The 97,474-nt window shown below is 63.1% G+C and carries 91 protein-coding genes; 50 read left to right on the top strand and 41 right to left on the bottom strand.

The features are described from left to right. Positions 1–298 precede the first annotated feature (298 nt). The 3 genes from AWH62_RS10800 to AWH62_RS10810 form a co-directional block, all read right to left on the bottom strand. Positions 299–2,188 carry a DUF885 family protein gene (locus AWH62_RS10800; protein WP_075190492.1) on the bottom strand — a complete coding sequence of 630 codons (1,890 nt, stop codon included), beginning with the start codon at positions 2,186–2,188 and terminating at the stop codon, positions 299–301. A 20-nt stretch (positions 2,189–2,208) separates the two neighbouring features. After that, positions 2,209–4,107 carry a DUF885 family protein gene (locus AWH62_RS10805; RefSeq protein ID WP_075190493.1) on the bottom strand — a complete coding sequence of 633 codons (1,899 nt, stop codon included), beginning with the start codon at positions 4,105–4,107 and terminating at the stop codon, positions 2,209–2,211. 167 nt (positions 4,108–4,274) lie between these two features. After that, on the bottom strand, positions 4,275–6,164 hold the full coding sequence (locus tag AWH62_RS10810) for a DUF885 family protein (RefSeq protein ID WP_075190494.1): 1,890 nt from the start codon (positions 6,162–6,164) through the stop codon (positions 4,275–4,277). 110 nt (positions 6,165–6,274) lie between these two features. Between AWH62_RS10810 and fliQ the strand changes: the two genes are divergently transcribed. The 6 genes from fliQ to AWH62_RS10840 all read left to right on the top strand — a co-directional run bounded on the left by fliQ (position 6,275) and on the right by AWH62_RS10840 (position 14,898). After that, the gene (gene fliQ / locus AWH62_RS10815) at positions 6,275–6,538 is read left to right on the top strand and encodes a flagellar biosynthesis protein FliQ (RefSeq protein WP_075190495.1); all 264 of its coding nucleotides are present in this window, start codon (positions 6,275–6,277) and stop codon (positions 6,536–6,538) included. Beyond that, complete coding sequence (gene fliR, locus AWH62_RS10820) at positions 6,535–7,287, top strand: flagellar biosynthetic protein FliR (RefSeq protein ID WP_075190496.1); 753 nt, start codon at positions 6,535–6,537, stop codon at positions 7,285–7,287. The genes fliQ and fliR overlap by 4 nt, the downstream gene beginning before the upstream one ends. Before the next feature lie 14 nt (positions 7,288–7,301). Then, positions 7,302–8,393 carry a flagellar biosynthesis protein FlhB gene (gene flhB, locus AWH62_RS10825; RefSeq protein WP_075190497.1) on the top strand — a complete coding sequence of 364 codons (1,092 nt, stop codon included), beginning with the start codon at positions 7,302–7,304 and terminating at the stop codon, positions 8,391–8,393. A 39-nt stretch (positions 8,394–8,432) separates the two neighbouring features. Then, positions 8,433–10,994: a response regulator gene (locus AWH62_RS10830; RefSeq protein ID WP_075190498.1), complete on the top strand. Its 2,562-nt coding sequence runs from the start codon at positions 8,433–8,435 to the stop codon at positions 10,992–10,994. Positions 10,995–11,104: 110 nt separating this feature from the next. After that, entirely contained in the window at positions 11,105–13,927 is a 2,823-nt protein-coding gene (locus AWH62_RS10835) for a valine--tRNA ligase (RefSeq protein WP_075190597.1), read from the top strand. After that, entirely contained in the window at positions 13,927–14,898 is a 972-nt protein-coding gene (locus AWH62_RS10840) for a DUF3137 domain-containing protein (RefSeq protein WP_075190499.1), read from the top strand. The genes AWH62_RS10835 and AWH62_RS10840 overlap by 1 nt, the downstream gene beginning before the upstream one ends. 3 nt (positions 14,899–14,901) lie before the next feature. Here the strand turns inward: AWH62_RS10840 and mnmH are convergent, their stop codons facing one another. Then, positions 14,902–15,954 (bottom strand): tRNA 2-selenouridine(34) synthase MnmH, encoded by a 1,053-nt coding sequence (gene mnmH, locus AWH62_RS10845; RefSeq protein WP_075190598.1) that lies wholly within the window; start codon positions 15,952–15,954, stop codon positions 14,902–14,904. A gap of 54 nt (positions 15,955–16,008) precedes the next feature. On the opposite strand from mnmH, the gene selD reads away from it, so the two are divergent. After that, on the top strand, positions 16,009–17,058 hold the full coding sequence (selD, locus tag AWH62_RS10850) for a selenide, water dikinase SelD (protein WP_075190500.1): 1,050 nt from the start codon (positions 16,009–16,011) through the stop codon (positions 17,056–17,058). 85 nt (positions 17,059–17,143) lie between these two features. On the opposite strand, the gene AWH62_RS10855 is transcribed toward selD, so the two are convergent. The 6 genes from AWH62_RS10855 to xth all read right to left on the bottom strand — a co-directional run bounded on the left by AWH62_RS10855 (position 17,144) and on the right by xth (position 21,326). Beyond that, positions 17,144–17,638 (bottom strand): hypothetical protein, encoded by a 495-nt coding sequence (locus tag AWH62_RS10855; protein ID WP_075190501.1) that lies wholly within the window; start codon positions 17,636–17,638, stop codon positions 17,144–17,146. A gap of 12 nt (positions 17,639–17,650) precedes the next feature. After that, the gene (locus AWH62_RS16845; protein WP_143743017.1) at positions 17,651–18,793 is read right to left on the bottom strand and encodes a helix-turn-helix domain-containing protein; all 1,143 of its coding nucleotides are present in this window, start codon (positions 18,791–18,793) and stop codon (positions 17,651–17,653) included. Further along, complete coding sequence (locus tag AWH62_RS17255) at positions 18,793–19,089, bottom strand: type II toxin-antitoxin system RelE/ParE family toxin (protein ID WP_075190503.1); 297 nt, start codon at positions 19,087–19,089, stop codon at positions 18,793–18,795. Before AWH62_RS17255 ends, AWH62_RS16845 begins: the two co-directional genes overlap by 1 nt. Before the next feature lie 159 nt (positions 19,090–19,248). After that, positions 19,249–20,040 (bottom strand): DUF2145 domain-containing protein, encoded by a 792-nt coding sequence (locus AWH62_RS10870; RefSeq protein ID WP_075190504.1) that lies wholly within the window; start codon positions 20,038–20,040, stop codon positions 19,249–19,251. Position 20,041: 1 nt separating this feature from the next. After that, entirely contained in the window at positions 20,042–20,320 is a 279-nt protein-coding gene (locus AWH62_RS10875) for a hypothetical protein (protein ID WP_143743018.1), read from the bottom strand. 217 nt (positions 20,321–20,537) lie between these two features. Then, entirely contained in the window at positions 20,538–21,326 is a 789-nt protein-coding gene (gene xth, locus AWH62_RS10880) for an exodeoxyribonuclease III (RefSeq protein WP_198928886.1), read from the bottom strand. 82 nt (positions 21,327–21,408) lie between these two features. On the opposite strand from xth, the gene AWH62_RS10885 reads away from it, so the two are divergent. Further along, the gene (locus AWH62_RS10885) at positions 21,409–21,963 is read left to right on the top strand and encodes a hypothetical protein (RefSeq protein WP_075190506.1); all 555 of its coding nucleotides are present in this window, start codon (positions 21,409–21,411) and stop codon (positions 21,961–21,963) included. A gap of 68 nt (positions 21,964–22,031) precedes the next feature. After that, positions 22,032–23,297, top strand: a complete 1,266-nt coding sequence (locus AWH62_RS10890; protein ID WP_143743019.1) for a M1 family aminopeptidase — start codon at positions 22,032–22,034, stop codon at positions 23,295–23,297. A 2-nt stretch (positions 23,298–23,299) separates the two neighbouring features. Here AWH62_RS10890 and AWH62_RS10895 read toward each other — a convergent pair whose 3' ends face one another. The 4 genes from AWH62_RS10895 to AWH62_RS10910 form a co-directional block, all read right to left on the bottom strand. Further along, positions 23,300–23,977 (bottom strand): nitroreductase, encoded by a 678-nt coding sequence (locus AWH62_RS10895; protein ID WP_075190508.1) that lies wholly within the window; start codon positions 23,975–23,977, stop codon positions 23,300–23,302. Between the two features lie 173 nt (positions 23,978–24,150). Next, on the bottom strand, positions 24,151–24,630 hold the full coding sequence (locus AWH62_RS10900) for a VOC family protein (protein WP_075190509.1): 480 nt from the start codon (positions 24,628–24,630) through the stop codon (positions 24,151–24,153). Between the two features lies 1 nt (position 24,631). After that, positions 24,632–24,985 (bottom strand): DUF1428 domain-containing protein, encoded by a 354-nt coding sequence (locus tag AWH62_RS10905; RefSeq protein WP_075190510.1) that lies wholly within the window; start codon positions 24,983–24,985, stop codon positions 24,632–24,634. 18 nt (positions 24,986–25,003) lie between these two features. After that, complete coding sequence (locus AWH62_RS10910; RefSeq protein WP_075190511.1) at positions 25,004–25,444, bottom strand: VOC family protein; 441 nt, start codon at positions 25,442–25,444, stop codon at positions 25,004–25,006. A 114-nt stretch (positions 25,445–25,558) separates the two neighbouring features. Between AWH62_RS10910 and AWH62_RS10915 the strand changes: the two genes are divergently transcribed. Beyond that, positions 25,559–26,245: a helix-turn-helix domain-containing protein gene (locus tag AWH62_RS10915; protein WP_143743020.1), complete on the top strand. Its 687-nt coding sequence runs from the start codon at positions 25,559–25,561 to the stop codon at positions 26,243–26,245. 1 nt (position 26,246) lies between these two features. On the opposite strand, the gene erpA is transcribed toward AWH62_RS10915, so the two are convergent. Continuing rightward, positions 26,247–26,576: an iron-sulfur cluster insertion protein ErpA gene (erpA, locus tag AWH62_RS10920; protein ID WP_075190512.1), complete on the bottom strand. Its 330-nt coding sequence runs from the start codon at positions 26,574–26,576 to the stop codon at positions 26,247–26,249. A 95-nt stretch (positions 26,577–26,671) separates the two neighbouring features. Here erpA and AWH62_RS10925 point away from each other — a divergent pair, with 95 nt between their 5' ends. The 18 genes from AWH62_RS10925 (at position 26,672) to AWH62_RS11010 (ending at position 46,863) form a co-directional block, all read left to right on the top strand. Then, on the top strand, positions 26,672–27,862 hold the full coding sequence (locus tag AWH62_RS10925) for a deoxyguanosinetriphosphate triphosphohydrolase (RefSeq protein WP_075190513.1): 1,191 nt from the start codon (positions 26,672–26,674) through the stop codon (positions 27,860–27,862). 97 nt (positions 27,863–27,959) lie between these two features. Next, positions 27,960–28,817, top strand: coding sequence for an SPOR domain-containing protein (locus AWH62_RS10930; protein ID WP_075190514.1), 858 nt, complete (start codon positions 27,960–27,962; stop codon positions 28,815–28,817). Further along, complete coding sequence (gene nagZ, locus AWH62_RS10935; protein WP_075190515.1) at positions 28,814–29,830, top strand: beta-N-acetylhexosaminidase; 1,017 nt, start codon at positions 28,814–28,816, stop codon at positions 29,828–29,830. The genes AWH62_RS10930 and nagZ overlap by 4 nt, the downstream gene beginning before the upstream one ends. Before the next feature lie 47 nt (positions 29,831–29,877). Continuing rightward, entirely contained in the window at positions 29,878–30,693 is an 816-nt protein-coding gene (locus tag AWH62_RS10940) for a ScpA family protein (RefSeq protein WP_075190516.1), read from the top strand. Then, positions 30,686–31,495, top strand: a complete 810-nt coding sequence (scpB, locus tag AWH62_RS10945) for an SMC-Scp complex subunit ScpB (protein WP_075190517.1) — start codon at positions 30,686–30,688, stop codon at positions 31,493–31,495. Before AWH62_RS10940 ends, scpB begins: the two co-directional genes overlap by 8 nt. 67 nt (positions 31,496–31,562) lie before the next feature. After that, positions 31,563–31,787: a twin-arginine translocase TatA/TatE family subunit gene (locus AWH62_RS10950; RefSeq protein ID WP_075190518.1), complete on the top strand. Its 225-nt coding sequence runs from the start codon at positions 31,563–31,565 to the stop codon at positions 31,785–31,787. Positions 31,788–31,790: 3 nt separating this feature from the next. Then, positions 31,791–32,258 (top strand): Sec-independent protein translocase protein TatB, encoded by a 468-nt coding sequence (gene tatB / locus AWH62_RS10955; RefSeq protein WP_083635145.1) that lies wholly within the window; start codon positions 31,791–31,793, stop codon positions 32,256–32,258. Between the two features lie 5 nt (positions 32,259–32,263). Beyond that, the gene (gene tatC, locus AWH62_RS10960) at positions 32,264–33,079 is read left to right on the top strand and encodes a twin-arginine translocase subunit TatC (RefSeq protein WP_075190520.1); all 816 of its coding nucleotides are present in this window, start codon (positions 32,264–32,266) and stop codon (positions 33,077–33,079) included. Positions 33,080–33,149: 70 nt separating this feature from the next. Beyond that, positions 33,150–34,427, top strand: coding sequence for a serine--tRNA ligase (serS, locus tag AWH62_RS10965; protein ID WP_075190521.1), 1,278 nt, complete (start codon positions 33,150–33,152; stop codon positions 34,425–34,427). A gap of 311 nt (positions 34,428–34,738) precedes the next feature. Continuing rightward, positions 34,739–39,874 (top strand): tandem-95 repeat protein, encoded by a 5,136-nt coding sequence (locus AWH62_RS10970; RefSeq protein ID WP_158025617.1) that lies wholly within the window; start codon positions 34,739–34,741, stop codon positions 39,872–39,874. Between the two features lie 168 nt (positions 39,875–40,042). Continuing rightward, positions 40,043–40,837 (top strand): 5'/3'-nucleotidase SurE, encoded by a 795-nt coding sequence (gene surE, locus AWH62_RS10975; protein WP_075190523.1) that lies wholly within the window; start codon positions 40,043–40,045, stop codon positions 40,835–40,837. Between the two features lie 26 nt (positions 40,838–40,863). Further along, positions 40,864–41,505: a protein-L-isoaspartate(D-aspartate) O-methyltransferase gene (locus tag AWH62_RS10980; protein WP_075190524.1), complete on the top strand. Its 642-nt coding sequence runs from the start codon at positions 40,864–40,866 to the stop codon at positions 41,503–41,505. Positions 41,506–41,539: 34 nt separating this feature from the next. After that, complete coding sequence (locus AWH62_RS10985; RefSeq protein WP_075190525.1) at positions 41,540–41,926, top strand: hypothetical protein; 387 nt, start codon at positions 41,540–41,542, stop codon at positions 41,924–41,926. Between the two features lie 128 nt (positions 41,927–42,054). Next, complete coding sequence (locus AWH62_RS10990; RefSeq protein ID WP_075190600.1) at positions 42,055–42,996, top strand: M23 family metallopeptidase; 942 nt, start codon at positions 42,055–42,057, stop codon at positions 42,994–42,996. A gap of 169 nt (positions 42,997–43,165) precedes the next feature. Further along, a complete protein-coding gene (gene yajC, locus AWH62_RS10995) occupies positions 43,166–43,495 on the top strand; it encodes a preprotein translocase subunit YajC (protein ID WP_075190601.1) in 330 nt (109 codons plus the stop codon). 50 nt (positions 43,496–43,545) lie between these two features. Next, positions 43,546–45,201, top strand: a complete 1,656-nt coding sequence (secD, locus tag AWH62_RS11000) for a protein translocase subunit SecD (RefSeq protein WP_075190526.1) — start codon at positions 43,546–43,548, stop codon at positions 45,199–45,201. A gap of 15 nt (positions 45,202–45,216) precedes the next feature. Further along, on the top strand, positions 45,217–46,161 hold the full coding sequence (secF, locus tag AWH62_RS11005) for a protein translocase subunit SecF (RefSeq protein ID WP_075190527.1): 945 nt from the start codon (positions 45,217–45,219) through the stop codon (positions 46,159–46,161). Between the two features lie 93 nt (positions 46,162–46,254). Then, entirely contained in the window at positions 46,255–46,863 is a 609-nt protein-coding gene (locus tag AWH62_RS11010) for a urate hydroxylase PuuD (RefSeq protein WP_075190528.1), read from the top strand. Between the two features lie 187 nt (positions 46,864–47,050). Here AWH62_RS11010 and AWH62_RS11015 read toward each other — a convergent pair whose 3' ends face one another. Then, positions 47,051–48,331 (bottom strand): serine hydrolase, encoded by a 1,281-nt coding sequence (locus AWH62_RS11015; protein WP_075190529.1) that lies wholly within the window; start codon positions 48,329–48,331, stop codon positions 47,051–47,053. Between the two features lie 73 nt (positions 48,332–48,404). Further along, a complete protein-coding gene (locus AWH62_RS11020) occupies positions 48,405–49,010 on the bottom strand; it encodes a superoxide dismutase (protein ID WP_075190530.1) in 606 nt (201 codons plus the stop codon). Positions 49,011–49,115: 105 nt separating this feature from the next. Here AWH62_RS11020 and AWH62_RS11025 point away from each other — a divergent pair, with 105 nt between their 5' ends. Then, positions 49,116–49,937 (top strand): squalene/phytoene synthase family protein, encoded by an 822-nt coding sequence (locus AWH62_RS11025; protein ID WP_083635147.1) that lies wholly within the window; start codon positions 49,116–49,118, stop codon positions 49,935–49,937. Between the two features lie 67 nt (positions 49,938–50,004). Then, positions 50,005–50,700, top strand: a complete 696-nt coding sequence (locus AWH62_RS11030; RefSeq protein WP_075190531.1) for an SDR family oxidoreductase — start codon at positions 50,005–50,007, stop codon at positions 50,698–50,700. Between the two features lie 26 nt (positions 50,701–50,726). Here the strand turns inward: AWH62_RS11030 and AWH62_RS11035 are convergent, their stop codons facing one another. From AWH62_RS11035 to trmFO, 4 genes are all read right to left on the bottom strand, one after another. Beyond that, positions 50,727–52,667 carry a S9 family peptidase gene (locus AWH62_RS11035; RefSeq protein WP_075190532.1) on the bottom strand — a complete coding sequence of 647 codons (1,941 nt, stop codon included), beginning with the start codon at positions 52,665–52,667 and terminating at the stop codon, positions 50,727–50,729. 199 nt (positions 52,668–52,866) lie between these two features. Then, a complete protein-coding gene (locus AWH62_RS11040; RefSeq protein WP_075190533.1) occupies positions 52,867–54,810 on the bottom strand; it encodes a S9 family peptidase in 1,944 nt (647 codons plus the stop codon). A gap of 274 nt (positions 54,811–55,084) precedes the next feature. After that, complete coding sequence (locus AWH62_RS11045; protein ID WP_158025618.1) at positions 55,085–57,031, bottom strand: S9 family peptidase; 1,947 nt, start codon at positions 57,029–57,031, stop codon at positions 55,085–55,087. 112 nt (positions 57,032–57,143) lie between these two features. Next, positions 57,144–58,520: a methylenetetrahydrofolate--tRNA-(uracil(54)-C(5))-methyltransferase (FADH(2)-oxidizing) TrmFO gene (gene trmFO, locus AWH62_RS11050; protein WP_233128309.1), complete on the bottom strand. Its 1,377-nt coding sequence runs from the start codon at positions 58,518–58,520 to the stop codon at positions 57,144–57,146. 117 nt (positions 58,521–58,637) lie between these two features. On the opposite strand from trmFO, the gene AWH62_RS11055 reads away from it, so the two are divergent. The 5 genes from AWH62_RS11055 (at position 58,638) to AWH62_RS11075 (ending at position 64,186) form a co-directional block, all read left to right on the top strand. Next, positions 58,638–59,810, top strand: a complete 1,173-nt coding sequence (locus AWH62_RS11055) for a hypothetical protein (RefSeq protein ID WP_075190536.1) — start codon at positions 58,638–58,640, stop codon at positions 59,808–59,810. Between the two features lie 72 nt (positions 59,811–59,882). Beyond that, entirely contained in the window at positions 59,883–61,055 is a 1,173-nt protein-coding gene (locus AWH62_RS11060; protein WP_075190537.1) for an energy transducer TonB, read from the top strand. 71 nt (positions 61,056–61,126) lie between these two features. Then, the gene (locus AWH62_RS11065) at positions 61,127–62,017 is read left to right on the top strand and encodes a hypothetical protein (protein ID WP_075190538.1); all 891 of its coding nucleotides are present in this window, start codon (positions 61,127–61,129) and stop codon (positions 62,015–62,017) included. A gap of 87 nt (positions 62,018–62,104) precedes the next feature. Next, positions 62,105–63,160, top strand: coding sequence for a hypothetical protein (locus AWH62_RS11070; RefSeq protein ID WP_075190539.1), 1,056 nt, complete (start codon positions 62,105–62,107; stop codon positions 63,158–63,160). A gap of 87 nt (positions 63,161–63,247) precedes the next feature. Beyond that, entirely contained in the window at positions 63,248–64,186 is a 939-nt protein-coding gene (locus AWH62_RS11075; protein ID WP_075190540.1) for a CPBP family intramembrane glutamic endopeptidase, read from the top strand. A 21-nt stretch (positions 64,187–64,207) separates the two neighbouring features. On the opposite strand, the gene AWH62_RS11080 is transcribed toward AWH62_RS11075, so the two are convergent. Both AWH62_RS11080 and uvrA read right to left on the bottom strand, forming a co-directional pair. Then, positions 64,208–64,684, bottom strand: a complete 477-nt coding sequence (locus tag AWH62_RS11080) for an N-acetyltransferase (RefSeq protein WP_075190541.1) — start codon at positions 64,682–64,684, stop codon at positions 64,208–64,210. 7 nt (positions 64,685–64,691) lie between these two features. After that, the gene (gene uvrA / locus AWH62_RS11085) at positions 64,692–67,565 is read right to left on the bottom strand and encodes an excinuclease ABC subunit UvrA (RefSeq protein WP_075190542.1); all 2,874 of its coding nucleotides are present in this window, start codon (positions 67,563–67,565) and stop codon (positions 64,692–64,694) included. A 342-nt stretch (positions 67,566–67,907) separates the two neighbouring features. Between uvrA and AWH62_RS11090 the strand changes: the two genes are divergently transcribed. The 6 genes from AWH62_RS11090 (at position 67,908) to AWH62_RS11115 (ending at position 73,247) form a co-directional block, all read left to right on the top strand. Further along, positions 67,908–68,408 carry a single-stranded DNA-binding protein gene (locus tag AWH62_RS11090; RefSeq protein ID WP_075190543.1) on the top strand — a complete coding sequence of 167 codons (501 nt, stop codon included), beginning with the start codon at positions 67,908–67,910 and terminating at the stop codon, positions 68,406–68,408. Then, complete coding sequence (locus tag AWH62_RS11095) at positions 68,392–69,138, top strand: hypothetical protein (RefSeq protein WP_143743023.1); 747 nt, start codon at positions 68,392–68,394, stop codon at positions 69,136–69,138. Before AWH62_RS11090 ends, AWH62_RS11095 begins: the two co-directional genes overlap by 17 nt. 142 nt (positions 69,139–69,280) lie before the next feature. Then, complete coding sequence (locus tag AWH62_RS11100) at positions 69,281–69,706, top strand: BlaI/MecI/CopY family transcriptional regulator (RefSeq protein WP_075190545.1); 426 nt, start codon at positions 69,281–69,283, stop codon at positions 69,704–69,706. After that, a complete protein-coding gene (locus tag AWH62_RS11105) occupies positions 69,706–71,376 on the top strand; it encodes a M56 family metallopeptidase (RefSeq protein WP_075190546.1) in 1,671 nt (556 codons plus the stop codon). Before AWH62_RS11100 ends, AWH62_RS11105 begins: the two co-directional genes overlap by 1 nt. A 114-nt stretch (positions 71,377–71,490) precedes the next feature. Next, positions 71,491–72,786, top strand: coding sequence for an NAD(P)H-binding protein (locus AWH62_RS11110; protein ID WP_075190547.1), 1,296 nt, complete (start codon positions 71,491–71,493; stop codon positions 72,784–72,786). Beyond that, the gene (locus AWH62_RS11115) at positions 72,786–73,247 is read left to right on the top strand and encodes a DUF2269 domain-containing protein (RefSeq protein WP_075190548.1); all 462 of its coding nucleotides are present in this window, start codon (positions 72,786–72,788) and stop codon (positions 73,245–73,247) included. The genes AWH62_RS11110 and AWH62_RS11115 overlap by 1 nt, the downstream gene beginning before the upstream one ends. Here AWH62_RS11115 and AWH62_RS11120 read toward each other — a convergent pair. Both AWH62_RS11120 and AWH62_RS11125 read right to left on the bottom strand, forming a co-directional pair. Continuing rightward, complete coding sequence (locus tag AWH62_RS11120; protein ID WP_075190549.1) at positions 73,244–74,353, bottom strand: hypothetical protein; 1,110 nt, start codon at positions 74,351–74,353, stop codon at positions 73,244–73,246. The two genes, AWH62_RS11115 and AWH62_RS11120, sit on opposite strands and share 4 nt — an antisense overlap. A gap of 13 nt (positions 74,354–74,366) precedes the next feature. Beyond that, positions 74,367–75,668: a nucleotide pyrophosphatase/phosphodiesterase family protein gene (locus AWH62_RS11125; protein ID WP_075190550.1), complete on the bottom strand. Its 1,302-nt coding sequence runs from the start codon at positions 75,666–75,668 to the stop codon at positions 74,367–74,369. Between the two features lie 291 nt (positions 75,669–75,959). On the opposite strand from AWH62_RS11125, the gene AWH62_RS11130 reads away from it, so the two are divergent. Next, positions 75,960–76,565 carry an EF-hand domain-containing protein gene (locus AWH62_RS11130; RefSeq protein ID WP_075190551.1) on the top strand — a complete coding sequence of 202 codons (606 nt, stop codon included), beginning with the start codon at positions 75,960–75,962 and terminating at the stop codon, positions 76,563–76,565. Between the two features lie 40 nt (positions 76,566–76,605). Here the strand turns inward: AWH62_RS11130 and AWH62_RS11135 are convergent, their stop codons facing one another. Beyond that, positions 76,606–78,087: a serine hydrolase gene (locus tag AWH62_RS11135; protein WP_075190552.1), complete on the bottom strand. Its 1,482-nt coding sequence runs from the start codon at positions 78,085–78,087 to the stop codon at positions 76,606–76,608. A gap of 89 nt (positions 78,088–78,176) precedes the next feature. On the opposite strand from AWH62_RS11135, the gene AWH62_RS11140 reads away from it, so the two are divergent. Both AWH62_RS11140 and rpsD read left to right on the top strand, forming a co-directional pair. Beyond that, positions 78,177–78,728, top strand: coding sequence for a winged helix-turn-helix domain-containing protein (locus AWH62_RS11140; protein WP_083635151.1), 552 nt, complete (start codon positions 78,177–78,179; stop codon positions 78,726–78,728). A 306-nt stretch (positions 78,729–79,034) separates the two neighbouring features. Next, entirely contained in the window at positions 79,035–79,652 is a 618-nt protein-coding gene (rpsD, locus tag AWH62_RS11145; RefSeq protein WP_075190554.1) for a 30S ribosomal protein S4, read from the top strand. 59 nt (positions 79,653–79,711) lie between these two features. On the opposite strand, the gene AWH62_RS11150 is transcribed toward rpsD, so the two are convergent. Both AWH62_RS11150 and AWH62_RS11155 read right to left on the bottom strand, forming a co-directional pair. Then, a complete protein-coding gene (locus AWH62_RS11150) occupies positions 79,712–80,938 on the bottom strand; it encodes a potassium/proton antiporter (RefSeq protein WP_075190555.1) in 1,227 nt (408 codons plus the stop codon). A 166-nt stretch (positions 80,939–81,104) separates the two neighbouring features. Further along, entirely contained in the window at positions 81,105–81,506 is a 402-nt protein-coding gene (locus AWH62_RS11155; RefSeq protein ID WP_075190556.1) for a hypothetical protein, read from the bottom strand. Positions 81,507–81,780: 274 nt separating this feature from the next. Between AWH62_RS11155 and AWH62_RS11160 the strand changes: the two genes are divergently transcribed. Next, a complete protein-coding gene (locus tag AWH62_RS11160) occupies positions 81,781–82,308 on the top strand; it encodes a hypothetical protein (protein ID WP_158025619.1) in 528 nt (175 codons plus the stop codon). 20 nt (positions 82,309–82,328) lie between these two features. Here the strand turns inward: AWH62_RS11160 and AWH62_RS11165 are convergent, their stop codons facing one another. From AWH62_RS11165 to AWH62_RS11190, 6 genes are all read right to left on the bottom strand, one after another. Next, the gene (locus AWH62_RS11165; protein ID WP_075190558.1) at positions 82,329–84,098 is read right to left on the bottom strand and encodes a glycoside hydrolase family 15 protein; all 1,770 of its coding nucleotides are present in this window, start codon (positions 84,096–84,098) and stop codon (positions 82,329–82,331) included. Beyond that, positions 84,095–84,850 carry a trehalose-phosphatase gene (gene otsB / locus AWH62_RS11170; protein WP_075190559.1) on the bottom strand — a complete coding sequence of 252 codons (756 nt, stop codon included), beginning with the start codon at positions 84,848–84,850 and terminating at the stop codon, positions 84,095–84,097. Before otsB ends, AWH62_RS11165 begins: the two co-directional genes overlap by 4 nt. Further along, the gene (locus AWH62_RS11175; protein WP_075190603.1) at positions 84,847–86,220 is read right to left on the bottom strand and encodes a trehalose-6-phosphate synthase; all 1,374 of its coding nucleotides are present in this window, start codon (positions 86,218–86,220) and stop codon (positions 84,847–84,849) included. The genes otsB and AWH62_RS11175 overlap by 4 nt, the downstream gene beginning before the upstream one ends. A 145-nt stretch (positions 86,221–86,365) precedes the next feature. Further along, positions 86,366–86,698: a Grx4 family monothiol glutaredoxin gene (gene grxD, locus AWH62_RS11180; RefSeq protein WP_075190560.1), complete on the bottom strand. Its 333-nt coding sequence runs from the start codon at positions 86,696–86,698 to the stop codon at positions 86,366–86,368. A 32-nt stretch (positions 86,699–86,730) separates the two neighbouring features. After that, positions 86,731–87,558 carry an aldo/keto reductase gene (locus AWH62_RS11185; protein ID WP_075190561.1) on the bottom strand — a complete coding sequence of 276 codons (828 nt, stop codon included), beginning with the start codon at positions 87,556–87,558 and terminating at the stop codon, positions 86,731–86,733. Further along, positions 87,558–87,791, bottom strand: a complete 234-nt coding sequence (locus tag AWH62_RS11190; protein ID WP_075190562.1) for a BolA/IbaG family iron-sulfur metabolism protein — start codon at positions 87,789–87,791, stop codon at positions 87,558–87,560. Before AWH62_RS11190 ends, AWH62_RS11185 begins: the two co-directional genes overlap by 1 nt. A 181-nt stretch (positions 87,792–87,972) precedes the next feature. Between AWH62_RS11190 and AWH62_RS11195 the strand changes: the two genes are divergently transcribed. Beyond that, a complete protein-coding gene (locus tag AWH62_RS11195; protein WP_083635152.1) occupies positions 87,973–88,476 on the top strand; it encodes a YHS domain-containing (seleno)protein in 504 nt (167 codons plus the stop codon). Between the two features lie 77 nt (positions 88,477–88,553). Beyond that, positions 88,554–89,513: a M20/M25/M40 family metallo-hydrolase gene (locus AWH62_RS11200; RefSeq protein WP_083635153.1), complete on the top strand. Its 960-nt coding sequence runs from the start codon at positions 88,554–88,556 to the stop codon at positions 89,511–89,513. Positions 89,514–89,589: 76 nt separating this feature from the next. Here AWH62_RS11200 and purL read toward each other — a convergent pair whose 3' ends face one another. Next, positions 89,590–91,815 carry a phosphoribosylformylglycinamidine synthase subunit PurL gene (purL, locus tag AWH62_RS11205; RefSeq protein WP_075190563.1) on the bottom strand — a complete coding sequence of 742 codons (2,226 nt, stop codon included), beginning with the start codon at positions 91,813–91,815 and terminating at the stop codon, positions 89,590–89,592. Between the two features lie 94 nt (positions 91,816–91,909). On the opposite strand from purL, the gene AWH62_RS11210 reads away from it, so the two are divergent. Together AWH62_RS11210 and AWH62_RS11215 are read left to right on the top strand one after the other, a co-directional pair. Then, positions 91,910–92,116, top strand: a complete 207-nt coding sequence (locus tag AWH62_RS11210; RefSeq protein WP_075190564.1) for a type II toxin-antitoxin system HicA family toxin — start codon at positions 91,910–91,912, stop codon at positions 92,114–92,116. Positions 92,117–92,128: 12 nt separating this feature from the next. Then, the gene (locus AWH62_RS11215; RefSeq protein ID WP_143743026.1) at positions 92,129–92,584 is read left to right on the top strand and encodes a type II toxin-antitoxin system HicB family antitoxin; all 456 of its coding nucleotides are present in this window, start codon (positions 92,129–92,131) and stop codon (positions 92,582–92,584) included. A gap of 21 nt (positions 92,585–92,605) precedes the next feature. Here the strand turns inward: AWH62_RS11215 and comJ are convergent, their stop codons facing one another. The 4 genes from comJ to purC all read right to left on the bottom strand — a co-directional run bounded on the left by comJ (position 92,606) and on the right by purC (position 95,415). Beyond that, positions 92,606–93,127: a competence protein ComJ gene (gene comJ / locus AWH62_RS16850; RefSeq protein WP_143743027.1), complete on the bottom strand. Its 522-nt coding sequence runs from the start codon at positions 93,125–93,127 to the stop codon at positions 92,606–92,608. A gap of 17 nt (positions 93,128–93,144) precedes the next feature. Next, positions 93,145–93,807: a phosphoribosylformylglycinamidine synthase subunit PurQ gene (gene purQ / locus AWH62_RS11230; RefSeq protein WP_075190568.1), complete on the bottom strand. Its 663-nt coding sequence runs from the start codon at positions 93,805–93,807 to the stop codon at positions 93,145–93,147. 14 nt (positions 93,808–93,821) lie between these two features. Further along, entirely contained in the window at positions 93,822–94,061 is a 240-nt protein-coding gene (gene purS / locus AWH62_RS11235; protein ID WP_075190569.1) for a phosphoribosylformylglycinamidine synthase subunit PurS, read from the bottom strand. A 577-nt stretch (positions 94,062–94,638) separates the two neighbouring features. After that, a complete protein-coding gene (gene purC, locus AWH62_RS11240) occupies positions 94,639–95,415 on the bottom strand; it encodes a phosphoribosylaminoimidazolesuccinocarboxamide synthase (RefSeq protein ID WP_075190606.1) in 777 nt (258 codons plus the stop codon). Between the two features lie 256 nt (positions 95,416–95,671). Here purC and AWH62_RS11245 point away from each other — a divergent pair, with 256 nt between their 5' ends. After that, on the top strand, positions 95,672–95,995 hold the full coding sequence (locus AWH62_RS11245; RefSeq protein ID WP_075190570.1) for a DUF1476 domain-containing protein: 324 nt from the start codon (positions 95,672–95,674) through the stop codon (positions 95,993–95,995). A 188-nt stretch (positions 95,996–96,183) separates the two neighbouring features. On the opposite strand, the gene AWH62_RS11250 is transcribed toward AWH62_RS11245, so the two are convergent. Together AWH62_RS11250 and AWH62_RS11255 are read right to left on the bottom strand one after the other, a co-directional pair. Further along, the gene (locus AWH62_RS11250; protein ID WP_075190571.1) at positions 96,184–96,648 is read right to left on the bottom strand and encodes a thioredoxin family protein; all 465 of its coding nucleotides are present in this window, start codon (positions 96,646–96,648) and stop codon (positions 96,184–96,186) included. Positions 96,649–96,654: 6 nt separating this feature from the next. Further along, a complete protein-coding gene (locus AWH62_RS11255) occupies positions 96,655–97,215 on the bottom strand; it encodes a pyridoxamine 5'-phosphate oxidase family protein (protein ID WP_075190572.1) in 561 nt (186 codons plus the stop codon). Positions 97,216–97,474: the final 259 nt, after the last annotated feature.

Below are 97,474 nucleotides of genomic sequence, written 5' to 3' on the forward strand. Positions count from 1 at the left end.
TGACAACCCGAAACTCCGGCAGGGCGTGCGGTCAGGTCGCGGGGCACTAAACGACCGACCCCATCTACCTGACGCATTGGAATCGGTCCGGAGACGGTCCGGGAAAACTCCGCGAACGGGATGTCGGCGATGTCACGTTTTTCAAATCAAACCGGTTATCGGCATTGGCCGACATCCCGTTCTCCTCCCATCTCTCCGGCGTGAAAGCGTGCGGAGCGAAAGGGCATGTGATTGCAACACATGAAAAAGGCCCCCGGCTGTGCGCCAGGGGCCTTATCCCGTCAGATCAGGTTTCGCGTCAGTCCTGCGCGTCCTCGATCCAGGCATTCACCCGTTCTTCCAGCACCGACATCGGCATGGCGCCCTGGGTCAGGACGACATCGTGGAAATCGCGGATGTCATAGGCTTCGCCCAGCGCCTCTTCGGCGACGCCGCGCAGGCGCAGGATTTCCAGCATGCCGATCTTGTAGGCCGTCGCCTGGCCCGGATAGACGATATAGCGGTCGATGGCGGCAATATTGTCGCCGACCGGGTTGGGCGTGTTTTCGGTGAGATAGTCGATCGCCTCCTGGCGCGTCCATTGGTGATAGTGCAGGCCGGTATCGACGACCAGGCGACAGGCGCGCCACAGCTCCATCGCAAGGCGACCGAAGTCGGAATAGGGGTCGGAATAGAAGCCGTATTCGACCGGCAGGTATTCGGTGTAGAGACCCCAGCCCTCGGTGTAGGCGGTGTAGCCACCAAAGCGGCGGAAGGCCGGCACGCCTTCGAGTTCCTGCATGATGGCCAGCTGCATGTGATGGCCCGGGCTGCCTTCATGATAGGCGAGGGCTTCCATCTGATAGGTCGGCATCAGCGACATGTCGCGCAGGTTGGCATAGTAGACGCCGGGGCGTGAGCCATTCGGCGCCGGACGCTGGTAGAAGGCCTTTCCGGCGCTGTCCTGACGGAAAATTTCAACACGGCGAACCTCCAATTCGGCGCGCGGGAAGGTGTTGAACATTTGCGGCAGCGTCTCGGTCATCGTGTCGATCAGCGCGGTCGCGTCGGCGAGATAATCGGCCCGGCCCTCATCCGTATTGGGGTAGTAGAACTGCTCGTCGGTGCGCATGAATTCGAAGAAGTCCTGCAGCGAACCCTCATAGCCGACCTGTTCCATGATGCCGCGCATCTCGTCATGGATGCGGGCCACCTCGGCGACGCCGAGCTGGTGGATCTCTTCGGCCGAGAGATCCATCGTCGTATAGCCGTTGAGCAGATAGTTGTAGAACTCGCCGCCATCGGGATGCTTCCACACGCCGTCATCATCAGTGGCCATTTGTGCCTGTTCTTCGAACAGGGCGATGACCCGCTCATAGGCGGGCGCGACAGCCTCGGTGAGGGCGGCTTCGGCTTCACTGACCAGGCGGGCCTGCTCGGCCTCGTCCAGTCCCAGCGCTTCGACCTTGCCGGTGAAGTCGGCGAGGATCGGGCTGGCATCGCCATCGTCAAACGGCGCGCCGGTGATGATGTTGCGGGCCGTCGCGATCATCGGCTCATAGGTCCACAGCGGCGTCAGCACACCGAGTTCGGCCGAGCGGCGCGAATTGGCGATGTTCTGGTCCATATAGGTCGGCAGATTGCGCAGGCGGCCGATATAGGCCTGCGCATCCTCGACCGTGTCGACGCGATGATTGTTGATCAGGAAGGAGGCCGCATTCATGTGCGGCCCGGACCGCGGCGTGAAGGTGTAGCCGTGATCGAGCCAGCGCTGGCCTTCGGCGGCGCGTTCGCCATTGTATTCAAACAGGCGCCAGGAGAGTTGCGCGCTATCGTCGAGCGCGTCGAAGTCGAAGGTTTCGCGCATATGGGCCAGGTCGGCCTGGCCGATCTCATAGCTTTCCAGGGCGAACTCGGGCGAGGCGTCAGACCATTGGTCGTAATTCGTCTTCATGCCGAGGAAGGTCTGCGTCATCGGCGAGCGCGCGACATTGCGATCGAAGACTTCCTGGAACCAGGCATTGAGGCGGTCGGACTCGGTCTCTTCGCCAGCGGCTTCCGCGACCTCGGTGGTGGCGTCTTCACCGGCCATTTCGGTGGCCGCGCCGGTCTCGGCAGGCGTCTCGACGACAGCCTCGTCCTCGGTCGCGTTGCAGGCGGTCAGCAGGGCCAGGGCGGAGACGCCGGCGGCCAGGTGGAACATGCGCATTGTATTACCCCTCTTGAGTTCTATTCGGCCGTTTCGGCCCGGTTATCATCGACATAATCATTGATCAGCTCGGTCAGCACGGCGAGTGGCAGTGACCCGTTGGTCAGCACGACATCATGGAATTCGCCATAGTCAAAGGCGTCGCCCAGTTCGGCCTGGGCGAAGTCGCGCAATTGCCGGATCCGCATCTGGCCGGTCTTGTAGGAGGTCGCCTGTCCCGGCCAGACGATATAGCGCTCCACCTCGCGGGTGATCTCCTCCTCGGTGAAAGAGGTGTTCTCGGTGAGATAGTCGATGGCGTCCTGGCGGCTCCATTGCAGGGAATGGATGCCGGTATCGACGACCAGTCGGCCAGCGCGCCAGAGCTCGTAGGCGAGGCGACCGAAATCCTGGTAGGGGTCGGTGAACATCCCCATATCCTTGCCCAGGCTTTCGGCATAGAGCGCCCAGCCTTCCCCGAAGGCGGACAGGTACAGGAAGCGCTGGAACATCGGCGTGCCTTCCTGTTCCTGCGCCAGCGTCAGCTGGAAATGGTGGCCGGGAATGCCCTCGTGATAGGCCAGCGTCTCCATCTGGTAGATCGGCAGGTTCCGCATGTTCAGGGTGTTGGCATAATAGATGCCGGGCCGCGAACCATCGAGCGCGCCGGTATTGTAGAAAGCGGTCGGCGAGCCGGCGGCGCGATAGGGTTCGACTTCACGCACCACCATCTCGCCTTGCGGCAAGGTGTCGAAATAGTCCGGGATCACGTCGCGAACGCGGTCGAACACGTCTGAAACTTCAGCGATGTAGCGCGCGCGGCCTTCGTCGGTGGACGGGTAGTAGAATTGCTCGTCGGTGCGCATGAACTCGAAGAAGTCCTGCAAGGAACCCTCGAAGCCGACCTCATCCATGATGCCGCGCATCTCGCCATGGATGCGCTCGATCTCGGCCAGGCCGGTATCATGCACTTCCTGCGGCGACAGGTCGGGCAGGGTGGTGAAGGCGGCGAGCTGGCTTTCGTAATAAGCGTCACCGCGCGGCAGTTTCCAGGCGCCATCACGGTCATCTGTCATCTGTTCGTGGCGCTCGAACATGGCGATCAAACGCTCATAGGCCGGACCGACGACATCGGTCAGGGCCGCTGTGCCGCGGGCGATCAGGTCGGCCTTGGCTTCATCATCGATCTCCAGCGCATTCACCTTGGCCGTGAAATCGGCCAGCAGGGGAGAGACCGTGTCACTGTCGTCGAAGGGCGCGCCGGTGATCACGGCCCGGGTATTGCCGGTCAGATAGTCGAAGGCGAAGCGCGGCGGCATGACGCCGGCCTCGGCGCGCCCGTCGGCGCGTGCGATGAGGAGGTCGAAGACCGGTCCGATCCCGTTAAGACGCGAGATATAGGCCTCAGCATGATCGGCGGTGTCGACCCGGTGTTGGCCGATCAGGGTCGACGGCATGCCGGTATGCGGCCCGAACATCTGGGTGAAGACATAGGTCTGATCACGAAACTCATATTGGCGGATGCCGGTTTCCTGCAGGTATTCAAAGACCCGCCAGGAGACCCGCGCGTCGCGGTCCAGCGCGTCAAAGTCGAAGGTCTCGCGCATGTGGGCGAGACGCTCGATCCGGCGTTGCTGAGCAGCGTCTGCCGCGGCATCGCTGACATCATCCCAGCGGCCATAGGCCTCCAGGTCGTCAATCCGGCCAAGGCCCGTTTGTTGTTGCGGCGAACGGGCGAGATCGGCCTCGAACAGCTCGGCAAACCAGGCGTAGAGGCGTTCGCTCTCGGTCTGCTCGGTTGCGGCTGTGGTGGTCTCGCTGGTTGTCGCGGGCGCAGCGGTCTCGCTCGCCATAGTGTCGCTACCGGGTTCCTGCGGCGAGCAGGCGGCGATCAGGGCCGCCATGGATGCGCTGGCAAGCCAGGTTGAAAGCTTGGTCATGTTGATCTCCCCGAGTGCGCCCGGTCTCTCTCCCAGACCAGACGGACCCTCGTCAAAAGCAATCCAGCCGCCGCACCAAGTTTGGTGCGGCGGCTGATGAAACGAGCCGGCGGCAGAATAGCCCGCCGTCTGCCCGGCCTGTCAAACCACAAGCGCGTCAGGCGCGCCTACTCGGCCAGTTTGTGGGCGATCCAGGCGTCGACCAGCTCCTCGAGCAAGGTCAGCGGGATCGAGCCATTGGTCAGCACGATATCGTGGAATTCGCCATAGCTGAAATCATCGCCCAGCTGGTCCATGGCGCGCTGGCGCAGATCGAGAATGGTGAGCATGCCGACCTTGTAGGACACCGCCTGGCCGGGCCAGACCATGTAGCGGCGAACTTCGTTGGCGATATCGCCTTCCGGCATCGGCGTGGTCGCCAGCATGTAGTCGGCCGCCTCCTGCTCGGTCCATTGCAGGTGGTGGATGCCGGTATCGACGACCAGGCGCGCCGCCCGGAAGACCTCATAGGAGAGGCGTCCAAAATCCTGATAGGGGTCGGTGAAGAAGCCCATGTCCTTGCCGAGGTTTTCGGCATAGAGCGCCCAGCCTTCGCCATAGGCGGAATACCATTGCAGGCGCTGGAACATCGGCGCGTTCTCGAGTTCCTGGGCCAGCGAGGACTGGAAATGGTGACCCGGTGCGCCTTCGTGATAGGCGAGGGATTCCATCAAATAAGTCGGATTTTCGCGCATATTGGCGAGATTGACGTAATAGGCGCCCGGTCGAGTTCCATCGAGCGAACCGGATTCATAGAAGGCGCCGGTCGCGGTTGTGATGCGGTAGTCCTCGACCGCGCGGACCTCGAGCTCTGCCCGGGGCAGCTGACCGAAAAATTCCGGCGCGGCTTCGCTGATCTGATCGATCATCGCGGCGGACTCGGACAGGTAGCGCTGGCGGCCCTCATCGGAGTCTTCGTAGTAGAATTCGTCGCTGGTACGCAGGTGCTCGAAGAAGTCCTGCAGCGAGCCTTCAAAACCGACCGTCTCCATGATCTGGCGCATCTCGCCATGGATGCGTTCGACCTCGTCCAGACCGGTCTGGTGGATCTGGTCCGCCGTCATGTCCGTGCGGGTGGTGTAGTTCATCAGCTGGCTGCGATAAAAAGCCTCGCCGTCCGGCAGGGCCCAGGCGCCGTTATTCGCTTCGCCGGCCAATTCGCCATGGGCCTGCATTGTCGCAATCAGATGATCATAGGCCGGTCCGACGCTGGTCAGCAGGGCCGTTTCGGCGCGGTCGAGCAGGGCTTGGCGGGTGTCGTCGTCAATGTCGATCCCGGCCAGCTTGGTCTGGATATCGCCCCAGAGCGGCGAATCCTCGCCGCTATCGTCGAACGGGGCGCCGGTGATGAAGCGCTCGGCCGCTCCGATGATGATGGGATAGGCGAAAGCCGGAGCGATCACCCCCGCCTGCGCCCGGTCATCGGCCTGCTGCGTGTAGACATTGAGCACATCGCCCACTGTTTCCAGACGACTGAGATAGGCCTCGGCGTGCTCGAGATTGTCGATCCGGTGATAGCCGATCAGCGTCGAAGCCAGGCCGGTATGCGGTCCGAAGAAGGACGAGAACACATAGTTGTGGTCCCAGAATTCGGACTGCTGGGCATTGTTCTCGTGGATGAATTCGGAGAAACGCCAGGTGACCTGGGCTTCCGGCGTCAGGGCGTCATAGTCGAAATTCTCGCGCATGTAGCGTTGCCGGTCGGCCGAGCGTTGCAGGCCGGCTCGGAAAGCCGCCTCGCTGGGATCGTCCCAACGGCCATAGGCATCGAGATCATCAATCATCCCGAGATAAGTTTTGCCGATCGGCGAGAACTCGATTTCGCTTTCGAACTCTTGCTGGAACCAGGCATACAAGCGCTCGGTTTCACTCTGCTCGCTCGCTGCGGTCGTATCGGTGCTGGTGTTCTCGACCTGGCTGGAGCCGGCCGCGGTCGTGGTTTCGGCTTCGTCGGCAGGCGTGCAGGCGGCCAGCAGGGCGAAGGCGCTCGCGCTGGCGAGCAGGGCTTGGATGCGCATATTGGGTGTCCCCGTTTACAAGAATTGACTATTTCTTAACGCCGCAAGGGCATGCGTAAATATAATTAACCGTAAGACCGATTCTCCCCGCACGTGCAGAGGCGAGACCCGTGACCGGACCTGAAGTCCTTGATTTCGCAAGAGAGGCCATCTGGCTGATGCTCGCCATGGCGGCCCCGATCATGCTGGTCGGCCTGGCTGTCGGCGTGACCATCGCCCTGTTTCAGGCCCTGACCCAGGTGCAGGAGATGACGCTGGTCTTCGTCCCAAAGATCATCGCCATCTTCATTGCCCTGCTGCTCTTTTTGCCCCTGATGGGGGGGCTGATGGCCGGCTTCATGACGATGATATTCGACCGGATCGCCAATCCATGATCCCGGAACTTCCCGCGCTGGTTTATGCGGCCGGACTGGTCTTTGCCCGCCTTGGCGCGATCCTGATGCTGCTGCCGGGCTTTGGCGAACCCTCGATTCCCGTCCGCATCCGGCTCGCCTTCGCGCTTCTCCTGTGTCTGATCATGGGACCGATCATCGCGCCCTCGTTGCCGGCCATGCCGGCGCAGCCGCTGGCGATGGCCGGGATCGTGATGAGCGAGGTCATCACCGGCCTGATGATTGGTGCCGTGGCGCGGATATTCGTGTCGACGGCGGCTGTCGCCGGACAGGTGATCGGCATGCAGTCCGGTCTGGCCATGGCCCAGTCCTTCGATCCGTCCCAGGGCTCGCAAGGGGCCTTGATCGCGACCTTCCTGAACCTGACCTTCCTGCTCGTTCTGTTGGCGACCAATACGCACCATATGCTTTTGCAAATGGCGGTGAACTCCTACTCCCTGTTCGAGCCGGGCGTCATGCCGTCAATGGCCGACGCGGCCGAATGGGCATTGTCGGCCTTCTCCGATGCCTTCCGCATCGGGGTCCAGCTGGCCTCGCCGCTGATCCTCTATGGCTTGCTCTTCTATCTCGCCCTGGGTGTGCTCTCGCGTCTGATGCCGCAAGCACAGATCTTCTTTATCGCCATGCCTTCGAATATCATGGTGGGCCTGTTCATCCTCACCATCTCGCTCGGCGCGATGAGTGCGGTCTGGCTGGAGCGCATGCAGCGCTTCGCCACGGACATGAACTGAGGGGCTGAGCGCAGATGGCCGAAGGCGAAGACGACAGCCAGAAAACCGAAGAACCGACCCAGCGGCGGCTGGATGACGCGCGCAAGAAGGGCGATGTCGCCAAGTCGCAGGAAATTCCCGGCTGGTTCATCCTGGCGGCGGGCCTGGCCTTGTTGAGCTTCATCTTTCCGCTGATGTCGCGCGCGCTGGCCGGGAATATGGAAGTCTTCTTCGAACAACCCCACCGCTTCGCGCTGGAGCCGGGCGCGATGATGACGCTGATGCGGAGCGTCGCTTGGCAGGTCGTCGCCGTGGTCGGCTTTCCGATCGCCTTGCTCGCCGTCGCCGGCTTTGCCGGTCACTATGTGCAACAGGGCCTGTTGTTCACGACCGAGAAGATCCAGCCCAAACTCGACAAGCTCAATCCGATCGAGGGATTCAAGCGCAATTTCGGACCGCAGGGTGTCGCCAATTTTCTCAAGGGTGTCGGCAAGATGGCGTTGGTCGGTGTGGCCGCCTTCATCGTCATCTATCCCAAGCGCGAAATCCTGGCCGGCATGCCGACGCTGGATATCTCGGCGCTGCTGGTGCTGGTGCGCCAGGGCGCGATCGAGCTGCTGCTCGCAGCCCTGACGGTCTACGCCGTGATCGCCGGGCTCGATTATATCTTCCAGCGCCAGAGCTTCATGAAGCGCAATCGGATGTCGCGGCGTGAGATCAAGGATGAGATGAAGCAGTCCGAGGGCGATCCGCTGGTTCGCGCCAAGCTTCGCCAGCTGCGCCATGAGCGCGCCCAGCGGCGCATGATGACCAAGGTGCCCGACGCCACGGTCGTGGTCACCAACCCGACCCACTACGCCATCGCGCTCTATTATGTGCAGGGCGAGACGCCGGCGCCGGTCTGTGTCGCCAAGGGTGTTGACGAGGTCGCGTTGCGCATTCGCGAGGTCGCCGAGGAAAACTCGGTTCCCATTGTCGAAGACCCGCCGCTGGCCCGGGCGCTGCACGCCACGGCCGATCTTGACGAGGAAATTCCCACCGAACACTTCCAGGCCGTGGCCAAGGTTGTCGGCTATGTCCTGTCACTCGCCCAGGGACAACGCGCGCGTTATCGCCCGAGCGAGTAGACTTCCCCTTTGCAGTCCTGATTCGCGCCGGAGAGCCGCATGGCCGACACGTCCCCGCCCACCCCGCAAGTCGATGCCAATATCGAGCGCAAATCCTTCTGGTCGAAACCGGCCGGGCGTGTGGCTTTCTGGATCTGCGGGGTGATTGCCGTGGCCGCGGCGGCGGTGGCGCTGATCGGTGCCGGCCAGGATGGCGGGCATGGCTTGGTTTATCTGTTCGGGCTCGCGGTGATTGCCGTCCTGATCCTGTTTGCGATCGCCGCCGGCGAGGCCGCGGGCCAGACCATGCGCCGACAGGTGGCCCGCAACCAGGCGCCGAGCACGACCGATCTCGGCTTTGCGGCGATGGACGGCTTTCCCGACCCGGTGCTGATTTCCGACCAGCGCGGCGCCGCCCGCTGGGCCAATGCCGCCTATCGCGAACTGGCCCGCAAGGCGGGTGGTTTCGGACAGAGTTTCGGACTGCCCACCGTTGACCGGTTGTGGGCCGGGTCCGGCGGCGGCGACGGCACGGTTTACCGCCTGGCCCGCGCAGCCGCGCGTGGCGAGGGGGCCAGTGAACTTCTGCCGCCGCTCGATCTCGGGGAACATGGCGTGCAGCGCTTCCATCTGGAGGCGGCGCCGCAGGACGGCGGGCTGATCCTGTGGCGGCTAATGCCGACGGGTGAGCGCGAGAGCGGGGCGTCGACCGCACTGTCGGACTGGTCACAGCATTCCCCGGTAGCCCTGTTTTCGCTGCGGCCGAATGGCGATGTGCCGATGGGCAATGCCACGCTGCGCGACTGGCTGGGCCTTTCGGAAGGCGAAGCCTTCCCGCCACTCAAGGACATGCTGACCGGCGATGGCGCCCGCCGTGTCCTGCAATCGCGTGGCGGCGAGGGCATTGCCCGCATCGATGCCCGTCTGAAGGCGCGTGACGGGATTGAGAGTCCGGTCGCGATCGCCGTGGAGTGGGCGCCGGGTGATCCCGGTACCGGCCGTGCGGTCATGTACGGCCTGTCAATCACGGGGGCACCTCCGGGGGTGGCGCAGGCGATGGCGTCCGGTGATGCCGAAGCGCGCCCGGCGGCGGGCCGGACACTGGACGACATGTTCGGCAACGCCCCCTTCGGCGTGGTGCGCCTCGATGGTGCCGATCCGGAAACCGCGATGATCGAGGATGTGAATCCCGCCCTGGTCCAGCTCTCCGGTGGCAAGGCGCTGCCGGGGATCAAATTCTGTGACCTGTTCAACTGGGAGGATGGTCGCTCACCCACTGATGCCTTTGCTGCGGCGATGGCGGGCAGCAGCGACCCGGCCGAGGCGCGCCTCGACCGCGAGGACCGCTCGATTTATGTCCACCTTGCTTTCGCGCCGGCGCGCGGCGGCAAGCGTGTTGCCTATGTCATCGACGTCACCGCCTGGAAAGAGCTGGAACGCCAATTCAGCCAAGCCAACAAGATGCAGGCGGTTGGTCAGCTCGCCGGTGGTGTGGCCCATGATTTCAACAATCTGCTGACGGCTGTCCGGCTCAATTGCGACGAACTGCTCAACCGTCACCCGGTCGGTGATCCGGATTATTCCGAGCTGCAATCGATCAACCAGACAGTTGCCCGCGCGGCCGGCCTGGTCCGCAAGCTGCTGGCCTTTTCCCGCAAGCAGACCTTCCGCATGGAAACACTGGATATCGGCGACCTCCTGTCCGATGTCGCAGTCCTGTTGCGCCAGATCGTCGAGGAGACGGTGCGGCTGGACATCAAGCACGGCCGGGAGCTGCCATTGATCAAGGCCGACAAGGGCCAGCTCGAGACCGCCATCATCAACCTCGCCGCCAATGCCCGCGACGCCATGCGTGACAATGGCGGTGGCTCCCTGGTCGTCAAGACGATGCGCGTCGATGCCGACACCGTACGCAATGCCGGCGCTCCCAATCCGCGTGAGGGTGACTGGTTGGCGATTGCGGTGACCGATGAAGGTCACGGCATGGACAAGGCGACGATGGAGAAGATTTTCGAACCCTTCTTCACCACCAAGGAGGCGGGCAAGGGCACGGGACTTGGCCTCGCCACCGTCTATGGCATCGTCAAACAGTCGGGCGGCTTCCTGTTTGCCGACAGTGAAGTCGGCGTCGGCACCACCTTCACCATTTACCTGCCCGGCCACGAACCGACCGAGGAAGAGGCGGTCGAGCTGGAACAGGCCGAGGTCGCCAAGACGGTCGAGAAAGCCCCGTCCGATCTCTCCGGTCGTGGCCGCATCCTTTTGGTCGAGGACGAAGACGCCGTCCGTCAGATCGCTGCCAAGACCCTGGTCAAGCGCGGCTATGAGGTCGTTGAGGCCTGTGATGGCGAGGAAGCCTATGAAATCCTGGAAGACGAGGAGGAGGGGTTCGACCTGATGATCTCCGATGTCGTCATGCCGGGACTGGACGGGCCGGGCCTGCTCAAGAAGGCCCGCGACCTGCTCAAGGACACCCGCGTCGTCTTCATCTCCGGCTATGCCGCGGAGCAATTCTCCGAGACCTTGTCCCAGGAACAGGATGTCTCCTTCCTGCCCAAACCCTTCACGCTCACCCAGCTGGCCGAGAAGGTGAAGGAAGAACTGGGTCAGAAAAGCGAATAGCGACGTATTGGCCGGTCTGCTGACGGAACCGATCCGCAGTTTGCGGGCTGACAATTCGGGTGAGATGTCCATAAAGGTGGCAAACGCGCGCGCTCGTGCGCCCCAAGCTCATGCGGACCCTCATGGAAAAGACTTTCAACCCGACCGACGCTGAAACCCGGATCTATCAGGCCTGGGAAGACAGCGGGGCTTTCCAGCCAAAAGATGACGACAATGCCGAGGCCTTCTCGATCGTCATCCCGCCGCCCAATGTCACCGGGCGCCTGCATATCGGTCACGCGCTGAACAACACGCTGCAGGACGTGCTGGTCCGCTATAAGCGCATGCTGGGCTGTTCCGTCCTGTGGCAACCGGGCACCGACCATGCCGGCATCGCCACCCAGATGGTGGTCGAGCGCCAGCTGGCCGATGAAGGCAATATCTCGCGCCGCGACATGGGCCGCGAGGCTTTCATCAAGCGTGTCTGGGAATGGAAAGAGGAAAGCGGCGGCGCCATCATGCAGCAGCTGCGCCGCCTCGGCGCCACCTGCGACTGGTCGCGCGAGCGATTCACCCTGGACGAGGGCCTGTCCAAGGCGGTCCTGAAGGTCTTTGTGGAGCTGCACCAGCAGGGCCTGATCTATCGCGATAAACGCCTGGTGAACTGGGACCCGCATTTCCAGACGGCGATCTCCGACCTCGAAGTCGAGAACCGTGAGACGCAAGGCCATTTCTGGCATTTCGCCTATCCGCTGGCTGATGGCTCCGGCGAGCTGGTCGTTGCGACCACGCGCCCGGAAACCGTGCTGGGTGACAGTGCTGTGGCCGTCCATCCGGAGGATGAGCGCTATCAGCATCTCATCGGCAAGATGATCAAACTGCCGATCGCCGACGTGGAAATCCCGATCGTCGCCGACGAGCATGCCGATCCCGAGCAGGGTACGGGCTGCGTGAAAATTACCCCGGCGCACGACTTCAACGATTTCGAGGTCGGCAAGCGTCACGACCTGCCCAAGGTCAACATCCTTGACCGGCAGGCCCGCCTCTTGAGCGAAGATGACGGCACCGGTGGGCTCGACCGCATTCCCGCCGAATGGCGTGGCATGGACCGTTTCGAGGCCCGCAAGAAGCTGGTCGCCAAGATGGACGAGCTCGGCCTGCTCCGCGCCGTCGAGGACAAGGTGATCCAGCAGCCCTATGGCGACCGGTCCGGAGTCGTCATCGAGCCCTGGCTGACCGATCAGTGGTATGTGAATGCCGGCGAGCTGGCCAAGGATGCCATCGCCGCCGTCGAGGATGGCCGCACCACCTTCCATCCCAAGACCTGGGAAAAGACCTATTTCGAATGGATGCGCAATATCCAGCCCTGGTGCATCTCGCGCCAGCTCTGGTGGGGGCACCGGGTTCCGGCCTGGTACTTGCCGGGACGCGGTGAGGACGGGGTTGCAGCGACTAAGGACGATACGTCAGCCCGCGAGACCATCTATTGTGAAGAATCGTTCGAAGACGTGGTCGCGAAAATTAAGGCGCAATATGGCGTTGATGAGGTTGTAGAGGTCAGTGACGAGTTCGGGGCGCCTGATTATTGCAACCGCTGGGATGCCGCGATTTCGAACGCCACGCTCGATCAGAATACAATGTTCGTATATCGGGACCCCGACGTCCTCGACACCTGGTTCTCCTCCGCGCTCTGGCCGTTCTCGACGCTGGGCTGGCCGGACGACACGCCGGAGATGGTCGAGCGCTTTTACCCGACTTCGGTCCTGATCACGGCTTTCGACATCATCTTCTTCTGGGTTGCCCGGATGATGATGCAGGGCCTCCACTTCATGAAGGTCGCGCCCTTCAAGGACGTCTACATCCACGCCCTCGTCCGTGACGAGAAGGGCCAGAAGATGTCCAAGTCCAAGGGCAATGTGATCGACCCGCTGGAGCTGATCGACGAGTACGGCGCCGACGCCGTGCGCTTCACCCTGGCCGCCCAGGCCGGGCAGGGCCGCGATATCCGCATGTCCAAGGAACGCGTTGAAGGCTATCGCAATTTCTCCACCAAGCTGTGGAATGCGGCGCGTTTTGCCGAGATGAATGAATGCGTCGTGCCGGAAGGGTTCGACCCGAAATCCGTGACCCAGACCGTCAATAAATGGATCCTGTCCGAGGCCGCCCAGGCGGTCGAAGCGATCAATGCCAGCCTCGACACCTATCGCTTCAACGACGCCGCTGCCGCCGCCTACCGTTTCGTCTGGAACGTGTTCTGCGACTGGCATCTGGAATTCGCCAAACCGCTCTTCAATGGCGAGGACGAGGCGGCCAAGGCCGAGACAAGGGCGACGACCGCCTATGTGCTCGACCAGGCCCTGAAAATGCTCCACCCCTTCATGCCCTTCGTCACCGAAGAGCTGTGGCAGCAGACCGGCCAGCGTGAGACCCAGCTGATCATTGCCGACTGGCCGCAGCTTGACGGGTTGCAGAATGTCGATGCCACCGCCGAGATGGACTGGTTGATCAACCTGATCACCGATATCCGCCGCCTGCGTGCCGAGATGAATATCCCGGCCGGCGCAAAATTGCCGCTGGTTGCCGTTGGTGCTGACGCCGAAGTGGCGGATCGTTTGGCTCGCCACGACGCGCTCATCCAGCGTATGGCCCGCCTGTCCGAAGTCTCGATGGCTGACGCCGTCCCACCGGCTTCGGCCCAGACCGTGCTCGGCACCACCACACTGGCCCTGCCGCTGGAAGGCGTCATCGATTTCGGTGCCGAAAAAGACCGCCTCGCCAAGGAGGTCGCCAAGCTGGACGGTGAAATCGGCCGTCTTGAAAAGAAGCTCGGCAATGAGCGCTTCGTCGCCAATGCGCCGGAGAGCGTCGTCGCCGAACAACGCGAAAAGCTCACCGACTATGCCGGCCAGAAAGCCAAGATGGCCGAAGCCCTGGCCCGGCTTGAGGCGATGTGATGGACGCGCGGTTCAGCAGACTCTGGGACGACAAGCTCGAACCCTGGCTGTCCGGGCTGGAGGGGGATCGGCTCCGTTTTGTCCGTCTGCGCTGGTACTGGACGACCGGTGGGGTGGCGCTGGGCGCCGCCTTCGCCACTGTGCTGGCTTACCAGGGCGCCGAGGCTGTGCCGATCATTATGGCCCTGATCATTGGCCCCTTCCTGGGTTACATGATCGGCAGCCACGCGCTCCACAAGATGTCCAAGCGGATCAAGCTGGAGCTCAATTCCACCATCGCGGGCGCGCTGGGGCTGGTCTACCGACCCAAGCCGCAATCACCGGCCCGCTTCGACCGCCTGCGCGATTTCGGCCTGTTGCCGTCCTCGACCCGGCAGGCTTTTGAAGACCATTATTCCGGCACGCAGGACGGCTGCGAGTTCGAACTCTATGAGGCGCATCTGGAACAGCGCCGCCGGTCGAACAAGCGGACCTATTACGTCACGGTGTTCCGTGGCGTCATCATCCGCATCAATTTCCCGCGCAAGGTTGAGGGCATCACTGTCATCACCCGCGATCAGGGCTGGTTCAATGGTCTCCAGGCTTTCGGGCGATCCTTCGGCGGCAACAAGCTTGAACGCATCGGCCTTGTTGATCCGGTGTTTGAAAAAGCCTTCGAGGTCTATGGCAATGACCAGGTCCTTGCGCGTTACATGCTGACGCCGTCCTTCATGGAGCGTCTCCTGGCACTGGAAACCAGCCTGAAGGGCAAGAATGTCCGCGCTGCTTTCGATCAGTATAGCGGCGAGGGTGAATTATTGATCGCCGCCGAGACCGGCAACCTGTTCGAGATCGGCTCCATGTCCACGCCGCTGACCCAGCCGGGACGCTTCACCAAGATCGTCGAGGAACTGGGCCATGTCACCGGGCTGATCGAGCTTCTGATCGCGCCGGCCAAGCTCGATGAGCATGAGGAGCGGCAGGGCGAATAGCGCTCAGCCGCCAGCGATGATCCGGTCGGCCAATGTCTCGAGCGCAGCGTCATCCAAGGTCGCGGTTTCCAGCACTGATCGCCGCTTCGGCGCGCCATCGCGCTTGCGCGCCCGGTCATAGGCCGGGTCGTAATGGGCGGTGACGAGGGCGGCGGCGAGGGTCTGGAAGTCACCGGTCTCGGCCATTGTCTGCCAAGTCTCGATATCACTGCGGGCATGAAAACGGCGCAGGACGTCGATGGCGGCGAGCAATTTGTCCGTGTCGGCGGCAAGATCGGGATAGGCCGTCATCAAATAGCGCGCCCGTTCCGCGACCGGGGCGCGGATTTCAAGCCGCGGCGCCGCCTGCATCGCGGCCCAAAGCCGCGGCGGCACCCGGCGCTGGCCGACCTGGCGGCTTTCCGCCTCGACATAGACCGGGCGATCCATGTCGAGATCGCGGATGCCGCACCAGAGTGCGCTTTCAAATGCCTTCTGCCCCGGTTGGGCCTGGTCGGTAAAATCGCCGAATATCGAGCCGCGATGCCGGGCCAGGCCCTCCAGGTCGATGACTTGCCCGCCGCGTTCGGCAAGATGGTGGAGCAGGCGGGTCTTGGCGGTGCCGGTCTGGCCGTCGATCAGCACGACAGGCAGCGGCGCCTCGCGCTCCAACTCGGCCACCACCTGCCGCCGCCAGGTCCGGTAGCCGCCATCAACCAGCGTCGTTTTCCAGCCGACGGCTGCGAGAATGGTCGCCATGGATTGCGAGCGCATTCCGCCACGCCAGCAATAGACCAGCGGCCTGAACGTCTTGTCCTTTTCGGCGAGGGCGGTCGCGATATGCAGCGAGATATTGCGGGCGGCGATGGCGGCGCCCATGCGGCGGGCCTCGAAGACCGAGACCTGCGTGTAATGCGTGCCGACCTGGGCCCGTTCGGCATCATTGAGGACGGGCAGGTTGATGGCACCGGGCAGGTGGTCTTCAGCAAATTCCGACGGCGAACGCACATCAATGATGGCATCAAAGCGTTCCAATCCGCGCCCGGATAGGTCATCAGTGGTGGCAATGCGTTGCATCGGCGTGTCGATCCCGGTCATCGGGCCAGACTAGCCAATAATGGAAGGTTCGCGATGATGGATGACACAGGACCGATCCGCCTGAGTTCACTGGCCCATGGCGGCGGCTGCGGCTGCAAGCTCGATCCGGCGGTGCTCAGCGACATTCTCGGTACGCCCTCGGCCATCCCCTTGCCGAAAGAGCTGATCGTCGACGCGTCGACCCGCGATGATGCCGCCGTCTGGCGTATCAATGACGAGGCGGCGCTGGTCGCCACCACCGATTTCTTCACCCCGATTGTCGATGATCCGGAGGTCTTCGGGAAGATCGCGGCCACCAATGCCCTGTCCGACATCTATGCCATGGGCGCCACCCCGATCTTCTGCCTCGCCCTCGTTGGCATGCCGGTCGGCAAGCTGCCGGCCGAGATGATCCGCGCCATTCTCGCCGGTGGCCGCTCGGTCGCCGAGGCGGCGGGCGCACCGGTTGCGGGCGGGCATTCCATCGATGCCGCCGAGCCGATCTATGGGCTCGTGGCGCTGGGGACGGTGCATCCTGATCGTTTGTTGACCAATGCCGGCGCGAAACCGGGCGATGTCCTGATCCTCGGCAAGCCGATCGGGATCGGCGTCTTTTCGGCCGCGTTGAAGCAGGACCGTCTGTCAGACGAGGGCTATGCCGCGATGGTCGCCTCGACGACCCGTCTCAACACGCCCGGTGCCGGCCTGGCTGTGCTGGGCGGGGTGCATGCCGCGACCGATGTGACGGGGTTTGGCCTGCTGGGGCATCTGTCCGAGATGTGCGATGGCGCCGGCGTGCGCGCCGTGGTCGAGCGGTCGAAAGTTCCGGTCTTTGCCGAGGCGCGGGCGTTGGCGGCGGACGGCGTCAAGACGGGCGCCTCGGGGCGGAACTGGGCGGCGGTCGGCGGCGCGGTGCAGACACCGGCCGACTGGGCCGCGATGGATGAGGTGTTGTGGTGTGACCCGCAAACCTCGGGGGGCCTCCTGGTCAGCTGTGCGCCGGATAGCGCCGAGGCGGTGCTGGCGCATTTTCATGGTGCCGGTCATGTCGAGGCCGCCGTGATCGGCCGCATCGAGACGGGCGCCGGCATTGAGGTGATCTGACAGGCAAGCGCCGGCGACGGGCGCGATGCGCCCGCCGCGAAACCACCAGCGGTTGGGTTAAGCAAGTGACCTCTACTGGCCTAGCCTACGCCGCATCTTGATCATCAATATGAACGTGCTCGGCAATTCGTAGTTCAGCCACATCGTCTGTGAAGTCAGTGAAAAGGTGCAATTGCGGATCATCCCGGTGAACCTTGTTCATTCTTTCGACATCGCAAACCGCCCTATACACCCCTTTCGCGATAGCGTCGCGCCGCTCCTTGACAGACCTTTGACGCAGCGACGGCGAACCCCCTGTATCGGTATCAAAATAGTGTTTTATGGCTTCGCCACCTTCAAAGAGTGTCGCCGATTGAAACGCCCTGTAAGTGAAGTGGCCATCGGCGTCCCACCGCTTTGCTTGTCGAAGTGATTTTGTCACCTGACGTCGCAGCATCTGTTTTACATCCAACGGATTGGGGGAGAGGCGGTGGTTAACCAGTGCCCATTCTACGAAGTCCCCTGGGTCGGCGGACTCATGTCCTATTGCCGCAAACCATTCTTCCCACAGCTGAACAACTTGATCATCGAAATTTGCCATGTGCTGGCCTCCTTAAAGATCAACCTGGGCGATATTTTCCCACCCGTCGACGGCTTCCCATTCTTTCAAGAGAGGCCGAATGCTAGTCTGGTATTTTCGGAGCCATCCATGCTTTTGAGTTTTGTGTTGAATTTGCCCAACTACTACCGCCGGATGAATCTGAGCTCGTGCGGCAAAAGCACGTACATCACTTTCTGATATATAAGGGCTTTTTCGCAGGATGAATGAGTGAAGCATTTTCTGATCTACGCAGAAATCAGCAGCGGCTTCGTTTGCTAATACTTCACATTCGGGAAGGCTTAGGTTTCCTGATTTCAAATTTCCATCAAAATCATCAATTGGCGAGAATGTGTCTTCGCGGCCATCTTCCCGTAGCACGTGCTCGATTTCGTGGCGAAGAACAAAGCATAAGTTATCAATTCGATCTAATCTATTGGTAATTCCAATAACAGGTTGGTCATCAACCCAAGTACAAACGCCGTCAATTTTAGAGCCGGGTAGTTGCTCAACAAGCACTAATCGAACTCCGCACTTCTTAAGCAGGTTTGGTATTCTTGGTAGGTCGTCGGCATCAATAAAGTGAGACCTAATGGTATGCAGCGTGTCGCGCAATGCTTTCTCTGAATACTTATCGCATTCTATAGTTCTTGCTATGCTTCGAACGCGGTGCAACCAAGCGTACTGGCTTGGCAAAGTTTCTGAGTAGGAGGACTTTCGAGCGGCATGTGCGACTAATGGAGCATCGCTGACGAAAGGTATGTCTTCCCGCCGATTTGCTCCAAAAAAACGAGACATTTGGACATCAAGTAGGCTGCTTTCAGTATCTTCAATCCAGCCTCGTTTGATCATTTCACGCAATGGAAATACGGCCCACGAGGCGCGTGTTTTTACTCCTGGGTCTGCCTTTTTCGCTCGCCCGAGGTCGTACATTTTCTGCAACGTTAAGAAAAATTCTGCGGGCATACCAAACGCATCTCCAAGCATGTTGGAGGAATCTGGTGTGACATCTGTGGTGCCTTTGATCAGGCGATTCAATTGGCTGACATCCCAGTTCAACACGAATGCCAAATCTGCCTGTGACCAGTTTCTCGCCTTGATTTCGCTGGCGATAAAGGTCCCAGGGTGCTCTGAGGGCAAACTAGTGTAACTAGCCATCAGTAATAATCCTCGATACTTAATATGGTGACCGTCAGCGGCTTGGTCCTTTCATCCAGCGTAAATGGCATCCTAAATCGGTCACTCAGGCGCACAAATCTCCGACCATCTGGTTTTTCATCAGGCCTTTCGTAGTTCAAGCTCTTCCAGCTCTCTAGTGACTGCTCATTAGGTGCGGCCCGTAGGATTGTGAGCTTCTTTCGCGCGGACTGTATGACCGACACTGGTAAGCAGGTGCTTCCAGCTTGATCCGTTTCTATGTCGGCAAGCGACTTATCAGAAAACACAACATTCATAGGCTGCTTTTACCGCAAGGGGCGGGCGCGTGCAAATCGCAAATTGACTTAATGAATCAATTTGCGATTTTTTATTTAAATACAGGTATTTATGTTCGAGATTGCGCGGGCCTCGGCAGCTGTTCCTACCCGGAAGTGGACGTTGCCATCAACGAAGCCTTATTCCAGATGATTCGCTTGTACTTCAAAACTTTCCTCCGCCAGCTCAAACGCCAGCATGAAATCCGCGATCGAGGTGAAGCTTGCGATCTCGACCGGCCCGCTTGCCTGGTCGTCAAGGCGGATGCGCGGGTCAAACCAGCTGGCCGTCAGGCGTTGCCACCAGCCGAGGCGGATGAGGGTGGGGGCGAAATAGGCGTCGAGATTGACCTTGATGCGGGTGCGGTCATCGGTCAGCCAAGCGGCGGCTGCGATCACATCGAGCATGAATTCGGTGCAGTTCTGATAGCGCAGGTCAGACGGGTTGGAGAGCAGGGAATAGGCAGGCTGGTGCAGATTGTCATACTGGTCCGAGGCCAGCACATCGAGCAGGCGGATCTGCATGGCCTCGCTGGGGATGATCACCCCGATTTCACCGACCGCGTCGCCGCGCATGAAGTCGAGCGGCCAGTCCTGCGCCAGGTAGGACGTCGTCGGATCGGCTTGGCCGTGGTAGAGATTATAGACGGCGTAGCCATGCCCTTGTGACCCGTCAAACTCGGTGACCGGGCCATAGACCCAGAAGGCGGCATGGGTGTAGCGCACCCCGTCGGGCAAGTCATCGCGCGGCCGTCCGGAGCGGAAGACCAGCGCAATATAGGCGCCGCGCCCGGCCAGCTCTCGCTCGACCTGTTTGGAAAAATCGGCCGCTTCGCGCAGCGTGAAATGATCGACCGGACGGGCATCGCTGTCACCGTGCGCCGGGGCGGGGAGGGTGAGGAAAAACAGGCAACACGCGATCAGGCGAAACATCTTACCGATCCGGATCGGGGTCGGAGGTGGGCTGATTCACCACCGTGTCAGTAACCGGAAGACCGCTGCGCCGGCGATCCGGCCCGGGTGCATTGTCCGAATTGTGCCGCGCCCGTGCCATGCGCTGGGCGGCCCGGGCGTGGAGCCGGCCCGAGCTGGTCGCCTCGTCGGTTTCGGCGTGTTCGGCTTGCGTCGGGGCGGGTTCGGACGCCGGAGGCTGGCTGTCCGCCGGGCCGACATAGAGGGCCATGGTAAAGGTCGAAATCAGAAGAATTCGCATGTGTTCGTCCGTGCAGGCAGGTCCCTCTCCCCGACCATACACGACCCAAGCAGGCATTGGGCGAAAATTTCGTCACAGGGGCGAGAGGCGGGGCGCACCGATGCGGACGGTCCCTGCGAGCCCGGCGGCGGCATGGGGGCTGGTGGCAGACGGGCTGCCGGCCTTCGACACCGTGCCCGAAGGGGGCGGTCAAAGGGATCGCCGACGCGAACTGTGTCTAGAGGTCGAAACTGCCGACAATCGGAATGTGGTCAGAGGCCTTTTCCTTGCCGCGCGTCTTGGTGTGGATCTCGATGCCCGCGAGCCGGTCAGCCGCTTGCGGCGAACACAGCAAGTGGTCGATGCGGATGCCGTGGCCCTTGTTCCAGCGCCCGGCCTGGTAGTCGTAGAAAGTGTATTGGTGACCGCGCCCGTCGAGCTGTTCGAAGGCCTCGGTCAGGCCGAGCCATTTCAGCGCCCGGAAGGCGGCGCGGGTTTGCGGCAAGGCAAGCGCGTCGCTTTCCCATTCGGCGATGTCCCAGCAATCACTGTCGCGCGGGATGCAATTATAGTCGCCGGCCAGGATGAGCGGTTCCTCGAAGGCCAGCAGGTCCTTGGCGTGTAAACGCAGGCGCTCCATCCAGGCCAGCTTGTAGTCGTATTTCGGGCCGGGCGCCGGATTGCCGTTCGGCAGGTAGATCGAGGCCACGCGCACCGGACCACTTGAGGCCGAGATCACCGCCTCGATATAGCGGGCCTGCTCGTCGCTCTCATCGCCTGGCAAGCCGCAGCGGACCTCCTCGATCGGGTGTTTGGAGAGGATGGCGACGCCATTGTAGGACTTCTGGCCGTGGGTCTCGATATTATAGCCGAGATCCTCGATCTCCATCCGCGGGAAGCCCTCATCCACCGTCTTGATCTCCTGCAGGCAGGCGACATCCGGCTTGGCCTCGCTCAGCCAGTCGAGCACATTGGGCAGGCGGGCCTTGACGGAATTGACGTTCCAGGAAGCAACGGTCAGGGTCATGATGGATCACGGGTCTTTGTTGGCGAATGAGCGTTCAGCCTAACCCGTTTCGGCGATGAGAAAAGACGCAGGAGCGCGGCAGATGCACAGACAGGTTTTGATTGCGGGACTGGGTGTGATGCTGCTGGTCTCGACCGGTCAGGCGCAGGGCGCCGATGCGGATGACGCGCCTGTCCTGCGCGAGGAATTGATGCCGCTCGCCTTTCTCGCCGGGTCTTGCTGGACCGGCGTGTTTCCCGGCTCGGAGACCTTCGACGTGCATTGTTATGAGCCGGTCTATGGCGGCCAGTATCTGCGTGATGTGCACGCCGTGCCGCAAGGTGCAGATGTCTATCGCGGCGAGACGCTTTATCATTGGGATGCCGAAGCGGAGGTGATCACCTATCGCTATTACAATTCCATCGGCGGCGTGTCCGACGGCACGATGACACCTGATGGCGACCGCATGCTCTTTCCCGACGAGACCCATCGTGGGCAGGATGGTGAGGAACGTGTCTTTTCGACGGTGATGGAGATCACCGGGCCGGACGGGTATTCCGTCGTCACCAGCGAGGATGGGGAGGTTGTCATGCAGATCGAATTCCAGCGGATTTCGCGGCAGGACGCTGATGAAATGGTGCCGGGCGGCGTTTGGTAGGCGATCCCGTTTGCATCTGATCCGGCCGGTTGCCGCATCCCTTGGCTGACAACAAGCCGGGGAGCATCATGACAGTCGAACACGCCATTCGGGCGGCCAGCGCCGCCATCATTATCGGTCTGACATCGGCGGCATCGGCCCAAGAGGCCAGCTACCACTATGACGGGGACCTTCGGCTCAGCCCGGAGACCGGCATGTTGGACGCCGACTGGACGTTGACAGTGAATGACGGCGAACGGTCCGAATTGACCCTGTTCCTCAATGCGGCGTTCGGCGAGGCGGAAATCAGTGGCGAGAGGGTCCGATCCGTTTCAAGCCGGTTGGTTGATGGTTTCAACGGACCCATGCGCGCCTACACGGTGATCCTCGATCCTGAAGCCGAAGGGCACAGGCGCGAGGTCCGGGTGAGGTATGCCGGAGCACTGTTTCCAGAGCCCCCTGAAACGGCGATCAACACGCTGGATACAAGCAAGGTTGAATTCACGGTCGACAGTTTCTGGCTGCCATTTGATGCGGGCTTTGATGCCCTGATGACAGCGGAATTGGATGTATGGTTGCCCGGCGAGTGGGCCGGGGTCGCCATGCAGTCGATCGAGCGCGTACCGGGTGGATTCCAGGTCGTCCAGGAAACGCCCACGCTCGATCTCGCCTTCACCCTGATGGCTGACTATCAGCGTCATGCCGCGCCGGGCTATGCCATTTACGACACCCGCGATCCAGCCGGCGCGAATATCGGGGCGGCGGTGGCGGCGCTTGATCATTGCACCAGCTATCTCAACACGCTGTCGGGCCCGGCCGGACCTTTGCCGGACGCGTCGATCGTCGTGACCAGCCGTAATGAGGGCGGGTATTCGCGGGGTACGTTGATCGCCCTGACGGATATCGCGGAGAGTTCCGAGGCCAGCCTGACCCAGTTCATCTGCCACGAGCTGGGCCATTACTGGAGCCATGGCAATGCGATGACGGTCGAGAACTGGCTCAATGAGAGCTTCGCCGATTATGTTGCCATCATGGGCATGCGCGATGCGCTCGGGGAAACAGCTTTCGAGGAGCGCCTGGCTCGCTATCAGACCCAGCTCGACACGGCATCAGTAGCGTTGCCGCCTGTGTGGACGCCCGCAACGACCGAGCGTCCGCCCTATCTGGTCGCCTATCGAAAAGGGCCGCTCGCCCTCTCCCGTGCTGAGGCGCTGATCGGGCGTGAGGCGTTTGAGCGCTTTATCCAGGCCGCGATGGAAGCGCGTGTCTCGACGACCCCGCAAATGCTGGACGTGTTCGAGGCGGTCGCCGGGGCCGAGGCGCGGACCGCCTTCGAAGCGATCCTCGCCGAATAGGCTCAGTGTTCCAGGAAGGTGGTGAAGCTGTCGACCGCATCGCGTTCCGAGCGCAGCGTGTTCACCGCCGCATCCGGGTCAGCATGACCGAGCGCCATGCCGCACCAGATGCGTTCCTCCGGTGACAGGCCGATTGCGGCGCCGACGGTTTTCCAGCGCGTCATCCAGGCTTCCTGGGCGCAGGTCGCCAGCCCCTTTTCCTCTGCCGCCAGCATGACGCACATGATGAACATGCCCAGATGACCCCATTGATTGGGGTTCATGCGGGCATCGAGGCTGAAGAACAGGCCGACCGGGGCGCCGAAAAATTCGAAATTCTTCAACAGATGATTGAGCCGGGCCGGCTTGTTGTCGCGATCAATCCCCATCGTCTCATACATCTGCTCGCCCAGCGCATGGCGGCGGGTGCGGAAGGGCTCCCAGAGCGATTTGGGATAGGCGCCGAAATCATTCTCGTCACCGAACGGATCGACCTCGAGGCGCATGCGGACCGTGTCGATGATGCGTTGGCGCGCCTGGCCGGTCACGACATGGACGGTCCAGGGTTGGAGATTGCCGCCGGACGCGGCCCAGCGGGCGGTGTCGAGTATGTCGCGTATCTCGGCCTCGCTGACTGGCGTGTCGAGAAAGGCGCGTGTCGAGATGCGCCGCCGGGCGATATCGGAAAAAGAGCTGCTCATGTCGTCCCCGTCAGTGTTCCGGGGAGAGTAAGCGGGTTCGCCGTGGCGTAAAGGCGTCAGTGGTGCAGCTGGCGGAAATGCCGGGGCTTCATCGCGGGCATGCGGGCGCATGCACCGGTCCGAAGCCCCGGCCTCCCGTCTGTGCCGGGGAGCGCGGGAGCTGGTTCGCCCGGTCAGTCGCCGCGGGCGGCGGCCTGCATGGCGGGCAGGTCGAGCTTGACCATGCCCATCATCGCTTCGGTGGCCCGCCGCGCCCGCTCCGGGTCGGGATCGGCCAGCAGGGCCTGCAGCCCGTCCGGGATGATTTGCCAGCTGACGCCGTAGCGGTCGGTCAGCCAGCCGCAGTGCATCGCCGTGCCACCGTCCAACAGCGCGTCCCACAGCCTGTCCTGTTCGGCCGGGTCCGTGCAGGTGACCATGATCGAGGCCGCCGGGCTGAGCGTGAAGTGCGGGCCGCCATTGAGCAGCATGTAGGGCGTGCCGGCGAGGGTGAAGGAGGCCGCCAGCGCTTCGCCGGCCTTCACACCACCGGGCGTGTCGACATTGAGCCGCTGGATATCGCCCATCTCGGCCTGCGCGAACAGCGAGACATAGAAACGGGCCGCCGCTTCGGCATCACCATCGAGCCAGAGACAGGTGGCAACCTGCGTCACATCAAACCTCCAATACCGTATCGAAACCGCCGAAGATCATCCGCTTGCCGTCGAACGGCATCGGATTTTTCGCCGGGTCCATCCGCGGATCTTCCATCATCGCCTGCATGGCCTTGTCGCAGGCCGCCTTGTCCGGCCAGATGATCCAGGAAAAGACCACGGTCTCGTCGTCGGCCTTTTTGACCGCCATCGGGAAGGACGTCACTTCGCCATCCGGGACATCATTGCCCCAGTTTTCGACGATCTTGATCGCGCCGAATTCCCGGAAGATTTCGGCCGCGATCCTGGCATGGTCGATGAAGGCCTGCTTGTTGGCATTGGGCACGGCAGCGACAAGTCCTGAAACATAAGTCATGGCTGGTTTCCTGTGTTGCTAAACGGGTTCGGGAGTTTGCGTGCCGGACATCGCCTCTTCGGCGGCGGCCATGTCCATCCACATCACTTCCCAGATATGGCCATCCGGATCGGCAAAGCTGCGGCCATACATGAAGCCGTGCTCCTGCACCGGGGTGGGGTCGAGTTTGGCGCCGGCCTTGCGCGCCTTTTCCGTGATCGCGTCGACGGCCTCGCGGCTTTCGCGCGACAGGCAGTTGAGCACCTGCACCTGGCTGTGGGCATTGATGATGGTGCGGTCGGTGAAGTCGGCGAAGCGTTTGTGGGTCAACAACATGATGCTGATTGTTTCGGAAAAGCTCATCATTGCGGCACTGTCATCGGTGCAGCGCGGATCATTGACGGCGCCGATGGCGGTGTAGAAGTCCTTCGACCGGTCGAGATCGGTGACCGGAAGATTGACGAAAATCATCTGAGTCATGGTTGAGTGTCCCTGTGGTGTTCGGGCTGTTTGATGGTCGTCCCTCATGCGACTTTGACCAGACTGCCGCGCCGAGTTATAAATTGCAACAGTGAAGTTAGAAAAAATAACTAAATGACGATTGTTCGCCCGGCCAAACGCTATAACGACGCCTGCGCCGCTGCCCATGCGATGGAATTGCTGGGTGAGCGCTGGGCCATGCTGGTCGTGCGCGAACTCCATACCGGCCCGCGCCGCTTTACCGATATCCGCGCCTCGCTGCCGGGCATCAGCGCCAATGTGCTGACGCAAAGACTTGAAGGGCTGGAACTGGCCGGCGTCATCCAGCGCCGTGACCTGCCACCACCGGCGGCGTCGCGCGTCTACGAACTCACCGAATGGGGGCGCGAGAGCGAGCCGATCTTCGAGGTCCTGGGGCGTTGGGCCGCACGTTCACCCTGGCATGATCCGACCCAGGCCTTCTCGGCTGCGTCCTTCATGCTGTCGCTGCGCACCATGTTCGATGCCGAACGCGGCAAGGCCTATCGCGGTCGTCTGAACTTCGTCATCGGCCATACCAGGCTCGCCTGCCGCATTGCCGACGGGGTGCTGGAGATCGCGCCGGGCGAGTTCGATGCGCCGGATGTGGTGATGACCGGGGAGGGGCCGGCGCTGGCCGGCTTCATCTATGGCGGGGTGCCGCTCGCAGCGCTGGAGGCCGATGCCGCAGTCACGGTCACCGGTGACCGGGCGCTTGCCGAAGCCCTGCCGGCGCTGTTTCCACTGCCGGACCGGTTTCCAATGCCGAACGCCGCCGACTAGCTCAGATTGAAAAGCTCGTACCGCAACCGCAAGCCGCTGTGGCGTTGGGATTGTGGATCTTGAAACTGGCACCGATCAATTCGTCGACATAGTCGATTTCCGAGCCGTCGAGGAAGGGCAGGGAGGCTTCGTCGATGACGACCTTGGCGCCGTCACGTTCGATGACCATGTCGTCGCCATTGACCGCCTCATCCAGGTCGAACGTGTAGGAAAAACCGGAGCAGCCGCCGCCGACCACGCCGATCCGCAACAGGCCGGCCGAGGCCTGGTTGGCGATGATGGCGTTGATCTGTTTCGCGGCCGAGGCCGAGAGGGTGACATTGGCGGACATGATGAAGCCTGTATTTGCCCCGACGGGGCCTTTGGTTTTGTACCTGTGTCGTCCTATATGGACCTCCCTCCGCGCGGATAAAAGGCCCCGCTGACATGATCATTGCCGCGACCGACCGTACCCGCGCGCCCTATGCCTGCCATCCCTCGCAATCGCGCGGCCGCCGTTATCCCCAGCCCGACAGTGCGATGCGCAATGCTTTCCAGCGCGATCGCGACCGCATCATCCACTCGGCTGCCTTCCGCCGGTTGAAGGAAAAGACCCAGGTTTTCGTGGCCCATGAGGGTGATCAATACCGCACCCGCCTGACCCATTCGCTGGAGGTCTCACAGATCGCTCGCACCCTGGCGCGGGCGCTGCACGGCGATGAAGATCTGGCTGAGGCCCTGGCACTCGCCCATGATCTCGGTCATCCGCCCTTCGGCCATGAGGGTGAACGCGTTCTGGCGCAGAAAATGAAGGATTTCGGCGGCTTCGATCACAACGCCCAGACCTTGCGGGTGATCACCAAGCTGGAAGTCCGCTACCCTGAATTCGACGGGCTGAACCTGACCTGGGAGACGCTCGAAGGCGTGGTCAAGCACAACGGCCCGCTTTTGACGGCCGGTCAGGGCGAGGCCGAGCTGCCGTGGGCCTTCACCGATTATGACGGCTGGCGTGAGCTGGAGTTCGCCACGCATGCCGGCCTGGAAGCCCAGATCGCGGCGCTGGCCGATGATATCGCCTACAACAATCACGACATTGATGACGGTTTGCGCTCCGGCCTGCTGGAAATGGACCCGCTGCTGGACCTGCCCCTCGTCGGCGAGATTTTTGCCCGGGTGCGGACACGCTGGCCGGACAAGCCGCAGGCGATCATCGTGCATGAGGCCGTGCGCGAGTTGATCGGGGTGATGGTCGAGGATGTGCTCACCGAGACCCGCCGCCGGCTCGACCTTGCCAAACCCGATGACGCCCAGGCCCTGCGCGAACTCGACCATCCGGTCGTCGCTTTCTCCGAACCGATGCTGATGCATCTGGCGGCGCTGCGCCGCCATCTCTTCGCCCACATGTACAAGCACTACAAGGTCAACCGGATGATGAGCCAGGCGCGGCGGGTGACCAGCGACTTGTTTGACCTCTATCTCGGCGATCCCGGCGTGTTGCCCAGCGATGTGCAGGCAGGCATGACGGGGGCCGGAACGGCGCAGACGGCGCGTGGCGTTTGTGACTATATCGCCGGAATGACAGATCGCTTTGCAGTGGAAGAGCACAGACGGCTTTTCACCGTGCAGGGGTATTTCTAAACTGTCGCGGCGGTAAGGGCATATCGACCGCAGTGTTATCGTGTTGCGGCGGGTCGCGATTCGCGTGGCCGCCGGGCAAGTGTGAGAACCGGATTTTATGACAGACCAGGACGAGGAAAGCCGGATCGGGGCCTATGCCCCTCCCGCCGACGAATTCGCCACCTTTGATGCGCGTGACGAGGATGCCCGGCGCGGGCTGCTCCTGTTGACCACGGCGCTGGCGGCCTTCGTGCTGTTCCTCGGTGTTGTCTGGAGCGCCTATAATCAAGGATTGCGCGATAGCGGTCGCGATGGCGCGCCGCGCCTCATTCCCAACGAGGAACCTTATCGCGAGCGTCCCGTCGACCCTGGCGGCGAAGAGACGCCCGATACCAATCTGGAAGTCTATGACCGGTTGACCGGCGAAGACGGGGCCGATGATCCGGTCTCCGTCCGTCCGGGGCCGGAAGAACCGCTGGAAGAAACCAGCCGTCCGGCGCTTCGTGTCGAGCAGGTTGACGCCGATGATGCGTCCGCAAATGCACCGATCGAGACCGCGGAATTGTCGGACGCGACGCCGCGCCAGGCGCCGCAGCGCCCGGAACGCCAGCCCGATCCGGAACCGGAAATCGAGGTGCAGCAACCGGCCCGCCAACCGGACCCGGCGCCCGTCGATACCCGTCCTGCCGCACCGGCAGGCACGGCGACCGCTGGTGTCGACCTGTCCGGCAGCTGGGTGGTGCAGATCGCGTCCTTCCGCACCGAAGCAGATGCCGAGGCCGCCTGGGTCGCCTTCCGCACCCGTTTCTCGGACATCTCCGCCGGCATGGCACCAGACGTCGCCTCGGTCGAGATCGAAGGGCGCGGCACCTATCACCGCCTGCGCATTGCCGCCTTTGGCGAGCGCGGTGATGCGGTGAGTTTCTGCACGACCCTGCAATCGCGTGGTCAGGACTGTCTGGTGGCGCGGCGATGACGATTGCTTCGGTGATCTACGGGCTCGGCGGGACCAAGCTCAGCCCGGACGAGAAAGCCTTTTTCCGCGATATCGATCCGTGGGGCTTCATCCTCTTTGCCCGCAATATCGACGACGTTCGGCAAGTGTCGCGCCTGACGCTGGAATTGCGCGATTGCGTCGGCCGGGATGCGCCGATCCTGATCGACCAGGAAGGCGGCCGTGTTGCCCGTCTGCGGCCGCCGACATGGCGCGCTTCGCCGGCGGCCCAGCGCTTTGCCGATCTCTGGTTCGTCGACGAGGAATTGGCCATCGAAGCGACGCGCACCAATCACCGTTTGCTGGCGCATGAGCTGCGCACGATCGGGGTTGATGTCGATTGTGCGCCGGTCGCCGATCTCCGGATTGAGGGCGCTGACGACATTATCGGTGATCGCGCCTTCGGGACGACGCCGGAGCCGATCATCCATCTGGGCCGGGCTGCCATGGACGGATTGATGGCGGGCGGTGTGGCACCGATCATCAAACATATTCCCGGTCATGGCCGGGCTCGGGCCGACAGTCATCTCGAGCTGCCGGTTGTGCCGGAAGAGCACGGCCTGCTGTCGGAAACCGATTTCGCCCCGTTCAAGGGTCTCAATGACGCCCCGATGGCGATGACGGCCCATATCCTTTACGCCGATATCGACCCGGATCAGCCCGCCACCCAGTCGCCTGACATGGTCGGCAAGATCATTCGCGGCGAGATCGGTTTTGACGGTCTTCTGATGACCGATGATCTGTCCATGAAGGCCTTGAGCGGTACTTTCCGCGAGCGTGGCGAACTGTCCATCAAGGCCGGTTGCGACATGCTTTTGCACTGCAATGGCAATATGAGCGAGATGATCGGGGTCGCCGAAGGCACAGCGGCGCTGGCCGGTCGTGCGCTTGAGCGGGCCGAGGCAGCGGAAGCGGCGCGTGATGTGATCGAGGAATTTGACCCGGTCGAGGCCGAATCGCGGCTCAATGACTGGCTGGACAGGCTTCCGGCCTGATCCGCCGGGTTGGGTGACTTGGTCAAGCTGGCTGAAACGGGAGCATCGTGAGCGAGGAATTCGAGGAAGACGTCCGGTTTGAAGCCGCCGAGAACGCCGAGACCGATGCGCTCGTCGTTGATCTCGACGGATTCGAGGGACCGCTCCACCTCCTGCTCGCACTCGCCCGCAAGCGCAAGATCGATCTCGCCAAGATCTCGATCCTCGAACTGGCCGAGCAATATCTGCTCTTCATGGAGGCGGCGCGCCAGAAGCGTCTCGACCTCGCCGCCGACTATCTCGTGATGGCCGCCTGGCTGGCCTATCTCAAATCGAAACTCCTCCTGCCCAAACCGCCCAAGGATGAGGAGGACCAGCCGGCGGAAGTGCTGGCCGCGGCCCTGGCTTTCCGGCTGCGCCGTCTTGAAGCGATGCGGGCGGCCGGTGAGGCCTTGTTTGCGCGACCGCTGCTGGCGACCGATATTCACGTCCGCGGCATGCCGGAAGGGGTGCGGGCGACACGCTCGGTGGTCTACGAAGCCGATCTACATGATCTGCTGTCGGCCTATGCCAGCCGCCGGGTCAAGCAGGCGCGTTCGGTCTACCGGCCACCGACTCCCAAGGTTTATGGCCTGGAAACTGCAAGAGACCGGCTTGAATCGCTGATGCCGCAAATCAGTGAATGGCGAGAACTGGATAGCCTGCTTCCCGGGGCCGGGGAGTTGGGGGCAAATCCACCTCCGATGCGGTCAGTGCGGGCCAGTTCGATGCTGGCCGCGCTTGAAATCACCAAGGAGGGCCATGCACGATTGCGCCAGCATGAAGCCTATGCACCGCTATTCATGCGGTCGCTGTCCGGGGAAGAGGGCGCCGAGGATGACTGACGAGACGACGACAGACGAGCCGCAGGACGCAATTTCCAGCGCGATCTCCGCCTTGCGTGAGCGCGCCGCCCATCAGGGGCCGAGCGTTGCTGCCGATGCCGAGGCATCGGAAGCGCTGGGCGTGCATCTCGCGGTCAATACCGAGCGCCAGAATCTGCGCATTCTTGAGGCGCTCCTGTTCGCTGCCGCGGAACCGCTCGACGAAGAGACACTGATCGGCCGCCTGCCGCTGGAAGCGAATGTCCAGGACCTGCTCGGCAAGCTGCAGGTGGAATACGCCGAGCGCGGCGTACAGCTGGCCGAGGTTGGTGGTCGCTGGCGGTTCGAGACCGCGCCGGACCTCGCCGAGGTGCTGGTCGAGGTCAAGCAGGAGCCGCGCAAACTGTCCCAGGCGGCGCTCGAAACCCTGTCGATCATCGCCTATCACCAGCCGGTGACGCGGGCCGAGATCGAGGAAATCCGCGGTGTTGCGGTGTCGCGTGGCACGCTGGACCTGTTGTTCGAACTGCGCTGGGTGCGTCCGCGCGGTCGCCGCCGCACGCCGGGCCGTCCGGTCACTTACGGCACCACCCAGGCCTTCATGGAATATTTCTCACTGCAATCGATCGGCGATCTTCCCGGCATGTCCGATCTCAAGGCGGCCGGCCTGCTCGATGCCCGCCTACCGCCGGACTTCTCGGTTCCGGACCCGACCCGCAGTGTCGAGCCGGACCTGTTGGAAGACCCGCTCAGCGACGACGAGGCACACGCCTTCCACGTCGACTTCATGGACGGCGACGACGATCCGGACAGTGCTGCCTGATTGACAGGTTGGACGGCGCTGGACAAACGCAGTAGACCCAATTGGCGCGTTTCAGACGGAGGGGCAAATGGCTCCCGGCATGTGGCAAATTCTACTGGTGGTCCTGCTTGCGGTGCTGCTGTTTGGCGGTCGCGGCAAGATTGCCTCGGTCATGGGTGACTTCGCCAAGGGCATCACCAGCTTCCGCAAGGGGCTGAAGGATGATGAAGGTGAGGGCGAAGAGTCGGCATCGGACACGCCGGCCGGCGCGCTCAATACCGAGACCCGTGAAGACGAAAAGACCGGGAGCTAGGCGATGAGCCCCGGCATCGGCATGCCGGAATTGCTGGTGGTCCTGGTCCTCGCTCTGGTCGTGGTCGGGCCGCAGCAATTGCCGGTCATGATGCGCAAGGTCGGCCAGATGATGGCCCAGGCCCGCGCCATGGCGAAGGATTTCCAGAACAGTTTCGAGGAAATCGGTCGTGAGACCGAGCTGTCCGAGCTGCGCCGCGAGATCGAGGCCCTCAAACAGTCCAATCCGGTCAACGAGATTGGTGGCGAGCTGAACAAGGCCGCCCGCGCTGCGCAGGATGATGATATCCGCCAGCTCAAGATGAAACAGGTCGAAAAAGACCAGGCCGTTCTGGAGGCCGCCAAGGCCGACAAACTCGCCGCACTCGAGCAGGCAGACGCGGACACGTCGACCGAGGCTGGCGAAGAGGCCGCGACCGGCGAGGACGCGCCGGCGCCGCAAAAACACGCCGACCAGATCAAGGGACGCTGAGCCGGATGGCCGAAATCGAGCATGATGAAGTCGAATCAAGCCGCGCACCGCTGATCGATCATTTGATCGAGCTGCGCTCGCGGCTCGTGATCATCATGGGCTTCCTGCTGGTCGGCTTCATCGGCTGTTTCATCGTTTCCGAGACCCTCTACCAATGGCTCTTGCTGCCCTATCGCGATGCGGCCTCGATCGTGCGCGGGGTTCCGGTTGAGGAGCTCGACCTGACGGCGAATTTCTTTGCGCCGCTGGAATTCTTCTTCGTGCGGTTGAAACTGTCCCTGGTCGGTTCGATCATCATCATCTTCCCGGTCATCGCCTGGCAGATCTACGGTTTTGTCGCGCCGGGCCTGTACAAGAATGAGCGCGGCGCCTTCGCGCCCTTCCTGGCCATGTCGCCGGTCCTGTTCGGCCTCGGCGTGAGTTTCGTCTATTTCTTCGTCCTGCCGATGGTGATGCGCTTTTCGCTCGGTCAGGAACAATCGGCGGAACTGGTCGGGACACGGATCGAGCTTCTGCTCAACGTCTCCGACTATATGAACCTCATCACCACGCTGATGCTGGTCTTTGGCATTTCCTTCCAGATGCCGGTCTTCCTGATGTTGCTGGCCAAGGCCGGAATCCTCAGGGCGAAAACCCTGCTGAAAGGCTGGCGTTTTGCGGTCGTCGGGATTGCCCTGTTTGCCGCCTTTGCGACACCGCCCGACCCGATCTCGCAGATCATGCTCGGCGGGGCGCTGATGCTGCTCTACTTCATCTCGATCGGCGGCATGCATTTCATGCAGCCCTCCGAGACCACAGAAGACGAGCGCCAAGAGGACTGATCCGGTTTACGGCGCGCGCGGGCAGGGCTATAGCCCGGCCTCGTTATTTCATTGCAACCGGATCAGACCCATGCATGACATCAAGCTCATCCGCGACAATCCCGACGCTTTCGACGCTGGCCTGGCCAAGCGTGGCCTGGCGCCGCAATCCGCGACCCTGATCGAGCTTGATGTCTCCCGCCGTGAGGCGCTGGGCGCGCAGCAGGAGGCCGAGACCGAGCGCAATGCCCTGTCCAAGCAGATCGGCAAGGCCAAGGCGACCGGTGACGAAGCCGAATTCAACCGGCTGCGCGCGGAAGTCGACCGCCTCAAGACCGTCCTCGAAGAGTCCGGCCAGCAGGCGCGTCATTTCGACGAGGTGATGAACCAGCATCTCGCCGCGCTGCCGAACCTGCCGCATGACGATGTGCCGCAAGGTGCCGACGAGAACGACAATGAGGAGGTGCGTCGTGTGGGTGATCCCCGGGCAATGAATTTTGCCCCGCGTGACCATGTCGATCTCGGCGAGGGCCTCGGTCAGATGGACTTCAAGAAGGCCGCGGAAATTTCCGGCTCGCGCTTTGTTGCCCTTCGCGGTGGTCTGGCCCGCATGGAGCGTGCCCTGGCGCAATTCATGCTCGACCTGCATACGACCGAGCACGGGTATGAAGAGGTCAGCCCGCCTTACATGGTGCGCGACGAAGCCATGTTCGGTACCGGGCAATTGCCCAAATTTTCCGAGGACCTCTTCCGTACGACGGATGATCGCTGGCTGATCCCGACGGCTGAAGTCCCGCTGACCAATTTGGCCCGTGATACCATCCACGCCGAGGCTGATCTGCCCGTGCGCATGACCGCCTACACGCCGTGTTTCCGATCGGAAGCCGGTTCGGCCGGTCGCGATACGCGCGGCATGATCCGCCTGCATCAATTCCAGAAGGTGGAAATGGTCTCCATCGTCACGCCGGACGAGAGCGATGCCGAGCTGGAACGCATGACCGGTTGCGCCGAAAAGGTCCTGCAGTTGCTGGAATTGCCCTACCGCGTCATGAAGCTGTGCACTGGCGATATGGGCTTTGCCGCCCGCCGTACCTATGACCTTGAAGTCTGGATGCCGAGCCAGGATTGCTATCGCGAAATCTCGTCCTGCTCGACCTGTGGCGATTTCCAGGCCCGCCGGATGGATGCTCGTTTCCGCAAGGAGGGCGAGAAGCGTCCCGCCTTCCTGCACACGCTGAACGGATCCGGCGTCGCTGTCGGCCGCGCCCTCGTGGCGGTGCTGGAAAACCACCAGAATGCCGACGGCTCGATCTCCATTCCCGCAGCGCTGCGGCCCTATATGGGCGGGCTTGAGCGCCTGGAAGGCTGAGCCCGGTATCGGATGCCGGTGCGCTACTCAATTTCCCGCCTGACGATTCGGCGCTTTATTCTGCTCGCCCGATAGGGGCGTGGCCGGAGCGACCTTGCCGGCATCTGCCTCGTCGCTTGTTCCGCGGTTCCTGTGATAAGTTAATTGTAATCAGACGTTTCTGCCGATCTCGGTTCTTTAGAAGAGCGTGAAAAACCGGAGCCACCCATTTGGGCGATTGTTGTCGCCGCCCCTTTCCCCGACCGTTTGCCGATAATTTTGCGTTAGCGCATTGCTGACAATCGGGGGCGTCGCCCAGGCGGCGGATGATCATGGCGACCAAAAAATCCAACAATCAATCACGACAGTCTGTAGCCAACGCCGCTGCGCCGGCCAATCCGGGCATCGATATCGAGGGCTCCAGGCGTAGTGATTTGTTGTTCGGCACCGGGCGCGATGACGTCATTGACGGGCGTGGCGGCAATGACTTGATCCTCGGACTGGGTGGCAATGATGTCATCTCGGGCGGTGGCGGCAATGACATCGTCCTTGGCGGCTCCGGCGATGATGACATCAGCGGTGATGGCGGCAACGACCTTCTGTCCGGCGGCAGCGGGAATGACGTCATATCCGGCGGCGACGGCAGCGACCTTGTCCTTGGCGGCAGCGGCGATGACCAGATCAGCGGCGGGCGCGGCGGCGACACCCTGCTGGGCGGCGACGGCAATGACGTCATTGATGGCGGCGCCGGAAGTGATTTCCTGTCTGGTGATGACGGCGACGACATTCTTTTTGGCGGAGCGGGGCGCGACACACTGCTCGGCGGCGACGGCGATGACATCCTGTCTGGCGGTGCGGGTCGGGACACCATCATTGGTGGTCAGGGTCATGACACGCTTGTCTATGGCGGCAGTGTTCGTGATGCGCAGGTCACCGGTGACAGCAATCAGGCGGAAATTCGTGGCTCGGATGGTCGCGACACGCTGGAGGGTGTCGAGGCCATCCAGTTCGACGATGCGACCGTCTACCTGGATGGACGCAACAACGGTCCGATGGTTGAAGACCAGGCGGCGACGATCGGCGAGAATGATAATGCGGTCATCGTCAACGTTCTCGACGGGGCATTTGATTTTGATGGTGATGTGATCTCGCTCCAGTCGGTCGATGCGGGAGACTTTGCTGGCACGGTCAGTTTTGATGCGGCCACCGGTGAGGTTTCGCTCACGCCCGGCGCTGACTATGACTATCTGGCGGAAGGGGAGAGCGTTGACGTCACGCTGACCTACACCGCCACGGACGGCACAGACACGACGACCGGCACGATTGCGGTCACGATTACCGGTATCGATGATGAACCCTTGATCACGGCGATCGATCTCGGTGCGCAGAGTGAGGATGACGGCTTCATCTCCGTTGATCTGTTGGCCACAGCCACCGGTGACGTGATCGGCATCGAGGAGATCCAGTCGGTCGCCTCGTCCAACCCGGACCGGGCGATCACCTGGGGTCTCGATCCGAACAATTACGACGCAGTGCAGCTGGACTTGAACCAGTTCACCGACCTTCAGGCCGGCGAAACGGAGACGGTCACCATCAGCTATGTGGTCGGCGACAATCACGGCGGCCTGACCACCAATACCGCGACCTTCGTGGTCGAGGGCTCGAACGATCTCCCGACCTTCAGCAGCTATCCGTTCTCCTTCGGTGAGAGCGAGCCTTTGTGGGTCAATCTTCTCGCCAGTGTCCAGGATGTCGACAGCGACGCGCTGACGGTCACCGATGTTGTCGCCACCACGAATAATCCGGACCGGGTTGTGACGGCGAACGTCAATTATGAAGATGGCACGGTGACCTTCCCCTATGGCCAGTATGAAGACCTGGCCGAGGGCGAGAGCGAGATTCTGACCATCCGCTTCAATGTCGATGACGGCGATGGCGGCATTGTCGCCTGTGAGCTGAACTTCACCGTGATTGGCCAGAATGATGCACCCTATATCGAGCCGTGGAACTCGTCGCTCGAGGGCACAGTCGACGAGAATGATGCGCCGGTCCTGACCACGGGTGGCTCGATCGTGTTCGAGGATGTCGACACCAGCGACCAGCATTACGGCTACATCAACACTGTCGCCCTGTCGGGCACCACGGGCGATCTCAATCCGGGCAATCTCTATGGTCTGCTAAGCTTGGACGATTACGCCTCGGGCGGTTCTCTGGGCTGGACCTTCAATGCCGACAGCGGCTTGTTTGACTATCTGCAAGAGGGTGAGAGTGTCACTCTCACCTATGATGTCGAGGTAACCGACGGTCGGGCAGGTGGCCAGACGACGGTTTCGATCACCATCGAGGGCTCGAATGACCTCCCGACCTTCAGCAGCTATCCGTTCTCCTTCGGTGAGAGCGAACCTTTGTGGGTCAATCTTCTCGCCAGTGTCCAGGATGTCGACAGCGACGCGCTGACGGTCACCGATGTCGTCGCCACCACGAACAATCCGGACCGGGTTGTGACGGCGAACGTCAATTATGAAGATGGCACGGTGACCTTCCCCTATGGCCAGTATGAAGACCTGGCCGAGGGCGAGAGCGAGATCCTGACCATCCGCTTCAATGTCGATGACGGCGATGGCGGCATTGTCGCCTGCGAGCTGAACTTCACCGTGATCGGCCAGAATGATGCACCCTATATCGAGCCGTGGAACTCGTCGCTCGAGGGCACGGTCGACGAGAATGATGCGCCGGTCCTGACCACGGGTGGCTCGATCGTGTTCGAGGATGTCGACACCAGCGACCAGCATTACGGCTACATCAACAATGTCGCCCTGTCGGGCACCACGGGCGATCTCAATCCGGGCAATCTCTATGGTCTGCTAAGCTTGGACGACTACGCCTCGGGCGGTTCTCTGGGCTGGACCTTCAATGCCGACAGCGGCTTGTTTGACTATCTGCAAGAGGGTGAGAGTGTCACCCTCACCTATGATGTCGAAGTCTCTGACGGCCGCGAGGGTGGCCAGACGACGGTCTCGATCACCATCGAGGGCTCGAACGATCTCCCAACTTTTGTCGACTTCACCCTGTCGCTGGGCGAGAGCGAGCCGCTCTGGGTCAATCTCCTGGCCAGTGTCGAGGATGTCGATAGCGACACGGTGACCGTCACCGACGTCGTCGCCTTCACCAATAATCCCGACCGCGTCGTGACGGCCAATGTCAATCTGGAAGAGGGGACGGTTACCTTCCCCTATGGCCAGTATGAGGACCTAGCCGAGGGCGAGACGGAAATCCTGACCATCAGCTTCAATCTCGATGATGGCGATGGCGGCATCGTGGCGCGCGAGCTCCATTTCACGGTCGTCGGCCAGAATGACGTGCCTTATATCGAGCCGTGGAACTCGCAGCTCGACGCGACAATCGACGAGAATGACGCGGCCACGCTGACCGCGTCCGGTACCGTCGTCTTCGATGATCCAGACGCCAGCGACTATCATTATGGCAGCGTCACCAATGTCAGCCTCTCGGGCACGGTCGGCGAGCTCCACCCGGCTTCCATGATGTGGCGGCTCAACCTGTCGGACGGCGAGCCGGGTTCGTCGCTGAACTGGACCTTCTCGGCCGATAGCGGCGTGTTTGACTATCTCCAGGAAGGCGAGAGCGTCACGCTGACCTATGATGTCGAGATCAATGACGGCTACAGTACGGCCTCGACCACGGTTTCGGTGACCATTGAGGGGACGAACGATCTGCCCACCTTTGTCGATTTCGGCCATGAGATCGACGAAACCACCTCGCTTTGGGTCAACCTTCTGGGCAGTGTCCAGGACGTCGACAGCGACAACATCACGATCCGGGATGTGGTTGCCTATACCGACAATCCGGATCGGGTCGTCGCGCTTGATGTCAATCTGGCGGAGGGGACGGTCCTCTTCCCCTACGGCCAGTATGAAGACCTTGCCGAGGGCGAGAGCGAGATCCTGACCATCAGCTACACGATCGATGATGGCGATGGCGGTATCGTGCCGGCTGAAATGCACTTCACGGTGATCGGTTCGAATGACGTGCCGTATTTCGAGCCGTGGAATTCGGAACTGGACGCGACCGCAGAAGCTTCTGGCGACGGCCAGCTGGCCGCCAGCGGTGTGATCGTCATCTCCGATCCCGATGCCAGCGACACCCATACAGGTGCGACGCTGGGCGTGGTCCTGTCGGGTGATGTCGGTGAGCTGACCGAAGCCGATGTCCTGGGACTGTTGAGTTTCGATGCAAGCGCGCCCGGCGCTTCGGTCGCCTGGTCCTTCGATGCTGAGTCGTCCCTGTTCAGCCAATTGTCCGGCAGCCTGACCCTGACCTACCAGGTCGAGATCAGCGACGGTCATGACAGCGTAACGGCACCGGTCACCATCACGATCACGCCGCAGAACGCCGCCCCGGACGCGCCGGACCTCGACGTCGCGATGAACGAGGACAGCTTCTTCGTCTATGTCGACCTTCTGGAAGGCGCCAGCGACGCCGATGGCGACAGCCTGTCCGTCAGCAATGTTGTCATGGAGACGTCCAATCCGGATCGGTCCTTCGTCTACAATCTCGACACTTCGGGCGGTCAGTTCACGATCTATCCGGGCAATTTCCAGGACCTGTCGGCAGGCGATACGGAAACCATCACCCTGACCTATGATGTCGAGGACGGGCAGGGCGGTGTCACACCACGCACTGTGACCATTACTGTCGACGGCGCCAATGATGCGGTCTCGGCCTATGGCGGGGCGTCGCTCACCTTTGGCGAGAATGATGCGGCGGTGCTCAGCGATAGCGGGACGATCAGCTATTCGGACGCTGACGCGAACGACACCCATACGGTGACGGTCAGCTCGGTGCAGGTTCGCGGCCAGGATTCCGGGCTTGCGGGTGTTGATATCGGCAGCCTGTTCACCTTCGACGCGTCGGACGGGGTGTTGAGCTGGAATTTCGAGGCCGATGGAAGTGTCTTCGATTATCTGAATGGTGGCGATAGCGTCATGATCAATATCGGTGTTGAGCTGAGTGACGGTGCATCCAGCAGCCTGCTCCAGTTCAGTCTCTTCATCATTGGTGCCGATGACACCGCATCGATGAAGGTCCAAGCTTTCTCCAAGTCGGAGCCGATCGATTTCGACAAGGCGCCGGTGGCCGAGGCGCTGGCAGAGACCGGTGCGGACGACGGCCTCGTGTCGCTGTCGCATGATGACGGTCTGGCCGTGATGACGGCTGGCGATGTCGCTGATTTCGGCTTCGATGGCGTGTTCGACATCTCGGACTTCCGCGGAGTGGTGAAACTGCCGACGCTGACGGAAGCCGGGGATGTGCCGATGGAACTCGAAAGCGTGAGCCCCACGCTCGTTCAGGTGGACGCGTTCGACTTGCCCGGTCTGGACGCTGTCGTCCCGCCTCAATTCGATGGCACAATGACCGTGCCGGTGATCGACTCGGTCGAGGGCTGGTAGCTTCATCGCATCGAATTTGTACGACGAGTGCGCAGGCGGTCCTCTCCAAAGGGCCGCCTGATGCACGTCCGGACGCTGGTATCTGCGCGCTTTGGGGACTGGCAGGCGCCTCGAAATGCTTTAGAAGCGGGCCCACCAGAACAGCCAGAACGAAGCGACCGGTCGATCATGATCCCAGACAATCCCCGCATCCTCCTCACCAATGATGACGGCATCCGGGCCCACGGGCTCAAAGTGCTCGAAAAGATTGCCCGTCAGCTGTCGGATGATGTGTGGATCGTGGCGCCGGCCGAGGAGCAGTCCGGGGCGGGGCGCTCGCTCTCCCTGCATGCGCCGCTGCGGGTGCGTAAGTATGACGAGCGCCGCATGTCGGTGTCCGGCACGCCGACCGATTGCGTGCTGATGGGCGTGCAGGACCTGATCCCGGGTAAGCAGCCCGATCTCGTCCTGTCCGGTGTCAATCGCGGCCAGAACATCGCCGAAGACGTGACCTTTTCCGGCACCGTGGCCGGCGCCATGCAGGGCATGCAGCTGGGTATTCCCTCGGTGGCCCTGTCGCAGGCCTATGGTTTTGGCAAGGATGATCCCATCCAGTGGGAGACGGCGGAGCTGTATGGCGCCCCGATCCTGCGTCGCCTGTTCGATTTGAAATGGCCGGACGACGTCTTGATCAACATCAATTTCCCCGATCGCAAGCCGGACGATGTCGAGGAAGTTGAGGTCACCCGCCAGGGGCGCCGCGACCAGCATATCCTGCATGCCGAGCACCGGTTAGATCCGCGCGGCATGGATTATTACTGGCTGGCCTTCAAGGGCCTGTTGTCCAATCCGCCGGACGGGGTTGATCTGCGGGCCATCTATGACGGAAAGATATCCGTCACGCCGCTGCACATGGACCTTACCCATGGCGAGACCCTGGGCAATCTGAAAAGCATGCTTGGCGGCGTGCCGCCCAAGTCCTGACCTGACGCGAAAAAGGCCGACCGCGCATGCAATTGCCTGATCCCCGCATGATCCAGCTCGTGATGAGTCTGCGTGGCGGTGGTGTCACCGACGCCACGGTGATGGGCGCGCTTGAACGCACGCCGCGCCATCTCTTCGTGCCGCAGCGCTTTGGTGACCAGGCCTATGACGACCGCGCCCTGCCGATCGATTGCGGCCAGACGATCTCGCAGCCACTGATCGTCGCCCTGATGACCCAGGCGCTGAAACTGGATGACCGTTGCAAGGTGCTCGAGATCGGCACCGGGTCGGGTTACCAGGCGGCCGTGCTGGCGCGCCTGGCGCGGCGGGTCTATTCGGTCGAGCGCTATCGCACCCTGTCGCGCGAGGCCGAAGCCCGGTTCGAGGCCATGCGTCTGACCAATATCGTCACCCGGATCGGCGATGGCACGCTGGGTTGGCCGGAACAGGCGCCGTTCGACCGCATCATTCTCACGGCCTCCGCCCCGATCCGGCCAGATGCCATTCTCGGACAGCTCAAGGATGGCGGCATCGCGGTGGCGCCTGTTGACCGGGAAAACCGGCAGGTCCTGGTCCGTTATGTCCGCGATGGCGACACGATCACGGAAACCGATCTGATGGATGTCCGCTTTGTGCCGCTGGTAAAGGGCGAAGCCCGCGCTTTGTAAGACCTTTTCCCGGAAAATGTGCTAGAGTGTCGGCATGGGCATAACGTATGAAGACATCGACGCAGACGGGTTGGTGCGGGTGACGCTGACCGGTCTGCCAACGCGAACGGACCACGCCGCCCTTATCGAACGGGTTGGGGCGCAAATCCGCTCTGGTCAATTGCGCGCCGTGATCATCGACGCATCCGCTGCGGAGCTGCCGGCCAGCACCAGTTTTTCCGAAGAAGTCTGGGAAGATTTCCTGTCCGGACTCGGCCATCGCCCCTTTGCCTATGTGCCGCCGAGCGGTCATGACAACGCCAAACGCCAGGCGATGATCAGGCTGCTGCTGGACGAGTGGGGAACCTGTTTCACTGAGTGTACGGATGTTGAGCAGGCCCGCGCCTGGTGCCTCGCCCGGATCGCTGAACAGCCTGATTGATCCGAAGCGTCGAGCCACCGTTTTATTAAATCTGTATCAGGCGCGGGCAGGGCGGCGTGTGGATAACCGGCGGTTAAGCCTTCTCTGGCTTGATGACGGCGAATATCCTGTCGGAGGTCGAGCCTGAAATGCGTGTCACGTCCCTGATCTGCCTCATTGCGGTGGTGAGTGCGAGCCTTGCGGCTTGTGCTTCCGGTCCGCGTGAGCCGGCCCGGGTCGACTATCGCAGCTTCGGAAATGGGTCGAACACACCATCGTCATCGGCATCGTCTTCCTCGCGTTCCCCGCAACGCGGCACGATGAATTGTGGCTCCGGCTATACCGTGCGCACCAATGACACCCTGTCCGAGATTGCCGAGCGCTGCGGCGTCAGCATGTCAGATCTCGCCAGCACCAACGGGCTCAGCGCGCCCTATACGCTGCGCGTCGGCCAGACGGTCGCAATGCCGCGGCCCCCGGTGCATGTCGTCCAGCGCGGCGAAAACCTGTACCGGATCGGCTTGCGCTATGGCGTGCCCTTCCAGCAATTGGCCAGCCATAACGGCCTTCGTGCGCCCTATGAGATCGAGATTGGCCAGCAGATCCGCCTGCCGCATGGCGCCCAGGTCGCGTCGACCACATCGGGCGGTTCTTCGCGGGCACCGACCTCTCGTCCGACCAATGACCGTCATACGCCGCCACCAGCGGAGGCGGGGGCGCCCAGCTTTGATTGGCCGATCCGTGGCCAGGTCCTGTCCAGCTTCGGGCGTCGCCCCAATGGCGAGCGCAATGACGGTATCAATATCGAGGCGGCGACCGGGGCTGAGGTCCGGGCTGCGGCGCCGGGCCAGGTTGTCTATGCCGGCAGCGAATTGGCCGGTTATGGCCAGCTCGTGCTGGTCCGTCACAGCGGCGGTTTCGTGACCGCTTATGCCCACAATTCCCGCCTGCTCGTGCGCGAGGGTGATCAGATCAGCCGTGGCCAGATCATTGCCCAGGCGGGTGCGACCGGCACGGTCGACCGGCCGCAGGTGCATTTCGAGATCCGGTCCGGTGTGAATCCGGTCGATCCGATGTCCTATCTGCGCTGATCCGGCCACCGCCGTGTGTGCCTTGCGGCACACAGTCCGGCAGCGCTGCTACAGCCGACCCTTGTTGCAACCAGGCCTCGTCCCGATATAGTCCCGCGCATTCGAATTTCGGGGCGTCTGCGCAACATTGTTGCGTTACGCGCCCAGCAGCCGCGGAGCGCGCTTCTTCATGCAAGAGTTTCTTCAATCCCCGATCCCGATGCTCGTCCTCATGGGCCTGGTCTTCTATTTCCTGCTCATCCGTCCGCAACAAAAGCGGATGAAAGAGCACAAGGCGTTGATCGAGGGCCTCAAGCGCGGTGACGAAGTCATCACCCAGGGCGGCATGATCGGCAAGATCGCCAAAGTGTCCGACGAAGAAGTGACGCTGGACCTCGGCGAGGGCGTGAAAGTCCGTATCGTCCGCTCCACGATTGCTGACGTGAAGGGCCGTACCGCCCCGAAGCCGGCCAATGATGCCAAGAAAGACGACAAGAAGGACGACAAGGAAATCGGCTGAGCCGATTGACCGTCATCCCTGATCGTCCCTGACCAAGAGGCCGCGCTGACATGTTGCATTTCGGGCGTTGGAAACTGCTTTCCATATTCCTCATCACGCTGCTCGGCGTGATGTACACCATCCCCAATTTCGTGCCGGAAACCGACCGGTACACGATCAATGAGGCGGATGGCACGGCGACGCCCAAAGGCATCTGGCGCTATATCCCGTCCGGGACGATCAATCTCGGCCTCGACCTCCAGGGCGGTTCGCACATCGTCTTTGAGGTCGACATGGACGAGGTCCGTGATGCCCAGCTGGAAGCGCTGGCTTCGGATATCCGCACCGCGCTGCGCGAAGCGCCGCCGGTGCTGGACCGTTCCGTCGCGGTGATCGGTGATGAAGTCGTGGTCCTGCTGGTCCGCCCGGAAGACCGGGCGACGGCACTTGAGCGGGTCCGCGCGCTCAATACGCCGGTGACGACGGGTGTCGGCCAGGTCGGTCTGGCCAACATGTATGACATTGCTGCCGATCCGTCGGATCTCTCGGCGATCCGCATCTCGGTCACGTCGCAGCAGTATGAAGCCATCCGCAACCGCACGCTGGAACAGTCGATCACGGTGATCCGTCGCCGTCTTGACGGGCTCGGCACGACCGACCCGACCATTGCCCGTTCCGGCGATCGCCGCGTGCTGGTCCAGGTGCCCGGCGCCGATGATCCGCAGGAGATCATCGACCTGGTCGCCACCCAGGCGGCGATGAGCTTCCACCTCGTTGATGAGAGCGTCGATCCGGGTCCGAACGGGCAGGCGCGCACCCCGCCCGGCGTGAGCATCTACACCATGGCGGACACGGGCGGCACGGCCTGGCTGGCCGTTGAGACCCGGCAGCGTCTGACCGGCGAGAACCTCAACAGTGCCTATGTCACCAGCCATCCGAATTATGTCGGACCGGTCGTCGGCTTCCGCCTCGACACGCAAGGCGCCTTGATCTTCGGGGAACTCACGCGGGTCAATCGTGGCCGCCGCTTCGCGATCGTGCTGGATGACGAGATCATCACCGCACCGACCATCAATGAACCGATCCTGTCCGGTTCCGGTGTCATCGGGGGCGGTTACACCTATGAGAGCGCCAATCAGCTGGTCATCCTGCTCAATGCCGGCGCCTTGCCGGCGACACTGACGCCGGTTGAGCAGCGCGTCGTGACCGCCTCGCTCGGGCGCGACCAGATCGAAAGCGGCCAGTTGGCCGTAATGATCGGTTTTGGCCTGGTGATCGTCTTCATGGTCGCCATGTACGGCGTGTTCGGCGTCTTCTCGACCGTGGCGCTGCTGGTCAATGTCTTCCTCATCCTGGGTGGCCTGTCCGGCCTTGGCATGACGCTGACCCTGCCGGGCATCGCCGGTATCATCCTGACCATCGGCATGGCGGTCGACGCCAATGTGCTGATCTATGAGCGCATCCGCGAAGAGGTCAAAAACAACCGAACCCCGGTCCAGGCGATTCAGGCGGGTTATGAGCGGGCGCTGGCAGCGATCCTCGATGCCAATATCACCACCTTCATCGCCGCTGCCGTGCTCTACATGCTCGGCGCCGGTCCGGTGCGTGGTTTTGCCGTGACGCTCGGTGTCGGCATCCTGACCTCGGTCTTCACCGCTTTCGTTGTCTCCCGCCTGCTGGCGGTTGTCTGGCTGCGGGCTTTCAAGCCCAAAAAGCTGCCGCTGTAAGGGGAGGAAACGAACATGACCCTCGCACTCGTCAAATACCTGCCCACCTCGGCCAAGGTCCCCTTCATCCGCGGACGCTTCATCGCGCTGGCGATTTCCGGTCTTTTCATCGCATTCTCGATGTTCGAGTTCGCCACGGTCGGCATCAATTTCGGCATTGATTTCCGCGGCGGCATCCAGACCGAGGTCGCCGCGCTGAACACAACTTCGATCGAGGATTTGCGGAGTACGGCCAACGAACTCAATCTCGGCGAAGCTCGTGTCCAGGGCGCCGGTGCCTCCGGCGCTGACCGCACCACCTATCTCATCTCGCTACCCCTGCAGGAAGGTGAGGGCCTTGAGGGCGAGGCCGCCCAGAACACGGCCCGACAGGCGCTGGAAGATGCGCTCGTTGCTGCTTTCCCGGATATTGAAATGCGCGGCACGACCGTGATCGGCGGCGCCGTGTCGGGCGAGCTGATCGTCACCGGTTTCACCGCCATCGGCGTCGCGCTTTTCCTGATGCTGGTCTATATCTGGTTCCGCTTCGAGTGGCAGTATTCGGTCGGCGCCATTGTTGCCCTGACCCATGATGTCATCGCCACCATCGGCATGTTCTCGCTGACCCAGATGACCTTCGACCTGGCGACTGTGGCCGCCATCCTGACCATTGTCGGCTACTCGATGAACGACACCGTGGTCGTGTATGACCGGATCCGCGAGAACCTGCGCAAATACAAGCGCATGCCGCTGCAGGACGTGCTCAACCTGTCGATCAATGACACATTGTCCCGCACCATCCTGACCTCGGTCACGACGCTGGTGGCGCTGGTCTCGCTCTATCTCATCGGCGGCACGGCCCTGAAGGGCTTTGCCTTCGCGATGATCTGGGGCGTCTTGATCGGGACTTTCTCCTCGATCTTCGTGGCTGCGCCGATCCTTCTCTTCACCAATGTCCAGCGCGAGAGCAATGAGAGCTGAGCGGGTATAAGGCCGAGCCCACTATCCTGAGACGCGAATAACCCGTATTTTCGCCCCACTGACAGAATGATTCTGACAATTGGGGAGGGAAAAATGGGTGCAATACTCAGCAATCTACGCACGACGGTGATCGTCTCCTTCGTGCTCTCGGCGGTGTTTCTGGGCGCCTATGTGATGGCCGGGGCCATCGATATTAATGCGGCGTTCTGGCAGGCCCTGGCCCGCTGGACGCATGTTGTCGCCGGCATCATGTGGATCGGTCTGCTCTGGTATTTCAACTTCGTGCAGATCCCGAACATGCCGAAGATACCGGATGACCAGAAGCCGGCCATTGGCAAGGTGATCGCGCCGGCGGCCCTGTTCTGGTTTCGCTGGGGGGCGGCCTTCACCGTGCTCACCGGCCTTGCCGTGGCCGCATCGCGCGGACTGACGATGGAGTTCCTCTCCTTCGGCCTGATGGCAGATGCCTATTCGCCGCAATATTCCTTCATCGGCATCGGCATGTGGATGGCCATCATCATGGCGATCAATGTCTGGTTCGTGATCTGGCCCAACCAGAAGATCGCCCTGGGCATTGTCGAGGCGGAGGCCGAGGCCAAGCCGAAGGCGGCGCGCACGGCGATGCTGTTCTCGCGCACCAACACGCTCCTGTCCTTCCCGATGCTGATCGCGATGGCGATGGCGCAGACCATTTTCGGCTGACGCCAGACGGACAGACATGGCCTGAAACGTTCAGGGCCCGCCGGAGACACTGGCGGGCCCTGTTCACGTTCGGGGGGTACGTGAGCATCCGGGTGGCTTTACAGGGAGGGACGCCGCCCGTTGCCTTCGTACAACGCGCGGACGCCTCCAATTCCGTCGCCATAAAATGCGCCGACGTACAGCCACCTCAGTCGAAGGCGAAACTGGCGTAAACCCGCGGCCGGAATTCGCGCAGCGTGCGCGGCTCGGGCCGGTATTGCGAGGGTTGGATCTGGGTCATGATCACCGCCGCCGTACCGGTGCGCGGGCTGACGAAGAAATCGGTATCAAAAAAGCCGCCCCAGCTCAGATCCCCGGGCACGCCGGCCGGCTGCTGGCCTTCAGCTGCTGGCAGGACAATGTCCATGCCCAGCGCGAAGGCGCGGCCGTCCCAGCCGTCACCCAATTGTTCCCCGGTTGCGTGCGGGCTGGCAAATACCGCGAAGGTCTCTTCCGACATCAGCTCGACATCACCGAGATGGCCGCCATTGGCCAGCAGCATGGCGAAACGGATATAGTCCGACGCCGTCGAGACGAGGCCGCCGCCCCCGGATGGCCAGGTCGGAACGCCGAACTCGTAAGGCACCATCTCGCTGTTTTCATCGTGGACATAGAGCGGCGCCAGCTCGTCTTCACTGAAACTGACATCCTCATAGAAAAAACCGGTGGCCTCCATGCCGAGCGGTGTGAAAATCTCGGTGTCGAAGAAGGTGTTGAGCGGCTGTCCCGAAACGATCTCGATCACCCGGCCGGCGACATCGAGACCGTAGGAATACATCCAGCGATCGCCCGGATCGCCATAAAGCGGCAGGCTGGCGAGACGATCGACGCGGACCGCCAGATCGCCTTCGCCATCATACATGGTGTTTTCCAGATGGAGACGGCCCAGATCGCTCTCGGCCTCGAAGATATAGCCGAGGCCGGCCGTGTGGGTGAGCAGATGCTCGATGGTCATCACCGTGTCCGGTGCGCGCGTCTCGATCTCGCCGGCTTCATTGGCCATCGGCGAGACGGCCACGCGAACATCGGCAAAGGCCGGGATGTAGTCACTGACCGGATCGTCCAGCGCGATCTCGCCGCGCTCGACCAGCATCATGATCGCAACCGCCGTGACCGGCTTGGTCATCGAGGCGATGCGCACCGGCGTGTCGACTGTGAAGGGCGTGTGGTTTTCGAGGTCGGCTTCGCCGGCCTCGGACACAAAGGCAATCTGTTCCCCGCGCGCGATGATCGCCGCATAGCCGGGGCGCGCGCCTTCGGCGGCGAGTTCGTCCAGCCGGGCGTCGAGCAGCGACAATGCGTACGGGTCAAAACCCAGCGCCGCGGGATTTTCAACGGTGTGGATGTCTTGCGCCAAAAGCGGCGCGGTGACGGGCATGAGTGCCGTCGTGGCCAGCGCGAACGCCGCCATGGCTTGTTTGAACGCCATCTAACCTTCCCCTCGGGATATTTTTATCGACCGGGGGGAAGGTTAGGACGCCAGCGCCGCTCTGACGAGGGGCTTATTGGGCGGCAGCGAGGTTTTCAGCCGCAAATTCCCAGTTCACCAGCTTGTCGAGGAATGTGGTGATGTAGTCGGGACGACGGTTCTGGAAGTCGAGATAGTAGGCGTGTTCCCAGACATCCATGGTGAGCAGCGGCGTGACGCCGTCCTCGGTCAGCGGCGTTTCGGCGTTCAGTGTCTTGCGCACTTCCAGCTTGCCATTGGCCAGGACCAGCCAGGCCCAGCCGGAGCCAAACTGGGTGGCGCCGGCATCGGCGAACGCGGATTTGAACGCGTCCAGGGAGCCGAAATCGCGGTCGATCATTGCCGCGAGATCACCGCTCGGGGTGCCGCCGCCATTGGGACGCATGGACTGCCAGTAGAAGGTGTGGTTCCAGATCTGGGCGGCATTGTTGAACACGCCGGCCTTGGCGGCATCGCCAGCGGTCTTCTTGATCACGTCTTCCAGCGACAGGGCGGCGAACTCGGTTCCGCCGACCAGGCCGTTGAGCTTGTCGACATAGGCGTTGTGGTGCTTCCCGTGGTGGAAATCTAGCGTCTGGGAGGAGATATGGGGGGCCAGCGCGTCTTTGGCATAGGGCAGATCGGGCAGGGTGAAAGCCATGGGAACCTCTTACAGTGACGAAGGCGGGAAGGATGAAGGCCGGTTGGGCCGTTTTCATGTCCGCTCATATGGTGTGGACAGCGCCCATGTCCACCGGGGAGACGCATGATGGTCAAAGAAATCGACAGCTTGCTGCAAGCCGCCGACCCCGATCGCTATCTGTGCGCCCTGTTTGCGCAGCCGGAGCACCGGGCCGGTCTGCTGGCACTCTACGGCCTCAATCACGAGCTTGGCCGCGCCGCCGATTCCAGTTCGGAAAGCCTGATCGGCGAGATGAAGCTGACCTGGTGGCGTGACGCCGTTGCTGATCTTTATGCCGATCCACCCAAGGTTCGCCGTCACGATGTGACCGAGGGACTGGCCGCGCTGACCGACCGCATCTCGCTGGCTGATCTGACACCCCTCATCGAGGCCCGCTTCGACGATCTGTCGGCCCGTCCCTTCACGGATATTGATGATCTGCTGGCTTATGTCGATGCCACCGCCGGCCGACTGGTCTCTCTGGCGCTCGCCGTGGTCGGCGCGCGCGACGCGCTGGCACCGGAGACGGTGCAGGTCGCCGGACGGGCCTGGGGGCTGACGGGTTTGCTGCGGGCATTCCCCATCCGGGCACAGATCGGGCGCGCCCCCATTGGCGGCGATGCCCTGGCCGCCGTCGACGCCACGCCGGCGATGATGGCCCAGGGGCTGGGGGCGGAGAAAATCGCCCAGGCGCGCGTCGGCATTGTCGAGGCCGCCAAGGCCGCCTGTGCCCGGCTCGAGGCGGCGCGTCCGCTTCCGGCGGATGTCGTTCCGGCAATGGGTTATTGCCTGTTGGCCCCGACCCATCTGCGTCGCCTGCCTGACAATCCCTACGCCCTCGCGCCTGACATCAACCCGCTGGCACGTCGCCTGCGCCTCACCTGGCTGGCGCTGACCGGGCGTTAACTGGTGCAGCCCTCTTGCCTCGCCGGGCCGCTCGCGTCCAACATGGGTGCAACCAAGGAGACGACCGATGCATCACGCGCTCATCACCGGAGCCAATCGCGGACTGGGGCTGGAGCACGCCCGGCAATTGCTCGAGCGTGGCTGGCATGTCAGTGCCGCCGTCCGCGACCCGGCCGCTGCAACCGAGCTGGCCGCTCTGCCGGTCGGCAAGGGCATGCTGGATGTTCACGCCTATGATGCGGCAGATCCGGACAGCGCCGACGCCCTGGCCAAGGTCGTCACCGGCCCGATCGACCTTCTGTTCGCCAATGCTGGCATGATGGCGCCCGAAACGCGCCGTTTTGGCGCCGCGGCCGGTGCGGCGATGCTGGAAGAGTTCAAGGTCAACTCGATCGCGCCGCTGGCGCTGGTTGAGGCCTTTGTTGACCGCGTCGCCGAGTCCGAGATGAAAGTGGTCGCCCTGCAGTCCTCACGCATGGGTTCGATCCGCGACAATGGCAGCGGCGGTGGATACGGCTATCGCGCGTCCAAGGCGGCCCTCAATGCCATCGGCAAATCGCTGAGCATCGACCTCAAGGATCGCGGCATCGTCGTCCTGACCCTGCATCCCGGTTGGGTGAAAACCGCCATGGGCGGCCCCAATGGCCAGCTGACAGTGCAGGAATCCGTATCGGGACAGCTCGACCTCATCGCCCGTGCCTATGGCAATCCGGTGATGAGCGGTCGCTTCTACCACGTCTCCGGCCAGGACCTGCCTTGGTAGGCAGGCCCTGACCGGGACCTGGACGACTACTCGCCGAGATGCGTCGCGAGGAAGGTTTCCAGCTCGGTGAGGACGAGTTGGCGGCTCTGGGTTGTTGTCAGCCAGTGGTCCATGCCGCGGACCCGGTGGAAGGTGACGTCCCGACCGGCATCATCCAGGGCATCTTCCATGGCGATGGAATGTTCCTCGTCCACGACACTGTCGTCGCGACCATGGATCAAGAGCACAGGTATCTCGATCGCGTCGGCGTGGTCGCGCGGCGAGATCGCAGCGGCCTCCGCGCGGGTTGGCAGCGTCTGGGTCCCGGTGAGCTGCTCCGCCAAGCGGCGTGAGTATGGCGTGTCGATGCCGCCAAAGCCGTCCGCATCCCGCGCGATGAACCAAAGGTCAGTGAGCGGCGCTATGGCGGCCGCGCACTGGTAAAGGTCCGGTGTGAAGGCGGCGCCGGCGAGCGCGGCATAACCACCATAGCTGGCGCCGACGATGCAGACGCGATCGGCATCAGCATAGCCGGCCCGGACCATGGCATTGACCCCGTCAGTAATGTCATCCTGCATGATGCCCGTGCCCCATTCGCCCCAGCCGGCACTCTCCCACGCGTGACCATAACCGGACGAACCGCGGAAATTCGGCTGCAAGACCAGATAGCCGCGGCTCGCGAGGAATTGCGCCCAGTCGTCAAACCCGCCGGTATCGCGCGCGGCCGGGCCGCCATGCGGCAGAACGACCATCGGGTGCGGCCCTTCGCCTTCCGGCAGGGTGAGATAGGCCGGAATACGCGCGCCGTCGCGGCTCGAATAACGAACGGATTGGCGGACCGGGAGCAGATAGTTGCTGAGCTCGGGATAGCCATCGCCGAGGCTGGCCAGTGAGCCTGCCGTGGCGTCGTACAGATAGTAGCGCGGGCCCAGGTCGGCGGTGTGCTCCGCCAGCGTGAACTGGGTCATGTCTTCCGACCAGGAGAGCAGTGCGACGAAGGAATTCGGCATGGCGGCATCCAGCGAGGCCTGCGTATGGGCCAGAGTCTCGTTGAACCAGACGGTTGTGGGCATGTCCTCGTCGACATCCACGCCAACGACGGTGTTGGTGTAGTTGTCACGGATCACCCCGTTGAAATCGTAGTTCTCGTTTTCATAAATCACCCGCAAGCGCTCACCGGTTGTCGCCGATATGGCAACCAGGCGTCGGCCGCCGATACTGGGGCGCTCGGAGACGACCAGCTGGTCGTCGGTTCCGGTCAACAGGCCCCAAAGGCTCTGGGTGAGCAGCGGTTCTTCGCGCTGAACGACGGTGTCCCAGTATTCCTCGCCTTTCAGGGCCAATTCGTAGCGCTGTTCCATCACGTCATAACTGGCGCGGGCGAGCGGGCGGCCATCGGCGTCGACGACATAGTCGAAAACCGGCTCGGTGGTGCGGTCGATGGTGCGGTAAAGCCGGGTGCCCGCGTCGATCACCATCAGCCGGCGTTCCGTCCAGCTCGTCCGCATGGTCACGATCAGCTCATTGGTTTCCGGGACCCGACCGACCACGTTGGCGCGGTCGATACTGTATCGCAGCTCGTCTGCGAGACGACCGCCGGCGAACAATTCATGGAGACGGCCCGGATCGTTGAGGTCCAGCGCGAACATGGTCGCGTGATCGCTGACGCCCCACCCGCCCCGCTGTTGAGGAATGCTGGCAACCATGACGAGGAGATCGTCGCTGGCCCAGAACAGGCGCTCAACGCGGACGCGTTCGACATTGGCACCTGTGGCAGCCTCGCCATCGCGCGATAGCACGAGGACAATCTGCTGCCCGTCCGATAGCGACAGCATGGCGATGCGGCGGCCATTGGGTGAAATCACCGGCGCGGCGATCTGGGGGTGGCGGCTGAAGGCTTCGACCGGGGGCGGTGCCTGGGTTTGGGCCAAGCAGACGGTGGTCGCAAGCAAAACCGCCGCAAGAGCGACGACAACGCGTGAAAACATGATTTCCCCCCAAAACAAACGACCGGCTCTCATCCGGCTGCGGGCTGGAGCTTGCAGGGTGTCGGTGCGGGAATCAACGTTGGCGTGCTGCTCGACAGCAAAGCCGTCCGGCCCGCGCGACGGGTTACTGCCCTCGCAGCTTGCCAGCCGAGCGGGGCCGTCGCGACGGCGTCTCGGGCCCGGATTGGTCGGTCCGAGGTTACTCGCCGAGATGCGTCGCGAGAAAGGTTTCCAGCTCGGTGAGGACTTGTTGCCGGGTGGAGGACGCCGTCAGCCAGTGATCGCCATCATCAATGGTGATCAGTTCGACATCGCCGCCGGCCCGGCTGATCGCACGCCGCATAAACTGGCTTTGCTCGATCGGAACAACTGTGTCATCGCGCCCATGGATCAGCAGGACCGGGATGGTGATGGAATCGGCATGACGTGTGGGGGACACGGCTCTGAGTGCAGCACGAACATTGTCCTCGCCTTGGGCGATCCGTTGCATCCATGACCGGATGAACCAATGCGACCGCCCATAGCGCTGCCGGGTATAATTGAGCATTTCCTGTGTGTCGCTCACGCCCGCGATGGCGACCGCACACCGATAAGTGTCCGGTGTGAAAGCAGCGCCGGCAAGCGCGGCATAGCCGCCATAGCTGGCGCCGACGATGCAGACCCGATCCGGATCGGCAATCCCGGCCGTCACCAGGCGTTCGACCGTATCGGTCAGATCGTGCTGCATGACGCCGGTGCCCCATTGCCCGTAGCCAGCCTCCATCCAGCGATAGCCATAACCGGAGGAGCCGCGGAAATTGGGCTGGACCACCGCGTAGCCGCGCGAGGTCAGGAAATGCGCGAAATAGTCGAAACCGCCCTTGTCGCGTGATTCCGGTCCGCCATGGGGCAGGATGATGGTCGGGAAGGGACCGTCGCCATCGGGCCGGGTGAGGTAGGCTTCCAGCGTCTCGCCGTCGCTTACCTGATAGGTGATGTGCTGGCGAGCCTGCAGGGCGTCCACCGTCAAATCGGGATGACTGGCGCCGATAAGGTCAATCGATCGTTGGGCGACGTCATAAAGGAAATAGACGGGCGGCGTCGCCGGATTGTCTGCGCGGACAACGAGGCGGGTGAAATCCGGAGTCCAGCTGACAATTTGTGGTCGCCAGTCCGGCATGGCTCCGTCAATCACCACCTGGTGTGCGGCCAGCTGTTCGTCGAACCAGTGCACGCGCTCAAAATCCTCGATCCAGCTAACGCCGACGACGAGATTGCTGTAGGGGTCAATCAGTACATCCTCGATATCAAAACGCGCGTGCTGGAACACGACATCGTCCAGCTCTCCGGTCTCGAGGGAGAGGCTGTAAAGTGCCCGGCGCGAGTCGTGCGCCGGATCGGATGGGACCATCAGGGTTGTGACCGCCAGGCGACCGTCCGGCAGCTGGCCGGCGAATGAGTAGCTCGGCCGCTCAACTCCCGTTTCCCGGGTGATAGTGCTCCACCCGCTCCCGGACGGTACGCGCAGTATCTGCCGGTCACGGTCATTGTTGTAGTCGAGGCGGGCGACAGGTTCTCCGCGAGCGTCGACGACCCAATCGCGTGTGTCGCGCGCGCCCCTTGCCGCTGTCACACTGCTCCCGGTTTCCGGGTTGACCGCGAGGAGATTGCTTTCGCGGTTTTCGTCACGCGCCGGGATCAGCAGGTGTCCGCTCTCTGCCTCGATGCCGATGATACGACTGACATCAAGGTTGAGACCGAGGCGGTTCGACCGGCGCAGCAATTGGCGCGACTCCATCTCGTCATCTGCGTCGAGAGCGACCAGGGTGGAGAAATCATAATCGCCGCGGGCGCCCCAGAAAGCGGTAACGTCGCTGGCCGTGACCAGGACATGCCGGTTGTCCGCCCAGCGCAGGCCATGGGTGCGAAAGTTTCTGGTATCCGCCGCAATGATCGCGCCGCTGCTGATCTCTTTGACCACCACCACCGGCGCGCCGTTGACATGGCTCGTATAGGCGAGGCGCCGACCGTCGGGCGACAGGACGACGTGCGCCATCGCCGGGTCCGCCGCGAAAGTCTCGACAGGTATGATCTGGCCGCGGGCCGACGATAGACCGGCGAACAGGGCGAAACAGGCGAAAACGCCGAACACAAACCGCAACATGACATCCCCCAAACTTGCAGAACATCAGAAAACAGACCGGCGCCGGATACAACCTGTTTGTGTAGGCCGGGAGGTGGAGCTGACCGCGCCGTCAACGCTGCCCGATCTGCCTGACGGGGACGACATCGACATTCATCGGCTGGAAGGCAGCCTTGACGCCATCGAGATGATCGTCCGGGACGGTCGGACTCCGGTCATGCGCGATTGCTTTTGCACGCCATTGGGCAGTGCCGGCCCTGGCCGGCAGGTTGCGGTGTCAGAACGCCTGCCGGCGTCAGTCTGCCGGCGCGTTGGCTGGCAGATGGGCAGCGAGGAAATCGACCAGCTCCGAATACCAGACCTGGCGGGCATCCTCGACCAGCAGGTAGTGGTCTGTGCCTTCGCGCTCTACCAGCGTCACATCGGCGCCGGCGCGCCTGGCGGCCCGGGTGAAGCGGCGACTTTGCTCGACCAGGTTGACCGAGTCATCCTCGCTGTGGACCAGAAGCAGGGGCATGGTAATCGCCTCGACATGCTCGATGGGCGAAATTCGGTCCAGCCAGGCACCGTCCGGGCGCCCGCCCGCGCCACCGGCCAGGCGTTGCGACAACAGTGTCAGCCGCCAACTCGTGGAGGATGTCCGATCCTGAAGCCGCTGATAGTAGCGGTCCAACTCGGATATGGGCGAGTAGCCGGCGCCGCAGGTGAAGACGTCAGGCGTGAAGGTCGCCGCCGCGAGCGCTGCATAGCCGCCATACGCAGCCCCGACGATACAGGCCTGCCCGGCGACGGTGATATCCGCCGCTTCAAGAGCACGCAGGGAGTCGGTCAGATCGGTTTGCATGACGCCGAGTCCCCAACCGCCGAAGCCGGCCACGGCCCAGTCATGCCCGAACCCTGTGCTGCCACGGAAGTTCGGCTCGTAGACGGCGTATCCGCGTATCGCCAGCAGGTGAGCGAGGTTATCAAACCCGCCCCGCGTACGACCGCCGGGGCCGTCATGCACCAGAATGACGGTCGGATACGGTCCCTCGGTTTGCGGCACTGTCAGGAAGCCGGGAATATCGACACCATCGCGGGCTCGGATCGCGTAGGGCTGGCGGGCTGGCAAGTCCCGCCCGGCAAGCCGGGGCCGGGCCGAGCCGAGTTCGCGAACCTCGCTGGATGCCGCGTTGTAGAGTACGAGCCGGTCGGGCGCCGACATGCTCCGGACGCGCAGCAGCAGCGTCGTGCGATCGCGCGACCAGCTTTCCAAGACGGCGTGGGGTGCACCGATCGCAGTGCGGGCTTCGCTCTCGAGCGCCGCCAGCGATGCATCCAGCCAATCCGAGCTGGACAGGTTTGTCTCGTAGCGCACACCGACGGCGGTGTTGCTATAGGGGTCACCGATCACCTCGCTGATGTCGAGATCGGGGTGCATGGACAGAATGCGGGTAATCTCACCGCTCTCCATCGACATCGCCAGCAGCGCTGTCCGCCCTTGCGTCCGCGGGTCGATATAACGCGACACAAAGGCCATCTCGCCGTCCCCGGTCAGCCCGTAGACGACAAGATCGGGCAGGGCGGTGTCGTTGATCTCCCGGACGATCGGCCAGTTCGGTTCGCCGTCATTGCGGCGAATCCGCAAGCGATTGTGCCGGTTGGAATATTCCACATTACCAGCGAACCTTCCGTCCGCATCGACAATCCAGTGCCGCGTCTCGTCCGAACCGAGCGCCAGGACCCGGAAAGCCCGGGTCAGGGGATTGACGGCGCGCAGTTGGATCTGGCCGCCATCGGTTCGTTTCGGGGCAATCATGTAGCCTGTGCCGGCCTCGATCCCCACGATGTTGCCGGCATCTGGCGTGTAGACTGTCGGTTGGAGCGTGAAGGCGACGTCCAGATCATTGTCGAGATCGAAGGACACCACGCCGCTGACATCGCCCTCACCGTAGCCACGGATGTCGATCGGGAAAATGGCCCGCAAGGCGATCACGCTATCGCTGGTCCACAATAGTTCCATGGTTCGCCAGGCCGCAGCCCCGGCCTCCTGGCGCGCGCCGGTCGCCAGATCGACGACAACTAGCTGGTCGCCGCCATCAACCGTCGTCAGAAAGGCCAGCCGCTCGCCATCGGGCGACAGCCGGGCCATGCGGAACTCCTCGTTCGACGCGAAATCGGCGACATCGGCCACCGGTTGCGCGGTGGCGTGAGTGCAAAGGGCCGCGATGGCGGCGAGCGCCAGTACAAGACGATGAAACATGGGATTCTCCAGACCGAGGAGCATATTATGGGGCCAGGCCAAGCCCGCAACCCAGAATAGTCGGCGTTCGCGTGGTTTCCACGTGCCGCTCTCGCCCGCGAGCTGCAGCTGGTCAGCCCGCTTGCCAGACCGCCAGATCGGCCAAGGCCCGCGCCGACAGCGCATTCTTGCGGGCCGGCGTCTTGGCCTTGCCCTTGATACGGTTGCCGTCGGCATCGACGGTCGGCTGCTCGATCGGCGGGAAGAGGCCGAAATTGACATTCATCGGCTGGAAAGAGCCCTTGCCGCCGTCCAGATGACCGCCGGTGACATGGCCGATCAACGCCCCGAGGGCGGTCGTCGCCGGCGGTGGGGTGAGGGCGGTGCCGAGGCGTTCGGCGGCGGCGTAGCGCCCGGCCAGCAGGCCCATGGCAGCGCTCTCGACATAACCTTCGACACCGATCAGCTGGCCGGCAAAGCGCAGGCGCGGCTGGCTCTTCAGGCGCAATTGCGCGTCGAGCAGTTTCGGCGAATTGAGGAAAGTATTGCGGTGGATGCCGCCGAGGCGGGCAAAGCGCGCCTCTTCCAGGCCGGGGATCATGCGCAGGACTTCGCCCTGGGCGCCGTATTTCATCTTGGTCTGGAAGCCGACGAGGTTGAACAGGGTTCCCAGCGCATTGTCCTGGCGCAGCTGGACGATGGCCCAGGGTTTGACGGTCGGATTGTGCGGATTGGTCAGGCCGACCGGTTTCATCGGCCCGTGACGCAGCGTCTCCCGGCCGCGCTCGGCCATCACCTCGATGGGCAGGCAGCCGTCGAAATAGGGGGTGTTGGCCTCCCATTCCTTGAACTCGGTCTTTTCGGCCGCGATCAGGGCGTCGATGAAGGCCTCATACTGGTCCTTGTCCATCGGGCAATTGAGATAGGCCTTGCGTTCGGCCTCGGTCTCGCCCTTGTCATAGCGCGACTGGAACCAGGCTTTGTCGGTGTTGACGCTGTCGCGATAGACGACCGGGGCGATGGCATCAAAGAAGGCCAGCTCGCCTTCGCCGGTCTCCTTCAGGATGGCTTCCGACAGGCTTTCCGACGTCAGCGGGCCGGTGGCGATGATGACGCTGTCCCAGTCTTCCGGCGGCAGGGCCGGGATTTCCTCGCGATTGATGGTGACCAGCGGATGCTCGGAGAGCTCCTTGGTGACCGCTTGCGAGAACACATCGCGATCAACCGCCAGCGCCCCGCCGGCCGGCAGGCGGGCGGCATCGCCCTGGCGCAGGATGATCGAGTCGAGGCGGCGCATCTCCTCGTGCAACAGGCCGACGGCATTGGTGCGGTGATCATCCGAGCGGAAGGAGTTCGAGCACACCAGCTCGGCCAGCCCGTCGGTGTGGTGGGCATCGGTGCCCTTCACGCCGCGCATCTCGTGCAGGATGACGGGCACGCCCTTGGAAACGAGCTGCCAGGTCGCCTCGGAGCCGGCCATGCCGCCGCCGATGACGTGAACGGGTTTCATCGCTTGATCTGTCATGCGCGGCATATCGAGCCCGCGCGTGGGGGAGTCAAGCGGCGACGGGCAGGCTTGACGGTGATCCGGCCGCGCCGCAAAAATAACCACAAGGGGAGATTGCGTGTGATTCAGGCAGGGATTGTGGGTCTGGCGGCTTTTTTGTTCGCCGATGAGGTGGTGTTGCCGGCAACGGTGACGGACGCCTATTTCGCGTATGAAGCGGCGGTGGAGCAGCAGGATTTTGCTGCCGCGAGCCAAGCGGCGGAAATCGCGTTCCGGGAGGCTCGTGCCGCCGGTATCGGCGAGGACATCCAGCTTACCCTTGGGGTCAACGCGCTTGCGATGGCTCCGGCCCGCGGCTCCGGTGCCGGCCTTGTCGAGCTGGTTGATCAAACGGCGGACCTCGCCATCCGATCCGGTGACACGACATTGGTGCGAGACGTCCGCTTGCAGGGGATTTCATCGGCGGCACAAGCGGGCGATGCAGTCGGCTTCGGTGCGATGATGGCGGCGATGATCGACGCTTTGATCGAGCCGCCGCTCCTGGAGGAACCCGATCAGGCGCGGCTCTTTGCTGCGACTTATCCGAACTCTTTCACGGAACCGCTTGGCGAAGACGTCCGAACGAGTGTTGCCGCCGAGCGCGACGCGCTGCTGTCTCCCGGGTCTGATCCGGTCCAACTGGCCAATCTCACACTGATATTGCGTCGTGATGCGTTCTTGCGGGACGACCGCGGTACGGCGCTCGATCTGACGGATGAGGCCCTTGCGCTGATTGATGCTGACACGATGGCGGGCGCGCGGGCACAGACAGCCTTGTTGGGCGGCCTTCCCGGTCTCGCCGACATTCTGGTGGCGGACGGGCTGACGGTCGGGCAGGCCGTCGCCGAACGGTCTTCGCAGATGCAGGATGCGCTGTGCGCGCACCTGTCCAGCCAGCCCGTGCCGGTAGGACCGTGGCGTGAGGTGCAGGTGCCGACGCGGTCCGTCGAACGCGGTCGCCATCACGCCGCCGCGCGGTTCGAATTCGAGGTTGTTGATGGCGAGTTTGCGTCATTTGGGCCCGAAATGGCGATATCAGGCGGACGCGATAGCGACCTGCGCCGGGCCGTTGAGAGACAGCTCTCCGAGACCGTGTTTCATGCCGGATGCGATGGTGAGCCTGCCTCGATGCGGGGTCTATTCCGGGTCACCTATGTCGGTGGCGTTACCGGGCATACCGTCGGAGCCTACCAACTGTCATTTCGCTTGCTGCAGTCCATATCCCCGGCCAGGCCGGTACCGGCAGGCCGCTAGTTGGGGTGTGCAATCGGGCGCGTACACGGACGAAGCGTGGGTGCCGTCACCTAGCGAAGTTGGGGAGATCGAATGACATACAGACACTGGGTCGCCGGACTGGCCTTCCTCATCGCAACAACAGCCACCGCCCGGGCGCAAGACGAGCCGCTGCCGCAGGCGGTCGCGGATGCCTATCTGGCCTATGAAGCGGCTTTGGCCGACGCCGATGCTGACGCCGCCCTGATCGCGGCGCGTGCCGCCCATGCGGCGGCGGAAGACGAGCGGATCGATCCCTCCCTGACCGCCGTGCTCGCTGAAAATCACGGCTATCTTGCCAATGTTGCCGGTCACTTTGAGGAGGCGCGGGACGCCTGGCGCCAGTCCGGCCGATTGTCGAACCGGAACAATCTGCCAGCCGCCGAACGGGCCTGGCGTTGGCACAATGCGGCGTCCAACGCGCTGCTGGCGGACGATAATAGTGATGCCTGGGCATGTTCCGGCGAGGCCATTGATGCGATCGAGGATCTGGACGGGGATCTGGAAGCCGTGTCGAATTTCGCTCGGGATGCTTATTTCCTTCGCGCCCGTCTGGCGGCCACGCGTGGGCGAACCATGACAGCCGGCGCGCTGGCTCGGCGGCTGCTCGAACTTCCCGCTGATGTCGATGTCGAGCCCGGCTTGGTCTTTGCACTCGCGCACTATTTCGCAGGTCTGGAGCAGTTGATGCGCGAAGACGTTGGCGATGCGGCCTATCATTTCCACGTCGGCCGCGACGCTGCGGCCAGGATTGATGCTGACCCGATTGTCACCAACCGACTGTCAGCTCTGGCTGTTTACTCGAGGGAGCAACTCGGCCGACTGGATCGGCGTGGCGAGCAGCATGATGACCGGGAAGCGGAATTGCTGGCGGCCCGACTTGCAGACGATCCTGTCCATGTGCGGTGGTACCTGGCGGCCGATGAGATCGACGAGGAAGTTCCCGAGGGATATGTTCCGGCAGCACCGATCGAGCGGAATCCTCCGCCCTATCCGGCCCGGGCCGCACGCGATGGCTATGAGGGCGTCGTCATCGTGAGCTTCAATATTGATGAGACCGGACGGGTCAGAGACGGCGCGATCGTCGACGCGCTGCCACCGGGTATCTTTGATGAAGCAGCGCTTGGCGCACTCTCCGATTGGCGCTTCGAACCGGCAACACAGGACAGCGTACCGGTCAGCGAAACCGGCCGAATGATCCATTTCAGTTTCCGCTTCGCCGACTGACGCGACCGCGCGTCGCGCTTGATCCTTGCGGGCAGGGCGGTATCTCTGGCGGCGAAGTGATCGGAGACCTCATGTCGAGCCAGCCCATTCCCGTCCTGCGCAGCGTTGTCGTCGCCTACAGCCTGCTGGCCACGCATTGGCAGCGCTTCGCGCTCGCCGGCCTGCCCTTCACGCTGGCCTATGCGGTCCGGCTCTGGTTGGCGCACAAGGGGCAGGCGGTACCGCTGGACGGTTTCTGGCTGACCCTTGATGCCACGGCCCTGATCGCCATGACCGTTGGCAGCCTGGCCTTCTCGGCCATGGCTTTCCGTCTTGCCGTACACGATGAATATGCCGGGCGCTGGGGACTGCAGCTGTCCGGCGATGAGTGGCGGCTTTTCATTGTCACCCTGCTCAATGCCGCCTTGGTCCTGATCGTCGCGCTGCTGGCGGCGATGTTCGCCTTCGTGGTGTTCAGCACGATTGCCGGCGGCGCGGTCGACCGGGCCGGGATCAATCCCGAAGAGGCCGGTTTCGACCTCCCGACCGCCATGAGTTACATGACCCTGGCGGACTGGATCGCGGCCTGGGTCGTCAATGCCGTCGCCTTTCTGCTGGTCGCCTGGCTGATCGCCCGCCTGTCGGTCTCCTTCCCGGCTAGCATTGCCCAGCGTGCGGTGCGGGTTTTGTCGGTCTGGACGCTCAGCGAGGGGCAGGCCTGGCGCATCATGGGGGCGATGGCGGTCGGCATCCTGCCACTGCTTGCCCTTGAAATCGGACTTTACGAAGGGCTCAGCGCGATGCTCGGCGACCGCTTCCTCGCAGCGCCGGTGACCGTGGGGGCCAGCGTGGAGACCTCGGGCGGCTTCGTGACGATGCAGGAATACATGCGGGTGACCGGCTTCTTCGCCATCGTCAACCTGCCGGTTATCGCCGGCCTCTACGCCCATTTTCATGCCGTGCGAACGGCAGAAGCCATCTAGCGGGACAATTGCCGACTGGTTCCCGCTGGCGATTTTTCGTCAGGCGCGCATGATGGCATCATCGTGACGCAAGGGCAGGGGCAAATCATGGCCACGCAAAGCTTCGACATCGGCAAGGCTATCTTCTGGTTTTTTATTCGCTTCGGCGAGAAACCGGGCGGTGCGCTCTGGCTGTTTGCCTTCCAGGCACTGTGTGCCCTGGTCCTCGTCGCCCTGTCGGTGATGATGATGGGACCGGCCTATATCAATCTGTTCGAACTGATCGAGGCCGACGCCAATGGTGGTCTCAGCGATGCCGACGCCTTGCGGCTGGTGTTTGATATCGTCATGCCATTCCTGACTTATGGCATCCTGATCATACCGCTCTCCCTGCTGTTTGTGGTGATGTTCCAGGGGGCATGGCTGCGCTTTCTCACCAAGGGCGAGGTCAAGCCGGTCGTACCGATCCGCTTTGGCGGTGACGAGATCCGGCTGATCGGGGTCAACCTGCTCTATCTTGTGGTCGCGGCGGTTGCCTATTTCGGCGTTGCGATGCTGATCGGGATTTTCGGCTTTGGTGCTGTGATGATGGCCCATGGTGGGGGTGATGCGGGTGCGATCGGCATTGGCGGTGGCCTGCTGGCCTTTGTCGCCTTCCTCGCCGTCCTGGTCGCCCTGCTGGTCTTTGCAGTCCGCCTGGCGTCGGCACCCGCCCTGACGGTGCTCGACGGCCGCCTGCGCTTCTTCGAAAGCTGGGACGCCAGCAAGGGCGTCTTTTGGCAAATGCTGATCAGTTATGTCGTGGCTTATGCGGTCATGATGGTGATCGGTGGCACGCTCGGGTTTGTCGTCCAGCTGGCCCTGCTGGCGGCGCTTTTCCCGATGCTGATCGATATGGCGGAAATTGCCGAACAGGGCAGCCAGGTGGATGTCGACGCGCTGCTGGCCAGCATCCAATCCAGCCTCAGCCAGCCGGGTACGCTGCTCGCCCTGATTGTCGGCTTTTTCTTGCTCTACGCCTTCCAGGTCATGCTCGAAGCCGTCTGGCATTCGATCGGCGCCTATAATGCCGTGCGCGTTCGCAGCGGCGGGGAAGGCGAGGCATCGGATGCACCGACCCTGGCGGCCGATCACCCGATGGGCGCCTCGCCCAGCGAGGGGTGAGCGTCCGGCAAACTGACTTGCACGCCATGCGGGCTTCCGCCTAACGTCCCCCGGGACATCTTGGCTTCGGGCTGCAGGGGACAGGTCATGGCGGGACGGGAAATCTATTCGAAACGCGGGCCGCAGGCGCGCCGGACCTGGACGGCGGCCGCCATTCCGATGGTCGTTGTCTTGATCATCCTGGGCGCGATCATCGGAGCGGTGGCCGGGGTTTTTCTCGGATTTATCTCGGCGGACGGCTCGTCGGACGAGACTTGGCAGGGCATGACATACATGCTCATCGGCACGTTCGCGCCGGGCGCCGTGCTGATCTTCCTCTGGGTCGTTTTTTTCGAGCGCCGACCGCTCGCCGCGATCGGCCTCAACGGGCAGTTCCTCGGGCGATTTGTGCGCGGATACGGTCTTGGACTGGCTTTTCTGACCATCGTCGTTGGCGGCATCTGGCTGTTGGGTGGCTATCAGATCGAAGCCAGTGGCTCGGTCGCGCTGGCGGTCCTTATCCCGGCGGCCTGGGTCCTGCTCGGCTTTATTGTCCAGGGCTCGACCGAAGAGATTTTCATGCGCGGGTGGCTGATGGGCCTCATCACCTCGCGTCACGGCATTGTTTGGGGCGTGGTGGTCAATTCGGCGATTTTCTCGCTTCTGCACGGTGCCAATATCGAGATGTCGGCCGAGCTGATATTCGGCCTCGCCAACATCCTCCTGGTCGGGGTGATGCTGTCCTTCTACGCCATCAAGGAAGGTTCGCTGTGGGGCGTGTGCGGTTGGCATGCCGCCTGGAACTGGTTGCTGGCGTCTGGTTTCGGTCTGCCGGTCAGCGGCCATGACAGCCCGGTCAACCCGATCCTGATCGATCTCGCCGACGCCCCCGACGCCGCTTGGTGGCTGACCGGCGGCGTGTTCGGCCCGGAAGCCAGCGCTGTGACGACGGTCGTCCTGCTGGCCGGCACGCTCTATTGGGCATTCAAGGGCAAGGCGGCGGATTATGGCGTTGAGGCGCCGACCGACAATCCCGCCCAAGGCTGATCCGTCTACCGGATCCGCCGTTCAAGCTGCGGCCGGCTTCAGCCCCCGTGAGCGGTAAAAGGCGATGGCAGGGGTGTTGCTGGCGATCACCTTGAGGGAGATGCTTCGCACGCCAAGCCCGGCAAGACGGGCGCATGTCCGGGCGAACAGGAAACGCCCCAGCCCTTGGCCCTGACGGCCCGGCAGGATCGCAAAATCCTTGAGGAAACCGGTGGTCCAGCAGTGCGCGAAGCCAACCAGCTCGTCGCTGCGCTGATCGATCAGGCACAAGCACAGGCGTTGATCAAATTCGTCGTCCGTCCGCAGCGCCGCCCACCACTCGCCAAACGCCGCGGTCTCACCTTGACCCTGCGCATAGGCGGCGTTGAGCAAGTTTCTCGCGCCAAGACCGTGCTCGTGCGGTTGGAAATCCGGCTCCGCGATGAAATCAGGCGTCGCCGGTTGCGCAATAAGCGGCCCCTGCAACGCGGCCGTCAAGAGGATGGGCGGCTGCGGCATTCCGGTGTCAGCCCGCCTTCTTCCGCAGCTCCTTCGCCCGTTCCAGCATCGGGGCCAGGTAACGCCCGGTCCAGCTGCGCTCGACCTTGGCGACGTCTTCGGGCGTGCCGACCGCGACGATCTCGCCGCCGCCATCACCGCCTTCAGGGCCCAGATCGATCAGCCAGTCAGCGGTCTTGATGACATCGAGATTATGCTCGATCACCACGACCGTATTACCGGCCTCAACCAGCTCGTGCAGAACTTCCAGCAGCTTGCGGACGTCCTCGAAATGCAGGCCGGTGGTCGGCTCATCGAGAATGTAGAGTGTCTTGCCGGTGGCGCGCTTGGAGAGTTCCTTGGAGAGCTTCACCCGCTGGGCCTCACCGCCGGAGAGCTGGGTCGCCGGCTGGCCGATCTTGATATAGCCCAGACCGACCCGTTTCAGGGTCTCCATCTTGTCGCGCACGGCGGGCACGGCCTTGAAGAAGTCAGCGCCTTCCTCGACCGTCATGTCGAGCACATCGGCGATCGACTTGCCCTTGAACTGGACCTCCAGCGTCTCGCGGTTGAAGCGGGCGCCGTGGCAGACATCGCAGGGCACGAAGACGTCGGGCAGGAAGTGCATCTCGATCTTCACCACACCATCGCCCTGGCACGCTTCACAGCGCCCGCCCTTCACATTGAAGGAGAAGCGGCCCGGCTTGTAGCCGCGCGTCTTGGCTTCGGGCAGCTGGGCGAACCATTCGCGGATCGGGGTGAAGGCGCCGGTATAGGTGGCCGGATTGGAGCGCGGCGTGCGGCCGATCGGTGACTGGTCGATATCAATCACCTTGTCGAGCCGGTCCAGCCCTTCGATCCGGTCGTGCGGGGCGGGGACCTGCTGGGCCTTTTGCAGCTTGCGCGCGGCGGCCTTGTAGAAGGTCTCGATGGTCAGGGTCGACTTGCCGCCACCCGACACGCCGGTCACACAGGACATCACGCCAAGCGGGAATTCGGCATCGACGGTCTTGAGATTATTGCCGGTCGCGCCGACCACTTTCACCATGCGCTTCTTGTCGATCTTGCGGCGCTTTGTCGGCACCTCAATGCGCCGCGTGCCTTGCAGATACTGGCCGGTCAGGCTGGCCGGATTGGCGATGACTTCAGCGGGCGTGCCTGCGGCCACGATTTCGCCGCCATGGACGCCGGCGGCAGGACCGAGATCGACGACATAGTCCGCCGTCAGTATGGCTTCCTCGTCATGCTCGACAATGATCACCGTATTGCCCAGATCACGCAGCCCGCGCAGGCTTTCCAGCAGGCGGGTATTGTCGCGCTGGTGCAGGCCGATGGACGGTTCGTCGAGCACATAAAGCACCCCGGTCAGACCCGAGCCGATCTGGCTGGCGAGGCGAATGCGCTGGCTTTCACCGCCGGACAGCGTGCCGGATGCCCGGTCAAGCGTGAGATAGTCCAGCCCGACATCGACGAGGAATTTCAGGCGTTCGCGGATTTCCTTGAGAATGCGTTCGGCAATCTGTTGCTGTTTCGGCGTCAGGGTCGCCTCGACAGCGCCGAACCAGTCGCGGGCATTGCGGATCGAGAGTTTCGAGGCGTCGGTGATGTCCTGGCCGTCAATCTTGACGCTCAAGGCCTCCGGCTTCAGGCGGCGGCCGCCGCAGGTCTCGCAGGGCTGGGCCGACTGGAAACGGGCCAGGTCCTCACGCACCCAGCTACTGTCGGTCTCGCGCCAGCGCCGTTCGAGATTGGGGATCACACCCTCGAACGGTTTCTGGGTCTCGAATTTCCGCAGCCCGTCTTCATAGACGAAGGTCACCTTCTCCTTGGTACCGAACAGCACGATCTTGCGGAAAGGCTCGGGTAGATCGCGCCAGGCCTGGAACATGTCGCCGCCGAAATGCCCGGCCAGCGCCTGCAGGGTCTGCTGGTAGAGTTTCGAGGTCGCCCGGCTCCAGGGCGCGATGGCACCGTCGGACAAGGGCTTGTCGCGGTCGGGCACGACGAGGTCTTCGTCAAACTTGAGTGACTGGCCGAGACCGTCGCAGGACGGGCAGGCCCCGAACGGGTTGTTGAAGGAGAAGAGGCGCGGTTCGATTTCGGAGATGGTGAATCCGGAAACCGGGCAGGCGAACTTCTCCGAGAAGATCATCCGCTCCGGATTTCCCTTCTCGTCCTGACGGTCGGCAAACTCGGCCACGGCGAGACCGTCGGCCAGACGCAGGGCGGTTTCCAGACTGTCGGCGAGGCGGCTTTCCATGTCCGGCTTGATGACGATCCGGTCCACCACCACGTCGATATCGTGCTTGAATTTCTTGTCAAGCGCGGGGACGTCTTCCAGCGTGTAGAACTCGCCATCCACCTTGACCCGCTGGAAGCCGGCTTTGAGCCATTCGGCGAACTCCTTGCGGTACTCACCCTTGCGGCCACGCACGACCGGCGCCAGCAGGTAAAGCCGCGAGCCCTCGTCGAGCGCGGTGAGCCGGTCGACCATCTGGCTGACCGTCTGGCTCTCGATCGGCAGGCCGGTGGCCGGCGAATAGGGCACGCCGACCCGGGCCCACAACAGGCGCATATAATCATAGATCTCGGTGACCGTGCCGACGGTCGAGCGCGGGTTTTTCGAGGTCGTCTTCTGTTCGATCGAGATGGCGGGCGACAGGCCTTCGATACTGTCCATGTCGGGCTTGGACATGAGTTCCAGGAATTGCCGGGCATAGGCCGACAGGCTCTCGACATAGCGGCGCTGGCCTTCGGCATAGATGGTGTCAAAGGCGAGCGAGGACTTGCCCGAGCCGGACAGGCCGGTGAACACGATCAGCTTGTCGCGCGGCAGGTCAACGGAAACATTCTTGAGATTATGCTCGCGTGCGCCCTGCACGCGGATGGTATCGAGCGCCATGCGTCTGCCAGTCTCCGTTCGGTCGCGCCAGTCGGTTGAGATTCGCAACCGGATCGGAACGTTAGGGGAACATTGTGCGATCTGTCCAGCGCACAATGTGATCCATAGGAGATAGGACGCGGATGCCGCCGGGTCCAGCGTGCCAAGCGGGACAACTGACATGACGGTGGCAGGAGGCGAGTTCGTGGCGAGGTGTGATCGTCCTGTTGCGCTCGGCTGGACTCTGTCGCTCGCCTCCTCTCAAATCAGCCTGACTCGCAGGCGCTGATTGACCTGCGGAACAGAATGTGAACACTGGGCTGCCCCCGGTACGAGGCTGGCAGCAAGGATGGAGAACAGGCGATGGCGGGAAGCGTCAACAAGGTAATTCTGGTCGGCAATCTGGGACGTGATCCGGAGATCCGCCGCATGAATAATGGCGATCCGGTCGTCAATCTGTCCCTCGCCACCTCGGAGAGCTGGCGCGACAAGTCCTCGGGTGAACGCCGCGAGAAGACCGAGTGGCACCGTGTCGTGATCTTCAACGACAATCTCGCCAAGGTCGCCGAGAACTATCTCAAGAAGGGCTCGAAGGTTTATGTCGAGGGCCAGCTGCAGACCCGCAAATGGACCGACCAGAACGGCCAGGAAAAATATTCCACCGAAGTCGTGCTGCAGCGTTTCCGCGGCGAGCTGACCATGCTGGACGGCCGCAATGAGGGCGGTTCCGGCGGCGGTTATGGCGGCGGCAGTAGCGGCGGCGAGTTTGACCAGGGCGGCGGCGCCGGTGGCGGCCAGCGCTCGATGGATGGACCGAAGGAAGATTTCCGCAATGCTGATCTCGACGATGAAATCCCGTTCTAGCCTGCAGACGCTGATCAGCGCTGGCGTGCTGGCCGCAGCCTGTGCGGCCGGTGGCGCCATGGCGCAGGATCCGGCGGCGGACGCAGCCGCGGATCCCAATGCGCGGTCGCCCGAGATCGTCGTCGTACCGCTCGGCGAAGAGGAGGGCGAGGCCCATTTCGTTGTTGGCCAGATGGCTTGGGGCGATGTGCTGGGGATTCTCAACCAGATCCAGGAACAATCGTCTGAACAGACCATCACGACGGCCCAGAACCTGTGGGGCGCCCGCAATGAGAACCCGCCCTTCTTCCTGTTCGAGCTGGCGCGGTTGACGGCGGAATCCGATCCCGCCTTTGCGGTCCAGGCCTATTTCCTGGGACGTTCGCGGACCATGTATGACGCGGCGCGGTGCCTGGATTCCTCGGCTGTGGACGTTATCAACGAGGCTTCGGCCTATGCGGGTGTCACGGTGCTGGAAGTGATCGCATCGCGACCGGAGCTGACGATCGCCGCGATCGAAGGGATTATCGAGTCCGGTTCGGCCTTTTCCGGCGAAGCGTCGCCCTGGTGGGCCTGCTCGTTTGGAACCAACGCCTATTTCGCCGCCGTCAATGGCCAGACCCTGTCCGGCAATGAATGGCTGATCGTCGAAAATCGCTGGCCATCCGTCCGCGACCGTATCTCTTCAAACCTGCAGAATAATCTCGACATGATGCGCAATGCCGTCGCGGCGGAAACGGCGCCGGAATAGCGTAATCTGCAACGGTCTGAGGCCCGCCTGGTTGCTGCCTGGTGATCGCGCGGCGTCAGGTTTTGCGCTGACTTACTAATTTGTTAGTTGATGGCGTGCCGCCCCTGTGGGAGGTCTGGATCATCAACTAAGGAATTCGTAGATGGCGCGTCCAACATCCCCGCAACTCACTGATGCCGAACAGCGCATCATGACCGTGCTCTGGGAGCGGGGCGAGGCGAGCGTCCGCGACATTACCGATGCGCTCAGCGCCGAGCACGGCCTGGCCTATACGACCGTCCTCACCACAATCCGGATCATGACCGACAAGGGCTATGTCGGGTATCGCAAGTCCGGCCGGGCCCATATCTACGCCGCCTTGCTGAGCCGCGACGGCGCCCGCAACCAGGCCCTCGGATCGCTCGTCCGGACCCTGTTCGGCGGCTCGGCCCAGAGCCTCGCCCAGCATCTCGTGCGGGCAGAGAAGTTGACCCTCGACGATATCGAAGCCCTGCGCGCTGCGGTGCTCGAGGGTGACGGGACGGAGCGTGCAAGCCGCGATGAAGACCCGGACGGGGAGGCGCGCTGATGGCCGTTGAAACCCTGCTCCTGGCGGCGCTCGCGGCCCTGACCGCCGCGACGGCGCTGGCCGGTCTGGTGGTCGCGCTCGACCGTCTCCTGCCGGCCCGCTTTGTGCGGGAACGCCATGACCTGGCCTTGGCCGCGCTCGGCGTCATCCCGCTCGTCTTCCTGCTTGCCCTGCGGGCTGCGCCGGCGCCCGCCGCCGCCGATGAACCGCCGACCGCCGCCGCGCCACCGCTCTACCTTCCCGTCGGCAGGGCCGGGCCGGACGAGGCGGCCGCCATCGACCATGAGACGACAGCAGTCGTGCGGCCGGACGCCGGGCCGGCCAATACTGGGTCGCGGCTCCAACATGTCCTCCTGCTGATCTGGCTGACCGGAGCCGGCGTGATGGCCTTGCGTCTGCTCCGCGACTTTGTCGCGCTTCATCGCATGCGCTCGGCGGCGCGGCCCGTGCCGTGTCCGGCCACGCTGCGCCTGTCCGCCGCCGTACCGCTTGTTGTCAGTGAGGTTGTGACCACGCCGCTGCTCGCTGGCTATCGGCAGCCGCAAATCCTGCTGCCCGTCGGCTTTCCGCTCGACCATGCCGCGCGCCCGGTGCTCGAACATGAGATCGCCCATGCCCGTCGCGGCGACGCTTGGACCGTGCTGGCGCTGCGGGTGTTGCAGGCCGGTTTCTGGTGGGTATTGCCACTGCTCCCCCTGATGGCCGTGCTCGAGCGCAATCGTGAGGCCTTGTGTGATCGCGCGGCGGCGCGGATCACCGGTCAGCCGCGCGATCTTGCCCTGGCGCTGCTCGATGCCGCCGCCCGCCGCACCCCGCATGCCTCGCTGGCGCTCGCCGCCGCTCCCTCACGTTCCAGCCTGGCGCAACGCGTTGACCGGCTGACGGCGACCTCTGACCTCAACCGAAAGGATAGTCCCATGCGTCTCGCCCTCCTGCTCCCCGCCCTGTCGGCCACAGCCCTGGTCCTCACACCGCAATTGGGTGAAGCCCGCGCGATGGAAGGCCGTGATACCCGGCCATCGCCCCTGCGTGACCTTGACCACTCTTACGATCTCGACGGTCGTCTCTACGAGGCCGCCCGTCGTGGCCAAGCGAGCCGTGTCAGTGAATTGCTGGTCGAAGGGGCCAATCCGGATGTCCGCTACCAGGGCGATGGTACCGCCTTGATTGCCGCGGTTCGGTCCGGTGATCGCACCACAATAGAAACCCTGCTGAACGCCGGTGCCGATCCCGATCTCGGGGTCAATGGTGACGGCAATCCGATGATTGCCGCCGCTGCCCGGGGCCGCGATGACGTGGTCCAGCTGCTGCTTGCCTCCGGTGCCGATGTCGATGCCGCCCAGTCCGGGGATGGCAATGGGCTGATCGCCGCCGCGCTGCATGGCCGGGGCGGGACGGTTGACCTGTTACTCGCCGCCGGCGCCAATCCGGACGCCTATGTCCTGGGTGACGAAACGCCGATGGTGAATGCAGCCCAGCAAGGCCATCTCGACGTCATCGAGCGCCTCGCCGCCGCCGGTGCCGATCTGTCGCTGACGGTCCTCGCGCACAGTCGCGACGGGCAGGAGATCTACCGCTCACCCCTGAGCGAAGCGCGCCGGACCGGCCAGCGCCATGTTGTTGCCTGGCTTGAAGCCCGCGGCGCCGAGCATCGCGAACCGGCACGCTGATCCAGTCTATCCGGGATGCGCGGATCGGTCGGACTGGCAGTCCGGCCGGTCCGCGCTAGACTGGCTTCCGACTCGGCAGCATGAGGGCATGCGCTGCGGGCAGGGGGCCAGTTGATGCGCGTATTGATTGCCGGGGCGAGCGGGTTCATCGGCTCGCACATCGCCGCTGATCTCCATGCTGGCGGGCATCAGGTGCTCGCCGCCGCACGTGATGTGGAAACGGCCCGGCAACGGGCTCCGTGGCTGGATTGGACGAGCTGCGACTTTCGCCGTGACATGATCGATGACTGGTTGCCCCGACTGACCGGTGTCGATGTCGTCATCAATTGCGTCGGTGTGCTGCAGGACGGGCGTGGCGACAGCAGCCGCAAGGCCCATATCGACGGGGCGAGTGCCTTGTTTCAAGCCTGTGAACGGGCGGGGGTGCGGCGCGTTCTGCACATCTCCGCGGTCGGTGTCGATGCGGCGGCCGGCTCGGACTATGCCCGCGACAAGCTGGCCGGCGAGGCGGCGCTCAAGGCCTGCGATCTCGACTGGCTGATCCTTCGCCCCTCCCTTGTCATCGCCCGTAATGTCTATGGCGGCACGGCGCTGGTGCGCAGCTTGTGCGGTTTGCCCTTTGTGACGCCGGTTGTCGGTGGCGAGCAGGTCTTTCGCCCGATCGGCATGGACGATCTCTGTGCCGCGATCGCTGACCTGATCCGTCCTGGCGCTCCGTCGCGCACCAGCTATGACCTCGCCGGACCGGAACGGGTCAGCCTTGCCGATACCGTGCGCGGCTATCGGCGCTGGCTTGGTTTCGGCGATAGCCGCATCCTGGCCGTGCCACGCTGGCTGGCGCGGCCGGCCTTCTGGATTGGTGATCTTCTGGGCTGGATGGGTGTGCGCACCTCCATGCGCTCCAACGCGCTCAAACAGCTCGATTTCGACGTTGAGGGCGACCCGTCCGACTGGATGGCGGCGACCGGCGCCGCGCCGCGCGGCTTCCACGACTGGCTCGCGGCCCATCCCGCCGGGCTGCAGGATCGCTGGCATGCCAGACTCGGCTTTGCCCGCCCGCTGGCGCGCTGGGTGCTGGGCCTCTACTGGCTCATGACCGGCGTGCTGGCGCTCACCATCGCCAAGGATCACGCCTATTCCGTGCTCGCCGCCGGCGGGTTTTCCGAGGCAGCCCGGCCGTCTGTTTTATGGTTCGGTTCCCTGTTCGACATCGCCATGGGACTGGGCATGCTGGCCAAATGGCGGGTGCGCTGGCTGGCCGCGATCATGATCGCCGGGACTTTCGCCTATATCTTCACCCTCAGCGTGACCCTGCCGGGATTGTGGGCCGACGCCCTCGGTCCGATCCTGAAAGTTTTCCCGATGATGGCGCTGGCCCTGATGATCGCTGCGACCGAGGATGAACGCTGATGGAGCTCTATCCGGTCCTGCGGCTGGTCCACATCCTGGGGGCGGCGGTGCTGTTCGGCTCGGGGGCGGCGATCGCCTTTTTCATGCTGATGGCCTGGCGCAGCGGTGACCGTGCCGCCTTTGCCATGGTCGCCCGCCATGTCGTGCTGGCGGATTGGGTATTCACCGCGAGCGCGGTGATCCTGCAACCGATCTCAGGCCTCGCCCTGGCCCATCTCGCCGGCTGGCCTCTGACTGCGCCCTGGCTGGTAGCGAGTGTCGCGCTCTACCTCTTCATCGGCGCCTGCTGGCTGCCGGTCGTGTGGATCCAGATGCGGGTCAAGGCGCGCTTGGCCGTGACCTCCGGTCCCGACATTCCCGCCGATGTGCACCGGCTGATGCGAATCTGGTTCGCCCTCGGCTGGCCGGCCTTTGCGGCGCTGATCGCCATTCTCTGGCTGATGATCACCAAGCCCGGCTAGACGAAGTGCCAGGATAGGCGCTCGACAATATTCGATGTGCCTTGACCACTTGGTCCGGCGGCGCCGCCGATTGCGTAGATATGCCCGTCAATGCTGACACCGCCCAAACCGTGGCGAGGCGTGGCCATGTCCGACCCGGCTTCCCACGCATCTGTGCGCGCATTGTAGATCCAAAGCTGTGGGTAAACGCCGCCGCCATTCGAAAAATACTCGCCCCCGAACGCAAAAATGCGCCCGCGCGAGACGGCGGCGGCCAATCCACCTTGGGCTTGGGGCAGGGGTGCCCGGCTGTGCCAAGTGTCGGAAACAGGGTCATAAGCTTCGTGGCTGGCCTTGTTTCCATCGTCGACACGCCGTCCACCGATGACATGAAACTTCCCGTCCAGGGTGACGCCGGCTGCGGAATTGCGAGGATTGGGGTTGGGCGCGCGCCGTGTCCATTCCTGCGCGTCCGGATCAAAGGCAAAATGTGCCCCGCTGTCCCGATGGTCGACCCATTGGCCATTTGATGCGGCAGCAGGCTGACGCCCGGTGGCGACATGAATGAACCCGCCCAGTGACACGGCGCAGGTCTCGGCGAAAGGCTCGGGAAGTGGCGTTGTTTCGCTCCAGACATCGTTCTGTCGATCATACCGCGTCAGATTGGGTATCATCGTCCAAGCCCCCGAAGGGCTGACCCGAAACCCGCCAATCGCGTACACATGAGCTTGATGCCCGACCAAGTTGGGATGGTGACGAGGCTCCGGAAGGGGCGCGATTTCGTGCCATTCGACACGCGGACCATCGCCGCAGGGCGCCTGCTCGTCGTCCCAGATCACGCCCCTGAAAGCCCGGTCCAGCACGCCCATGGGTTCGCCGCTCGCCACGTCAGGCGAGAAACCGCCAGCGACAATTATCTCGTGATCCAGCGTTGCCGGGTAAATTTCTTGCAGGCGCACGGGCACATCATTGATGGCCTGCCAACGCCAACCTGGCTCTAAAGCGAGACCGGTTTCCGGGTCGCTCAGCCGGACAGGCGTGCAGAGCGAGGCGGCGTCGGCGCCGGCGGTCAGCCCCAAGGCCGCACCTGTCGCGATTGCGGCCCTACGCGTGATCGTCTCCGCCATCCTGACCCTCCGCCTATTCCGCGGGGCAGCGCCCGCCTGTGATCCGCTCGACTTCCTCGGCGCTACCATCGGTCCGTGCAGGCTCGAGGTCCAGTGCACAGGCGATGAGTCCATAAACATTGATGTTCTCGAAAGCGGCCGGGCGGCTGCCTTCCGGGAAGATCGGGCCGGCGCCGATGAAGGTGGCGCCCATCGTGTCGGCGTGATTGTCATAGCCATGGGTGGCGGCGAGGCCGGCGAGATAGGGGTTGCTCAGGTCGGTTTCGCTCGTCGTGAGCAACCAGCCCGGGTCGGCCAGAATGAAGAGGTCCGGGCCGCGGTCCGGATGATCGAAATGCCAGTGCGCCGGCATGTCCTGACGGCGATAGGCGCGCATGTGCGGATCGGCGTCCCGCAGTTCGGCGTAGACGCGGTCCACGGTCGCCTCATCACCATAGCCCATCAGGAAGGGTTCGAGGCCGGCACCATAGTCGCCGGCAAACTCTTCGATGAAGAGGCCGTCGAGATCGGCATGGGCGTCCACCGCGATGGTGCGTTCGGTCGAGACATTCACCATGCCATGGTCGGAGACGATGATGATCGTCGCCCGGTCCATCACGCCGCGTGCTTCAAGACCGGCGACCAGGTCACCGACGAGGGCGTCGACATGGGCCACGGCGTCGGCTTCGGCCTCGGTCTCGACACCGAAACGATGTTCGATCGTGTCGACATGGTCGAAATAGACGGCGGCAAAGCGCGGTTGTTCGGCAAGCGGAGCATCGAACCATTCCAGCACTTCGGCGACGCGGTCTTCATAGGGGCGGCCGTGTTCGTACGGGTGCCAGACGGTCGGGCGGGTTTCCTGGATTTCCACTTCCGAGCCCAGCCAGAACATGATGTGCGAGCGCAGGCCCTGCTGCTCCGCCGTGATCCAGATCGGTTCACCACCCCACCAGCGCGGATCCTGGGGGCTGCCGCCGGAATTGGAGAAGGTCTCGTCGAGCCGCCGGTCCCAGGGGGAGTTGGACACCATGCCGTGATGTTCGGGGTAAAGCCCGGTCGCCAGCGAGTAGAAATTGACGAAGGTCTTGGTTGGCATCGCCGATATCATGCGCTCGGGCCGGGTGCCGCGGGCGGCGAGGGCGCGCAGGTTTGGCGCCTCATGACGGTCGATGGCATCAAAGCGCAGACCATCAAGGCCGATCATGATGACGACGGGCGGATCGCCAGCCATATCAGCCAAGGGGGTGTCCGGGTCACCGGACAGGGTGGGCAGGTGGCTGCAGGCCGCGACAAGGCTGGCGAGCGCAGACAGGGTGAAAAGGCGAGCAAGCATGAAAACCCCCAAGGCAGACAATCGGAACCCGGAACAACAGGCCCTGACGCAGCTAGTCAGGCAGGCGCCGCGCGACAAGGCAAGGATTTGTGACGCTCGGTGCTCTCGTCTTGGCAGTTGCGTCCGGAGCGTGACCAAAATTTCATCAATGAAATCAGTGTCCGGACGTGAAAATACGTGCGTCGGGACGGCAAATCGGTTCTTCTTGACCTGCATGGTGTGGCGCTCTGGAGCTGCACTCAGGTGCCAGCGTGAAACAAGGGTCGGCCCGCGCCACGGGCCGGAGACAAGATGAAACGGCGTGAAAAGCAGAGCGAAACCCTGGAGATCCGCATTGGTCACCGCACCAAGCAGGACTTCATGGAGGCGTGTCAGTCGCATGGCGTGACAGCCAGCGAAGTGCTTCGCGCCTATGTTGAGACTTGGCCCGCTTCGCGCCATCGTCGCCGGGTGCTCCCCCAACTCAATGTGAAGGAGTACACCATGCCTGCCAGTTTCCTCGCCCTCGTGACCGCCGTGGCGGTTGTCTCGGGCCTGCAGACCGCCACACCGGTCGACGCCGATCGCAACGACCCCGAAGCCAGCTTTGCCTCGGTCGACCGCGACGGCAGCAATGATTTCGACCTCGCCGAGCTTTTCATCGAGGCCGGCCTGACTGCCGAGGGTCAGCTCGGCCCGGAACTGCGCGCCCAAGTCACCGGCTCGGTCCAGACCGCACTCGCCGATCTTGGCATGGACGCCCAGGCTGGTGTCGCCTCGCCGGACTTCCTTAATCGGGTCATTGCTGATGCCGAGGAGTCCGCCGTGACGAGCGTGACCGCGGTTTTCAACGATATTGATGCGAACGGGGATGGTCGTGTGACCCGCGCTGAATTCATGACCTACAGCGCCAGATAGGCATCAGGCGCCGGCCGCGTGCCGACCGGCGCCTGTTTTCCTACCCGATCTGAAGGCCGGCGATCCGGCGTGTCTCGCTGCCGGTGGTGTCGAACTGGATCGCGACGGCTTCGCCCATCGACGGTGCGAGCACTGTGAAGCGCACATGCTGCTCGCCGGCCTCGAATCCGAGCACGGGCTGCCCGCCAAAATCCGCCGCCAGCTGGGCGAACATGGCCAGGTGTCGATCCATCTCTGCAAAGGCGATCATGTCTGCTGTGAAACGCGCTTCGATGAACGCCTGGTGCGCTGCAGCATCGCCGCTCAGTGCGGCCATGAAGTCAGCTACCAGCTGTCCGGCTGGCGTGTCCGGCAGCTCAATCGGCGCATCCGACGCGGTCGGCGCCGCAGTGACCTCATAGGGCTGGCCAAACCAGGCCGCCGTCAGCACATCGACAACCCGGTCGGCGTTCAAACGACGCTGGTCGGTACCGACGAACAGGATCAGGCCATGATCCGCCAGTTCGCGCCAATGGGCGTTGAAATGCGGATTGCCGCCATTATGCCAGTAGATCCGGCCGAGTGCGGGATCATCCTCGACCACCAGCCCATACCCATAGTGTGACGCACCGCCGCCCTCATCCTGAAACGGCGTCTGGCCGAGATCGCGCGCCTGCGGCGAGATCAGCTCACCGGCCGACCAGGCCTGGCGCCAGGCCAGCATGTCCGGCGCGGTCGAGACCAGTCCGCCATTGCCGATCAGGTTCCAGTTCGGCGGATGGCCGCCCCAGGAGGTATCCGCCACGTCGCGACCGTCGTCCAGATGGACCGAACGTTCGTGATCAAAGGCGGTCTGATAGCCGGTGTTGTGAATGCCAACCCTTGCCAGCCGGTCGCGCAGCAGGGCTTCATAACTCTGTCCGGTGGCGTGTTCCATGATCGCGGCGGCGAGCGAAAACCCGACATTGGAATAGTGGTAACCCGTGCCCGGCTCGAACTGCAGCGGGGCGGCGAAGGCATTGGCCAGGAAAGTGTCGAAGTCCTCATCGGCCAGATCATCACCGACCGCGCCGGGGAAGCCGGCCGCATGGGTCAGCATCTGGTGCAGGGTGATATCGGCCTTGTCAGACGGGACGTCGTCAAAGACATCAGCCAGACGCAAGTCGGCGGACAGGGTACCGTCGCTGATCAGCTGGGCCGCCAGCATGCCGGTGAAGCTCTTCGTAATCGAGCCGGTATCAACCTGGGTGTCCGGGCCGTAGCGACGGCCGGTCTGGGGATCAGCTTCGCCGGCGCCGCGCAAGAACACGGTCTCGCCTTCGTGCGACAGGCCGACAACGCCGGTGAAGCCGGCCGCTTCGAGCGCGTCGAAGGCATCGGAGAGGCGGTCGCCGGTGGCACCGCGGTCGACGACAGGATCAATGCTCACCGGGGCTGTCTGGGCGGGTGCCGCGGCATTGATCGCCAACGCCAGGCCCAGCGTCATGCCGACCGAGCGGATAAGGCGGGGTGATCCGCGTCTGAGGAATGACAAAGCTTTCATGGTCTTGCTGCTCCTTGCTCATGTTAGCCTTGTCTGGCTAGGGCGGCGGGTGGTCGGCGTCCTGACCAAAACCTGTTGGATAGGCCGTCATGACACATTCTTCGCACTCTGCAGACCTCGCTGTCACGCGATTCCGGATCGGCGCGGCGCATTGCGATTTGCTGGCCTGCGAGTTGGTTCGGGACGGGCAGACGCATCGTCTCGAACCGCGCCTTGCGGGCGTCCTGCACCTGCTCGCCCGGCGCGGCGTCAGCCCGGTCACCCGCGACGAATTTCTCGACACGGTGTGGGAGGAGGATGGGAGTGATGAAGCGCTCAACCAGGCCATTTCCCGCCTGCGACGTCTGTTGGGCGATGCCAGCCTGATCCGCACCCTGCCACGTATCGGCTATAGTCTGACTGCGCCCGTCGAGGCTGCAGGGGCCTTGCCTGGGCCGCCGCCGGCGATCTGGGTACGGGATGGGGTGCAGCGCGTCCTGCGTATCGTGAAGCGCCCCTTCATTGGCGGCTTCCTCGCCGGTGCGATCGCTAGCGCCTTGGTCGCCAGCGCTCTCTGGCCAAGGACCATTGAGCGCGAATTCGAGATACTGACGACGGGCCCGATGGAGGCCGCGTTGACAGTGCCGGACGCGGCGGAGTAGCGGCGATTTGATACCCGCCGACTATATCGGCTTGTGTCCGCGTAAAGAAGATGTCCCGCGGGGGATAACCCGCCTCGTCCGGCCCGACGGGGTTTTGACATATGAGTTTCGGAAGGCGGGGAGTTTTGGAGCGCAGCGCTGTTTCGCGGTGCGCAGCCCGCACCCATTGACATCCCTGCCCACACAGGTAAAACCCCGCTTCTCGCGCGCCAACGGGTGCGCGGGGTACGGGTGATGTGAGTTCCGCCGTTTAAATCGCAACCTCAATGCCGAGTGTTGCCGGGCCGCATCGAGAGAAGAGAGAACATGTCGAAGCGTCATTCGCAGAAATACAAAATTGACCGCCGCATGGGTGAAAACCTGTGGGGCCGTCCGAAGTCTCCGGTCAACTCGCGCTCCTATGGCCCCGGCCAGCACGGTCAGCGCCGCAAGACCAAGATGTCCGATTTCGGTCTTCAGCTCATGGCGAAGCAGAAGCTGAAGGGCTATTACGGCAACATCACCGAGAAGCAGTTCCGTCGCACCTATGACGAAGCTTCCCGCCGTAAGGGTAACACCGCCGAGCTGCTGATCGGTCTCCTCGAGAGCCGCTTGGACGCCATCGTCTACCGCTGCAAATTCGTGCCGACGGTTTTCGCCTCGCGCCAGTTCGTCAATCACGGCCACGTCAAGGTCAATGGCATCAAGGTCAACATCCCGTCCTACCGCTGCAAGCCGGGTGACGTGATCGAAGTCCGCGAGCGTTCGCGCTCGATGGCGCTGGTCCTGGAAGCCCTGGACAGCCCGGAACGTGATCTGCCGGATTATATCGATCTCGATGCCAAGGCGATGAAGGCCACCTTCGTCCGCATGCCGGAATTCTCTGAAGTGCCGTACGCGGTGCAGATGGAACCGAACCTGGTCATCGAATTCTACTCCTCGTAAGAGGACGCAAATCGACCAGAAACAGGCCGCTCCGGGACACCGGGGCGGCCTTTTTCGTGTCAGTCGTCGCACTCGGATGCGGCGGTGTCCGGCTCGGGTGCGCGGTCTGTCTCGACGCCCAGCCAGCGGGCAGACAGGGCTGCCGTCAGCCCGTGTACCAGCAGCGAGATCACCACGATCACGAAGACCAGGTTGAAAAAGACCGCGGTGATCGGGCCCGGGCTGACCACGGGCAGGATGGCGAGGAAGATCGGCACCGACCCGCGCATGCCCATCCAGCCGACATAGATCTGTTCGCGCAGCGGAACGCCAAGCGGCATCAGGCAGGCGATCACCGAGACCGGGCGCACGACCAGCATCAGCACGGCGGCCAGGATCAGGCCCGGCAGGAGAACGTCGCCGAGGGCGCTGGGCGTTACCAGCAGGCCCAACAGGACAAACAGGCAGATCTGGGCGATCCAGGACAGGCCTTCATGGAAATGGATGGCGCGCACCGGTTGGGTCGTGCCGAAATTCGCGGCACCCAGTCCGAACAGATAGACCGCCAGGAAGCCGGACCCGCCCAGCAGGCCGGTGCCGGAATAGGCCAGCAGGCCCATCGCCAGCAGCAGGGGCGAGCGGACCCCCGTTGGCAATTTGATCCGCCCCATCAGGCGTGCGGCCAACCAGCCGGCGCAAATTCCGATCACCAGGCCAAGGCCGAGCTGGAGCGCGAGCACCGGCATGAACTGGACCATCGTGTCGAGCGAGAGCGGCAAGCCGCTGTCGACAATCTCCACCATCATCACTGTCAGGAAGATGGCCATCGGGTCATTGATGCCGGACTCGACCAGCAGGGTCTGGCGCGGGCGGCGGGCCAGGGTAACGCCGCCATCGCGCAGCGCCATGAAGGTGGCGGCGGCGTCGGTGGAACTGACCACGGCGCCGAACAACAGACCTTCAATGATGGAGGCATCAAACACCAGTGCATAGGCGCACCCGACCAGAACGGCGGTCAGGATCACGCCGGGGCCGGCCAGCAGGCCGGCGGGCAGGGCTGCGGCGCGGACATCGGTGCTGCGCGTATCCAGCCCGCCGGACAAAAGGATCAACGCCAGGCATATCGAGCCGGCCTGGTAGGTGAGATCGAAATCCTCGAACAGGATGCCTCCCGGACCATCCTCGCCAAACAGCATGCCGATGATCAGGAAAATCAGCAGGATGGGCGCCCTGAAACGCGTCGAAAGCGGGATCAACAAGATGCTGAACACGATCACGAGGCTGAACAGGAACAGGGTTTCATTCATGCGCGCGATGTCCGTTCGCGGGAGGGCGGGCCTTGGATGTGGTGCGGCGGGCAGGCGGATTCCAGCGCACCGGGATAATAGCCGGACGCGGCTCAAAACTGAACGACTGATCAACAGGTTAAAGCGCTACACCACGCGGGGCGGTATTTCGCGTCCGGGCTGCCCGTCAGCGGGAGGGAACTGGTTTTCGACGCGCCGTGATCAGGAAGTAGTAAGCCCACATCAGACCGAGGCCGGTCAGCGTTGCCGTCAGGAAGGCAGGCTCCTCTTCGCTATGGGAGAGCGAAAGTCCGCGGGTGTCGACGCTGGACATCATCACGACCAGCCAGACCAGGGCCATGCCTGCGCCGCCAAGGCAGGCCAGCGCGCCTTGTGTGCGTCGCACGCGCCCGGTATCGGTCAGGGGCGCGCCATGGACAACAATCGCGATCGCAACCGCTACGAGGGACACAAAGGCGGCCATTCCGCCGAACGCGACCGTGATGGCTGGTCCCATTCCCTGACCGCCCTCCCACCGGTCTGCGAATTCGGCGTTCGTCAGGATGGAGAGGGCGGCGGGCACAGCCATTGCGAGGGTGTGTCCGATCCATTGTCGCATTCCGGCAGCCTCCGACTGAACGTTTTGGAGTGTGCCGGTGAATGCCGTTCAGGCAAGCGGCGACATCGCTGACCTGTCATCGCGCAGCCCTGCCTTTTTCTGCAGCAAGTTGATTCGGGATTTCGCGTCTCACGAGTCCGTGGTTGATCAATTGTTAAACCCTGATTGTATGGCTCGACGTTCGGGGCCGCGGGGGCAAAATGCGGGGTCCGGACGCGTATTGGGGCTGTCTTTGGGGGCAAGGATGACAGGGCGTTGGCGGGGCGTATTGGCCGGTTTGGGGCTGGCTGTTTCACTTTCGGCATGTGCAACGAGCGGGGAGCCGCAGGTCGAGGCGAGGCGCAGCCTCCTGCCCAGCCTGCCGCCCATGCCCGCCATGCCGGCGCTGCCGACAATCAATATCTCCGACATGCGCATCCCGGGCACCAACCGTCAGGCGCCGGCACCGGACCCATCACTTGAGAACATCATCTATTGGCGCGTGATCGAGGACGATATCCTGATCGTCCATGCCGACACCAATGGCTGTACCTCGCGCGCCGATTTCCGGGTCGATGTACAGCAGTATCACGACGACATCTACACGGTCCGCCTGACCCGCGAAGCGCCGGACCAGTGCGCGACGGCAGCGCCCTGGGGCACCCAGCTCGGCTTCGGTTTCGAGGAACTCGGCGTGCCGATTGGCGGCCAGGTGATCGTGCTCAACCCGGTCGATACGGAGCGGCCCTGGGACTGGAACGAAAACCGCACCTATGTGGCCAACCGCCGCTAGGGCGGACAGTTGCAGACCGCTCAGACCACCGCGTCCCAGCTCAGTGACAGGCGCGAGGCGGCATTGATGATGCCGACCATGGAATAGGTCTGCGGGAAATTTCCCCACAGCTCACCGCTCGCCGTATCGATATCCTCGGACAATATGCCCAGCTGCGTGCGGTGGGCGAGCACATCCTCGAACATGGCGCGGGCATCCTCCAGCCGGCCGATCCGGGCCAGCGCGTCGATATGCCAGAAAGTGCAGGCGGTGAAGGCGGTCTTCGGCTTGCCGAAATCATCAGCGACCCGGTAGCGATAGACGTGGTAGCCGTCGCGCAATTCTTCATCGACCCGCTCCACCGTCGCAATGAAACGCGGATCATTCGGCGTGATGAAGCCGATTTCGGCCATCAAGAGAACAGAGGCGTCCAAGGCTTCGCCGCCGAAGGCGCCGGTGAAGGCCTGGCGGCTCTCATTCCAGGCTTCGCGCAACACGGTTTCACGGATTTCATTGGCCCGGAGTGTCCAGTAGTCCTGGCGCGCGTCGAGACCGAGGACGCTGGCGATACGGGCCAAGCGGTCGCAGGCCGCCCAGCACATGATGGCCGAGGAGGTGTGCACATCGGCGCGGCCGCGATATTCCCATATTCCGGCATCGGGCGTGTTGTAGACGGCATAGGCGCGCTCACCGACGACCTCGAAATGCTCGAACTCGAGCCGGCCGGCCTTGGATTGCAGGCGATCGTCGAAGAAGGCCTGGGAGGCGCCCAGGATGACGTGACCATAGACATCATGCTGGATGTGTTCGGCGGCCTGGTTGCCGAAGCGCACCGGTCCCATGCCGCGATAGCCCGGCAGGTCGGCGGCGATCATTTCGGTCAGGTCCATCTCAAGTGCGATCCCGAAGACCGGCTGGATATGCCCGCCCTTGGTCAGGGCCACGGTGTTGCGCAAATAGGCCATATAGCCTTCCAGCGTGCCGACGGCGGACAGGCGATTGAGGGCGGTGACGGTGAAATAGGCGTCGCGCAGCCAGCAGAAACGATAGTCCCAATTGCGCTCGCTATCGGCATGTTCCGGGATCGAGGTTGTCAGCGCCGCGACGATGCCGCCGGTCTCCTCATAGACGCAGAGCTTGAGCGTGATCGCGGCGCGGATCACCGCCTCCTGCCATTCCGGCGGGGTGGCGAGGCGGCGTGACCAGTCCTGCCAGTGATTGCAGGTGCGCTCATACCAGTCCTTGGCCATCGCCCCGACCGAGTCTGACAGGCTTTCATCCGGCCCCAGAACGAAGGAGACCTCATGGTCGAGCACAAAGTCGCGCCGGTCCATGATGTAGGAGAGGGGTGCGTCGGTGGTGATCCGGAAACCGGCGCTGTCATCGAGAAAGCTGACATGCGAGACGCCGCGCTTGGTCGGCATTTCGGCAGCGCCCTTGCGGCAGGATGCGGCCAGGGTCACCGAGATGCGCGGCATGCCGCGCAGCGGGGTGATGCGGCGTACGGTCGAGGCGGGGCGGAACATGCGGCCCTTGTCCATGAAACGCGGCGCGAAATCGGTGATCAGGATCGCCGACCCGTCGGCGGCTTCCAGCTCGGTCTCGATCACGGCCGTATTGCGGACATAGCGCTGGGTGGCGGAGACCTGACCGGCGAGTTCGACGCCGAACCGGCCCTTGCCGCCAACCAGGCTGTTGAAGACCGGCTCGCCGTCCAGCCGCGGCAGACAAAGCCAGGTCAACGCGCCGTGCGGGTCGACCAGTCCGGCAACCGTGCCATTGCCGATAATGCCAAGTTCCAGCGAATTCATGGGAGTTGTGCCTCCAGCCAGTTCCACACTCGGGCCGGGTCGTCGAGACGGGTCGTTGCGCTCGTTTGGCCTTCGCCGACCTTGATCGCCCACCCGCCCAGCGCGATCGCAGCGCGCATGCCGTCCTCATCGGTCGCATCATCACCGATCATCACCGGGCAGCGCCCGGCGAAGGGGGGGAGCGTCATCAAACGCTCGACAGCGCGTGCCTTGCTGGCGGCCGCAGGTTTGAGCTCGAACACCATCTTCCCGGCCTGCAGCCCGTAGGCCGGGCAATCGGCGACAAGCTCGGCCAGGGCCGCAGCCAGGGCCGGTCCTGCGCCGGGTGACGCACGATAGTGCAAGGCCAGAACGGGACCTTTGACTTCCAGGCGCGTGCCTGGTGTGTCAGCACACAATTGGTGCGCTCCGTGAAACAGTGCATCCGGAGCCGGGGGTGCCCAGGCGGCGGGATGGCGACCGGGGGCGCAGAAGTCGCTGCCATGCCCGCCAATGCGCCACAGGGCACCGGGAATGCGGCGATCAAGGTCGCGGATGTCGCGCCCGCTGATGATGGCCAGCGCTCCGCCGCTCGCCCGGGCCAGCGCTTGAAGGATGTCGCTGCCGCCAGGTGGCAGGAAGACCGTGTCGGGATCATCCTGCAGCGGCGCCAGCGTGCCGTCGAAATCGAGGAAAAGCGCGTTTTGCCTGACGTTGAAGACCGGCGTGTCATGCGTGTTGGCGCGGTGGGACCGGGTACGGGTTTCGCTCATGCCGGCACCGCCGGCTTGAGGTCTTCGAGGAAGCGATTGCGCCACCAGGCAATGTCCTGCGCGACGACCACATCGCGCAGCTTGCGCCAGCGCTCCTGGCGTTCCTCGAGCGACATGGTCAGGGCCTGGTGGATGGCGTCGGCGACCTTGTTGCGATCGTGCGGATTGACGATCAGCGCGTCCTTCATCTGCTCGGCCGCGCCGGCAAATTGCGACAGGACCAGAACGCCCGGATCGCTTTCGTCCTGGGCGATGACGAATTCCTTGGCAACGAGGTTCATGCCGTCCCGCAAGGGGGTGACGAGGCCGACCCGGGCAATCCGGAACAGGCCAGCCAGTTCCTCGCGGGTGTAGGAGCGTGCCAGGTAGCGTAACGGGATCCAGTCGAGATCGCCGTGATCGCCATTGATCCGTCCGGCCAGCTGGTCGAGCTCCAGTCGCAGTTCCTGGTATTCCTCGACTTTCGAGCGCGAGGGCGGGGCGATCTGGGTGACCGAGACCTTGCCATGCATTTCCGGATGGTCGTCAAACAGCTGTCCGACCGCCTCGAAGCGCTGCGGCAGGCCCTTGGAATAATCCATCCGGTCGACGCCGATGACGAGTTCGCGGCCGCCCAGGAAGCGGCTGATCCGTTCGGCGGCGCGGTCTGCGACAGCTGAATGGGCGGCCGCGATGAAACCGGCCGGATCGATGCCGATCGGATAGGCCTCGATCCGTGTGGTCGTGCCGAAAACCGAGATCCGGCCGTCGTTTAATTCCTTGCCGCCGCAATCATCGACCAGGTAGCGCACGAAATTCGAGCGGTCGCGGGAGCACTGGAAGCCGATCACCGAATAGGCGCACAGGGCGCGGGCGATCCAGTGATGCTCGGGTATGGCACGGAAAATCTCCGGCGGCGGGAAGGGGATATGCAGGAAAAAGCCGGTCGGTCCCTCCCAGCCGGCATGGCGCAGGGCGTCGCCCATCAGCAGGAAATGATAGTCATGGACCCAGACTGTGTCGGTGGGCACCAGCCGGTCGGCGACCATGTTGGCCAGGCGCTGATTGACAGCGGAGTAGGCCTGGAAGGCGTCGCTGTCGAAGCAGGCAAGATCGATGCGGTAGTGAAAAACCGGCCAGATCACCCGGTTGGCATAGTTGAGATAAAATCCCTCATGCTCGTCATGGGTCAGGTCGGTAAGGACGAATTCAACGCCCTCATCGCGGTAGACGCTGGTGCCGCGTGGTATCTCGTCGACCAGCTCGCCGCTCCAGCCGAACCAGCTGCCGCCGGTTTCCTTGAGAGATTCCCAGACCGCCACCGCCAGCCCGCCGGCGCGGGCCTTCGGGTCGGCAGCCGTTCGGTTCGAGATTGCGATCAGTCGGCCCATCATCACTCCTTGCACCGGGAATGGTGTTCCACGGGGCTCGGGGAGCGGGCAAGGCGGCGGCCGGTCTCAGCACGGGATGGGGTGGAATTGCTAGTTTGGCGAGCCGGAATGCCCCAAATCGGTCAATCCGGTCGGTCGTCAGGGCTCAAGCAGCGTCGACGACGCCCTTGTCCTTGAAATAGGCTTGCAGCTCGCCGGTCTCGAACATTTCCTTGATGATGTCGCAGCCGCCGACGAATTCGCCCTTCACATAGAGTTGGGGAATGGTCGGCCAGTTCGAAAATTCCTTGATGCCCTGACGGATACCATCATCCTCGAGCACATTGACGCTCTCGAAATTGACCTGGAGATGATCCAGCACGCGCGCGACAACCGAGGAAAACCCGCATTGCGGGAAGACCGGCGTGCCCTTCATGAAGAGCACGACGTCGTTGTTGTCGATGGTCGACTTGATGCTGTCGTGAGCGGTCACGGACATGGCGGAACTCCTCGGATCATCCTGATCGATAGCTAAGACGTCGGCTGCTTGGCTTCAAGAGCGGCAACCAGTGCCGCATTGGCGGCCAGATGGGTCGGTTTTGTGGTGAGGCACATCACACTGTTCGCGTAGGGCTGGGACAGGGCCCAGCGCAGACTGTCCGCCGGGCTGCCCGTGGTCGGTGCTACCGGATTACGCTGGAGCCGTTGTTTGACCCGCTGTGCAAGATACCAGAGATCGCCGCGCGAGCCGGGCACGCTTGGTGCCTGCGCAGCGCCGGCCATCGTTTCGATGCCGATGACCGAGAGCCCGGCGGCGCGGGCCTGTTCGAGTCGCTGCCGCTCCGCCTCGGTGAGACGCGCATTGACCGGTGCCATCAGCGCATCAAAAACGCCGAGTTCGATGGCGCGGTCGAGCTCGCCGCCGCGACCACACACACCGATATGGCGGATCATGCCGCGATCACGGAAGGCCTGCAGCCGGCGGATCAGCTTGTCGGTCAGCTCGTCCGGGGCGGGCCCGTGCAGCAATAGGAGGTCGACATGGTCGCGCTGCAGGCGTTTCAGCGAATCTCGCAGTGACATCTCCACCGCGCCGGCCGACAGGTCGCGATGACCGCCGGCATGCACGCCTGCCTTTGTCGCGACGAATACCTTGGCCCGCGGCACGGTTTTCAGCGCTGCACCGAGGCGTCGCTCAGCTTCGCCCCGGCCATAGGCGGGGCCGGTGTCGAACAGGGTGACGCCCAGATCAATCGCCTGGTGGATCAGCCGTGTCGTGGCACCGCGCCCGGCGCCCAGCCCGGCGTGCGGACCGGTGACACCAAAGCCGAGCCGGGAAAAGGCATCCGCCTCGATCATCAGGCGGGAACCCGGGTTTCCAGCGCGAGGGCGTGCAGCTCACCACCCATCTTGCCGCCCAGCGCCGCGTAGACCATCTGGTGTTGGGCGACGCGCAGCTTGCCGCGAAAGCTTTCTGCGGTGACGACGGCTTTCCAGTGATCATTGTCACCGGCCAGATCGGTCATCTCGACCTCGGCATCGGGAATTCCGGCCTTGATCAGGGCGATGATGTCGGTGGCGGGCATGGGCATGGTGTGTCCTCGTCGGATGTCTGGCGGGCGGGCTGTCGCGACTTTACGACCTGGCTTCACGATGGATCACATCCAACCGGCGCGAGCGTGACCGGACGTGTCGTCGCGTGCACTATCCGCGCAGGCCGCTGCAGCCCATATCTGCGCCAAGCTAGTCGTGACTGCTGCAAGGGAAAAGACCATGACCGCCTTCTTCACTGCCAAATTTGTCGTGCGCCTCGGCCTCGGCCTCGCCAACCTTGTCCTGGCGGCCTTGTTCCTCGCCGGGATCGCCGATGCCGGTGAACCCTATCTCGACCGTGATGGCCGGCCCGTCGGTGGGCATGACGTGGTCAGCTATCACACTTCGGACGCGCCACTACCCGGGCTCGACAGCATCACCGCCGAGTATAATGGCGTGACCTGGTATTTCGCGACCGAGGACAATCGCGACCTGTTTGTTGCCAATCCGGCGCGTTATGCGCCGGCCTATGACGGTCATTGCGCCTACGCGCTGGCGAATGATCGCAAGGTCCGCAGTGACCCGCTGGCCTATCGCGTCGTTGATGGGGTGCTCTACATGAATTTCTCGGCCTCGATCCAGGAACGTTGGGAGCGCGACATTCCCGGCTATCTGGAACAGTCCGAGGCCAATTGGCCCGCGCATGAGGGCGAGCCGGCCGCATCGCCGCGTCGCTGGTTCTGATTGTTACGGAAAATTTGGTGGGGCGGTTGGCCCACGCATGGCAGTCTGCCCGCTGTTTTCTGAACCGGGGGTTTTCCATGCGCGCCATTCTGGCTTCTTCCATGTTTTCCATGGCCTTGCTGACGACGGCTTGTGCGGCCGTCCAACCCGGTGGCGCGGGTGAAGCCTGGTCGCTCGACCGGCCACAATTGCTCACTGATCTACGCGTCCTGGCGGCGGATGACATGGAAGGCCGCGAGGTCGGAACCGACGGCAATGCCCGTGCCCGCGCCTATATCATCACTCGTCTCCAGGCGATGGGCGTCGCCCCGGTCGGCGACAGCTATGAGCACGGTTTCTCATTCGAGATGCGACGCACGGGCGAAAAGGTTGACGGGGTCAATATCCTGGCCCGCATCGACGGGACCAGCGACAGCTCCCGGACCATGGTTGTTTCAGCGCATTATGATCACGAAGGCATGCGCGGCGAGCAAATCTGGAATGGTGCCGACGATAATGCCTCCGGTGTCGCCTCGGTTCTCGCCGTGGCAGAAATGTTCCTCGCCGATCCGCCCGAGCATGATGTGATCTTCGCCTTCGTCGACGCCGAGGAGCGTGGCTTGCAGGGCGCGCGGGCCTTTGTCGCCAATCCGCCAATCCCGGTCGAGAACATCACTTTCAACTTGAATATGGACATGGTCGCCATGTCGACAGACCGAATCCTGTGGGCTGTCGGCACCTACCACTATCCCTTCCTGACGCCGATCGTCGAAGACGTGGCCTCTCGCGCCACGGTGTCGATGCCGATGGGCTATGACGAGCCGACCGAGGAGCCGGGTGGTGACTGGACCAATCTCACCGATAGCGGCGCCTTCCACGCCGCGGGCATCCCCTTCATCTATCTCGGCGTCGATTTTCATCCGCATTACCACCAGCCGACCGACACCTATGAAAACATGACGCTGGACTTCTTCCAGGACGCCAGCGCGGCGATCGCGGATTTCGCCCGCCAGTCGGATGAGAATCTGGACATGATCGGCGAAGCGTCAGGACGCTGATCCCCTGGACCATCCGGCCATCAAAAAAAGCCGCCGCGAGACCGCGGCGGCTTTTTGCCGTGTTCTGTGATGCGGCCTATTCCGCCGCTTCGACCAATTGCTCCATCAGGCCGGGCATCCAGCCCTCCCAGGCCGCGCGCAGGCGATCCAGTTCCAGCGGGTGGGCGCCATTGACGGTGACCGCCTTGCCACCGGCGAGACCGACCACATGGACCGGGATGTCATCGGCCTTGGCGTCCTGCAGGATGGCGATCGCATCTTCCTTGGCGGCCGCCAGGAGATAGCGTCCTTGGTCTTCGCCGAAGAGATAGCCGTGCATCGGCACATTGCCTTCATGGGCAAGCTTGATGCCCATGTCCGAGGCCAGCGCCATATCGGCGGCGGCACAGGCCAAGCCACCATCGGACAGGTCGTGACAGGCTGACAGGCGTCCGGCGCGGATCTGGCCGCGCACGAAGTCGCCATTGGCTTTTTCGGCGTCGAGGTCGACCAGCGGCGCACCGCCGTCCTCGCGGCCTTCAATGACTTTGAGATAGACCGAGGCGCCAAGGCTGCCTTCAGTCTCGCCGACGACCAGCAGGATATCGCCTTCCCGCATGCCGCCGAAATGGGCACGCTGTGCCATGTCCGGGATCAGGCCGACACCACCGATTGCCGGGGTTGGCGGAATGGCGACGCCATTGGTTTCATTATAGAGGCTGACATTGCCGGACACGACCGGGAAGTCGAGCTTGGCGCAGGCCTCGGCCATGCCGTCGATACAGCCGACGAACTGACCCATGATTTCTTCACGCTCGGGATTGCCGAAATTGAGGCAATCGGTAATGGCGATCGGGTCGGCACCGGTGGCGGTCAGATTGCGCCAGGCTTCAGCGACGGCCTGCTTGCCGCCCTCGAACGGGTTGGCGAAACAATAGCGCGGCGTGCAATCGGTGGTGATGGCCAGCGCCTTCTTGGTGCCGTGCACCCGGACAATGGCGGCATCCGACGGGTCTTCCGACGAGGCTGCGGTGTCGGCCATGACGTGGCGGTCATACTGTTTCCAGATCCAGGCCTTGGAGGCCATGTCCGGGCTCGCCATGATCTTCAGCAGGATCTCGCCCATATGGTCCGGCTGGGCGACGTCCTTGGCATTGAGCTGGGCGCGCACTTCCGGCGCGAAATAGGGGCGCTCATATTTCGGCGCATCATCGGCCAGCGGCGCGACCGGGATGTCGCAGACGGTCTCGCCCTTGTGGGTGAGCACCATGCGGCCGGTATCCGTGGTCTCGCCGATCACCGCGACATCGAGTTCCCACTTCTTGAAAATCTCGTAGGCGACGTCCTCGCGACCCGGCTTCATGATGACCAGCATCCGCTCCTGGCTTTCCGAGAGCATCATCTCATAGGTCGTCATATTGGTTTCGCGCTGGGGCACCTTGTCCATGTCGAGCGCAATGCCGATGCCGCCCTTGTCGGCCATTTCGACAGAGGAGGAGGTGAGGCCGGCCGCGCCCATGTCCTGGATGGCGGCGATGGCATCGGTGGCCATCAGTTCGAGACAGGCCTCGATCAGCTTTTTCTCGGTGAAGGGGTCGCCGACCTGGACGGTGGGACGCTTTTCCTCGGAGGCATCATCGAACTCGGCCGAGGCCATGGTCGCGCCGTGAATGCCGTCGCGGCCGGTCTTGGAGCCGACATAGACGATCGGCTGGCCCGGCTCGGCGCCGCGGGCGTAGAAGATATTATCGGCATCCGCGAGGCCGACGGCCATCGCATTGACCAGGATATTGCCGTTGTAGCCGGCATGGAAATTGGTCTCGCCGCCGACGGTCGGCACACCGACGCAATTGCCATAACCGCCAATGCCGGCCACCACACCGGAGACCAGATGCGTGGTCTTCTTGTGCTCGGGCGCGCCGAAGCGAAGCGCATTCATCAGCGCCACCGGGCGCGCGCCCATGGTGAAGACATCGCGCAGAATGCCGCCCACACCCGTCGCCGCACCCTGATAGGGCTCGATGAAAGAGGGATGGTTGTGGCTTTCCATCTTGAAGATGCAGGCTTGGCCATCACCGATATCAATGACACCGGCATTCTCGCCCGGCCCCTGGATCACCTTCTCGCCGGAGGTCGGCAGACGGCCCAGATGCGCGCGGGATGACTTGTAGGAACAGTGCTCGGACCACATGACCGAGAAGATACCCAGCTCAACCAGGTTCGGCGCCCGGCCCAGACGGTCGAGAATGACGGCGTATTCGGCGTCATTGATACCGTGTTCCTTGACGATCTCGGCGGTGACTTGGTCCGAGTATTGAGTCATAATGCAACCTCAAGGCGATAATCGGTATGCGCACATATTTGTGCGCACATTATTGTGTTGTTCCGCGTCCTGCCTTATATCGAAGGAAGGCTCCATGAACGGCAAGGGTTTTATTCGCCGCCTGAGAGCCTACGCCAAGGCCAACGGGCTCGATCTCGCAATTTCCCCGGAGCGTGGCAAGGGCGGACACCAATTGGTGCGTCTCGACAATCGGCCGACGACAGTCAAGTCGGGCGAGATCGGCAAGGGCTTGTTGGCCAAGATGTTGCGCGATCTTGCTGTGCCGAAAGAGAAATTCTGAATGGAGTCAGGCATGGACAATGCTGAATTCACGGTTTTCGCCTATCCGGTCCGGCTGCATAAAGATGAAGACGGACGGAGCTGGGTCGAGTGTCGCGACCTGCCCGAGCTGGCGACCGACGGGGCCGACGAAGGCGAGGCCCTGGCAGAGGCCAGCGACGCGCTCGACCTGGTGATTCGGGATCGCTTGCGGCGCGGCGAGGCCGTGCCGGACCCGTCACCGAGACAACCGGGCGAAAACCTCGTCTGTCCCGACCATGTCACAGCCTATCGTGTGGTTCTCGCGCGCTGGGTCGCCGCAACGGGCCGTGGTGCCCAGAGTCAGCTCGCCCGCCGGCTCGGCAAGGGCGAAACCCATGTCCGTCGCCTGTTGGCTCCGAATGGCGGGGCGAGCGTGAAGAGCTTTGTCGAGGCGCTCAGCGCCATCGGCTACGCCGCTGCGCCGTCACTGGCGGTGATGCGCATATAGTTCCGAAACGGGCTGTGCCGACTAATTTCGGTCTGTGAGAATACCCAGTCGCGGCGCTTGTTCTGGAACTAGATAAATTCGGTACCATTCGAGGTCGCGGCGACTTGCGATTTCGGTGTCGGTCAGCCGACCTTCCAATCCATCGCCGATTTCGCCGAGACTTAATTGGTCAACGCCCAGATTTTGTGCCGCGAAATAAGCCGAGTACTCACCGGGCGGTACCCGGCAGGAAATTGAAGGACGATTGTCGATGATCGACATTACATGGACTGCGCCGTCGAGCGTTCGGAAGTCAACGCATGTGACGCGCTCCCATTCATCGAGATTTGGCGGACGTTGAGCGAGAACGAGTTCGACCCAATGATCGTTGAGGTCCGCTTCGGTCCCAACTATTCGATAGGAGGGTGCTCCGGCAAACCCTCGCTGCGACGCCTCGTGATCCCAGTTTTCGGAGTCTTGGAGAAGTCTGTTCGAGTCCTGGCAGATCAGGATCTGATAGTGGCTCGCGAAAACTCGCCCTGCGGCCAAACGGATTTCAGACATGGGGTCGCCTTCCGTTCCTAAGCGCTCCCCAGCAGGCTCTCAAACAGCGCCAGACCATCCGTGCCGCCATGGCCGGTGTCCACGGCGCGTTCCGGGTGGGGCATCATGCCCATGACATTGCCCTGTTCATTGGTGATGCCGGCGATGTCGCGGGCCGAGCCATTGGGGTTCTTGCCATAGCGGAACACCACCTGGCCTTCGCCCTCGATCCGGTCGAGCGTGTCGGCGTCGGCGAAATAATTGCCGTCATGATGGGCGATGGGGACCAGAAGCTGGGCGCCGGCCTCATAGCGCGAGGTGAATTGGGTGTTGGCATTCTCGACCGTGAGCGGCGCTTTCTCGCAGACGAATTTCAGCCCGGCATTGCGCATCAGCGCGCCCGGCAGAAGGCCGCTCTCGGTGAGGATCTGGAAGCCGTTGCACACGCCCAGCACCGGCGCGCCGGTGGCGGCATGGGCGATAATGGCCGGCATGATGGCCGAGCGCGAGGCCATCGAGCCGCAGCGCAGATAATCGCCATAGGAAAACCCGCCCGGCACCATCACGAACTGGGTGCCCTCGGGCAATTCGCTCTCCTGGTGCCAGACCATGGCCGGCTTTTGACCCGTGACTGTCTCGATCGCGTCGTGGGCATCACGATCACAATTCGAGCCCGGGAAGACGATGACGGCGGATTTCATGATGCCGGCCTCTCCTACGCCAGTTCGATCGAGTAGCTCTCGATCACCGGGTTGGAGAGGAGTTTGGCGCACATCTCATCGACGCGCTTGCGGGCGGCTTCGACGTCATCGCCGGTCAGGTCCAGCTCGATCAGCTTGCCCTGGCGGACGGCTTCGACCTCGTCATACCCCATATTGTGCAGGGCGCCGGCAACGGCGGCGCCCTGGGGGTCCAGAACGCCGGGTTTCAGATAGACGTGGATTTTCGCTTTCACGGGCTCGACTCGCTTGTGCTGGTCACGACATTTCGCCCCTGCATAAAGCGGAGTCGTCGCGCGCGCAATTCGCGGGGCGTACGGATTCAGCAGGGCCGGGATGCAGACCTTCTTTCTGCCCCCGCAAAGCGGGGGAAGTGGCCCGACGCGCGAGCGGCGGGACGAAGGGGGGGGCGAGCGGAGCGAGGAGGGTGAGGCGAAGTCCCGGCAAGACATCAATGGATGATTTTGCGCTGGCGCACGTTCTAGTAAATTCACCCTCACCATTTTTCCCGGCCGGAGCCCCGCAAAAGCGGGGTGGAGAGCCGGGACCGACCCGACTGTCCGGCAAATGATGAGTCTCCCGTTGGTCCCGGATGGCGCTGCGCGCCTCCGGGAAAAATGGATGATTGGGGCTGGACGTCCGGCTTCCGAACCCAGTTACTGCACAGGTCCTTCCCCAGACAAGGGAAGGTGGGCCGGCGCGAAGCGGCGGGTCGGATCGGGTGAAACGCGCAGCGTTCAGGCACCGGCCGCCGATCACCCACTCCGTCTCGCCGCTTTCGCGACGATCCACCTCGCCCGTCAAGGCGAGGACCTACTTCGCCGCGTCGCCCTTGCCGACATCGCCATTGGCGGCGCCTTGGCCGCTTTCCTTCATGATGCCGAGACGGCGAGCGACTTCGGCATAGGCTTCCGTGACATTGCCCATGTCGCGGCGGAAGCGGTCCTTGTCCATTTTTTCGTTGGTTTCGAGATCCCACAGGCGGCAGCTGTCGGGGCTGATCTCGTCGGCCAGCACGGTGCGCACCATGTCGCCTTCGTAATGGCGACCGAATTCCAGCTTGAAGTCGACCAGGCGGATGCCGGCGCCGGTGAACAGGCCGCACAGGAAGTCGTTGACCCGTAGGGTCATCGCCATCATGTCGTCGATCTCCTGATGGGTCGCCCAGTTGAAGGCGGTGATGTGCTCTTCCGAGATCATCGGATCGCCCAGCTCGTCCTTCTTGTAGTAGAATTCGACGATGGAGCGCGGCAATTGCTCGCCCTCGGGCACGCCGAGACGGGTGCTGATCGAACCGGCGGCGACATTGCGGCAGACCACTTCCAGCGGAATGATCTCGACTTGGCGGACCAATTGTTCGCGCATGTTCAGGCGTTTGAGGAAATGGGTCGGAATGCCGATCCGGCCGAGACCGAGCATGATGTGCTCGGAGATCCGGTTGTTGAGAACACCCTTGCCCTCGAGTGTCGCGTGCTTCTGGTTGTTGAAGGCGGTCGCGTCGTCCTTGAAATACTGGACGATGGTGCCGGGCTCGGGGCCCTCATAGAGGATCTTGGCCTTGCCTTCGTAAATCATCTTGCGACGGGACATGGTGGGCGCTCCAGAGGCGGACCCGGCAGCCCCCAGCGGACGCCCGGCCATGAAAAAGCACGACGCGGCCCGAATCGAAGACCGGACCGCGCATCGGAGGCTGAAAATATCCCTCGCGGCCCTGTGGTGCAATCTCTTGTCGCGGTGCGGCATGAAGCCTGCGCGAGCTTCAGCGCAAAGATTGATTTGGCCGGGCGGCCAAGCTACTCAACAGGCAACACAACCGTCCATCAGGACCGTCTTCAGGGAGAGACCCATGTCGGGCATCGACGATCGCGAAAAAGGCTTCGAGAACAAGTACGCCCACGATCAGGAGATCGAGTTCAAGGCGACCGCCCGCCGCAACAAGCTGTTGGGCCTGTGGGCGGCCGAGTTGCTGGGTCTCGATGGTCCGGAATCGGAAGCCTATGCCAAGGCGGTGATCGCGTCTGATTTCGAGGAAGCCGGCGATGACGATGTCTTCCGCAAGGTGCGCGGTGATTTTGACGCCAAGGGCGTCGAGATGTCCGACCATCTGCTGCGCAAGCAAATGGACGATCTCCTGGTCACCGCCCGCGAACAGATCCGCTCGCAGGGCTGATCTTTCGGTCCGATGTGACACTGGAAAGCCCCGGCCTGGCCGGGGCTTTTTTGTGTGTTTGACCCCTCACCCGACCCTTCGGGCCACCCTCTCCCACGAGGGGAGAGGGCCTTCTTGCCAGCGGCGCGCACATACGCCTTCTCCCCTCGCGGGAGAAGGTCCCCGAAGGGGGGATGAGGGGGCGGCGGCTAAACTCCCTCCGCTTCCAGCCGCTCGACCACGCGCAGCCAGCGGTCCAGTGCTTCGCGGATCTGGTCGCGACCGTAATCCATCGTGATCATCTCGAAGACCTGGCCCGTTTCGCGGTCGATCAGCAGCATGAAGCCGGTCGAGCCGGCCGCCTCGCTGTAAATGTCCGTCAGGCCCTCAGCCTCCGCGAGTTCGCGCAGGCTTTCGCGCCGACCCAGCGTGAAGTCGAACTTCACCCAGCCGATGGCGGCGTCTTCATAGTCAGCGCGCACATCCTCGACGCGCGGCTCGATGATGCGGCAGGCCGAACACCAGGAGGAGCGGAACATGACGGCGGCCAGGCGCGGCCGCTCGCCTGCCGCTTCCGTCACCTCGGCCTCCGCCGTTCCGTCCCATCCGGAGCGGAAGAAATTCGGCGCCATGAAGACGGCGAGGGCGGCGATGAGGATCAGGCTGAGGCGCATGGCGAACTACTCCGCTGCATCCGGCTTGACCAGGCCGGGCAGGCCGTCGATGGAGGCCGCGTTCGAAACATAGCGCCGCTCCGACCATTCCTCGTCGGACCGGTGGGCATTGGCGCGGATCAGCTGGTCGCGTTCGCCAGCATAGTCGTAAAAGGGCACACCCCAGCCGCAACTGTCCTGGATGCGGTCGATCTTCGCGGTGAAAATGGTGCGCGCCTTGGGGAAGTCCGGGAAGAGGGCGAGCTTGTCGGAAAAGCCCGGCTCATCAAAGGAGACCGCTTCGGCCTTGCCGTAGAGCCGCAAGATGTTGGCCGCTCCCTCAAAGGCGCAGAACATGAAGGTGATGCGGCCATTCTGGCGCACATGCGCCAGTGTCTCGATCCCCGATCCGCCGAGATCGAGATAGGCGACCTCATTGGGTCCCAGAATGCGGAAACTGTCATAGCCCTTGGGCGACAGGTTCACATGCCCGCCGTCTCCGGACGGGGCCGTGGCGACGAAGAACATCTTCTGCTTCTCGATGAAGGCGCGGATGCGATCGTCGATATGGGGGTGAGTCTTGGCCATGGGCGCAATGTAGGCGGAGTTCGCCGCGACCGCTACGTGGCCGTGCGGGATTTCACGGAGTTTTGTGGGCACAGGTACAATTGACGCCGCGCCCCCTTTTGTCATCCCCGCCGGATGGCCTGCGAAGGCAGGCCGCAGAGCGGGCAACTGTTTTGATCAGGCCTGGAATGGGCGTTGGTCTCGGATGATAGCGTTGAGGGTTATGAGGAGTTTTCGGGCGACGGCGATGAGGGCGAGTTTTTTGGGTTTTCCGGCGTCG

The sequence above is a fragment of the Maricaulis sp. W15 genome (assembly GCF_001924955.1).
Lineage (GTDB): Bacteria > Pseudomonadota > Alphaproteobacteria > Caulobacterales > Maricaulaceae > Maricaulis > Maricaulis maris.

Excerpts from the sequence above, each read along its gene's own strand:
- AWH62_RS11060 (WP_075190537.1), top strand. The coding sequence starts at position 59,883 with ATGACATACAGACACTGGGTCGCCGGACTGGCCTTCCTCATCGCAACA.
- AWH62_RS10910 (WP_075190511.1), bottom strand. The coding sequence starts at position 25,444 with ATGACTCAGATGATTTTCGTCAATCTTCCGGTCACCGATCTCGACCGG.
- purQ (WP_075190568.1), bottom strand. The coding sequence starts at position 93,807 with ATGAAATCCGCCGTCATCGTCTTCCCGGGCTCGAATTGTGATCGTGAT.
- AWH62_RS11105 (WP_075190546.1), top strand. The coding sequence starts at position 69,706 with ATGGCCGTTGAAACCCTGCTCCTGGCGGCGCTCGCGGCCCTGACCGCC.
- erpA (WP_075190512.1), bottom strand. The coding sequence starts at position 26,576 with ATGTCCGCCAATGTCACCCTCTCGGCCTCGGCCGCGAAACAGATCAAC.
- AWH62_RS11175 (WP_075190603.1), bottom strand. The coding sequence starts at position 86,220 with ATGGGCCGACTGATCGCAATCTCGAACCGAACGGCTGCCGACCCGAAG.
- selD (WP_075190500.1), top strand. The coding sequence starts at position 16,009 with ATGATGGATGACACAGGACCGATCCGCCTGAGTTCACTGGCCCATGGC.
- AWH62_RS11090 (WP_075190543.1), top strand. The coding sequence starts at position 67,908 with ATGGCGGGAAGCGTCAACAAGGTAATTCTGGTCGGCAATCTGGGACGT.
- AWH62_RS11125 (WP_075190550.1), bottom strand. The coding sequence starts at position 75,668 with ATGCTTGCTCGCCTTTTCACCCTGTCTGCGCTCGCCAGCCTTGTCGCG.
- AWH62_RS10915 (WP_143743020.1), top strand. The coding sequence starts at position 25,559 with ATGACGATTGTTCGCCCGGCCAAACGCTATAACGACGCCTGCGCCGCT.
- AWH62_RS11010 (WP_075190528.1), top strand. The coding sequence starts at position 46,255 with ATGGGTGCAATACTCAGCAATCTACGCACGACGGTGATCGTCTCCTTC.
- AWH62_RS11095 (WP_143743023.1), top strand. The coding sequence starts at position 68,392 with ATGAAATCCCGTTCTAGCCTGCAGACGCTGATCAGCGCTGGCGTGCTG.
- secF (WP_075190527.1), top strand. The coding sequence starts at position 45,217 with ATGACCCTCGCACTCGTCAAATACCTGCCCACCTCGGCCAAGGTCCCC.
- flhB (WP_075190497.1), top strand. The coding sequence starts at position 7,302 with ATGGCCGAAGGCGAAGACGACAGCCAGAAAACCGAAGAACCGACCCAG.
- AWH62_RS10950 (WP_075190518.1), top strand. The coding sequence starts at position 31,563 with ATGGCTCCCGGCATGTGGCAAATTCTACTGGTGGTCCTGCTTGCGGTG.
- AWH62_RS11080 (WP_075190541.1), bottom strand. The coding sequence starts at position 64,684 with ATGCCGCAGCCGCCCATCCTCTTGACGGCCGCGTTGCAGGGGCCGCTT.
- AWH62_RS11155 (WP_075190556.1), bottom strand. The coding sequence starts at position 81,506 with ATGGCTGTGCCCGCCGCCCTCTCCATCCTGACGAACGCCGAATTCGCA.
- mnmH (WP_075190598.1), bottom strand. The coding sequence starts at position 15,954 with ATGCAACGCATTGCCACCACTGATGACCTATCCGGGCGCGGATTGGAA.
- secD (WP_075190526.1), top strand. The coding sequence starts at position 43,546 with ATGTTGCATTTCGGGCGTTGGAAACTGCTTTCCATATTCCTCATCACG.
- AWH62_RS10985 (WP_075190525.1), top strand. The coding sequence starts at position 41,540 with ATGGGCATAACGTATGAAGACATCGACGCAGACGGGTTGGTGCGGGTG.
- AWH62_RS11245 (WP_075190570.1), top strand. The coding sequence starts at position 95,672 with ATGTCGGGCATCGACGATCGCGAAAAAGGCTTCGAGAACAAGTACGCC.
- uvrA (WP_075190542.1), bottom strand. The coding sequence starts at position 67,565 with ATGGCGCTCGATACCATCCGCGTGCAGGGCGCACGCGAGCATAATCTC.
- otsB (WP_075190559.1), bottom strand. The coding sequence starts at position 84,850 with ATGAGCGAAACCCGTACCCGGTCCCACCGCGCCAACACGCATGACACG.
- comJ (WP_143743027.1), bottom strand. The coding sequence starts at position 93,127 with ATGTCTGAAATCCGTTTGGCCGCAGGGCGAGTTTTCGCGAGCCACTAT.
- AWH62_RS11075 (WP_075190540.1), top strand. The coding sequence starts at position 63,248 with ATGGCGGGACGGGAAATCTATTCGAAACGCGGGCCGCAGGCGCGCCGG.
- AWH62_RS10835 (WP_075190597.1), top strand. The coding sequence starts at position 11,105 with ATGCGGACCCTCATGGAAAAGACTTTCAACCCGACCGACGCTGAAACC.
- AWH62_RS11130 (WP_075190551.1), top strand. The coding sequence starts at position 75,960 with ATGAAACGGCGTGAAAAGCAGAGCGAAACCCTGGAGATCCGCATTGGT.
- AWH62_RS11250 (WP_075190571.1), bottom strand. The coding sequence starts at position 96,648 with ATGCGCCTCAGCCTGATCCTCATCGCCGCCCTCGCCGTCTTCATGGCG.
- AWH62_RS10870 (WP_075190504.1), bottom strand. The coding sequence starts at position 20,040 with ATGTTTCGCCTGATCGCGTGTTGCCTGTTTTTCCTCACCCTCCCCGCC.
- grxD (WP_075190560.1), bottom strand. The coding sequence starts at position 86,698 with ATGTCCGTGACCGCTCACGACAGCATCAAGTCGACCATCGACAACAAC.
- AWH62_RS11045 (WP_158025618.1), bottom strand. The coding sequence starts at position 57,031 with ATGTTTCATCGTCTTGTACTGGCGCTCGCCGCCATCGCGGCCCTTTGC.
- rpsD (WP_075190554.1), top strand. The coding sequence starts at position 79,035 with ATGTCGAAGCGTCATTCGCAGAAATACAAAATTGACCGCCGCATGGGT.
- AWH62_RS11030 (WP_075190531.1), top strand. The coding sequence starts at position 50,005 with ATGCATCACGCGCTCATCACCGGAGCCAATCGCGGACTGGGGCTGGAG.
- AWH62_RS11110 (WP_075190547.1), top strand. The coding sequence starts at position 71,491 with ATGCGCGTATTGATTGCCGGGGCGAGCGGGTTCATCGGCTCGCACATC.
- purC (WP_075190606.1), bottom strand. The coding sequence starts at position 95,415 with ATGTCCCGTCGCAAGATGATTTACGAAGGCAAGGCCAAGATCCTCTAT.
- AWH62_RS10855 (WP_075190501.1), bottom strand. The coding sequence starts at position 17,638 with ATGGCAAATTTCGATGATCAAGTTGTTCAGCTGTGGGAAGAATGGTTT.
- AWH62_RS10890 (WP_143743019.1), top strand. The coding sequence starts at position 22,032 with ATGACAGTCGAACACGCCATTCGGGCGGCCAGCGCCGCCATCATTATC.
- AWH62_RS11185 (WP_075190561.1), bottom strand. The coding sequence starts at position 87,558 with ATGATCGAGGCGGATGCCTTTTCCCGGCTCGGCTTTGGTGTCACCGGT.
- AWH62_RS11070 (WP_075190539.1), top strand. The coding sequence starts at position 62,105 with ATGGCCACGCAAAGCTTCGACATCGGCAAGGCTATCTTCTGGTTTTTT.
- serS (WP_075190521.1), top strand. The coding sequence starts at position 33,150 with ATGCATGACATCAAGCTCATCCGCGACAATCCCGACGCTTTCGACGCT.
- fliR (WP_075190496.1), top strand. The coding sequence starts at position 6,535 with ATGATCCCGGAACTTCCCGCGCTGGTTTATGCGGCCGGACTGGTCTTT.
- AWH62_RS11140 (WP_083635151.1), top strand. The coding sequence starts at position 78,177 with ATGACACATTCTTCGCACTCTGCAGACCTCGCTGTCACGCGATTCCGG.
- AWH62_RS11165 (WP_075190558.1), bottom strand. The coding sequence starts at position 84,098 with ATGAATTCGCTGGAACTTGGCATTATCGGCAATGGCACGGTTGCCGGA.
- AWH62_RS10925 (WP_075190513.1), top strand. The coding sequence starts at position 26,672 with ATGATCATTGCCGCGACCGACCGTACCCGCGCGCCCTATGCCTGCCAT.
- AWH62_RS10930 (WP_075190514.1), top strand. The coding sequence starts at position 27,960 with ATGACAGACCAGGACGAGGAAAGCCGGATCGGGGCCTATGCCCCTCCC.
- AWH62_RS11215 (WP_143743026.1), top strand. The coding sequence starts at position 92,129 with ATGGACAATGCTGAATTCACGGTTTTCGCCTATCCGGTCCGGCTGCAT.
- AWH62_RS11150 (WP_075190555.1), bottom strand. The coding sequence starts at position 80,938 with ATGAATGAAACCCTGTTCCTGTTCAGCCTCGTGATCGTGTTCAGCATC.
- AWH62_RS11135 (WP_075190552.1), bottom strand. The coding sequence starts at position 78,087 with ATGAAAGCTTTGTCATTCCTCAGACGCGGATCACCCCGCCTTATCCGC.
- AWH62_RS11200 (WP_083635153.1), top strand. The coding sequence starts at position 88,554 with ATGCGCGCCATTCTGGCTTCTTCCATGTTTTCCATGGCCTTGCTGACG.
- AWH62_RS11190 (WP_075190562.1), bottom strand. The coding sequence starts at position 87,791 with ATGCCCATGCCCGCCACCGACATCATCGCCCTGATCAAGGCCGGAATT.
- AWH62_RS10990 (WP_075190600.1), top strand. The coding sequence starts at position 42,055 with ATGCGTGTCACGTCCCTGATCTGCCTCATTGCGGTGGTGAGTGCGAGC.
- AWH62_RS11100 (WP_075190545.1), top strand. The coding sequence starts at position 69,281 with ATGGCGCGTCCAACATCCCCGCAACTCACTGATGCCGAACAGCGCATC.
- AWH62_RS11120 (WP_075190549.1), bottom strand. The coding sequence starts at position 74,353 with ATGGCGGAGACGATCACGCGTAGGGCCGCAATCGCGACAGGTGCGGCC.
- AWH62_RS11115 (WP_075190548.1), top strand. The coding sequence starts at position 72,786 with ATGGAGCTCTATCCGGTCCTGCGGCTGGTCCACATCCTGGGGGCGGCG.
- xth (WP_198928886.1), bottom strand. The coding sequence starts at position 21,326 with ATGACCCTGACCGTTGCTTCCTGGAACGTCAATTCCGTCAAGGCCCGC.
- AWH62_RS10805 (WP_075190493.1), bottom strand. The coding sequence starts at position 4,107 with ATGACCAAGCTTTCAACCTGGCTTGCCAGCGCATCCATGGCGGCCCTG.
- trmFO (WP_233128309.1), bottom strand. The coding sequence starts at position 58,520 with ATGAAACCCGTTCACGTCATCGGCGGCGGCATGGCCGGCTCCGAGGCG.
- AWH62_RS10980 (WP_075190524.1), top strand. The coding sequence starts at position 40,864 with ATGCAATTGCCTGATCCCCGCATGATCCAGCTCGTGATGAGTCTGCGT.
- scpB (WP_075190517.1), top strand. The coding sequence starts at position 30,686 with ATGACTGACGAGACGACGACAGACGAGCCGCAGGACGCAATTTCCAGC.
- AWH62_RS10875 (WP_143743018.1), bottom strand. The coding sequence starts at position 20,320 with ATGCGAATTCTTCTGATTTCGACCTTTACCATGGCCCTCTATGTCGGC.
- AWH62_RS11015 (WP_075190529.1), bottom strand. The coding sequence starts at position 48,331 with ATGGCGTTCAAACAAGCCATGGCGGCGTTCGCGCTGGCCACGACGGCA.
- AWH62_RS11025 (WP_083635147.1), top strand. The coding sequence starts at position 49,116 with ATGATGGTCAAAGAAATCGACAGCTTGCTGCAAGCCGCCGACCCCGAT.
- yajC (WP_075190601.1), top strand. The coding sequence starts at position 43,166 with ATGCAAGAGTTTCTTCAATCCCCGATCCCGATGCTCGTCCTCATGGGC.
- AWH62_RS10810 (WP_075190494.1), bottom strand. The coding sequence starts at position 6,164 with ATGCGCATCCAAGCCCTGCTCGCCAGCGCGAGCGCCTTCGCCCTGCTG.
- AWH62_RS11035 (WP_075190532.1), bottom strand. The coding sequence starts at position 52,667 with ATGTTTTCACGCGTTGTCGTCGCTCTTGCGGCGGTTTTGCTTGCGACC.
- AWH62_RS16845 (WP_143743017.1), bottom strand. The coding sequence starts at position 18,793 with ATGGCTAGTTACACTAGTTTGCCCTCAGAGCACCCTGGGACCTTTATC.
- nagZ (WP_075190515.1), top strand. The coding sequence starts at position 28,814 with ATGACGATTGCTTCGGTGATCTACGGGCTCGGCGGGACCAAGCTCAGC.
- AWH62_RS17255 (WP_075190503.1), bottom strand. The coding sequence starts at position 19,089 with ATGAATGTTGTGTTTTCTGATAAGTCGCTTGCCGACATAGAAACGGAT.
- tatC (WP_075190520.1), top strand. The coding sequence starts at position 32,264 with ATGGCCGAAATCGAGCATGATGAAGTCGAATCAAGCCGCGCACCGCTG.
- AWH62_RS11065 (WP_075190538.1), top strand. The coding sequence starts at position 61,127 with ATGTCGAGCCAGCCCATTCCCGTCCTGCGCAGCGTTGTCGTCGCCTAC.
- AWH62_RS10800 (WP_075190492.1), bottom strand. The coding sequence starts at position 2,188 with ATGCGCATGTTCCACCTGGCCGCCGGCGTCTCCGCCCTGGCCCTGCTG.
- AWH62_RS11210 (WP_075190564.1), top strand. The coding sequence starts at position 91,910 with ATGAACGGCAAGGGTTTTATTCGCCGCCTGAGAGCCTACGCCAAGGCC.
- tatB (WP_083635145.1), top strand. The coding sequence starts at position 31,791 with ATGAGCCCCGGCATCGGCATGCCGGAATTGCTGGTGGTCCTGGTCCTC.
- AWH62_RS11020 (WP_075190530.1), bottom strand. The coding sequence starts at position 49,010 with ATGGCTTTCACCCTGCCCGATCTGCCCTATGCCAAAGACGCGCTGGCC.
- AWH62_RS10895 (WP_075190508.1), bottom strand. The coding sequence starts at position 23,977 with ATGAGCAGCTCTTTTTCCGATATCGCCCGGCGGCGCATCTCGACACGC.
- AWH62_RS10840 (WP_075190499.1), top strand. The coding sequence starts at position 13,927 with ATGGACGCGCGGTTCAGCAGACTCTGGGACGACAAGCTCGAACCCTGG.
- AWH62_RS10970 (WP_158025617.1), top strand. The coding sequence starts at position 34,739 with ATGGCGACCAAAAAATCCAACAATCAATCACGACAGTCTGTAGCCAAC.
- AWH62_RS11255 (WP_075190572.1), bottom strand. The coding sequence starts at position 97,215 with ATGGCCAAGACTCACCCCCATATCGACGATCGCATCCGCGCCTTCATC.
- purL (WP_075190563.1), bottom strand. The coding sequence starts at position 91,815 with ATGACTCAATACTCGGACCAAGTCACCGCCGAGATCGTCAAGGAACAC.
- AWH62_RS10885 (WP_075190506.1), top strand. The coding sequence starts at position 21,409 with ATGCACAGACAGGTTTTGATTGCGGGACTGGGTGTGATGCTGCTGGTC.
- AWH62_RS11160 (WP_158025619.1), top strand. The coding sequence starts at position 81,781 with ATGACAGGGCGTTGGCGGGGCGTATTGGCCGGTTTGGGGCTGGCTGTT.
- AWH62_RS10830 (WP_075190498.1), top strand. The coding sequence starts at position 8,433 with ATGGCCGACACGTCCCCGCCCACCCCGCAAGTCGATGCCAATATCGAG.
- AWH62_RS11040 (WP_075190533.1), bottom strand. The coding sequence starts at position 54,810 with ATGTTGCGGTTTGTGTTCGGCGTTTTCGCCTGTTTCGCCCTGTTCGCC.
- surE (WP_075190523.1), top strand. The coding sequence starts at position 40,043 with ATGATCCCAGACAATCCCCGCATCCTCCTCACCAATGATGACGGCATC.
- AWH62_RS11195 (WP_083635152.1), top strand. The coding sequence starts at position 87,973 with ATGACCGCCTTCTTCACTGCCAAATTTGTCGTGCGCCTCGGCCTCGGC.
- AWH62_RS10905 (WP_075190510.1), bottom strand. The coding sequence starts at position 24,985 with ATGACTTATGTTTCAGGACTTGTCGCTGCCGTGCCCAATGCCAACAAG.